The organism is Cerasicoccus sp. TK19100 (assembly GCF_027257155.1).
In the GTDB taxonomy this organism is placed as follows: Bacteria; Verrucomicrobiota; Verrucomicrobiia; order Opitutales; family Cerasicoccaceae; genus Cerasicoccus; species Cerasicoccus fimbriatus.
The window spans coordinates 1-115,343 of record NZ_JAPWDU010000006.1 but is presented as its reverse complement, the minus strand read 5'-3'; the positions used below and the strand labels follow the sequence as shown (position 1 = coordinate 115,343).

Annotated in this window: 111 protein-coding genes and 2 tRNA genes (1 of these 113 running past the window's edge); 42 read left to right on the top strand and 71 right to left on the bottom strand. The window is 57.7% G+C overall.

What is annotated here, in order from left to right:
- The 27 genes from rpsM to rpsL form a co-directional block, all read right to left on the bottom strand.
- Positions 1–163: the 5' portion of a 30S ribosomal protein S13 gene (rpsM, locus tag O3S85_RS15460; RefSeq protein ID WP_269541564.1), read on the bottom strand. The gene continues 209 nt to the left of window position 1, outside the view; 163 of the gene's 372 nt are visible here — the first part of the coding sequence; the start codon lies at positions 161–163; the stop codon falls past the left edge of the window.
- 73 nt (positions 164–236) lie between these two features.
- Entirely contained in the window at positions 237–1,022 is a 786-nt protein-coding gene (gene map, locus O3S85_RS15455; protein ID WP_269541562.1) for a type I methionyl aminopeptidase, read from the bottom strand.
- A 34-nt stretch (positions 1,023–1,056) separates the two neighbouring features.
- Positions 1,057–2,565 carry a preprotein translocase subunit SecY gene (gene secY, locus O3S85_RS15450; RefSeq protein WP_269541560.1) on the bottom strand — a complete coding sequence of 503 codons (1,509 nt, stop codon included), beginning with the start codon at positions 2,563–2,565 and terminating at the stop codon, positions 1,057–1,059.
- A 165-nt stretch (positions 2,566–2,730) separates the two neighbouring features.
- Positions 2,731–3,207 (bottom strand): 50S ribosomal protein L15, encoded by a 477-nt coding sequence (gene rplO, locus O3S85_RS15445; protein WP_269541559.1) that lies wholly within the window; start codon positions 3,205–3,207, stop codon positions 2,731–2,733.
- 51 nt (positions 3,208–3,258) lie between these two features.
- Positions 3,259–3,891, bottom strand: a complete 633-nt coding sequence (gene rpsE / locus O3S85_RS15440; protein ID WP_269541557.1) for a 30S ribosomal protein S5 — start codon at positions 3,889–3,891, stop codon at positions 3,259–3,261.
- Positions 3,892–3,906: 15 nt separating this feature from the next.
- Positions 3,907–4,272: a 50S ribosomal protein L18 gene (gene rplR / locus O3S85_RS15435; protein WP_269541555.1), complete on the bottom strand. Its 366-nt coding sequence runs from the start codon at positions 4,270–4,272 to the stop codon at positions 3,907–3,909.
- A gap of 63 nt (positions 4,273–4,335) precedes the next feature.
- Positions 4,336–4,875 carry a 50S ribosomal protein L6 gene (rplF, locus tag O3S85_RS15430; protein WP_269541554.1) on the bottom strand — a complete coding sequence of 180 codons (540 nt, stop codon included), beginning with the start codon at positions 4,873–4,875 and terminating at the stop codon, positions 4,336–4,338.
- A 22-nt stretch (positions 4,876–4,897) separates the two neighbouring features.
- Positions 4,898–5,296, bottom strand: coding sequence for a 30S ribosomal protein S8 (gene rpsH, locus O3S85_RS15425; protein ID WP_269541552.1), 399 nt, complete (start codon positions 5,294–5,296; stop codon positions 4,898–4,900).
- Positions 5,297–5,414: 118 nt separating this feature from the next.
- The gene (gene rpsN / locus O3S85_RS15420; protein ID WP_269541551.1) at positions 5,415–5,720 is read right to left on the bottom strand and encodes a 30S ribosomal protein S14; all 306 of its coding nucleotides are present in this window, start codon (positions 5,718–5,720) and stop codon (positions 5,415–5,417) included.
- 25 nt (positions 5,721–5,745) lie between these two features.
- Complete coding sequence (gene rplE / locus O3S85_RS15415; RefSeq protein WP_269541549.1) at positions 5,746–6,330, bottom strand: 50S ribosomal protein L5; 585 nt, start codon at positions 6,328–6,330, stop codon at positions 5,746–5,748.
- A 62-nt stretch (positions 6,331–6,392) separates the two neighbouring features.
- Positions 6,393–6,638, bottom strand: a complete 246-nt coding sequence (rplX, locus tag O3S85_RS15410; RefSeq protein ID WP_269541547.1) for a 50S ribosomal protein L24 — start codon at positions 6,636–6,638, stop codon at positions 6,393–6,395.
- 97 nt (positions 6,639–6,735) lie between these two features.
- On the bottom strand, positions 6,736–7,101 hold the full coding sequence (gene rplN, locus O3S85_RS15405; protein WP_269541545.1) for a 50S ribosomal protein L14: 366 nt from the start codon (positions 7,099–7,101) through the stop codon (positions 6,736–6,738).
- A 44-nt stretch (positions 7,102–7,145) separates the two neighbouring features.
- On the bottom strand, positions 7,146–7,436 hold the full coding sequence (rpsQ, locus tag O3S85_RS15400; RefSeq protein ID WP_269541544.1) for a 30S ribosomal protein S17: 291 nt from the start codon (positions 7,434–7,436) through the stop codon (positions 7,146–7,148).
- A 101-nt stretch (positions 7,437–7,537) separates the two neighbouring features.
- A complete protein-coding gene (rpmC, locus tag O3S85_RS15395) occupies positions 7,538–7,735 on the bottom strand; it encodes a 50S ribosomal protein L29 (protein ID WP_269541542.1) in 198 nt (65 codons plus the stop codon).
- Positions 7,736–7,771: 36 nt separating this feature from the next.
- A complete protein-coding gene (gene rplP, locus O3S85_RS15390; protein ID WP_269541540.1) occupies positions 7,772–8,200 on the bottom strand; it encodes a 50S ribosomal protein L16 in 429 nt (142 codons plus the stop codon).
- Positions 8,201–8,287: 87 nt separating this feature from the next.
- A complete protein-coding gene (rpsC, locus tag O3S85_RS15385; RefSeq protein WP_269541538.1) occupies positions 8,288–8,923 on the bottom strand; it encodes a 30S ribosomal protein S3 in 636 nt (211 codons plus the stop codon).
- Between the two features lie 21 nt (positions 8,924–8,944).
- A complete protein-coding gene (gene rplV / locus O3S85_RS15380; RefSeq protein WP_269541537.1) occupies positions 8,945–9,298 on the bottom strand; it encodes a 50S ribosomal protein L22 in 354 nt (117 codons plus the stop codon).
- Between the two features lie 13 nt (positions 9,299–9,311).
- On the bottom strand, positions 9,312–9,869 hold the full coding sequence (locus O3S85_RS15375; RefSeq protein ID WP_269541535.1) for a hypothetical protein: 558 nt from the start codon (positions 9,867–9,869) through the stop codon (positions 9,312–9,314).
- 30 nt (positions 9,870–9,899) lie between these two features.
- Positions 9,900–10,169, bottom strand: a complete 270-nt coding sequence (rpsS, locus tag O3S85_RS15370; protein WP_269541533.1) for a 30S ribosomal protein S19 — start codon at positions 10,167–10,169, stop codon at positions 9,900–9,902.
- Between the two features lie 48 nt (positions 10,170–10,217).
- Positions 10,218–11,075 carry a 50S ribosomal protein L2 gene (gene rplB, locus O3S85_RS15365; RefSeq protein ID WP_269541531.1) on the bottom strand — a complete coding sequence of 286 codons (858 nt, stop codon included), beginning with the start codon at positions 11,073–11,075 and terminating at the stop codon, positions 10,218–10,220.
- An 87-nt stretch (positions 11,076–11,162) separates the two neighbouring features.
- Positions 11,163–11,453, bottom strand: a complete 291-nt coding sequence (gene rplW / locus O3S85_RS15360; RefSeq protein ID WP_269541530.1) for a 50S ribosomal protein L23 — start codon at positions 11,451–11,453, stop codon at positions 11,163–11,165.
- A gap of 29 nt (positions 11,454–11,482) precedes the next feature.
- Positions 11,483–12,112, bottom strand: coding sequence for a 50S ribosomal protein L4 (gene rplD, locus O3S85_RS15355; protein ID WP_269541529.1), 630 nt, complete (start codon positions 12,110–12,112; stop codon positions 11,483–11,485).
- Between the two features lie 28 nt (positions 12,113–12,140).
- Positions 12,141–12,782, bottom strand: a complete 642-nt coding sequence (gene rplC / locus O3S85_RS15350; protein WP_269541528.1) for a 50S ribosomal protein L3 — start codon at positions 12,780–12,782, stop codon at positions 12,141–12,143.
- A gap of 197 nt (positions 12,783–12,979) precedes the next feature.
- On the bottom strand, positions 12,980–13,288 hold the full coding sequence (rpsJ, locus tag O3S85_RS15345) for a 30S ribosomal protein S10 (protein WP_269541527.1): 309 nt from the start codon (positions 13,286–13,288) through the stop codon (positions 12,980–12,982).
- Positions 13,289–13,327: 39 nt separating this feature from the next.
- The gene (gene fusA, locus O3S85_RS15340) at positions 13,328–15,493 is read right to left on the bottom strand and encodes an elongation factor G (RefSeq protein ID WP_269541525.1); all 2,166 of its coding nucleotides are present in this window, start codon (positions 15,491–15,493) and stop codon (positions 13,328–13,330) included.
- A gap of 53 nt (positions 15,494–15,546) precedes the next feature.
- Positions 15,547–16,020, bottom strand: coding sequence for a 30S ribosomal protein S7 (rpsG, locus tag O3S85_RS15335; protein ID WP_269541524.1), 474 nt, complete (start codon positions 16,018–16,020; stop codon positions 15,547–15,549).
- 12 nt (positions 16,021–16,032) lie between these two features.
- Positions 16,033–16,416 (bottom strand): 30S ribosomal protein S12, encoded by a 384-nt coding sequence (gene rpsL / locus O3S85_RS15330; protein WP_269541523.1) that lies wholly within the window; start codon positions 16,414–16,416, stop codon positions 16,033–16,035.
- 373 nt (positions 16,417–16,789) lie between these two features.
- On the opposite strand from rpsL, the gene O3S85_RS15325 reads away from it, so the two are divergent.
- Entirely contained in the window at positions 16,790–17,026 is a 237-nt protein-coding gene (locus O3S85_RS15325; protein WP_269541522.1) for a hypothetical protein, read from the top strand.
- Between the two features lie 3 nt (positions 17,027–17,029).
- Here O3S85_RS15325 and O3S85_RS15320 read toward each other — a convergent pair whose 3' ends face one another.
- Positions 17,030–17,530, bottom strand: coding sequence for a DUF3859 domain-containing protein (locus O3S85_RS15320; RefSeq protein ID WP_269541521.1), 501 nt, complete (start codon positions 17,528–17,530; stop codon positions 17,030–17,032).
- A 515-nt stretch (positions 17,531–18,045) separates the two neighbouring features.
- Between O3S85_RS15320 and rho the strand changes: the two genes are divergently transcribed.
- Complete coding sequence (rho, locus tag O3S85_RS15315; protein ID WP_269541520.1) at positions 18,046–19,203, top strand: transcription termination factor Rho; 1,158 nt, start codon at positions 18,046–18,048, stop codon at positions 19,201–19,203.
- A gap of 26 nt (positions 19,204–19,229) precedes the next feature.
- Here rho and O3S85_RS15310 read toward each other — a convergent pair whose 3' ends face one another.
- The gene (locus O3S85_RS15310; RefSeq protein ID WP_269541519.1) at positions 19,230–19,529 is read right to left on the bottom strand and encodes an STAS domain-containing protein; all 300 of its coding nucleotides are present in this window, start codon (positions 19,527–19,529) and stop codon (positions 19,230–19,232) included.
- A gap of 18 nt (positions 19,530–19,547) precedes the next feature.
- Positions 19,548–20,030, bottom strand: coding sequence for a hypothetical protein (locus O3S85_RS15305; RefSeq protein ID WP_269541517.1), 483 nt, complete (start codon positions 20,028–20,030; stop codon positions 19,548–19,550).
- A gap of 149 nt (positions 20,031–20,179) precedes the next feature.
- Between O3S85_RS15305 and O3S85_RS15300 the strand changes: the two genes are divergently transcribed.
- Complete coding sequence (locus tag O3S85_RS15300; protein ID WP_269541516.1) at positions 20,180–21,628, top strand: hypothetical protein; 1,449 nt, start codon at positions 20,180–20,182, stop codon at positions 21,626–21,628.
- Between the two features lie 353 nt (positions 21,629–21,981).
- A complete protein-coding gene (locus tag O3S85_RS15295) occupies positions 21,982–22,581 on the top strand; it encodes a hypothetical protein (protein ID WP_269541514.1) in 600 nt (199 codons plus the stop codon).
- A 125-nt stretch (positions 22,582–22,706) separates the two neighbouring features.
- Here the strand turns inward: O3S85_RS15295 and O3S85_RS15290 are convergent, their stop codons facing one another.
- Positions 22,707–25,859 (bottom strand): SUMF1/EgtB/PvdO family nonheme iron enzyme, encoded by a 3,153-nt coding sequence (locus O3S85_RS15290; RefSeq protein WP_269541513.1) that lies wholly within the window; start codon positions 25,857–25,859, stop codon positions 22,707–22,709.
- Between the two features lie 26 nt (positions 25,860–25,885).
- Positions 25,886–26,197, bottom strand: coding sequence for an FmdB family zinc ribbon protein (locus O3S85_RS15285; RefSeq protein WP_269541511.1), 312 nt, complete (start codon positions 26,195–26,197; stop codon positions 25,886–25,888).
- Between the two features lie 154 nt (positions 26,198–26,351).
- Between O3S85_RS15285 and O3S85_RS15280 the strand changes: the two genes are divergently transcribed.
- Both O3S85_RS15280 and O3S85_RS15275 read left to right on the top strand, forming a co-directional pair.
- Entirely contained in the window at positions 26,352–29,399 is a 3,048-nt protein-coding gene (locus tag O3S85_RS15280; RefSeq protein WP_269541510.1) for an ATP-binding protein, read from the top strand.
- A gap of 265 nt (positions 29,400–29,664) precedes the next feature.
- On the top strand, positions 29,665–30,654 hold the full coding sequence (locus tag O3S85_RS15275; RefSeq protein ID WP_269541509.1) for an adenosine deaminase family protein: 990 nt from the start codon (positions 29,665–29,667) through the stop codon (positions 30,652–30,654).
- A gap of 43 nt (positions 30,655–30,697) precedes the next feature.
- Here O3S85_RS15275 and O3S85_RS15270 read toward each other — a convergent pair whose 3' ends face one another.
- Positions 30,698–31,735 (bottom strand): LacI family DNA-binding transcriptional regulator, encoded by a 1,038-nt coding sequence (locus tag O3S85_RS15270; RefSeq protein ID WP_269541508.1) that lies wholly within the window; start codon positions 31,733–31,735, stop codon positions 30,698–30,700.
- A gap of 138 nt (positions 31,736–31,873) precedes the next feature.
- On the opposite strand from O3S85_RS15270, the gene O3S85_RS15265 reads away from it, so the two are divergent.
- From O3S85_RS15265 to O3S85_RS15245, 5 genes are all read left to right on the top strand, one after another.
- A complete protein-coding gene (locus O3S85_RS15265) occupies positions 31,874–33,211 on the top strand; it encodes a sulfatase family protein (RefSeq protein WP_269541506.1) in 1,338 nt (445 codons plus the stop codon).
- A gap of 67 nt (positions 33,212–33,278) precedes the next feature.
- A complete protein-coding gene (locus tag O3S85_RS15260; RefSeq protein ID WP_269541505.1) occupies positions 33,279–35,288 on the top strand; it encodes a glycosyl hydrolase family 28-related protein in 2,010 nt (669 codons plus the stop codon).
- Positions 35,289–35,329: 41 nt separating this feature from the next.
- Positions 35,330–35,566: a FitA-like ribbon-helix-helix domain-containing protein gene (locus tag O3S85_RS15255; RefSeq protein WP_269541504.1), complete on the top strand. Its 237-nt coding sequence runs from the start codon at positions 35,330–35,332 to the stop codon at positions 35,564–35,566.
- A gap of 159 nt (positions 35,567–35,725) precedes the next feature.
- Positions 35,726–36,619, top strand: a complete 894-nt coding sequence (gene lgt, locus O3S85_RS15250) for a prolipoprotein diacylglyceryl transferase (protein ID WP_269541502.1) — start codon at positions 35,726–35,728, stop codon at positions 36,617–36,619.
- Positions 36,620–36,693: 74 nt separating this feature from the next.
- Entirely contained in the window at positions 36,694–37,734 is a 1,041-nt protein-coding gene (locus tag O3S85_RS15245; protein ID WP_269541500.1) for a bifunctional transcriptional activator/DNA repair enzyme AdaA, read from the top strand.
- 27 nt (positions 37,735–37,761) lie between these two features.
- On the opposite strand, the gene O3S85_RS15240 is transcribed toward O3S85_RS15245, so the two are convergent.
- Positions 37,762–38,487 carry a uracil-DNA glycosylase family protein gene (locus tag O3S85_RS15240; RefSeq protein WP_343218958.1) on the bottom strand — a complete coding sequence of 242 codons (726 nt, stop codon included), beginning with the start codon at positions 38,485–38,487 and terminating at the stop codon, positions 37,762–37,764.
- A gap of 30 nt (positions 38,488–38,517) precedes the next feature.
- On the opposite strand from O3S85_RS15240, the gene O3S85_RS15235 reads away from it, so the two are divergent.
- On the top strand, positions 38,518–39,711 hold the full coding sequence (locus O3S85_RS15235) for an N-acetylmuramoyl-L-alanine amidase (RefSeq protein ID WP_269541496.1): 1,194 nt from the start codon (positions 38,518–38,520) through the stop codon (positions 39,709–39,711).
- A gap of 46 nt (positions 39,712–39,757) precedes the next feature.
- Positions 39,758–40,978 (top strand): GAF domain-containing sensor histidine kinase, encoded by a 1,221-nt coding sequence (locus O3S85_RS15230; RefSeq protein ID WP_269541494.1) that lies wholly within the window; start codon positions 39,758–39,760, stop codon positions 40,976–40,978.
- Between the two features lie 58 nt (positions 40,979–41,036).
- On the opposite strand, the gene O3S85_RS15225 is transcribed toward O3S85_RS15230, so the two are convergent.
- The gene (locus tag O3S85_RS15225; protein ID WP_269541492.1) at positions 41,037–41,912 is read right to left on the bottom strand and encodes an SRPBCC domain-containing protein; all 876 of its coding nucleotides are present in this window, start codon (positions 41,910–41,912) and stop codon (positions 41,037–41,039) included.
- Positions 41,912–42,286 (bottom strand): ArsR/SmtB family transcription factor, encoded by a 375-nt coding sequence (locus tag O3S85_RS15220; RefSeq protein ID WP_269541490.1) that lies wholly within the window; start codon positions 42,284–42,286, stop codon positions 41,912–41,914. The genes O3S85_RS15225 and O3S85_RS15220 overlap by 1 nt, the downstream gene beginning before the upstream one ends.
- A gap of 131 nt (positions 42,287–42,417) precedes the next feature.
- Here O3S85_RS15220 and O3S85_RS15215 point away from each other — a divergent pair, with 131 nt between their 5' ends.
- The gene (locus O3S85_RS15215) at positions 42,418–43,380 is read left to right on the top strand and encodes an ABC transporter permease (protein WP_269541488.1); all 963 of its coding nucleotides are present in this window, start codon (positions 42,418–42,420) and stop codon (positions 43,378–43,380) included.
- 333 nt (positions 43,381–43,713) lie between these two features.
- Here the strand turns inward: O3S85_RS15215 and O3S85_RS15210 are convergent, their stop codons facing one another.
- Positions 43,714–44,403, bottom strand: coding sequence for a JAB domain-containing protein (locus tag O3S85_RS15210; RefSeq protein ID WP_269541486.1), 690 nt, complete (start codon positions 44,401–44,403; stop codon positions 43,714–43,716).
- 107 nt (positions 44,404–44,510) lie between these two features.
- Here O3S85_RS15210 and O3S85_RS15205 point away from each other — a divergent pair, with 107 nt between their 5' ends.
- Positions 44,511–45,293, top strand: coding sequence for a carbohydrate porin (locus tag O3S85_RS15205; RefSeq protein ID WP_269541484.1), 783 nt, complete (start codon positions 44,511–44,513; stop codon positions 45,291–45,293).
- A gap of 15 nt (positions 45,294–45,308) precedes the next feature.
- On the top strand, positions 45,309–45,554 hold the full coding sequence (locus tag O3S85_RS15200) for a phytanoyl-CoA dioxygenase family protein (protein WP_269542094.1): 246 nt from the start codon (positions 45,309–45,311) through the stop codon (positions 45,552–45,554).
- A gap of 24 nt (positions 45,555–45,578) precedes the next feature.
- Here O3S85_RS15200 and O3S85_RS15195 read toward each other — a convergent pair whose 3' ends face one another.
- The gene (locus O3S85_RS15195) at positions 45,579–46,052 is read right to left on the bottom strand and encodes a type II secretion system protein (RefSeq protein ID WP_269541483.1); all 474 of its coding nucleotides are present in this window, start codon (positions 46,050–46,052) and stop codon (positions 45,579–45,581) included.
- A gap of 125 nt (positions 46,053–46,177) precedes the next feature.
- Positions 46,178–46,708 carry a type II secretion system protein gene (locus O3S85_RS15190; protein ID WP_269541481.1) on the bottom strand — a complete coding sequence of 177 codons (531 nt, stop codon included), beginning with the start codon at positions 46,706–46,708 and terminating at the stop codon, positions 46,178–46,180.
- Between the two features lie 371 nt (positions 46,709–47,079).
- Here O3S85_RS15190 and O3S85_RS15185 point away from each other — a divergent pair, with 371 nt between their 5' ends.
- Complete coding sequence (locus O3S85_RS15185) at positions 47,080–48,339, top strand: diaminopimelate decarboxylase (protein WP_269541480.1); 1,260 nt, start codon at positions 47,080–47,082, stop codon at positions 48,337–48,339.
- A complete protein-coding gene (locus O3S85_RS15180) occupies positions 48,339–49,184 on the top strand; it encodes an inositol monophosphatase family protein (protein ID WP_269541478.1) in 846 nt (281 codons plus the stop codon). Before O3S85_RS15185 ends, O3S85_RS15180 begins: the two co-directional genes overlap by 1 nt.
- A gap of 124 nt (positions 49,185–49,308) precedes the next feature.
- Here the strand turns inward: O3S85_RS15180 and O3S85_RS15175 are convergent, their stop codons facing one another.
- From O3S85_RS15175 to O3S85_RS15165, 3 genes are all read right to left on the bottom strand, one after another.
- On the bottom strand, positions 49,309–49,926 hold the full coding sequence (locus O3S85_RS15175) for a hypothetical protein (protein WP_269541476.1): 618 nt from the start codon (positions 49,924–49,926) through the stop codon (positions 49,309–49,311).
- 61 nt (positions 49,927–49,987) lie between these two features.
- Positions 49,988–51,343 (bottom strand): MBL fold metallo-hydrolase, encoded by a 1,356-nt coding sequence (locus O3S85_RS15170; protein ID WP_269541474.1) that lies wholly within the window; start codon positions 51,341–51,343, stop codon positions 49,988–49,990.
- A 59-nt stretch (positions 51,344–51,402) separates the two neighbouring features.
- Positions 51,403–51,807: an ApaG domain-containing protein gene (locus tag O3S85_RS15165; protein ID WP_269541472.1), complete on the bottom strand. Its 405-nt coding sequence runs from the start codon at positions 51,805–51,807 to the stop codon at positions 51,403–51,405.
- Positions 51,808–51,908: 101 nt separating this feature from the next.
- Here O3S85_RS15165 and O3S85_RS15160 point away from each other — a divergent pair, with 101 nt between their 5' ends.
- Positions 51,909–52,559 carry a MarC family protein gene (locus tag O3S85_RS15160; protein ID WP_269541471.1) on the top strand — a complete coding sequence of 217 codons (651 nt, stop codon included), beginning with the start codon at positions 51,909–51,911 and terminating at the stop codon, positions 52,557–52,559.
- Positions 52,560–52,565: 6 nt separating this feature from the next.
- On the opposite strand, the gene O3S85_RS15155 is transcribed toward O3S85_RS15160, so the two are convergent.
- Complete coding sequence (locus O3S85_RS15155; RefSeq protein ID WP_269541470.1) at positions 52,566–53,318, bottom strand: hypothetical protein; 753 nt, start codon at positions 53,316–53,318, stop codon at positions 52,566–52,568.
- Positions 53,319–53,420: 102 nt separating this feature from the next.
- Entirely contained in the window at positions 53,421–54,254 is an 834-nt protein-coding gene (locus O3S85_RS15150; protein WP_269541469.1) for a phytanoyl-CoA dioxygenase family protein, read from the bottom strand.
- Positions 54,255–54,358: 104 nt separating this feature from the next.
- Between O3S85_RS15150 and O3S85_RS15145 the strand changes: the two genes are divergently transcribed.
- Complete coding sequence (locus tag O3S85_RS15145) at positions 54,359–55,243, top strand: AraC family transcriptional regulator (protein ID WP_269541468.1); 885 nt, start codon at positions 54,359–54,361, stop codon at positions 55,241–55,243.
- A gap of 35 nt (positions 55,244–55,278) precedes the next feature.
- On the opposite strand, the gene ftsH is transcribed toward O3S85_RS15145, so the two are convergent.
- From ftsH to O3S85_RS15130, 3 genes are all read right to left on the bottom strand, one after another.
- Positions 55,279–57,408, bottom strand: coding sequence for an ATP-dependent zinc metalloprotease FtsH (gene ftsH / locus O3S85_RS15140; protein ID WP_269541467.1), 2,130 nt, complete (start codon positions 57,406–57,408; stop codon positions 55,279–55,281).
- A gap of 29 nt (positions 57,409–57,437) precedes the next feature.
- Entirely contained in the window at positions 57,438–58,859 is a 1,422-nt protein-coding gene (gene tilS / locus O3S85_RS15135; RefSeq protein ID WP_269541466.1) for a tRNA lysidine(34) synthetase TilS, read from the bottom strand.
- A 92-nt stretch (positions 58,860–58,951) separates the two neighbouring features.
- Positions 58,952–59,602 (bottom strand): GOLPH3/VPS74 family protein, encoded by a 651-nt coding sequence (locus O3S85_RS15130; RefSeq protein WP_269541465.1) that lies wholly within the window; start codon positions 59,600–59,602, stop codon positions 58,952–58,954.
- 278 nt (positions 59,603–59,880) lie between these two features.
- Between O3S85_RS15130 and O3S85_RS15125 the strand changes: the two genes are divergently transcribed.
- Together O3S85_RS15125 and O3S85_RS15120 are read left to right on the top strand one after the other, a co-directional pair.
- Positions 59,881–60,438 carry an RNA recognition motif domain-containing protein gene (locus O3S85_RS15125; RefSeq protein WP_269541464.1) on the top strand — a complete coding sequence of 186 codons (558 nt, stop codon included), beginning with the start codon at positions 59,881–59,883 and terminating at the stop codon, positions 60,436–60,438.
- Positions 60,439–60,741: 303 nt separating this feature from the next.
- Positions 60,742–61,746 carry a LacI family DNA-binding transcriptional regulator gene (locus O3S85_RS15120; RefSeq protein WP_269541463.1) on the top strand — a complete coding sequence of 335 codons (1,005 nt, stop codon included), beginning with the start codon at positions 60,742–60,744 and terminating at the stop codon, positions 61,744–61,746.
- 66 nt (positions 61,747–61,812) lie between these two features.
- On the opposite strand, the gene O3S85_RS15115 is transcribed toward O3S85_RS15120, so the two are convergent.
- Complete coding sequence (locus O3S85_RS15115) at positions 61,813–62,436, bottom strand: hypothetical protein (protein ID WP_269541461.1); 624 nt, start codon at positions 62,434–62,436, stop codon at positions 61,813–61,815.
- Positions 62,437–62,643: 207 nt separating this feature from the next.
- Here O3S85_RS15115 and O3S85_RS15110 point away from each other — a divergent pair, with 207 nt between their 5' ends.
- The 6 genes from O3S85_RS15110 to O3S85_RS15085 all read left to right on the top strand — a co-directional run bounded on the left by O3S85_RS15110 (position 62,644) and on the right by O3S85_RS15085 (position 67,965).
- Entirely contained in the window at positions 62,644–63,858 is a 1,215-nt protein-coding gene (locus O3S85_RS15110) for an aspartate kinase (RefSeq protein WP_269541460.1), read from the top strand.
- A gap of 151 nt (positions 63,859–64,009) precedes the next feature.
- A complete protein-coding gene (locus O3S85_RS15105; protein ID WP_269541458.1) occupies positions 64,010–64,552 on the top strand; it encodes an antibiotic biosynthesis monooxygenase in 543 nt (180 codons plus the stop codon).
- 567 nt (positions 64,553–65,119) lie between these two features.
- Positions 65,120–65,551, top strand: coding sequence for a PulJ/GspJ family protein (locus O3S85_RS15100; RefSeq protein WP_269541456.1), 432 nt, complete (start codon positions 65,120–65,122; stop codon positions 65,549–65,551).
- Positions 65,526–66,071, top strand: coding sequence for a PulJ/GspJ family protein (locus O3S85_RS15095; protein WP_269541454.1), 546 nt, complete (start codon positions 65,526–65,528; stop codon positions 66,069–66,071). The genes O3S85_RS15100 and O3S85_RS15095 overlap by 26 nt, the downstream gene beginning before the upstream one ends.
- Before the next feature lie 2 nt (positions 66,072–66,073).
- Positions 66,074–67,417: a DUF7305 domain-containing protein gene (locus tag O3S85_RS15090; protein WP_269541452.1), complete on the top strand. Its 1,344-nt coding sequence runs from the start codon at positions 66,074–66,076 to the stop codon at positions 67,415–67,417.
- A gap of 14 nt (positions 67,418–67,431) precedes the next feature.
- The gene (locus tag O3S85_RS15085) at positions 67,432–67,965 is read left to right on the top strand and encodes a hypothetical protein (RefSeq protein WP_269541451.1); all 534 of its coding nucleotides are present in this window, start codon (positions 67,432–67,434) and stop codon (positions 67,963–67,965) included.
- Here O3S85_RS15085 and O3S85_RS15080 read toward each other — a convergent pair.
- A complete protein-coding gene (locus O3S85_RS15080; protein WP_269541449.1) occupies positions 67,906–68,823 on the bottom strand; it encodes a hypothetical protein in 918 nt (305 codons plus the stop codon). The two genes, O3S85_RS15085 and O3S85_RS15080, sit on opposite strands and share 60 nt — an antisense overlap.
- Before the next feature lie 414 nt (positions 68,824–69,237).
- On the opposite strand from O3S85_RS15080, the gene O3S85_RS15075 reads away from it, so the two are divergent.
- The 7 genes from O3S85_RS15075 to O3S85_RS15045 all read left to right on the top strand — a co-directional run bounded on the left by O3S85_RS15075 (position 69,238) and on the right by O3S85_RS15045 (position 80,126).
- Complete coding sequence (locus tag O3S85_RS15075) at positions 69,238–71,799, top strand: circularly permuted type 2 ATP-grasp protein (protein ID WP_269541448.1); 2,562 nt, start codon at positions 69,238–69,240, stop codon at positions 71,797–71,799.
- Between the two features lie 123 nt (positions 71,800–71,922).
- A complete protein-coding gene (locus tag O3S85_RS15070) occupies positions 71,923–72,798 on the top strand; it encodes a transglutaminase family protein (protein WP_269541447.1) in 876 nt (291 codons plus the stop codon).
- Positions 72,795–73,691, top strand: coding sequence for a transglutaminase family protein (locus O3S85_RS15065; RefSeq protein WP_269541446.1), 897 nt, complete (start codon positions 72,795–72,797; stop codon positions 73,689–73,691). Before O3S85_RS15070 ends, O3S85_RS15065 begins: the two co-directional genes overlap by 4 nt.
- Positions 73,692–73,816: 125 nt before the next feature.
- On the top strand, positions 73,817–74,374 hold the full coding sequence (locus tag O3S85_RS15060; protein WP_269541444.1) for an REP-associated tyrosine transposase: 558 nt from the start codon (positions 73,817–73,819) through the stop codon (positions 74,372–74,374).
- A gap of 131 nt (positions 74,375–74,505) precedes the next feature.
- Positions 74,506–76,596 carry a transglutaminase family protein gene (locus tag O3S85_RS15055; protein WP_269541442.1) on the top strand — a complete coding sequence of 697 codons (2,091 nt, stop codon included), beginning with the start codon at positions 74,506–74,508 and terminating at the stop codon, positions 76,594–76,596.
- 128 nt (positions 76,597–76,724) lie between these two features.
- Positions 76,725–78,716: a PEP-CTERM sorting domain-containing protein gene (locus O3S85_RS15050; protein WP_269541441.1), complete on the top strand. Its 1,992-nt coding sequence runs from the start codon at positions 76,725–76,727 to the stop codon at positions 78,714–78,716.
- 441 nt (positions 78,717–79,157) lie between these two features.
- On the top strand, positions 79,158–80,126 hold the full coding sequence (locus O3S85_RS15045) for a hypothetical protein (protein WP_269541439.1): 969 nt from the start codon (positions 79,158–79,160) through the stop codon (positions 80,124–80,126).
- Positions 80,127–80,269: 143 nt separating this feature from the next.
- Here the strand turns inward: O3S85_RS15045 and O3S85_RS15040 are convergent, their stop codons facing one another.
- Complete coding sequence (locus O3S85_RS15040) at positions 80,270–81,262, bottom strand: VPGUxxT family thioredoxin-like (seleno)protein, type 2 (RefSeq protein WP_269541438.1); 993 nt, start codon at positions 81,260–81,262, stop codon at positions 80,270–80,272.
- A 320-nt stretch (positions 81,263–81,582) separates the two neighbouring features.
- On the opposite strand from O3S85_RS15040, the gene leuA reads away from it, so the two are divergent.
- Together leuA and O3S85_RS15030 are read left to right on the top strand one after the other, a co-directional pair.
- Complete coding sequence (leuA, locus tag O3S85_RS15035) at positions 81,583–83,340, top strand: 2-isopropylmalate synthase (RefSeq protein ID WP_269541436.1); 1,758 nt, start codon at positions 81,583–81,585, stop codon at positions 83,338–83,340.
- A gap of 428 nt (positions 83,341–83,768) precedes the next feature.
- Entirely contained in the window at positions 83,769–86,345 is a 2,577-nt protein-coding gene (locus O3S85_RS15030; protein WP_269541435.1) for a right-handed parallel beta-helix repeat-containing protein, read from the top strand.
- Between the two features lie 111 nt (positions 86,346–86,456).
- On the opposite strand, the gene O3S85_RS15025 is transcribed toward O3S85_RS15030, so the two are convergent.
- Positions 86,457–89,516 carry a sulfatase-like hydrolase/transferase gene (locus tag O3S85_RS15025; RefSeq protein WP_269541434.1) on the bottom strand — a complete coding sequence of 1,020 codons (3,060 nt, stop codon included), beginning with the start codon at positions 89,514–89,516 and terminating at the stop codon, positions 86,457–86,459.
- An 8-nt stretch (positions 89,517–89,524) separates the two neighbouring features.
- Complete coding sequence (locus O3S85_RS15020; protein WP_269541432.1) at positions 89,525–90,373, bottom strand: LamG-like jellyroll fold domain-containing protein; 849 nt, start codon at positions 90,371–90,373, stop codon at positions 89,525–89,527.
- A gap of 117 nt (positions 90,374–90,490) precedes the next feature.
- Here O3S85_RS15020 and O3S85_RS15015 point away from each other — a divergent pair, with 117 nt between their 5' ends.
- From O3S85_RS15015 to O3S85_RS15005, 3 genes are all read left to right on the top strand, one after another.
- Entirely contained in the window at positions 90,491–91,666 is a 1,176-nt protein-coding gene (locus tag O3S85_RS15015; protein ID WP_269541430.1) for a helix-turn-helix domain-containing protein, read from the top strand.
- 197 nt (positions 91,667–91,863) lie between these two features.
- The gene (locus O3S85_RS15010) at positions 91,864–92,607 is read left to right on the top strand and encodes a DNRLRE domain-containing protein (protein ID WP_269541429.1); all 744 of its coding nucleotides are present in this window, start codon (positions 91,864–91,866) and stop codon (positions 92,605–92,607) included.
- Between the two features lie 160 nt (positions 92,608–92,767).
- Entirely contained in the window at positions 92,768–93,178 is a 411-nt protein-coding gene (locus O3S85_RS15005; protein ID WP_269541428.1) for a hypothetical protein, read from the top strand.
- Between the two features lie 5 nt (positions 93,179–93,183).
- Here O3S85_RS15005 and hspQ read toward each other — a convergent pair whose 3' ends face one another.
- The 19 genes from hspQ to O3S85_RS14910 form a co-directional block, all read right to left on the bottom strand.
- Positions 93,184–93,543 (bottom strand): heat shock protein HspQ, encoded by a 360-nt coding sequence (gene hspQ, locus O3S85_RS15000; protein ID WP_269541427.1) that lies wholly within the window; start codon positions 93,541–93,543, stop codon positions 93,184–93,186.
- 117 nt (positions 93,544–93,660) lie between these two features.
- A complete protein-coding gene (locus tag O3S85_RS14995) occupies positions 93,661–94,221 on the bottom strand; it encodes a hypothetical protein (RefSeq protein ID WP_269541426.1) in 561 nt (186 codons plus the stop codon).
- Positions 94,222–94,454: 233 nt separating this feature from the next.
- Positions 94,455–98,618, bottom strand: a complete 4,164-nt coding sequence (gene rpoC, locus O3S85_RS14990; protein ID WP_269541424.1) for a DNA-directed RNA polymerase subunit beta' — start codon at positions 98,616–98,618, stop codon at positions 94,455–94,457.
- A 120-nt stretch (positions 98,619–98,738) separates the two neighbouring features.
- Positions 98,739–102,563, bottom strand: a complete 3,825-nt coding sequence (gene rpoB / locus O3S85_RS14985) for a DNA-directed RNA polymerase subunit beta (RefSeq protein ID WP_269541422.1) — start codon at positions 102,561–102,563, stop codon at positions 98,739–98,741.
- A gap of 222 nt (positions 102,564–102,785) precedes the next feature.
- Complete coding sequence (gene rplL / locus O3S85_RS14980; RefSeq protein WP_269541420.1) at positions 102,786–103,169, bottom strand: 50S ribosomal protein L7/L12; 384 nt, start codon at positions 103,167–103,169, stop codon at positions 102,786–102,788.
- 113 nt (positions 103,170–103,282) lie between these two features.
- Positions 103,283–103,804, bottom strand: a complete 522-nt coding sequence (gene rplJ / locus O3S85_RS14975) for a 50S ribosomal protein L10 (RefSeq protein WP_269541418.1) — start codon at positions 103,802–103,804, stop codon at positions 103,283–103,285.
- Positions 103,805–103,817: 13 nt separating this feature from the next.
- Positions 103,818–104,513, bottom strand: coding sequence for a 50S ribosomal protein L1 (gene rplA / locus O3S85_RS14970; protein WP_269541416.1), 696 nt, complete (start codon positions 104,511–104,513; stop codon positions 103,818–103,820).
- Positions 104,514–104,530: 17 nt separating this feature from the next.
- The gene (rplK, locus tag O3S85_RS14965) at positions 104,531–104,962 is read right to left on the bottom strand and encodes a 50S ribosomal protein L11 (protein ID WP_269541414.1); all 432 of its coding nucleotides are present in this window, start codon (positions 104,960–104,962) and stop codon (positions 104,531–104,533) included.
- A gap of 55 nt (positions 104,963–105,017) precedes the next feature.
- Positions 105,018–105,596, bottom strand: a complete 579-nt coding sequence (gene nusG / locus O3S85_RS14960) for a transcription termination/antitermination protein NusG (protein ID WP_269541412.1) — start codon at positions 105,594–105,596, stop codon at positions 105,018–105,020.
- A gap of 44 nt (positions 105,597–105,640) precedes the next feature.
- Entirely contained in the window at positions 105,641–105,844 is a 204-nt protein-coding gene (secE, locus tag O3S85_RS14955; protein ID WP_269541411.1) for a preprotein translocase subunit SecE, read from the bottom strand.
- A 116-nt stretch (positions 105,845–105,960) separates the two neighbouring features.
- Positions 105,961–106,036 (bottom strand) — tRNA-Trp (locus O3S85_RS14950).
- An 85-nt stretch (positions 106,037–106,121) separates the two neighbouring features.
- The gene (tuf, locus tag O3S85_RS14945) at positions 106,122–107,312 is read right to left on the bottom strand and encodes an elongation factor Tu (RefSeq protein ID WP_269541410.1); all 1,191 of its coding nucleotides are present in this window, start codon (positions 107,310–107,312) and stop codon (positions 106,122–106,124) included.
- A 43-nt stretch (positions 107,313–107,355) separates the two neighbouring features.
- Positions 107,356–107,431: transfer RNA gene (locus O3S85_RS14940), tRNA-Thr, on the bottom strand.
- A 131-nt stretch (positions 107,432–107,562) separates the two neighbouring features.
- Positions 107,563–108,324, bottom strand: coding sequence for a hypothetical protein (locus tag O3S85_RS14935; protein WP_269541409.1), 762 nt, complete (start codon positions 108,322–108,324; stop codon positions 107,563–107,565).
- Positions 108,324–108,821 (bottom strand): ExbD/TolR family protein, encoded by a 498-nt coding sequence (locus O3S85_RS14930; RefSeq protein WP_269541407.1) that lies wholly within the window; start codon positions 108,819–108,821, stop codon positions 108,324–108,326. The genes O3S85_RS14935 and O3S85_RS14930 overlap by 1 nt, the downstream gene beginning before the upstream one ends.
- 27 nt (positions 108,822–108,848) lie before the next feature.
- The gene (locus O3S85_RS14925; protein WP_269541406.1) at positions 108,849–109,577 is read right to left on the bottom strand and encodes a MotA/TolQ/ExbB proton channel family protein; all 729 of its coding nucleotides are present in this window, start codon (positions 109,575–109,577) and stop codon (positions 108,849–108,851) included.
- 3 nt (positions 109,578–109,580) lie between these two features.
- Positions 109,581–110,117, bottom strand: coding sequence for a hypothetical protein (locus O3S85_RS14920; RefSeq protein ID WP_269541405.1), 537 nt, complete (start codon positions 110,115–110,117; stop codon positions 109,581–109,583).
- Positions 110,118–110,150: 33 nt separating this feature from the next.
- On the bottom strand, positions 110,151–112,811 hold the full coding sequence (locus O3S85_RS14915) for a tetratricopeptide repeat protein (RefSeq protein WP_269541404.1): 2,661 nt from the start codon (positions 112,809–112,811) through the stop codon (positions 110,151–110,153).
- A gap of 230 nt (positions 112,812–113,041) precedes the next feature.
- Positions 113,042–113,200, bottom strand: coding sequence for a hypothetical protein (locus tag O3S85_RS14910; protein ID WP_269541403.1), 159 nt, complete (start codon positions 113,198–113,200; stop codon positions 113,042–113,044).
- A 24-nt stretch (positions 113,201–113,224) separates the two neighbouring features.
- Between O3S85_RS14910 and mgtE the strand changes: the two genes are divergently transcribed.
- Entirely contained in the window at positions 113,225–114,607 is a 1,383-nt protein-coding gene (gene mgtE / locus O3S85_RS14905) for a magnesium transporter (protein WP_269541402.1), read from the top strand.
- A gap of 21 nt (positions 114,608–114,628) precedes the next feature.
- Positions 114,629–115,246 carry a DJ-1/PfpI family protein gene (locus O3S85_RS14900; protein WP_269541401.1) on the top strand — a complete coding sequence of 206 codons (618 nt, stop codon included), beginning with the start codon at positions 114,629–114,631 and terminating at the stop codon, positions 115,244–115,246.
- The last annotated feature ends 97 nt before the right edge of the window (positions 115,247–115,343 follow it).

Genomic DNA, 115,343 nt, shown 5'->3' with positions numbered 1-115,343 from the left:
TGTTCAGCTCTTCTTCGCTGAGCTCGTGGGCGCGACGGTTCGGATCGATACCGGTCTGCTCGCAGAGCTTCTTGGCGCGGGTCGCTCCTACGCCATAGATGTATTGCAGCGAGTATTCGATCTTCTTACCGCTGGGGATGTCGACTCCAAGTAAACGTGGCATTTCGTGTTAAAAGTGTTAGGTGTGTAAACAGGGAAAAGCGGAGAAAATAGCAAATTCAGCCGCTTTGGAAAGCTTATTTTTTCGGAATTGTTAAAATTTCTGGTTCGTCCTCCGTAACCAGAACGGTGTGTTCAAAATGGGCCGCCGGTTTGCCGTCTTTGGTGCGGGCGGTCCATTGGTCCTCATCTTCCACCAGATCGAAGCTACCGGCGACCACCATGGGCTCAATCGCGAGCGTCATGCCCGGATAAAGTTTGGCGCCGGACTTCTTGCGTCCGAAGTTGGGGATCTGAGGGTCCTCGTGCATCGTGCGGCCTACACCGTGCCCGACAAAGTTGCGGACCACGTTGTAGCCAAAGCCTTCCACGAAGGTCTGGACCGCGTGGGAAATGTCCCCCACCCGATTGCCAGCCCGCGCCTGGGCGATGCCGAGCTTGAGCGCTTCTTGCGTGCGCTCGACGAGCAACTTCATTTCGTCGCTGGCATTTCCCACGAGAACCGTGCGCGCGTTGTCGCCCACGAAACCGTTGTGAAACACGCAAACATCGACGGTGATGTTGTCGCCTTCGTTGAGCACGCGGCTCAGTTTGCCGATGCCATGCACCACCTCGTCGTTGACCGACAGGCAGGTATGACCCGGATAAATCTTTTCGCCGACGCGGTAATTATAGCAGGCGCTTTCGGCACCCATCTCCGCAATCAGCTTCTTGCCTTCCTGATCGAGATCGTAAGTCGTCACGCCGGGCTTGACCAGCTTGCACAGCTCGTCGAGCACCGTTGCCGCAATGATGCACGACTCACGCACGGCCTCGACTTCTTCGTCGGGTCGGATGGATCGATAGCTGCGTTTGCGGAGCATGATACGGTTACGAAATTAGCGACCGGGAATGGTCTTACTTTACAATGTCAAATTCGAGCAGCACCCACGATACGATGCCGACAACCAATAGGACGCCACATGCGGTCCAGAGCCAGCCGACGTTCATCGTCTTGACTTCGGATACGTCCACCAATTGACGCGTGCGGGACTTGGAGCGGTTGCGCGCCTTGCCCTTCTTCAGGAAGCCGTCGTAGTGGCGGTTGAGCAGGTGCGTTTCAATCTGGCGCATCGTGTCGAGCGTCACACCAACGGCGATCAGCGTGCCGGTGCCACCAAAGAATTGGGTAACCTTCCACGGAATTTTCAGCCATTCACCGATGATAAGTGGCAGGATCGCAATGACCGTCAGGAAGATGGCACCCGCCAAGGTGAGGCGCGTCATCACAAAGTCGAGGAACTTCGCGGTGGGGTCACCCGGGCGAACGCCAGGGATGTAGCCGCCATTGCGCTTCAGCTCGTCCGCAATCTGGATCGGCTTGAACATGATGGAGACCCAGAAATACGAGAAGCCCATGATCAGCATCGAGTAGAACACATAGTAGAACCAGTGATCCGGGCTGAGCCAGGCACCAATGTCGCGGAAGAAGTCCTGCCCCGTTGCCCCGGCAAGTGCGCCGAGCAGGTAGGTCGGGAACATCAGAATCGCACTGGCGAAGATGACCGGCATCACACCGGCGTAGTTCACCTTGAGCGGCAGGAATGAACTCTGGCCGCCCATCACGCGTCGCCCGACCATCCGCTTGGCGTATTGGACGGGGATTTTTCGCGTCGCCTGCGTCACCGCAACGATGCCCGCGATCACCGCGACCAGGAAGATCATCATGGCCGCAAACTGCGCCAGGGAAATCTTCACCGCAGCACCCGCGCCAGCCGTCAGGCCGTCATAGGCGAACATGACTGCCGATGGCAAGTCGGCCAAAATGCCGATCGTGATCAAAAGAGAAATACCGTTACCAATACCGCGCTGCGTGATCTGCTCACCAATCCACATGAGCAGGACGGTGCCCGCGGTCAGGAAGATGGTGGACGTAATCAAAAACCAGGTCGGGTCGATCAACACAATGCTGCCGTATTGCTCCACTGAGAACCCTTGGAAGAACTCGCCCGGATTGCGGAGCAAGGTCAGGTTCAGCAGGATCGACTGCACGAGCGCAATGGCGATCGTCAAGTAACGGGTGTACTGCGTGATCTTCTGCCGGCCGGTCTCGCCCTCCTGCTGCAAGCGCGCGAGCGTCGGCACGACGGCTCCCATCAGCTGCAGGATAATCGATGCGCTGATGTAGGGCATGATGCCCAGCGCAAAGACCGCACCGTTCAACAGCGCGCCCCCGGTAAACATGTTGTACAGGCCAAATAGTCCGGCGTCGGCAGCTTCCTCGAAGAACCGCTGGAGCGGTCGCGGGTCGATGCCGGGCAACGGAATATTCGCCCCAACACGGGCAATGAAGATCATCCCTAACGTAAAGAGGATCTTACTCCTCAGTTCGGGAATTTTAAAGCAGTTGACGAAAGCGTTGGACATTGATGACAGCGAGTCGGGTCGGGTTTTTTAAAAGAGAGAAGGCAGAAGGCAGATGGCAGACGTGTCGAGATATAAATCTTCGATAACTTGGGGGAATTGAAAATCAGCTTCGCCCCTTCTGCCCTCTTCCTACTGCCTTCTCCCTTGATAAAATGCTTCCTGGAACTATTCGGCTGATTCCTTGGATTCCGCTTCGGCTGCGCCGGTAACGATGACCTTGCCGCCGGCGGCTTCGATCTTGCTCTGGGCCGAACCGGAGAACTTGTCTGCGGTAACGGTCAGTGCGCGGGAGATCTCGCCGTCGCCGAGGATTTTGATCAGCTTGGACTTGGCACGGATAAGACCGGCTTGGATCAGCGCCTTGCGATCTACGGTGTCGCCTTCCACGCGCTCGAGGTCGCTGAGGTTGACGATTGCGTAGTCGGTGCGGAAGTTGTGGTTGTTGAAACCACGGTGCGGCATGCGGCGATACAGCGGGATGTGACCGGACTCAAAGCCGATACGGATGCTGCCGCCCGCGCGGGCCTTCTGACCCTTTTGACCGTGGGTCGAAGTCTTACCACGACCGGAGCCTTCACCGATACCGACGCGTTTGCGACGGCTGCGGGCACCCGGGACATTCTTAAGATTATGAAGTTTCATGACGTTGCTTGCTGGAGGTGTGACCTGCCAAATGAGCAGTTGTTCAAAGTGTTAAACGAGAGGCGATGCAGGAGCGATTTCCGTCTCCTTGGCCTTGATGCGAGAGATTTCTTCGGCCGAACGCAGCTTACGCAGCGCGGCGAGGGTCGCGTTGACCATGGCAAAGGGCGTATTGGAGCCCAGGTTCTTGGAGAGGACGTTGTGGACGCCAACTGCTTCGAGGACCGCGCGAACGCCGCCACCAGCAATAACGCCAGTACCGTCGGTGGCCGGGCGAAGCAGCACTTCGCCGCCGTCCTTGATGCCACGGCATTCGTGCGGGATGGTGGTGCCCTTCAGGCGCATCTCTTCCATGTTGGCGCGGGCGCGCTCGGTGCCCTTGCGAATGGCTTCCGGCACTTCCTTGGCCTTACCATAGCCGAGGCCCACCTTGCCCTTGCCGTCACCAACGACGACGAGTGCGGCAAAGCTGAAACGACGACCACCCTTTACGACCTTGGCGCAACGGTTGATGTGGACGACCTTCTCGATCAGTTCCGGACCTTCTTGCTCTTGCTGTTGACCGCGGTTGCGATCGTTACGGTCACGGCGCTTACCGCCGCGTTCGCCACCCTGGCGATTGCCGCCGCCATGGCGATTGCCGCCGCCTTGGCGACCTTGCTGAGTGTTTGGCATGTTGCTCATGATTCCGGAATAAATTTAGAAGTTAAGGCCGGCTTCGCGAGCGGCGTCAGCGAAAGCCTTCAGGCAGCCATGGTAGCGGCGGCCTGCGCGGTCGAAGACAACCTTCTCGACGCCGGCACCCTTGGCCTTTTCGCCGATTAGCTTACCGAGTGTGGTAGCGCCTTCGACGTTGGGCTTGAGTTTCTGGTCGCGAACATCCTTGGCCAAAGTGGAAGCCGAAACAATGGTCTTTTGCTCATAGTCGTCGATGCACTGGGCATGGATGTGCTGGTTGGTGAAGGTAACCGTCAGGCGGGGGCGCTCAGCCGTTCCCACCACGCGCTTGCGAATGCGCCAGCGGCGTTTTTGGCGGTTTAAACGAAGTTTTTCTGCAAGTTTCATGACTTATCCAGTCTTACAAATTTTCAGTGATTAATTAATGACTCCAATCGAACGGGACGTTCGTTAGCCGGTCTTCTTGCCTTCCTTGCGGCGGACGTAGCGACCAACGATCTTCACACCCTTGCCCTTGTAAGGCTCAACCGGGTAGTAGCCGTAGATGTCGGCAGCGACTTGGCCAACGGCCTGCTTGTCTGCGCCTTCTACGTCGATCTTGGTGCCACTCTTGTCAACCGTGACGGTGACGCCGGCTGGGATCGGGTACTTGATCTCGTGAGAGTAACCAAGTGCGAGGTCCAGGATATTACCCTGGAGGTTGGCCTTGAAGCCAACGCCTTCGATCTCGAGCTGCTTTTTGTAAGGCTCGGTGACACCGATGATCATGCCATTAATGATCGAGCGCGCGGTGCCCCACATGGCCTTGGCCTGGCGGGAGCTGTTGCTCGGCTCGATAACGACTTGATTATCATCAACGGTGACTTTGACGTCGCTGTCGAAAGTCTTGGTCAGTTTGCCCTTAGGGCCATCGACGTTAACGGTTTGGCCGCTAACGGAAACTTTGACCTTGTCGGCGATCGGAACGGGAAGTTTACCAATTCTGCTCATCTTTATGATCTCCTTATTTGGCTTACCAGACCTTGCAGATCACCTCGCCGCCAACTTTCTGGCGACGGGCGTCACGGTCCTTCAGGATGCCCTTGGAAGTGGTGAGGATGGAGATGCCAAGACCGCCGAGTACCTTCGGAATGTCTTCGTATCCGGAATAGAGGCGACGACCGGGCTTCGAGAAACGCTCGATGCCGACAATCGCGGGTTGGCCATCGACATACTTCAGGGAGATGTCGATGAATTTGTGTCCGGGTCCTTCCTCGCGGATGCCGAAATCCTGAACGTAACCTTCATCCTTGAGGATGCTGGCTACGCCGGCCTTCAGCTTCGAGAAGCGCGTGGAGCAAGAGTCCTGACCAGCGATGCTGGCGTTGCGCAATAGTGTGAGGAAGTCACCTATAGTATCGTGGGATGCCATGACTTGTAGGTATTAGTTATTGGTTAAAGTGAACAAATTAAAAATTAAAGTGAGGGACGTGCTTAAAGTGAGAGTTAAAGGATACCTTTAATTTGCTCACTTTAATTTGCTTACTCTCTTACCAAGACGACTTGGTTACACCAGGAATGTGGCCATTGAGCGCCAATTCGCGGAAAGTGATGCGGGACAGCCCGTACTTACGGATGTGGGCGCGGGGGCGACCAGTGACCGAGCAACGGTTGCGCAAGCGGGTCGGAGCTGAATTGCGGGGAAGCAGCGTGAGTTTACGCTGCGCTTGGAAGAACTCCTCGTCGGTGCTTTCCGGATTGTTGATGATCGCCTTAAGCTCTGCACGCTTGGCGGCGAATTTTTCCACCATGCGTTCACGCTTCTTGTTGCGGGCTACTGCGCTTTTCTTGGCCATAACTTAGGTAAGTATATTTAAAAATTTATGCGGCTGCGGTTTCTTCGGGCTTCGGCGTGGTCGGCTTGCGGAAAGGCATGCCCATGAGCTGAAGCAGATCGCGGCCTTCGTCGTCAGAATCGGCGGTGGTAACGATCGTGATGTCCATACCAATGGCTTCGCGGCCACCGGTGTCGGCGGAGATTTCCGGGAAAATGGTGCTGTCGGTCACGCCGAGGGTGTAGTTACCCTGGCCATCGAGCTTGCGGGAGATACCGCGGAAGTCACGAATGTTCGGCAGAGCGACTGCGATCAGGCGGAACAGGAAGTCATACATGCGCGCGCCGCGCAGGGTGACCTTCACGCCGATCGGCATGCCTTCACGGAGCTTAAAGTTCGACACGCTCTTGGAGGCCTTGGTCAGGACTGCGTGTTGACCGGCGACGGAAGTAATTTCCTTCTGCACTTCAGCGGCCCAGTTCTTATCTTTGGTCGCGTTGAAACCGGAGTTGATGACGATCTTGGTGATCTTGGGCACCATGTGCGCATTGGCGTAGCCACGAGTCTTTTTCAGCTCGGGGATGACGACTTCGCTGTAGTGCTTTTTCAGGTATGGTTGTTCTTGGCTCATTGGATTTTTTTGGCCTGGGGATTTCCGACCCCTCAGGTCTTGGCTAAGATAGAATTAAATAATTAAGCGCTCTTCTTGTCGAAGCGCTCGGCGAGCATTACGTTCGAATAGTGAACGGTGCCTTCGCGCTCGATGATGGCACCCTCAGGGTTTTCCTGGGTCGCCTTTTGGTGCTTCTTGATCATGTTGACGCCTTCGACGATCACGCGCTCGTTCTCACGGAGGACCTGCAGCACCTTGCCGCGCTGGCCCTTGTGAGCGCCGGCGATTACGACGACTTCGTCACCTGCCTTGATTTTAAATTTCATGACTTTTTAAAGTGTTCTTGGTGTTTTGGTTCTTGGTGCTTGGTTTCATTCAGATGGTTCAACTAAGAACCAAGAACTAAGCACGAAAGCACATTCGTTACAGCACCTCGGGTGCGAGCGAGATGATCTTCATGAACTTCTTGGAACGAAGCTCACGAGCCACCGGCCCGAAGATGCGCGTGCCGCGCGGGTTGCTGTTGTTGTCGAGGACAACACAGGCGTTCTTGTCGAAACGAAGGTAGCTGCCATCGGCGCGGCGGATCGGCGCTTTGGTGCGCACGACGACTGCCTTGACCACGGTGCCCTTTTTAACGGAGGCCTCGGGGCTGCTTTCTTTAACGGTGCAAACAATAACGTCGCCTACGGAGGCGGTCACTTTTGCTTGGCCGAGACGACGAATCATGAGCACTTCCTTAGCGCCCGTGTTGTCGGCTACTTCTAATCTGCTTTCCGGCTGAATCATTGGAACGGGTTCCCTTTAATGGTTAAAGCGGCTTCCGCTCGGCGTTAGCCGACGATCGGGGCCTTTTCTAAAATCTTAACGACACGCCAGCGCTTCAGCTTGCTGAGCGGGCGAGTTTCCATAATTTCCACTTTGTCACCGACGGCGCATTCGTTGCTTTCGTCGTGAGCGTGGACTACCGTCTTGCGCTTAATCTCCTTTTTATAGAGATGGTGCGGAATCTTGTAGAAGAAAGTTACCTTGATGGACTTGTCGCCAGTGCGGCTGGTGACCACGCCCACGAGGTCCTTGCGTTGGCTGCTGCGAGCCTGTGCCTGAGTATCGGATTCGGACATTGTCTTTGTAAGTGTTCTGGTTCTTGGTTCTTCGTTCTTGGTTCGGCTCGGTTGGCTATAACCAAGAACCAAGCACTAAGAACTAAAGCACATGTTTGAATTTACGCGGTCGCGGCGGCTTTTTGCTTCAGCACGGTTTCCATGCGGGCGATGTCGCGGCGGATGATGCGCAGCTGGGCCGGGTTTTCCACTTGGCCAACTTGCTTGCGCACACGGAGATTGACGAGCTCGTCGCGGGATTCGCGGAGCTTCTTGTTGAGTTCCTCGGGGGAAAGTTCACGGATATCTTTTGCTTTCATGGCAAGCGTGTATTGTCGGCGCTTTTTATGCGGAGTTTAGAAAGTTTCGAGTTCTTCGCGGCTGACAAAGCGGCACGCGAAAGGCAGCTTGCCGTCAGCGCGGCGCATCGCTTCACGTGCAGCCTGGGAGCCAGATCCGGACACTTCGAAAATCATCGTGCCGGGCTTAATGATGGCGCACCAGTATTCAACCGGTCCCTTACCCTTACCCTGACGGGTTTCCTGGGGCTTCTTGGTAACCGGCTTGTGCGGGAAGACGCGAATCCAGACCTTACCGCGACGCTTGAGGTAGCGGTTGATCGCCACACGTGCGGCTTCGAGCTGGGCTGCAGTCAAACGACCGCGGCCGAGGGCCTGGAGACCATATTCGCCGAAGGCAAGCGTGTCGCCGCCCTTGGCGCGACCGCGGATACGGCCCTTGTGCACCTTGCGGTACTTGGTTCTTGCTGGAAGGAGTTTAGCCATTGGTCTAAGGAATTAAAAATTATAAATTCAAAATGATAAAAAATTCGGAATCCGTTTTTGAATTTTGAATTCTGAATTTTGCCTTAATTAGAGGCCTTCTTCGGGGCTGGGGTTACAGATCCAGCACTTAATGCCGATGATGCCGTAAACCGTGCGTGCTTCGGCAAAGCCGTAGTCGATGTTTTCACGCAGGGTGTGTAGAGGCACGCGGCCTTGACGCTGTTGCTCGGTGCGGGCGATTTCCGCGCCACCGAGACGACCGGAGCACTGGATGCGGATACCGTCAGCGCCCATTTGCATGGTCGTTTGCACGGCCTTCTTCATGGCGCGACGGAAGGAAATGCGGCGCTCAAGCTGCAAAGCAACGTTTTCGGCGACGAGTTGGGCCACGAGGTCGGGCTTCTTCACTTCGGCGATGTCGAGCAGTACGTCGCGGTCAACCAGCTTGGAAAGGTCAGCCTTGAGCTTGTCCAGCTCGGCACCCTTGCGGCCGATCACAATACCCGGGCGGGCGGTGTAGATCTTAACGCGGACACGCTGGCCGGCGCGCTCGATGTAAATCTTCGGCACGGAGGCGAAGCGCAGGCGCTCGTTGAGGAACGTGCGAATCTTGTTGTCCTCGTAAATGAATTCGGGGAACTGCTTCTTGTCGGCGAACCAACGGCTGTCCCAGTTACGACGGACGGCGAGGCGGAAGCCAATAGGATTTACTTTCTGACCCATAATGGAATTGCGATAAAGGTTTTAGCTGGCGGCCGCTTCCTTCACTTCGTCAGTGAGGATGATGCGGATGTGCGAGGTGCGTTTACGGATAGGATGAGCGGAACCGCGGGCAACCGGCTGGAAGCGGCGGAATGCGGGGCCTTCTTCAATGATCGCGCTCTTGATGACGAGATCGTCGGACGAAAGGTTGTGGTTGTTTTCCGCGTTGGCGATGGCGCTGGCCAGTGTCTTGCTGAGCAGGCGTGCGGACTTGCGCGGGATGAACTTAAGAAGGTCCATTGCCTCGTTGGCGGGAAGGCCCTGGATTTCGCGGGCGACTTCACGAACCTTCTTGGGCGACATGCGCGCGTATTTGGTTAATGCCAAAACTTCCATGATGACTATGCTGTTAAGAAAATTGAACGGTCTTGATTCGGGCCAGGTCGCCAAAAACAATTGCGCGGCCCGGTTGAAGATTGGTAATGAGGCCGGCGGAGCGATCTGCTTCCACTGCCACTAGAATGATGGTGCCGATGACGGCGTCGCCGCGAATGACTTCGCAAAGCATGCCGACCCGGAAACCTTGGTCGAGGCCGTCGTCGAGGATGACGATGTCTGCGGCCTTATTTTCGGTGACCCCGAACACGACCGCCTGGCCGGAGGGGTAAATGCTGCTGGAGGCAAACTCCGGACCGGGAACTTCTTCGCGGCCCTTGGAGCGTAGTGCGGCGGCTTCGGCTGGTGTGAGGTCGTTATAAACAACGACTTCTTCCTTCACCGCGGCGACTGATTGCACGGTGATCGGCGCTGCCGGCTTTTCTTCTTCCACTTCGATCTCAGCCCATTTGCCCTCGAAGTCCGGCGCGATCATGCGCAGGTCAAAAGGAGCCTCATCCACATTGGCATGCGCCAACCCGCCGATCATGAGACCGGTGATGAGGAGCGCTTGCTGGAAAATGCGGATCATAGGTTGAAAAGTGGAAGGATGAATAGCGGGTTACTTCTTGCCGACGCCTTGGTGACCCTTGAAGGTGCGCGTAGGAGCGAACTCACCGAGCTTGTGGCCAACCATGTTTTCCGTGACGTAGACGGGCATGAAGCCCTTGCCATTGTGAACGGACATGTTGAGGCCAACGAATTCAGGAGTGATCGTCGAACGGCGCGACCAGGTCTTGATGGGCTTGTTGCTGCCGGCTGCTTGCGCGGCCTCAATCTTGTCCATCAGCTTCGGGTCAACGAAGAAGCCTTTTTTGATCGAACGTGCCATAATTTAAATGCGGATTGCGGATTGCGGAATGCGGATTGGGTAAGTGAGTTAGCGCTTCTTGACCTTGCGGCCGTTGCGACGGACAACGATGAGTGCATTGGAAGTCTTGGACTTCTTGCGGGTCGGGAAGCCCTTGGCGAGCTGACCCCATGGCGAGCATGGGTGCTGGCGACCACCACCGGACTTGGAACGGCCTTCACCACCACCATTTGGGTGGTCGACCGGGTTCATCGCCATACCGCGGACCTTCGGGCGCTTGCCCTTCCAGCGATTGCGGCCGGCCTTACCGATAACTTCGTCACCGTGCTCTTCATTGCCAACGCGGCCAATGGTGGCGCGGCAGTTGGAGTTGACCTTGCGGATTTCACCAGAAGGCATCTTCAGCGTGGCGTATTCCTTGTCGATGGAGATCAACTGGGCATACTGGCCAGCGCTGCGAGCGATCTTGGCACCCTGCCCTGGCAGCATCTCAATCGCGTGAATGAGGGTTGCGGGCGGGATGTCCTTAAGGCGTGTGCAGAGACCGGGGGTGAATTCTTCCACCTTCTCGTTGGTGCTGATGATCTTGGCACCGACCTTGATACCGCGGTAAGCCAGGATGTAGCGCTTCTCGCCGTCGGCGTATTGAACCAGGGCGATGTTGCAGGTGCGGTTCGGATCGTATTCGATCGTCAGCACTTCGGCTTCCTGCTCCAGCTTGTTGCGCTTGAAGTCGATCAGGCGGTAAAGGCGCTTGTGGCCACCACCACGGTGACGGGAAGTGATGCGGCCATAGCAGTTGCGGCCCTTCTTATCGTGGCGGGACTGCGTGAGGCTCTTCTCCGGGTTGTTCGGCGCGACGTCCTGCTTGTTCTGGACGCGGAAGCGCTGAGACGGAGTGACTGGTTTGGTTTTAACTAAAGCCATTGGTGTATGGAATTAAAAATTATAAATTATAAATGCAAAAAACTTATATTCGTGTTTTTGAATTTTGAATTCTGCATTTTGAATTTCTTAGACCAGTTCGATGCTTTCGCCCTCTGCGAGAGTAACGATAGCCTTCTTCATCGCTGCGGTGCTGCCGGAACGGCCGCGGACCATGCGATTACGCTTGGACTTGCTGCGCTGGTTGATGATGTTTACGCGCACGACCTTCACGTCGAAAAGCTTTTCAACGGCGGAGGCAACTTGGCGGCGGTTGGCGGTGGTGGAAACCTCGAACGTGTACTTGTTGGTGTTAGCGGTCAGATCGGCCGCCTTTTCCGTCACGCGGTATTCCTTGATGATGTTGCTGGGTGAAAACATGATTTCGCCTTATCTATATAAGATTGCGGTTACTTGGCTTCGCCGGTGCGGGCGAGAACGGATTCGATGCCCTTCTCGCTGATGACGACGTTGTCGAAACGAACGAGGTCATAGGCATTGAGGGAGGCGGAGTCGGTAATGTAAACGCGGGCGATGTTGCGCGCGGAAAGTGCGGTGTTGTCGTCGAACTGCTGATCAACGATGAGGATCTTGCCCTCAGGCTTGATCTGGCTGATGATCTTGTCGAAGTCCTTGGTCTTGGGCGCGGACATTTCGAACTTTTCGATCACGGAGATTTCACCGTCGTTAGCCTTGTCGAAGAGCGCACGGCGGATGGCCAGCTGCTTTACCTTCTTGTTGGCGTGCTTGGTCCAGTCGCGGAGCTTTGGCCCGTGGGCCACACCACCACCGACGTAGATCGGAGCTTGGCGGTCACCGTGACGAGCGTTACCGGTGCCCTTTTGGCGGTAAACCTTCTTACCGGAGCCGGAAACTTCAGCGCGGGTCTTGGCCTTGGCGTTGCCCTGGCGCAGGTTGGACTGGTAAGCGACGACGACATCTTTCAGGGCTTGCAGGCCCTTGTCGCCTTCGAAAGTCGGGATGGCAAACTCCTTTTCCGTGCTGGAGGCGCCGTCGGCAGTAAATACTTTGAGCTTCATGATAATGATTCCTCTCAGACGTTAAATATTAAGCAGAACGCTTCTTTTTGACAGCGGTGCGGATGTAAACGGTGCCGCCATTCGGGCCATGAACGCTGCCCTTAACCAGGATCAGGTTCTTGTCTTCGATGACTTTGACAACGCGGAGATTCTGGGTAGTGCGACGCACGTGGCCATCGTGACCCGGCATCTTCTTGCCCTTCCAGACTTCACCCGGCCACTGACAGTGACCGTATGAACCACCACGACGGTGGAACATCGAACCGTGCGAGGCAGGACCACCGCCGAAGCCCCAGCGCTTAACAACGCCCTGGAAGCCCTTACCTTTGGTGGTGCCAATGACGTCGACCTTCTGGCCGGCCTCAAACTTGGATACGGTCAGCACGTCGCCCACGTTGTATTCGCCATCGTGGTCGCCGGTGCGGAATTCGCGCAGCTCCTTAACCGGCGCAACCTTCGCCTTGGCGAAGTGGCCCTGGAGTTGCTTGGAGACGCGGTGCTCCTTTTGTGCGCCGAAGCCGATCTGCACAGCTTCGTAGCCGTCCTGATCGGACGACTTTACTTGAACGACTGGGCATGGGCCAGCTTCTACAACGGTCACGGGCACTAGCTCGCTACCGTCGAAAATCTGGGTCATCCCAATTTTCTTACCAATTAGGGTAAAGCTCATAATTACAGAGGCAGGTGGAAAGTTGGCTGATTGCCGCCTCTCCGTTTTCGAGAGACCTGCGTGAAGGTTTAGACTGTCAGTGAATTAAATTTGAAAGAAATTGTGCAAAATTTTAAAAATGCAAGCCGCGAAGTATCGCGATTTTTTCGCATTTGAAAAGAATTCTTTTCAAAAATTTTGAATTTCTTAAATCGGACTTAAACGGTGATGTTAATGTCCACGCCAGCGGGCAGGTTGAGCTTCTTCAGCTCGTCCACGGTCTGGGCGGTGGGCTCGATAATGTCAATGAGGCGCTTGTGCGTGCGCAGCTCGAATTGATCCATCGACTTCTTGTCGACGTGCGGCGAACGGTTGACCGTTACCTTCTCAATGCGCGTGGGCATGGGAACGGGACCGCTGACGCGGGCGCCGGAGCGCTTCGCGGTGTCCACAATGTCAGCTGCAGACTGATCGATGATGCGATAGTCGTAACCGCGGAGTTTGATGCGAATTTTAGGACCTGCCATGATAGTGAAAGGTTAGAGGATTTCTTTTGGTAAAGGGATTTAGGTGCGGGCGGGCATGTAGCCAGCGCCTTCGGTGATCGTTTTCAAGACTGAGTTGGGAACCTGCTCAAAGCAGAGTGGCTGCATGCTGTAGTCGGCGCGACCCTTGGAGAGGGAACGCACGTCGGTAGCGTAGCCGAACATCGTTTCCAGTGGAACCTTGGCGCTGATAACGGCCAGATTCGTTTTGGATTCAATGCCCTGGATTTGACCGCGGCGGCGATTGATGTCGCCCACGATGTCACCCTGGTATTCGTCGGGCACATTCACTTCCACTTCCATGATGGGCTCCATCAGGATAGGTCCTGCTTTGTCCATCGCGTCGCGGAAGGCAAAAATGCCCGCCATTTTAAAAGCCATTTCGGACGAGTCGACTTCGTGGAACGAACCGTCCACAATCGTCGCCTTCCAGTCCACCACCGGATAACCGGCAATCGTGCCAGTATTCGCGGCTTCTTTGATACCATCACTGAAGGGCTTGATAAACTCTTTCGGGATAGTGCCGCCCACGATCGCATTGATGACCTCAACGCCCTTGCCCGCTTCGTTGGGCTCAAGCTTGATGATGCCATGACCATACTGCCCCTTACCACCGGACTGGCGGACAAATTTGCCTTCGCCGTCGGCTGCCTGGGTGATCGTTTCGCGGTAGGAAATTTGCGGTTTGCCGGCTTCGGCCTCGACCTTGAACTCGCGGAATAAACGGTCGCGAATAATTTCGAGGTGAAGCTCACCCATGCCCATGATGATCGTCTGGCCCGTCTCTTCGTTGGTGGTCACCTTGAAGGTTGGGTCCTCATCAGCGAGGCGCTGCAGACCGGTGGACAGCTTATCCTGGTCCGCCTTGGTGTTCGGCTCGATCGACATCGAGATCACTGGATCCGGGAACGATGGCGGCTCCAGCGTGAGGGCCTCATCCTTCGAGCAAAGTGTGTCGCCAGTCTTGACGTCCTTCACACCGACCAGGGCGCAGATATCGCCGGAGTAAGCCACGTCAATGTCTTCGCGGGCGTCCGCCTTCATAATCATGAGGCGGGAAATGCGCTCGGAACGGCGAGTGCGCGGATTGTAAAGCTGGTCGCCCTTGCGGAGGGTGCCGCGATACATGCGGAAGAAAACCAATTTGCCGCCGGTGAACTTGTCGTTCATCAACTTGAAGGCGAGTCCGGCAACCTTGCCAGCGTCGTCAGCCTTCACGGCTTCGATTTCGCGCTCACCGTCTTCGTCGTGCGCCGGCATGGGCTTTACGTCGACCGGGCTCGGCAGATAATCGACTACGGCGTCCATGAGCATTTGTACGCCCTTGTTCTTAAACGCAGAACCGGGGATGACAGCCATGAAGTCGAGGCTCATCGTCGCCTTGCGGATACCGCGGCGGAGCATGTTGGCCTCAATGGTTTCGCCTTCGAGGTATTTCTCGGCGAGCTCGTCGTCGAAGTCGCACAGCGCTTCGATCAGCTTTTCGCGGTGAGCTTCAGCTTGCTCAAGCTCTTCACCGGGAATTTCTTCCCAGTTAAAAGTAATGCCAGTTTCGTCGGACGGATCGTAAACGGCCGCTTTCATACGGACGAGATCGATCAAGCCGCGCAGTTGGTCCTCTGCGCCGATGGGCAGGCAGATCGGATGCGCGTTGCCGCCCAGTTTTTCGCGAATGGAGTCAACCGCCGCAAAAAAGTCGGCCCCCGTCCGGTCCATCTTATTAATGAACGCGATTCGGGGGACGTGGTATTTGTCCATCTGACGCCAAACGGTCTCGGACTGTGGCTGCACGCCTGCGACTGCGCAGAAGACGCCAACGGCACCATCGAGGACGCGGAGGGATCGCTCAACTTCGGCGGTAAAATCGACGTGCCCGGGGGTGTCGATGATATTGATCTGCTGCTCAATGCCGGAGAAGTCGCCGTCCTTGGTCGTCCAATGACAGGATATAGCGGCGGAGGTGATCGTGATGCCACGCTCGCGCTCCTGCTCCATCCAGTCAGTTACGGCTGTGCCGTCATGAACTTCGCCTGCTTTGTGGACCACACCCGAGTAGAGCAAAATGCGCTCGGTGGTGGTCGTTTTCCCTGCATCAATGTGCGCCGCAATGCCAATGTTCCGGGTATACTCAAGCGGGTACTTCCGATCGGAAGCATTCACTGGAGACAACTGGAGCGTGGAAGGCATGGGTGGGAAAGGTCAAAGAACAGGAAATTGAAAGTGAAAGCCGCGAAGGCGGATCACCAACGAAGGTGGGCAAAGGCACGGTTGGCCTGGGCCATCTTGTGGGTCTCTTCCTTCTTCTTCACCACGCCGCCGGTGTTATTGTAGGCGTCAATGATTTCGGATGCGAGGGCTTCGCCCATCGGCACACCCTTGCGTTTCTTGGCGGCATCAACCATCCAACGGAAAGCAAGGGACTGCTGGCGCTCGTAAGTGATCTCGACCGGCACTTGGTATGTAGCACCACCAACACGGCGGGACTTCACCTCAAGCTTCGGGCGGACATTTTCCAATGCGCCGAGGAGGAGATCGATCGGGTCGCCCTTTTCGAGCTTTTCCGAGACACGCTCAAATGCGCTATAAACGATGCGCTCAGCGACGGACTTCTTACCGCGCTGCATGACGAGGTTAATCAAGCCAGCAACCAGCTGGCTTTGATAACGGGGATCGGCGGGGACATCCCGCTTTACGGCTCTACGACGACGTGACATGGTATCTAAAGTTTACTTTTTGGCTTCCTTGGGGCGCTTCACACCATACTTGGAGCGGCTGCGACGACGCTTTTCAACGCCTTGGCAGTCAAGCGCGCCACGGACGATGTGGTAACGAACACCCGGAAGGTCCTTAACACGACCGCCGCGCACGAGCACAACACTGTGCTCCTGGAGGCTGTGGCCTTCGTCAGGGATGTAGGCGATGACTTCGTAACCATTGGTGAGGCGAACCTTGGCCACCTTACGGATAGCGGAGTTCGGTTTCTTCGGGGTGCGAGTCATGACCTGCACGCAGACACCACGACGAAACGGATTGCTGGCCATAGCCGGCGATTTCGACTTGGCTTTCTGCAGAACGCGAGGGTTCCGGACGAGCTGATTGATTGTAGGCATTGAAATAGATGGGTTTTCCAGGAAAAGAAAAGACCCGCCGATGCCAAAACACACATGTGCCTGAACCAGCGGGGTTTCAGGGAAAGGGGGCGAGACTACGCTTCGCATGCTGCAATGCAAGCGCTTTTTTTCGAAAAATGATAGATTTTTCAGGGGTTCTCCTTCGCCACCCGAAATGTGCAGTGAATCCTATATACCCACGCGCGACTGGCAAGCGTGAATCCGTTTTTTACCCCTGAAAATAAGAATACCAGCCCCAGTAATGAATTTTGCAAATTTAACGAATAAACCGTCCATCAGCAGCGTTTAAACGATATATAACATTAGTTAATCAAACATTCTGCCGATAGAAAATATAGAAAGAGAGTTCCCCATGCCACCCCGCCCCGACAGTCAAACCAGCGCCCCCGGAGATGCCGCTTTTGACATCAGCCGATCCAGCTTTTTCCAGTTTTTGGAGCAGGAACGCGCGGAGATCCGACGCCACCAGGAGAGCGAGTCCACGCGTATCGGACAGGAAATCGATATCCACGCCGCGCTGCACTCCTGGTTTCACCGCAAGCGCTGGGAATGGCAGGACCGCCTGAAGTCCGCCAGCTTCGAAGACTAGAGCCTACTCCTCGCAGCTAATCACCGTAAAGGCCTGATCGTAGAGCAGCTTTTCCCCGTGATACAGGCGGAAACGCCACTCACCGAGGCCGCGCTCGTATTCTTCGTCAAAGAAGTAATAGAAATCGAACCAACCAAAGCCATCCTGGGTGTAAATGGGCTGGACGCGGTCCATGCTGCTGCTGACCTCGCCCGAGGGGAGCGTCATCGGCGGGTAATCCACCAGTAGCCGCAGTTCCTCGACGCCATCGGGCACGTTGAGAATGCCCACCTCAATGCCCAGCCCATGCTCTTTGCAGTTGGGCACGGTCCAAGTGTCGGCCTCCAGGACAATCCAGTCAGAGTCCATCGCCAGACCATTGGGCGAGTCCGGCGCAACGTAGGTCTCCCCCTCACCGGTCCGCATCACGTGACCATAAAACAGCGGCACGACCTCAAACGGCTTTTCGTGCAAAAGCGCCGCAAGTAACAGGATTCCCAAACCGGCTAGGCTATAAATTCGCATAATTAAAAAATGTGCTCCGCGCAATAACGTGCTCCGGTCGCTTCAGCGGCCGGAATGCCAATATGGCAACAAGTCCGGCGTGATCAATCCAGCTAAAACTTAGGAGATCGCATTGATAAAACAGGAAGATCGGGTAGTAGCACCGCAATTTTTTTAACAGAAGGCAGCAAAGTTAGCAAAGAAGTATGTATCTGTTGGCTTTGCTCCCTTTGCTGCCTTCTGTTAGAATTAAAACCCTTTGCCAATGCTTCTCGTTCTTCCCGATCTTCCAGTTTAAACTCCCCTTTCCGTCTCTAGGGCCAAAATCCACCCCAAAAAATTAAAGCTTGCCCCCGCCACGCGCCTACGCCATGAAATTGCTTACGATAGCGAAAGCGGTGCCCCAGTGTGACACGACGGCCTAGTTTGCCCGATCAACCTTCGCCCGTTACCGACTCCGCGACCCACTTATTGGGTCCTTCTGCTAGAAACCTCCCTTCCCGGGCTACGCCTATCGTATTGCCTAGTCTCAACCAATGAGCGAAACTGAAGCGAACACCACTGAAGCCAACGGCCGCGCGGAAAACACCGTGACGGTAGAGGGCGTCTTCGAACCGGCTAACAACAAGACCGGACAACTCCTCGACCCCAGTAAGAACGGGCGCACGCGCAAGACGGATCCCTTCGTCCCGCGCGAGATGATCCGCCGCTTCAAGCTCAAGCGCGGCAACTGGATCACCGCCAGCGCCCATCACGACGACCGCTTCCCCAACCCCAAGGTCAAATTTATCGAAAAGGTGGACGGCCTCACCGTCGATAAGCGCAAGGACTGCTACCCCTTCCAGCAGCTGACCACCATTGCGCCCGACAACCAGATCAAGCTCGAGTGCAAGGACGGCCGCCTCACCACCCGCGTGCTCGACCTATTTTGCCCCGTGGGCAAGGGCCAGCGCGGACTGATCGTCGCCCCGCCCCGCACCGGTAAGACCACCCTTTTAAAAGACATCGCCGAAGGCGCGCACGAAAACCACCCCGAGATGCTCGTGATGGTGCTCCTCGTCGACGAGCGCCCCGAGGAAGTCACCGACTTTAAGCGCGATCTACCCTGGGCCGAGATTTACGCGTCGTCCAACGACGAAAATATCGAAAACCACATTCGCGTGGCCGAGATCGCCATCGAGCGCGCCAAGCGCCAGGTGGAAGTCGGCAAGGACGTCATCCTGCTGCTCGATAGCATTACCCGCCTCTCCCGCGCACACAACTCCGCCAAGGGCGGCGGCGGCCGTACGATGACTGGCGGTCTCGACATCCGCGCGCTCGAAAAGCCACGCCAGCTCTTTTCCTCTGCCCGCAACACCGAAGAAGGCGGCAGCCTGACAATCATTGCCTCCGCGCTGATCGAAACCGGCTCCCGCATGGACGACCTGATTTTCCAGGAATTCAAGGGCACGGGCAACATGGAGATGGTCCTCGACCGCAAGGCCGCCGAGCTTCGCTTCTGGCCCGCGATCAACATCAATGCCTCCGGCACCCGCAAAGAAGAGCTCCTGCTAGACAAGGAAGTCCTGGACAAGGTCGGCTTCTTCCGCCGCGCACTTTCGCCAATGAAGCCCCTCGACGCCACCGAGACTCTCGTCGAGCGCATGGGCACTACCAAGAACAACGCCGAGTTCCTGCGCTTGCTCGACATGTAGCGGGCCAGCCCGCTCGGCCGCTGGCCCTAGAGATCGGCCATGTTGAACATCTTCTGCAGGCGCAGAAGCTTCAACACACTGTGCACGTAGGGCGTCGCATTCGTCAGGGCAATGCGCTCCTGGTTGTATTTCGACACGGCTAACAAAACGCCCACACCGGCACTGTCAATCAGGGTAACCTGATGCAAATCCACGGCAACCTTGCCACCGGGCTTATTGATCGACTCCTCCAGCGCCTGGCGAACGGCCACGGCATTACTAGCATCAATCACCGGTGCCTCGATCGTAAGCACTAACGTATCATCTTTTTGTTGGGCGTTAACCATAGGGAAGTAAAATCAACTTTAGGCGAGGCCCATGTCCTCGCGTTTCTGCTCCAGCTCTGCGTTACGTTCCTCGAAGGCCATGGTCTGCGCGATCAGGGCCTCCTCAGACTGGTGAATGAAGTCAGAGCGTTCATCCAGGAGCTTGCGCAAGTCCTCAAAGCTGTCGAGCTCGCGCAGCATGTCAATCATTGCATCGAGCGTATGTTGGAGCAGCTCGACCTTTGCCTCCAGGTTGTCGATGCGGCCATTGGCTTCCGCCAGTGCTCTGGCCTCGAAGCCCCCTTCGCGCGGGGCACTCTTGGCCTGCACCTCCATCCAGCTGGCGTCCTCAGAATCCTCGTGCATGACGTGCATCACGTGAATACGCGAGCGCGGCAGCTCTTCACAGATACGCTTCACCTCATGGCTCGGCACCGGATTATCCATGATTTTGCCGTCAATCGCGAGCCACCATTCATCGACCGTTTGGTGTTCCTGAATAAAATCTAGGAGTAGCTGCATATCCATGACCAATAGAAGTAAAAGCTCTATCGCGTGCTGGCAATCAAAGAAGTCGCGACAATATTCCAAATTTACGGACTTCGTCAAATGCTTGATCTTCGCAAATATGATTGCAGAACCGGCATCAACCATGTGATATATAACGCGAAATGTTGAAGCAACTCCCCCTGTTCGTCACCCTCGCCACGCTGCTTGTGAGCGTCGCCAACGCCGCCGTTACCGATACGATTACCTCGAACGGCATCACGTGGAAACTACGCGCACCCGCCGAGTCGGGCACCTTCGTGACGGGGGATCCGTGGGTTGTCGGCCCCGTGGAGGTCATCAGCATCACCAACGATAAAAACTCTCCTGACTTCACTCCTCGCCGCGGTCAAAACGGCTCCATGGTCAACCCGCTCGCTGGCGGTGCCGACCGCAACAAGCAGGGCTACGACGACGCCCTGGGCAACTACGATGAGTCCCTCAACGCTGGCCTGCCCAACGGCATGCCTGTCGCGGCAGACAACCCGCTGCTCCTGCCCGTCAACTCGACGCTGATCTCGATGACCAGTTGGCTCTACAACGATAAAAACGACGCCGAGCCCGGCACCCCGCGCTTTAACGGCGGCACCAAGGCACCCCGCCCCGTCACGCGCAGCGCCGGACTGCTGACCGTTTTGCCCGCTGCCCCGCCCGCCAACGCCTTTCGCCCCGCCTATGCCGGAGCAGACAAGGCCATTCAATTCACGCTGGCCGACGTCAACTGGAGCGCGCTTAAAAACCTGCCCGCTCCGTCGAACACCCCCAACGTGCCGCAGCTCATCGACAGCATCAAGCGCCCCTGGGTCGACCATGCCTTCGAATACCTTGGCGCGATGGTCCACCCCTCCGAGCACATGCCCAACTACGGGCGCGACATGGGCAATCTCATTGTCGACGCCAGCCTTGCCGTTAACACCAGCATCCCCGAGGCACAAAAGCGCGAGCTGGCCATGTATCTCATCCAGTATGGCATCGATTGCACCGGAATCGCTGACAACGGCGGCGGCTGGCGCGCGAACGGCGGGCACGCCCTCGGCCGCAAGTGGCCCATTCTTTTCAGCGGCATCATGCTCGACAACCAGCACATGAAAAACGTTGGTCAGTGGGACCGCACCTTCGGGCTGGGCGTCGAATTCCAGGAGGACCAAAATTACTTTTATGTCTCTCAGGCCGAGGTCGAGCTGACCAACAGCTCCCGTTGGGCCCCCGACCACCGCAACGTCAAAGCCGGCCAGGCCGCCCCCTACACCGAGGCCGACATTGGCCTGCCCGAGTGGGGCATTCGCCACGCCTACAAACCGCAATCCGACAACAAAAGCATGGGTGCCGTCTACCGCGACATCAATGGCGGCGTCGCCCCTGGCTTCGCCCTGGCGGCGCTGATCATGGACGGCCGCGAGCTGTGGAACCACGAGGCCTTCTTCGACTACTGTGACCGCTACTTCAACCACCCCGAGCGCCCCACCCGCGGCACCAATTCCCTCAGCCCCTACGTCGAAACCATGTGGAACGAATACCGCGCCGACCAAGGCCCCGTCTGGACCGCCGACCAAATGGCCCAGCACCGGATGTAGCCATGACCATTGCGGATTTCGGATTGCGGAGTGCGGATTTTTTTAAAGACGCACTTGCGTTGGGTTGGCCATGACGCGGTGTAGCCAACACACAGCTCGGTAATTCGATTACTAAGGCGTGGTTTCAGAAATGTGACGATGAACAAGTTTTTACGCCTTGGTGCTCGTCACATTTGCCAGGTTCCGTTTAAAAGTACTTTACTGCCTGCTGGTCAACCAATACTCCTAGGATTCATAGAACGCCTGACTATTGCTGAGCTGACCATCCACAAACTCCCCAATACCAAGCGCGCTACAATCCAAACTGTTGAGTGACGATTTCGTCGCTTAAAAATACTGTTCTGCAAAAGAAAATGACCACCACCAGAGTCAACTGCATTGCTTGCGACACGATGATTCTCCCTGCAACCGCAGAAAGGTTCGGCGGATTGTGTGCCCAGTGCGCTAAGCTCCCGTCAGACCAGCTGGACGTTAAGCGCCAAATTAAAGAAGGAATTAATCCTCTAGATCACGCGATAGAATTGACTAAACGATTGATTCAGAGGCTAATCACAGAATATCCGAACCAGCACATTGTAGCTATAGCCGACCCTATATTTGAGGCCGCTCGTTTTTATACCTGCGATGTGATACCTCGGGCATTTGACTACGACGAGATGAAAGAACTCAATCCCGATATCTCTGACGAAATCGAACTCTATACTTCTGAGATAGAAGGCGAATACTCCCTGCTCAAGCCAATAGCTCAAGAGTTGAAGAGTATTAGCCCAGAACTAAATTTAAGAGGAAAGGTTGCAGTAGCTGCGTCCTGGGGCATGGGGAGAGAAGAAATAGGATGGATGATTCGTTACCTTAACACGCGGGACCGATTTGAAGAATATTTGGAGAGATGGAAAATGGATGAATCCGACATCGACCAACTCAACCAAGCATACAACCAAGAACTAAACTAAGCAGAACCAGTCGCTTCTGGTCAACGTCGCTAACGCGCCGCGCCAGAGCTCTACGTTCGCTTCCAGCCGAAAAAACGAAGGCCAGTAAAGTAGCTGCGCTGCAAACGCGACTAACTCCCCCGCCCCTACTCCGCGATCGCGGGGGCGAGGACGACGCGGAAGCCGGTGCTGGCGTTGCGGAAGTTTTCGCTGAGGCCCTCGCTGCGGGAAGCGGCGCGGGAACGGATGGCGAAGTCTTCCCAGCCACCGCCGCGAACAGGGTGGCGGCTGCCGTCCTGCAGGCGGACCCAGTCCGTGACCTCGTCGCCCGGCAGGCGGGCGTTGTAGTCGTCGAAGCACCACTCGCGGACGTTGCCATGGACGTCGTATAGTCCCCAGGCATTGGGCTGATATTGGCCAACTTCTTTGGCACCGTAGTCGTCCTCGGCGTCGACATCGCTGGACTCGAAATCGCGCGGATAGGTCCCTTGGAAATGTGCATTCTCTGCCGTGGCGGTATTACCCCAGTGGAACGGAGCCGTGGACCCGGCGCGCGCGGCATATTCCCACTCGGCCTCGGTCGGCAGGCGGTATTCATAACCAGCAGGCAAGCGGCCTGCCTCCTGCTCGCGCTCGTTGAGCTTGCGGCAATAGGCCATGGCTTCATTCCAGCTCACGTACTCTACCGGCCGGGTTTTACCCTGCAAACGCGAGGGGTTGAAACCGATGACATCCGTATACTGCTGCTGGGTGACTTCGTGAGCGCCGATCCAGTAACCGCGCGTAAGGCGGACCTGCGTGACGGGGCCTTCCTCGGGCAAGCGAGACGGCTCGGTGGGCGGGCTGCCCATGGAGAACGACCCGGGCGCGATCCAAACCAGCGACATGTCGATGAACGGCACTTCGTAGTTTTGCCCACTTTCCGGGCTGGGGATCAACACCATCTCCGGTGCCCAGCTCATCTTTTCATTGGGCTTGGGCGTGAAGCTCTTGCTCTGGGCAAAGTAGTCTTTGCTGCCAATCGAAAGGGTGTGTTTTACGCCTGGCTTGAGCGGAGCCTGCATCTCGGGAAGCTTTACCTTTTTGCCATCCAGCGTGATGACCCAATCTTCGTTGGCCGGCTTGGGGGCCAAGGTCAAAATCGCGGGCAGCGGCTCCATGTCATACGGCACTTTTACGCGGACATTGTTGCCTAACGAGAAGGTCTTACTGACGTCATAATAATCCGGGTGCGAAACGGTCATCTCCACCTCGCCCTCACGGACTCCCTGGATGCGGAACTGGCCGTTGGCAATGCTGCTGGCGTCGGCGGAAAAAGTCTGCTCGCCCAGTTGGCTGTTTCTACTGACGCCCGTTATCTTAACGCTTTTCAACTGCTCAGGTGTCGGCTCCTTGCCGCCAAAGAGGATCACGGGCGCGATCTCACCGGAGAGCGGCGTGAGCGTCCCGAAATCGAGAATATCCTTGGTCTGCGGCAACACGGTGACGGCGAGCGTTTTGTCGCGGTAGCCATCCAGCTTGACCGTGAGCAGGAACTCCTCGTTGACGGGCAGATCCTGCAGGGTGACGTTCGTTTTGCCAAGCTGGCGGTCGCCGTAGAAAACATCCGCGCCGGACGGATCGGACTTCACGCGGAGCACACCGAGGATGGCCTCGATCGGCACCTGCACCGTGTTGGCCTCTCTCGAGGAGAGCGTGTAGGGGCCAGACTTGGTCGGCGAATAGCCGGCCTTATCCGCGATCATCGTGTAGTCACCGGCGACGATCACCTGGTTGGCCACCAACTGACCGCTGGCGTCCGTTTCTCCCAATGGAAATTCTTTACCGCTAGCGTCCACGGCGGTCAGCGTCACGCTGGGCTCACTGACGAACACGGCATCCACCAGGGCAGGCCTGAGCTTGATGGTTTTCTGGAGCGGTTCTTTATCGATCTGAATCAGCTCCGAGTGGGAATCAAATCCCGGTGCCGTAAAGGCAAAGCGATACGAGCCCGGCAAGATATTCAGATCCAGCTTTCCATCGCGAACGATGAAGTTGTGTGTCGTGCCAGAGATTTTCACCCCGACGTTATCGGGCTCCAGCGCAAAGCTCAGCCGCGGCTCCTGGCCGTCGGGCGTCTTAATCGCCACCACCCCATCGGGAAAGGAATCATCCAGCATGACATTGATCGCCGAAAAGATCAACGAGCCAAAAATCAGCAGCACCACCCCCACCACAGCCAGTCGGAATGCGCTGGCAGTCTTGGTGCCCTTTTCCTGGAGCTTCTTCGGCACGGGAATAAAATCCAAGTGCCGGAAAACCGTCTTCGTGTCGGTGGTGCCGATCGACGCCTTCTGCGACTTGTTGCGCAGCGGCCGGATGTTCTCGAAATTCTCAAAGTCGTCCTTGGCCTTGTTAACACTCTGGTAGCGCTTCTCCGGTTCGCGGTCCAGGCAGTTGGCGATAAAGATGTCCCACTTCTCACTAAGCCCGTGCACCACCTCGCTCGGTGGCACGTAATCCGCGGTCGGCTTGCGGCCAGTGAGCAGCCAGTAGGCGGTGATGCCAAGGGCGTAAACATCGGAGCGGGCGTCAGCGGGTTTACCCTGGCGGACCTCGGGCGAAAGGATGTCCACCGTGTTGATGCGAATCGCGCGACCGCCGAGGGCGATCGGCGGAATCCCGGCAGAGACAACTGCCTCAAAGCGCTCTTGCCCGATCAGGCTGAGCAGGCCGAAACCGGCCACCTTGATGGAGCCATTTTTGGCACGAAGGATGTTGGTCGGGTTGAGATTGTAGTGCTGGATTTTCTTGTCAGCCAGGTAGGCCAGGCCCTCAAGCGTCTGGCTAAGGATCGAGGTAACGTCGTCCGCCGGCAGGCCCATAGGCAAGTCCGACACGAGTTCGCGGGGCTCGTCCTGATTGCTTTTTCGCTCTTTGATCTGCTTGTTGACGTAGTTTTGCAGGTAGTCGGCGAGGTTTTCCCCGTCGAACTCCTTTCCCATAAAGGTAAAGCGGTCCTTGACCACCACAGCCTCTTCAAAGGAAAAAACATTCGGGTGCTCGAGCTTGCAGAGCTTGGGCCCCATCTGCGCAAAGCGCTCATGAAACTCTTGGTCCGACTTGATAATCGGCGGCATGACGAACACCGTCTTCTCGTCCTTGGAACGCGGTTTGCGGACGCGATACAGGCTGCCCAGCAAGTCGTAGGACACGCAACGGAGCACCTGGTAATCCCCGAATTTTTCACCGGGCGTCAGGACTTCGTAGGCGCGACCGGGGGGGGCCGTCATCTTGGGGGCGGTCGATTCATCACTCATGATAGCAGCTTAAGGAAACAGGTCAGTTAGAGTTGGCTGGGGTTGATGGTGTCCGGTGCTCGCTTATCCGCGCCAGCCGTGCGATGATAAGTGCCAGTCAATTTGTCGCGCTCGTATTTGGTAAAGCCGGCGCGCTCCACGTTTTTATTCTCCAGCTTGCTCTTGGTGGCACCGGGAGTGTATTTGGTGGCGAGATTGGGTGGTTGAAAAACACGGCGGACGGGCTCGCCCGAGCGGGGGTGCTGCTTCAGTGGAGCGTCGGACATGGACTGCTCGACTTCAAACATCTCGCCTTCGCTGCCATCCGCGTTAATCACCTGGTAAACGTAAATCGGCATGGGTCATCTATTTCGCTAATTTGGCCGCTTGGCGCAAGCAGGAATAGCGCCGGAATACCTTGGAAACAGATAACATTTATTCCCGATTAACCAAGGATGGAAAAAAGTAAGCTGCTTGGCTTGTAATTTTCCCCCAGAAATCGAAACTCAGATCATGGATACAGCCGTATCAGCGGTAAAAGACCTCGCCACGCAAACCGAGGACCCCCCGAGTCGAAAAGTTAGCTGGTGGATGCAGATATTGCGTCACATTGCGGCCGTATTGGGCTATCTTTTGTTCATGGAGATTGGCGCGTGGATGCCGATCGGGCATTCCATCAACGAAAGCAGCGTCTTTCTGCTATGGCCAGCGACGGGGTTCGCTCTGGCGATCACGGTGCGCGGCGGCTATTCTTACCTGGGCGCGTTTGTCGCCACCGCCATTGCCTGGCATGGCCTTAACCTGCCCTTTGGCTGGTTGTTCGCCGTCGAGCGCGGCGTAGCCATCGCTATTTCCGTCGGATTTACCTCGTACATGCTGCGGCGCTTCCTCAAGGACTACGCGATGGAGGCGATCCGGGATGTCTTTGTGTTTCTCGCGCTGGGGCCGATCATGTGCGGCCTGCTATTGGCGGCGCTGACCTCCGTGATTCTCTGTGCGCACGTCGACGAGATTCCGTGGTTTGAGTTCAACCGCCTGCTCACACCGTGGTGGCTTGCCGAAGCCGTGGGCATCCTCGTGCTGGCGCCCTTTGCCCTCGTTTGGACCGGCCGGACGAAGATCAACTGGCGCAACCGGCAGATATTTGAAGTCTTCATTTGGCTGATTGTCTTGCTCGGCCTGGCCTTTGCCGTCTTCGACAGCTGGGCACCGACGGACACGCTGAAATACCCGCTGGAGCTCGCGATGTTTCCCGTGGTCTTCTGGGGTGGCATTCGCTTCGGCCAACGCGGCGCGACGGCCGGTGTCGTCATCATCGCGATCATGGCGATCTGGGAAATCCTCCAGGTTCTGGGGCCGACGCAGAAGTATATTTCCACACCGCCCGAGTTTATCTGGGTCTTCGTGGGCATTCTCAGCGCAACGACTTTCTTCCTGGCTGCGATCATCACCGAAGTCCTCCGCAGTGAGGAAAAAGCGGCGTCCAACGAACAGCACCTACAGGCCTTTATTGACGCCCTGCCCGACGCGGCGTTCATCGTCTCGGCCAACGGCAAGTTCCTCGAAGTCTTCGCCGCCCAGCGCAGTGGGGCCTATCAGGATATTAAATCCTGGCAGGGCAAGCACATTGCCGACTTCTGGGAAGCTGATCTTGCCGCCGCCTTCCATGACGCCATCAGCAAAGTGCTCCGCACCGGCGAGGCCGAAAGCATCGAATACCCCCTGCGCCACGACAACGAGGAATTCTGGTTTGAAGGTCGCCTCGCGCCCATGCGCGAAAATACCGAGATGGAAACGCTGGATGGCATCATCTGGGTAGCCTATGAAATAACCGCCCGCAAGCGCGCCCAGGAAGACCTGGAACTGCGCGACCGCGTGCTGCAAGGCGTCGCGGAGGCGACCAACGCCTTACTCGCCAGCAAGGATCTCAACGAAGGAGTCGGCAGCGCGCTGGACTGCATTGGCCGCTATGCGCAGGTAGACTCCATTCGTCTGGTAGCCAGTGATCCCGAGCGCGAGCAACGCCGCTCCACCGACGCCACGCCCTGGCGCTGGACCAATGCCCCCTTCGCCAAGCTCACCCGCAACAATGACCCGTCACTGAACTGGAATGAGCTCCCGGATGAGTGGACCACCCGATTGGCCAATGGCGAGGTCGTGCAGCACTCCGCCGCAACTCCCGGCAAGATGTCCGAGCTCATGAACGAGCGGAAAATAAAATCCGTGCTGCTCGCACCGGTCTTTGTCGACGGTGAGTTCTGGGGCGCGTTTGAACTTTGCGACGACAACCCACGGGCTTGGAACGACTCCGAAATCGCCTCCCTCAGCGTGGCCGCCGGCAGCCTCGGCAGCTTTATCCAAAGCCGACGCGGCGAGGAGCAACTCCGCAAGGCCAAGGAAGATGCCGACCGTGCGAACATGGCCAAGGGCGAATTCCTCGCCATGATGAGCCACGAGATCCGCACGCCGATGAACGCCGTCCTCGGCTACACCGACTTGCTCGCGCAGACCCAGGTGGACGACCAGCAGCGCGAGTGGCTGGCCATCGTCAACCGAAGCGGCAAAGCACTGCTGGAGTTAATTAACAACATCCTCGACTACTCCAAGATCGAATCCCGCGGCGTCGAGCTGGAGTATCAGGAGTTCTCGCTCGAACAAACCGTCATGGAGGCGCTGGAGCTCATCCTCGTGAAGGCCAACCAGAAGGGCGTGAAGATCAATTACGAATTCAAGGGCGAGTCAGAGGACCTATTTCTGGGGGACTCGCACCGTCTGCGCCAGATTTTGCTCAACCTCGTCAACAATGCCGTGAAGTTCACCGAAAAAGGTTCCGTGGACGTGATTGTCGCAGTTAAAGATACCGAGCAGTTGGGTCGCTGCCGCGTCGATGTGGCGGTCAAAGATACCGGCGTCGGGATCCCCAAAGACAAGGTGCAAAATCTTTTCCAGCCCTTCTCGCAGGCCGACTCTTCCACGACGCGCAGGTTTGGCGGCACCGGCCTGGGCCTCGTGATCAGCAAGCGCCTCGTCGAAAAAATGGGCGGCGACATCGTCGTCGAAAGCGAAGACGGCAAGGGCTCGACCTTCTCCTTCCACGTCTTCCTCAACCGCGGTGCCGCATCCCCCAAGCCCACCCTATTGCCCAATCAGAAAAACACGCCGCTGGCCGTGCTGGCGCCGCTCACCATTCTCGTCGTGGAAGACGAACCGGTGAACCAACAGCTCACGCGCGACATTCTCAACGGCATGGGCTACACGTTTAAAATCGCCGCCGACGAAGACGAGGCCGTTAAGTTAATTGCCGAGCACAAGTTCAACTGCGTGCTGATGGATATCCAGCTCCCCGGTAAGAGCGGCCTGGACATCACCCGCGACATCCGCGACGGCAAGCACGGCGAACAAATTGCGGGCGCGCACATTATCGCCGTTACCGCGAACGCCCTCCCCGGCGATCGCAAAAAGTGCCTCGACGCCGGTGCCAATGACTACCTTTCCAAGCCACTCGCCCTGGAAGAACTGACCGACTCCCTCATCCTCGCCTCGCAAAAGCGCACGGTGTAGCGGAGGAATGCTTTCAACCGTATCCGAGGTAGCGGCCGGTGTCACCACCGGCCAGAATCTAGGCCGCTTGATGTAATTATCAGCGAACAATAATTCGTGGGTATAGTTTAGCGCGGACCAATTCGATCTAATCGTGGCATGCTCTGGCTGGTGAGGACACCGGCCGCCACCTTCGAAAGATCTATCAACATAATAAGCGAAGTTTTTCCTTCGGTCCGCGCAAAGCATCGCCTATGTTCGCGTCGAATTTTAAACGACTGCACCTATGCCACGAAAGACCGATCCAGAACTGCGCGAGTTTCTACGCAAACTACCAAAAACTGAAACCCACCTCCACCTCGAAGGCGGCTTACCACTGGAGCTGCTCCGTGAAATACGCCCCGACGAGCCGACCCCGGAATCCTGGACCGACGGTTTTAAATACCGCGACTTCACGCACTTCGAGCAGGAGCTGCTCGACTGGGGCTTCGCTTGGCACACCTCACCTGAGCAATATTACCGCTCCGCGAAAATGCAGTTCGAGCGGCACCTGGAGCTCGGCGTTAAATACGTGGAGTGCAGCTTTGCCAGCGGTGTGTCGGAGTTTGGTGGACTGGACGCCAAGGAGATTCACCTGGCAGTTTTAGAGGCCGTGCCGAAGGATCTGGAAGTGCGCCTTTTCATGGGTATTCACCACAGTGGCTGCGGCCCCAAAATGCGTCCGGTGATCGAAGACGCGCTCACTTGGGACGGCCTCGCCGGCATCGATTTGCATGGCCCGGAGGACTTACCCATCGAGCCGTGGACAGCCGAAATATACGCCGCTGCTCGCGTCGCGGATAAATTCACCAAGGCGCATGCCGGAGAATTTCTCGGCCCGGATTTCGTTCGCCGCATGCTGGTGGAGATCGGTGCCGAGCGTATCCAGCACGGCATTCGCTCGGTTGAAGACCCAATGCTGCTGGACCAAATCAAAGCCAATGGCATCGCGCTCGACATCTGCCCGATCAGCAACGCCAAGCTCTCGCCAGGCGTCACGCTGGAGAACCATCCGATTCGCGAACTCTTCGACGCCGGCGTCAAAGTAACCGTGAGCACCGACGACCCGATCAGCTTCGGCAACAATCTGCTCGACGATTACGAGGCACTCCACCACTACCGTAATTTCACCCGCGAAGAGCTCGTCCAGCTAGTGCGCAACGGCCTCGAAGTCGCACTCGTCGACGAAGCCAAACGCCAAACCTGGCTCGATGAGCTGGATGCGTTAACGGCTTAAACACCAGCCGGCATTCGAACCATACTTCGGCGAGGTCTGGTAATCAACGCGTCGATTCGCGCTCAATCAGCTTGGGCGTGATATCGATGCTTTCGGGCTTTTTGCCATCGATGTAGCCGACGAGGTTTTTAATTAGCTCGTGTCCGATGGTCGCCATCTCCGGCGACACCGAACTGAGCGGAATCGTGGAAGCCGTGCACATCGGCGAATCGTCCACCCCGATAACGCGCACTTGCTCGGGCACCTTGATGCCCTGCTCGCGCAAGTAGTTGATCGCGCCAATGGCCTGCTGATCCGACTGGGCAATAATGCCGTCGAACTTCAGGCCGCTGGTCACCATTTTCTCGGCCATGGCCCGGCCAGCCATAAAGCTGAAAATGTGCATTTGCGGAAACTTTTCCGTGGAAACGAGCAGGCCTTGATCGACACTGAGCTTCGCCTCCGCCATAGCTTCACGATAGCCAACCTCGCGCTGATCCTCCGGATCATCGGTGCATAGAAACGCCGGGCGTTGGCAGCCTTTTTGAATCAGGTGTTGCGTCGCGAGTTTGCCCTGCAACTTGTCGCTGTAGGTGATGTTCGCCACGCCGGGCACCGAATGCCGGCGAAAGCTGGTTACCACCGGCAGGCCGTCTTTGTTCAAATTTTCGATCAGCGAATACGTTTCGCGATGGGGAACACCGGCGACGATCAGGCCATCCACCGAACGGTAAATCTCCTGATTGCAGAAGTCGAAAAAGCCCTGATCGTCTTCAAAAAATTGCAACCAGAGGCGCAGGCCGTGGTTGTTCAGCTCCTTCGTCACGCCCATGAGCAGGCGGTCGAGCAACTCACTGCCGGGCACGCCGATCGGGTGGATCAGCAGGCCAATGGCACCAAAGCGCCCACGCTTGAGCGCGGAGGAAAGTGGATTGGGGCGGAAGTCGAGTTCCTTGGCTCGCTTGAGGATTTTTTCCTGTAGCTCGGGGCGGACTTTCGTCGTGCCGAGGTTCCCGCTGATTACCTTGGATACAAGTGAATTAGACACGCCAAGCTCAGCGGCGATGTCCTTGATTTTTACGGTCTTACGCGATCTTTGCATCGGTCGTATGTTCGCTGGAGTAGGTGGGAGGTTGTTTTGGGGGTAAGTCTGCGTTATTTTCGGAAAACCCGATTTATACAACAAAAATCAACAAATTGATTGTCAGCCTTTCCATTGCCAAAATAGCATAATCTAACGATGTATCCCCCCATCCCCGCGCCCCCGAATCTGCTGGTGATCATGACGGACCAGCAAAGTGCCGACGCGCTCGGCTGTGCCAGCGGCGGCTACTTCCACACGCCGAATCTGGATCGCCTGGCCGCACGGGGCATTCGCTTTAACAAGGCCTACACCAGCCAGCCGATTTGCGTGCCCGCCCGATGCAGCATGCTGACGGGGCTCATGCCACACGAGACCGGCGTGATGTATAACATCTCGCAAGGCCAGATGAACGGCGAGCCGCTGAGCCGACTCATCGACGAGGCCGGTTACGACACCGCCTACATCGGCAAGTGGCACATCGAACACGACTCGGCAGACCTCGACTGGCACGGCTTTCGCACCACTGCCCACATGCGCGGCAACCACTTGGATGCCGACATCGAGCAGCCCATCCGCGACTTCCTGCTCAAGGAGCGCGAACAGCCCTTTTTCCTCTTCGCATCGTTTGTAAACCCGCATGACATCTGCGAGGTGGCTCGCATGATCAGTGGGCAGGAGGAGTCTTATAAAAACGGCGATTTGCCGCCCTTCCCGCCTCCGCACGAGTGCCCACCCCTGCCGGCCAACTTCGCGATACCCGCCCACGAGCCCGATGCAATCCGCGAGCACCAACTGGGCCTGAAGGCCGCCCGTGACGGAGCCCCAGGATACATCGGCGCGACCTTCGACGAGGGCCAATGGCGCCAATACCGCTGGGCCTACCAGCAACTCGTGTCGCTGGTCGACGCCCGCATTGGCCGCTTGCTGGATGCGCTGGATGATTCCGGCCAGGCCGACAACACAGCGATCATTTTCTTCAGTGATCACGGCGACGGCAACGCCGCCCACCGCTGGCATCAGAAGAATATCTTCTACGAAGAGACGGCGCGTGTGCCGTTTATCGTCGTCCCGCCGGGTGGCTGCGAAGCGGCGGAAAACGACACCGCGCTGGTCAACGCCTGCCTGGATCTGTTCCCGACTCTACTGGACTATGCGGGCCTGCCCGCTCCCGCCGATCTTCTCGGCCGGAGTGTTCGCCCGATGGTCGAGGGCACTGCGCGCACTGCGCACGAATACGTGGTTTCGCAGACGAATCTGCATCTGGCCTACGGTCAGCCAGGGCCAACCAATGGCCGCATGCTGTGCACGGCCGACTACAAATACGTCCACTTCGATTCCGGTGATATCCGCGAACAACTGTTCCACTTGGCCAGCGATCCGGGCGAAACACAAAGCCTCTGCCTGGACCCCGCGCACCGGCAGGCCCTGGAGCATCACCGCGAGCTACTGCGGTCGTGGATTACCGATACCGCCGATCCGTATTCTTTCACCTAGAATCAAGCGATTAATTAACTTGCCCGGAATACCGAACGCGCTAGAATCATCCCATTGATTTTCAAGCATGATTTCTGATTTCCTCCCCATTTCCTGGCGCTGGGATGTGACCCAAGCCCCCTTTAACGCGGACCCCACCGGCGAGCGCGATTGCACCCAAGCCCTCATTGCTGCCATGAACGCCGCCACCGCCCTGACCATGGGTGCCTTTGGCCGCGCGCTGGACGAGATTTCCGCCTTGCCCTTCAACGACGGCTACCACCCCGACGGCTTCGAAAACCGCAAGGAGAACGGCAAAGTCGTGGGGATTTTTCCTGCCCACCTGCCCTACGTGCCGACCATTTATCTGCCGGAAGGCATTTACCAAATCAGCGACCGCATTCTCTACGACCACGCGAATCTAACCAACTCCAGCAAGTCCGAGCTCAATGCACAGATCCGCCTCCGTGGCGATGGCCCGGGCAAGACTGTCATCCGCCTCGCTGATCACGCCAAGGCATTTCAGGGTGAGGTGCCGCGGGCAGTGGTCTCGCTGATGCGCGGCCATCGCACCAATGTCGCGATGTCGAACTACGTCGAGGATTTGACGATCGACGTCGGCGCGGGCAACCCGGCCGCCGTCGGCCTGGATTTTTATGCCAACAACACCGGCTGCGTGCGCAATGTGGCGATCACCTGCCCCGATGGCGCGGCCTCACGTGGCCTGATGCTCGGTCACTGCAATTACTCGGGCATTCTACTCAAGCACATTACGATCAACGGCTTCCAAACCGGCCTGCACATCGATTCCAGCACCGCCACGATGTATATGGCCGGTGAAGATATTTCGGTGACCCATTGCCAGTTGGGCGTTTTCACCGGTCGCCCGTCGGCGAGCTTGCGGAACATCCGCGTGGAAAATTGCTCCGCCGGTGTGCTCACCGACGGAGCCGGAGGCTTACTGGTTTTGATCGACTCGCTGCTGCAAGGCCGCGGCGGCAAGAGCATCGAACTGCGCGACGGCTATATTTACGCGGCAAACGTGCAAGTGCGCGGCTTCGAGGGAGACCGCGATATCGACCAAATCGTGCTACCCGGCGAAGCGATCGCCGACGACATCATGCCGCGCCTGAACGTTGAAGAAACGCCAGAGGCCCCGGAGACGATCCACCGCTGCCTCGTCAATGACTTTGGCGCGCTGGGCGACGGCCAAACCGACGACGCGCCAGCCATCCAACAGGCGCTCAACTCCGGCGCGGATGTCGTCGAGTTTGCACCTGGCAAATACCTGCTCGACAGCCCGGTAGTCATCCCGGCAGGGGTCAACCGCGTGGCATTTCATTTTGTGGACCTCGTTGCTGGCCCGAATCTGCGTCAATTAAAAGACCAGGGCGCATTCATCGTTCGCGGCGATTCCGACACGCCACTGCTGTTCGAGGACCTCTTTGCCTGGGAGCAGTGGAGCGGCGAACACTACACAATCGACCACGCCAGCAAGCGCACACTCGTCATCAGCGACGTGCATACGCAGACCCTGCCGCTCTATCGCAACGGCGTGAGTGGCGGCAAAGTATTCCTCGACAACATCGCTTGCACGGCGGGGGTCATCCCCGGCACGAAGGGGCATGACCGCGTTTGCATGGCCTTCCGGGGCCAGCAGGTCTGGGCTCGGCAAATAAACCCCGAGCGCGGCGAACCCATGGTGCTCAACGACGGCGGCGACCTGTGGGTGCTCGGCTATAAAACCGAAGACGACGCCACGGCGTTTCACACGATCAATGGCGGTCGCACCGAAGTGCTTGGCGGCGTGCTCAACTGCGGCGGGGCCAGGCACCCGTCGTTCCTCACCGAGGACGCCCAACTGCGCGTGACCACGACCAGCAACGGCTGGCAGGCGCACAACACCATCCACACGGCGATCATGGAATCGTGCAACGGCGAGCAGACCACCGTTGCCGCCAGCCAGTTCCCCAACCGGGGACTGGAGCCCGAGCGGGGCCCGCAGTTTGTGATCCCGCTCTACGGCTCACCCGTGACCAAACCCTCCCCGTCAAACAAGGCACCTAGCGCGACATTTTCGGCGGAGAATTTGCACTAACGGACTTGCATTTTGCTAATGGCAGCGATAAATTTTTGCTTATGCCAACCCCGACCGGCATTGATATCCCACCTGAGTTGTTGCGCCGCCTGAAGTTCCGCGCCAAGCGCGATCACCGTAGTCTGGAAAACGAAATCCTGCATTGCCTGAGTGTTGGCTTAAAGCAGGAAGACCGACCGGTGCGATTCCGCGACCAGGCGCGTCGGCTCCGCCAGACCACCCGTGGCGTGCTTCGCGCTGAGGAGCTTCACTCGCTCATCGAGGAGGGCCGCAGCTAGCGTGCCTCTCACGTCGCCCCGGCCCTTTCTCGACTGAGGATGCAGGCCCGGACGGCGACTGTGTCGTAGAACACCATGCGAATCTCGCCGCATCCTCGCGGGAGAATCGCACAGCCTTGGATTGACTGACGCGCTTCGGGCTGACTCCATGAGCGCGTGATGACACTCGCGCAACTGCCGCCGGCTCCCGACACCGGCTACCATGTCCACGACTTCGATCCGTTCCTGCTTCGTTTTCCGGAGAGCTGGCCGATTGACGGGTTGCGCTGGTATGGCCTGGCCTATGTGGCGGCCTTCGCCCTGGCCTTTGGTTTGCTGCGGCTTTACTACAAGCGCGGCCGCTCGCCCTACAACCCCGAGCAACAAGCCGACCTGCTCTTTGCCGTCATCCTGGGCACGCTGCTTGGCGGCCGCCTGGGCTATTTCCTGCTCTACCGCTTTGACGATATAATACAGGACCCGCTGCTATTTCTCCGCGTGTGGGAGGGCGGCATGGCGAGCCACGGCGGCATGGTCGGCATCGTGCTCGGCATGGCATGGTTTGCCCGAAAATCGAAGACCTCGTTCTGGCAGGTGGCCGACATCATTTGCACGCTCGGCCCGCCCGGAGTGTTCTTTGGCCGACTGGCAAATTTCATCAACGGCGAGCTCTACGGCCGCCCGACCGACGTCCCCTGGGCCTATCATTTCCTCGACTATCGCGTCGACCCACTGACCGGCTATGGCGAGTGGTTCTGGACGCCGCCCGTCCACCCCTCCCAGCTTTATCAAGCCGGTATGGAGGGGCTGCTGCTCACCATTTATCTGCAAGCACGCTTCTGGCTCAGCACTCCCGGGCGACGCCCCCTGGGGCAACTGGCGGGCGAGTTTCTAATCGGCTACGCCATCTTGCGCATCCTGGGCGAAGTCTTCCGCGAACCCGACGCATCGCTGATTTTCGGTTTGTCCCGTGGCAGTTTTTACTCGCTGTTTATGATCATTGCCGGGGTGGCGATCATTACTTTGCGACGCAAAGCAAAGCAGACAAATACTTTGCCGGACAAAGTAAACTAACGCCCAACCGCAAAATCGTAATTCGGTGCCTGTTTTTCGGCGGCAAGTTTTTCAGCGCGTGCTAACATAAGTAAATGACCACCCAACAGGCAGACGAATTCTACACCGCGCTCGTTGAGAAAAATCCGGACTACGAAGGCGTGTTCTTTGCCGGCATCAAGAGCACGGGGATTTTCTGCGCGCCCACCTGCCCCGCCCGTAAACCCAAACGCGAGAACTGCGAGTTTTTCGACACGCCACAGGACGCGCTGCTCGCCGGTTACCGCCCTTGCAAACGCTGCCACCCCATGGCGTTTCCGCAGCAGGAGTCGCCGCTGATTCGTCAACTCATTGACGCCGTGGAGGCCGATCCCGAAAAGCGCTGGAGTGACGCTGACTTCCGCGCACTGGGCATTGATTCGTCCACGGTGAGGCGGCAGTTTAAAAAGCGCTTTGGCATGACCTTTGTCGCCTACGCGCGCTCCCGCCGCATGGGTTTGGCGCTGCAAAACATCCGCAGCGGTAAGCCCGTCATCGACGCACAGCTCAATGCCGGATACGAGTCGGGCAGCGGCTTTCGCGACGCCTTTTCCCGCATCATGGGCGAAGCGCCCAAAGGCGCAACGCGCCACCACCTGAAGGCCGAATGGCTCGACACGCCACTGGGCCCGATGATCGCCATGGCCGATGACCAGGCCCTCTGGCTGCTGGAATTTACCGACCGGCGCGGGCTGGAGCGCGAAGTCGAACGCCTGCGCGAAAAGCGCAAGGTGGCGATCACTCCCGGCCGCACCGCAATTACTGCGCAAATCGAGCAAGAGCTACGCGACTATTTCGCAGGGAAGCTGCAGACGTTCCAAACGCCACTGAAACTTTGCGGCACAGAGTTTCAGCAGACGGTCTGGCGCTCACTAATGACGATCCCCTACGCCACGACCTGGGCCTATGCCGACCTCGCCCAAAACATCGGCAAGCCCACGGGCTTTCGCGCTGTCGCCACGGCCAATGGCTGCAATCAGTTGGCCATCATCATCCCCTGCCACCGCGTGATCAACGCCAGCGGTGAACTCGGTGGCTACGCCGGTGGACTCGTCCGCAAACAGTGGCTGCTGAAGCACGAGCAGAAGCATGCTTGACGAGATTTTAAAACAGGAAAAAACGCCCTACCAAACGCCGAGCTTTTCCATCTGCTTGGTTGCAGCTTCGGACCAGCCACGGTTCGCCGCCGGGCTCGCTGGGCTCGGGTGCAAGATACGGCCAACCTGATGCGGTTGCTCCCAGTTGAGGTCTTTCAATTTTTGCTCTCCAAAGCCACCCACGCCGATCAGCCACTCTGGCTGCAGCGCATCGAGAATCGCGCGCAAGTGATCATCGCAAGCCGCATACATGTCCTTCACGTCGGCAGCCTTGAGCTTGTCCGGGGTTAAGTTACGGCACTTGCCATCGGCTCCATCCAGAAACAGCAGCGGGCAGTAGTTGATCACATAGTGGTCGGCGAAAAAGTTTTCCGGCGCACCAAAACGCTCCTGCATCAGGCCCCAGAGACGACGGCCGCTCACCTCGCTCTTCGGGCACTCAAAGCCGTCCACCGGGCGCTTCGGGTGCTCCGTCCGCGGTTTGCCAACGACTTCGTTAATGCCCATCCAGTCGCGCACGGCGGCGATCTCCCCAAAAGGCACGCCGGTTTGCGCCATGCCAAACGGGCCCGGGTTCATGCCCAGCAGGACTACTTTCTTCTTCGAGCTACCAAAACGGCGGATGTATTGGCGGTGCGATTCCCAGGCATAAGCCAAGGGATTATACACGTGTGTGACGGGCTCACTGAAGCTGAGCGAATCGACCGCGGCAGAAAGTTGAGCGGCAGCATTTTCCAGTTGTTCGGCGATGATCATGCGGGCAATGTGTTCGGGATGCGGTGGATGGCGATTTTGATTTTATGCTCGGCGGTCAGCCTGATGGCGGAAAAGCTGACCTCGATGGGTGATGCCCCAGAGTGGTCGCGGCTCGATGAATATCAAGCCCAAGTCACAGCCAGCGATTTTCGCTGGTTGCTGGAGAGCCAGTTTGCGCCCAATGAGGCAGCCAAGGACTGGATCGTCATCGAAAAGGAACGCGTACTCGTCAAGCGCAGCGCAGAAGACGCCGCGCGGCTGGCCATCGCATTTCGGAAATTTGAAGACACCCCGGCCCGCCCTCCCCGCTACTGGCGGACGCGATCCGAGTGGCTCGACGAACGCCCAAGCGACGAAAGCGCACTCCCCCTTGCTGGGCTGAAGATCGCACTCGATCCTGGTCATATCGGTGGGGAGTTTGCCGCGATGGAGCACCGCAGCTGGCGCGCTGGCGAGGGCCCACTATTCCGCGAAGGTGACTTTGTCTTAGAAGTGGCACGGGTCTTAAAGCCACGCCTCGAAGCGCTCGGTGCGGCGGTTACCTTAACCCGCAGCAGCGACCAACCCGTCACCTCGGACACGCCGGAAACACTCCGCCCCCTGGCCGCGCAACTTGTGGCTGAGCGCGAACTGACGCCCGGTCTAGAGATCGATCTCAAGGACCGCGAACGAAAGATCGACGCCCTCGCCCGCCTGCTCTTTTACCGAGTGAGTGAGATCAAGGCGCGCGCGAAAATCGTCAATGAAGACATCCAGCCCGACATCATGCTGTGCCTGCATGTCGACGGGACCACCGCCCCTAAGGGCAAGGAACTGGCTGACGCCGGCTACGCGCATTATTTAATTAACGGTGCCTACAGCGCGGACGAGCTCAGCTACGACGACCAACGCCTCGGCATGCTCGAAAAAATGCTCAGCGGCAGCTGGCGTGAAGAGCGCGGCCTGGCCAGCGCGATGTCTCTTGCCTTTGCCGAAGTCGACCCGCAACCGCCCTACACATACTCCGGCAGTAACGCCGTGCGCGTCAACGAAGACCCCTATGTCTGGGCTCGTAACCTGATGGCCAACCGTCTTTTCCGCTGCCCCACGGTTTTCCTGGAGCCAAGTGTGGCGAACACGGTGGACTTTTATACGCAGTTTTCCAATGGACCAGACCTACTGGTAGAGCGCTACGCCACAGCCGTCGAGTTGGCCCTGATGCGTTATTATACGGCACCATAGCGTTGGCTCAGCTTGACCTTACTGGCAAACCTACTAACTTGCGAAAATGTCATCCGGACAATCTTTAGACGATCCCGAGAGAGTTGCCGACCTCGAAGAGACCGGCCTCTTGAAACTGAAGAACGAAGAATCGTTCCAGAAATTTACCCGCATTGCTGCAGCGCTGGTCGATGTGCCGGTATCGCTCGTCAGCCTCGTTTCCACCGACCACCAGCACTTCGTTGCATGTGAGGGCCTCACGGGCGATGTTGCTGAAAAAGCGCGCACGCCGCTCTCGCACTCATTCTGCCAATATGTCGTGTGCGAGGGCCGTTCGCTGATCGTGGAGGATGCCCGCAAGGACCCGCGACTGTGTGACAACGGTGCCATCGAAGACCTCAACGTGATCGCCTATTTGGGCGTTCCGATTCGCTCAGGCCGCTTCAATGTGCTGGGCTCATTTTGCGTTATCGACACCAAGCCGCGCAAATGGTCCGATGAGGAAATCAACGAAATCGCCGACCTCGCACACGTCGTCGGGCACGAAATCGACCTGCGCCGTAAGACCCGTGAACTCGAGCAAACCAACCAGCAACTGAAGGAAGCTGAAGCCCGCAATGACGAGCTAATCCAGATGATGCTGCACGACCTGCGCAACCCGCTCTTTGGCATAACCGGCGGCCTCTCAATGCTCGCGGACTCGAGCGCACTGACCGACACCGACCGCGAAGCCATCAGCATTTGCGAGGACAGCTGTCGCCAAATGAATTACCTGCTCGGCGAGATTCTCGAAACGAACAAAATGCGGCTCACGCACCTCAATGTGGAAAAAAAGTCGCTGAACGCCGTTGAGTTCCTGACTCCGATCATCGAACGCGAGGAGATGACCGCCAAGGCCAGTTCAATCACCTTCACCGCGGATGTCTCAGACAAGCTAAATACTATCCAGGCCGACGAGGGCATCCTTCGCCGCACCATGCAAAACATCCTCGTCAACGCGTTTAAATACACGCCAAAGGGTGGCAAGGTTTCTCTGAGCGCCTACAGTGAGAATGGCCACGTGGTCTTCGCCGTTAGCGACACCGGGCCCGGCATCAGCGAGAAGGAGCGAAAGTCGATTTTTGAAAAATATTCGGTGGGTGATTCCGGCAAAAAATCGAAGAACGAAATCATCGGCCTGGGCCTGACTTTCTGTAAGGCAGCCGTGGAGCAACATGGCGGCCAGATCAGCGTCGAAAGCGAACTCGGCAAAGGCAGCACGTTTTACATCAGCTTACCGCAGCAGTAAAAAGGCGGAGCATAGCGCCCCGCCTTTTCGTTGAACTTTGCGATGCAGAGTAATTGGCTTAGTCGAGGATGTAGGCGGGCTTTTCCTGCATGCAGTCGATCGGCATGGAAATGTGTTCGTGGATGACTTTCCACTGACCGTCGATCTTTTGGTAAACCACGCTGGTGCGGAACCAAGACTTCATCATGTCCGTCTCCTGCCCCTCGGGGATCTGCATACCGGTGCAGCGCGATAAGCAGGTGAGCAAGGCCGACTCGCCCATGACTTTTATCTTCACGTCCTTGCGGTGCACGGTGATCGTGTCGCCGAAAAACGGGAAGCAATGCTCCCAGAGTTCCTTGATGCCCTGCGCGCTGTCGACCTGGCTGCCGATGTCGAACAACGAGGCGTCGGCAACGTAGTCCTTGATAATTTCGGCCCCGTCCTTCTTGGCCACCGCGGCATCCCACTGCTCGATCGCGGCGAAAATTTCCGCCTCGGCACTGTCCACGAAATCGCCCACGCGTTCGAGGCTCGCAGTCCAGCCCTTCTGGTGCTCGTTGCAAACGTCGGCATTGGGGAAGCCGGTATGGGTCAGCTTAACCTGCGTGCCCTCGGCAACGCTCGACATTTCAATTAAAATTTCGGTCACGGGCAGCTGCTCCATTTCCGCATCGCCCACCCAGCGCCAGCTAAGCTTCAGGCGGTTCGGCGCAGCCAGCTCGGTGATCTTGCCATCCATGGTCATCTCTTTGCCGTGGGTGAACAGCGTCACGGAATAAACGCCGCCGACTTGCAGATCGACCGTGGCGCGCAGGCCCTTGGAATCGGGGCAGCCGAACCAGCGGTAAACCTGGTTTTGGTCGGTCCATGCCGCCCAGACGCGATCGATGGACGCCTTAAACGTGCGTTGAAGTTGGAGGGTGTTATCAGTGGCTTCGAGTATGGTGGTCATTATTTGTGTTGGTTGGATGTGGATTCTTTGTTGAATGATTCATTGCCCGGATCGGTCTCTTCCAAGTAGCGATCCAAAGCGTCGAAATTGCTTTCCCAGAAAATGCGGTAACGCTCGATCCACTCGTTGGCCTCGGCCAGTGGCTCGGCGTCGAGTGATATCCAATGCGTGCGACCGGCCTTTTCGCGACTAAGCAAACCCGCCCGCTCCAAAACGCGGAGGTGCTTGCTCACAGCGGGGGCTGACATCGAAAAACGCGACGCCAAGTCCGACACCGCTTGTTGCCCGGCGCGCAACACAGTCAAAATTTCGCGCCGGGTCGGATCGGCCAGCGCCGAGAAAATCAGGTTGAGGTCGATAGAACTATTAACCATGTGGTTAAATATCTATAGGGACACACCTTCGCGCAAGAAAATAATTAACCAATCGGTTAATTTTAATTCGCCCGCCCTTTCCGCGTCATCACTTCCAAAAAATCCGCTTGGATGCCGGCTCGGCGTTTGCCATGTTGTCCCTGCGCATGACCAAGCTACTTCTCAGACGCCTACTCGAGACAATCCCGGTGCTTTTTATCCTGGCGACGATGGCGTTCTTTATGATGCGCGCTGCGCCCGGCACCCCGTTTGACAAGGAGAAGGAAGTGGCCCCCCACATTCGCGAAGCCTGGGAAAAACAATACGGCCTCGACCAGCCCATGCTCGTGCAATACGGGCAGTTCCTGGGTGTGTCGCCGCGCCCCAACGGCGAATACCGCGGCCTGCTGCATGGCGACCTTGGCGTTTCCACGACCTACACCGGCTGGGATGTCGACGAGCTCATGGCGCAGAAAATTCCCATCTCGCTGGAGCTCGGCTTTTACTCGCTGGTCATTGCGATGCTGATCGGCGTCAGCGCTGGTGTGCTCGCAGCCTGGCGACCACACACACTGACCGACCACCTGCCCATGAGCCTCGCGATGCTCGGCATTTGCCTGCCCACGTTTGTCATCGGACCGCTGCTCATTCTCTATTTCGCGCTCGATCTGCAGTGGTTTAACGTGTCCGGGTGGACCTTCGCCAGTGACCGGGTGCTGCCCTCGCTGACACTGGGCTTGTTTTACGCGGCCTACCTCGCACGGCTAACGCGCGGCAGCATGCTGGAGGTGCGCAACATGGACTATATGCGCACTGCGCTGGCCAAGGGCGTCAGCGGTTGGCGCGTCTATGGCGTGCATGGTTTGCGCAACGGCATCCTGCCCGTAATTTCCTTTCTCGGGCCGGCCGCGGCAGGCCTGATCAGCGGCTCCTTCGTCGTGGAAACGATTTTCCGCATTCCGGGCCTGGGCCGGTTCTTTGTCGAGGCAGCGATCAACCGCGACGCGATGCTCGTGATCGGCTGCGCGCTTTTTTACGCGACGCTACTCGTCGTGCTCAACATGCTCGCTGAAATCGTCCAGGCCGCGATGAATCCCAAGCTGCGCTTCGCCTAAGGCAGCAGGGGTTTAGCCGCGGATGAACGCGGATTAAACGCGGATGGCTTCTTAATATTTAGGTAGCGCAGGCGCGCCTGCCCCGCTAAGCGATGAGCTCGCGCCGCACAGCATCAGAGTGGCGTAGGTCGGTCACTTTAGTGGCCGACATGTATTTAAGGCCGAAAGGCAATGCATCGCCAACATGCGGATGGCTAAAGCCAACCGCGCACGCCTTCAGCATGCTAGGCAGCGCGAGGAGTAAGCTATCGCTACAGCTTTCACGGCAATCGATATAACCGTAAAATCCCATTTGCCCAATGGGCAAATCAACCGGTGCAGCGGGACGCTGCCCTAGAGCAGTTCGCGGTCGAGGAAGGACGTCGCGCCGTCGGAGGTCGCGATGATGTGATCGAGTAAATTGATGCCCACGGCGTCGCAGGCGGCTTTGATGGCGGTCGTCAGGCGAAGGTCTTGCTGGGAGGGCTCCAGCTCGCCGGTGGGGTGGTTGTGCGCGATGACGACATACACCGCGTGGCGCTGCAGCGCGGCGCGGGCCACCTTTTGCGGGTAAACCGTGGCGCGGTTGGCGAGGCCTTCTTCCAGGCGCTCCACGCCGTTTTTCATCAGTTGGTAGCTGTGGTTTAAATAAGCCACCTCAAAAACCTCGTGCTTCAGCTCGCCCAGACGTGCACGGAAAAGATCAATCAGCGCGTCCACGCTGTCGAGCATCGGCAATTGCTCAGCCTGTTGGCGCAGGTAGAGCACCATGGTTTCCTTAATAATGCGCAGCGCAACGGGCGTTACCTGCCCCATGCCATCGAGCTGCTGCAGCTCGTCCATCGGCGCATCCAGGATTCCCTTCAGCGAGCCAAAATGCGCTAAGAGCTTTTTGGCCAGCGGCTTTACGTCGCGCCGCGGGATGCAGAGCGTGAGTAGCAGCTCCACCGCCTCATGGTCGGCAAAGTTGTCCAAACCGCCCCGCATAAATCGCTCGCGCAGGCGGGCGCGGTGGCCGTGGTGGTGCGCCGGTTCTTCGCTCATCGCGGCGGACTTTTGCCGAGCCTGCGCCGCTGGACAAGCGCCAATATCGGTAATTGCAAAATTAGCCAAATCTGCTAGATTATTTCATTATGCGTTCTTTAGCGATCATGGCTCTAGCCCTACTCGGTAGCGCCGCTCAAGCGGTGGAAGTCGGTGACACCCGCGCCGCCGTCATCGAGGAACTGGGGTTTCCCATTGGCCAGCTCGACCTGGGGGACCGCCAGCGCCTGATGTTTGACGCCGGCGACATCACCCTCGTGGACGGAGTCGTGACCGTGGTTAATTTAAAATCAACCGCCCAGCTAAAGCGTGATGCCGAGGCCAAGGAAAACATGGCCGCCTACTGGGCTGAGCGCCGGGCGGAGGACCTTGCCGAGCGCCTCGACCATGGCCGCATGTGGCTGGATTACCTGGAGCTAGAGTCCACGCCGATCACCGAAAACGACGTCAAGGCGATCATGGGACACTGGAACCAACTGCGCAAGGACCACCCGGAGGCGGATATCGTGGCAGAATATGACGCCACCCTCGCCCTCGCCGAAGCCCGCGCCGCCGAGATCAAGCAGCGCCGCGAAGAGCAGCGCTTGGCCGCACTGGAGCGCCGGGTCGCCGCCGCCGAGCAACGCGCTGCGGCCGCCGAAGAGCAGGCATCCAATTTTCAGCGTTATACTTACACCTACCCGGCGTATTATTATCCGCAGCCACGCACGGTGGTGGTCATCGGCAATGGCGGCGCGTACTGCCCGCCACAAGCCCAGCCGAAGCAACCAGGCCTGTCGGCCAGCTACAGTTCGGGCAATTTCAGCGTCAACTACAGCAGCGTCGGTTCACGCTACTGCAATCCCTACCCGAGCAACCCGATCGTTATCACCCGCAATAACCCGCAGTGATCAACGCCGCCGCAACTGGGCCGCGAAAAGCCCTGGCATCAGGACAAAGCCTACTTCGACTTTCCGCTCAACGATCGCGTCGTTGGCGTGTGGATCGCACTCGGTGAAGCCACCGTAGCCAACGGCTGCATGCACCGCAACCACAAGGGCATCAGCAAGGGCCGGTCATCCACTTCAAGCGGCGCGATTGGCAAATCTGCGACACCGATAGAAGACCGCCTCAAGCACTTTGGCAGCGAGGGCAAAGACGTCAGTTGCTAAGGCCCCGCTAGAAAAAGCCACCCCCTAGGGCTCGAGGATGTAAACATAGTTCGCGCCGTCCATTTGGAATTTGCCGGTGCTCAGGTTACCATCGTCGAGCATCTCGTCCACCTCGGTCGCCTGCTCTTCATCCATATGAGAGCCCGTAATCGCGATACCGGCCTGGTAGGTGCCGTTATTATAATTCCAATCGTAGCGACCGCCGACCACGGTTCGGATCGTAAACTCACTTGGGTCGAGGTAGCCCTGCATTTCTGTCGGGACCACGCCAGCGGCATAGTCGGGCGGCCAAGCCCCATGCTCGGCCGAGTAGTTATCGAAGGCACCAGCGAACACCCGCAAGTCATTGGCGAGGCGGGTATTTTGCGCAGTAATGCGCGCCTTTTGGAACGCCGGCATGCCCATGATCGCCAGCAGACCAATAATCACAATAACGGTCATTATCTCCACCAGAGTAAAGGCGGCACGGCGCTCAGATGCAGCTGTCGAGTTTTTCATGGCTTGCAGTAGTGTCGAAAATAATAGAGCCGTCTGGCCCAGCTCACAAGCTGTTTATCAACCGGGTAAATAAAACACGGGCGACCATCAAGCCGCCCGCGTGAAGTCTTCGATGTAGTCGTCCGCTATTCTTCTAGAATAAGCACGTAGGAATCCCCGGTGCTGCGGAAACGACCGCTGCCCAGATCGCCATTGTCCAGGATCTCGTCGATCCCGATCGCTTGCAGATCCTCCAGATTGGAGCTGCGGATACTGACGCCAGCGTATGGGTGCGCGTCCGGGCCCTCCCAGTCATAGTTACCGCCGTAAACGGTGCGTTCGGTGAACTTGCCATCGGTAATGTAGCCTTCCATCCCGGGGGGCAAAACGCCCTCGTTGACGTCAGCTGGCCAAGCGCCAAATTCGAGGCTATAGCTCTCGAAAGCGCCGCTGAACTGGCGCAGGTCATTGGCCAATCGCGTATTTTGGGTGAGCATGCGGGCGCGTTGAAAGGCCGGCATGGCGATAGTAGCCAGCAGACCGACAATAACGATCACAATCATGATCTCGACCAGCGTGAAGCCCCGCTTTGGTGCAGGGCACACATGATCGGTTAGCGCATGGGGTAAGCTAGCCTCGGCGCTGCGCTGAGCACCGGCTTGATTTTTGATACACATGTGAGGAACAGTTTGATGATAGTTATGATATCCATAATAAGCCGGTTAGGGCTAAATAAGGCTGGTATAATATAGGGCTCACAACTTAGTCGCGCTAAGAATACACCACAAGCGACAACCGAAACAGCCCCCGATCCGGTTACGTAAGTGACACCAAGCCTCTCAGTAATTCCTTTAAAACCAGCTATTTATACACTTCGAAAAAACTGGTAAAAATTATTACAGCTCACCCACACCCCGTCGATAACCTGGCAAAAAATGCCCCAAAAGCCCAAACCGCCACCCCCCAACGCATCCACAGCAAATCCGCAAAGACCAAAACAAGCTGGAAAAGCCCGCGAAAATAGTTCTTGTTGGTTAGCTTTTTCGTCATGGAAACCTTGCGCAACCTTACCGCCCAACAAGCACGCGATGCCCGCGCCGCTCACGGATCCCCCTTGTACGTTTACTCCGCCGAAGCGCTGGAGACACAGGCGCAGCGCGCGCTCGCCTTTCCCAATGCCTTTGGGTTGACGGTTCGCTACGCCATGAAGGCCGCGCCCAACGCCGCCATTCTCAAGCTATTCACTACGCTGGGCCTCCACATCGACGCTTCGTCCGGCTGGGAAGTCCGCCGCGCGATCAAGGCTGGTGTGCCCGCTGGCAACATTTCCCTGAGCACCCAGCAAATGCCCGACGACTTTGCCGAGCTACATGAGGCTGGCATCAAGTTTAACGCCTGCTCGCTGGCTCAGCTCGAGCGCTTCGGCGAACTCTTCCCCGGGCAAAGCTGCGGCGTGCGCTTCAACCCGGGCCTCGGCTCCGGCGGCACCGGCAAGACCAACGTCGGCGGCCCGCACTCCAGCTTCGGCATCTGGCACGAATGGGCTGACCAAGTGGAGGCCATCGCGGCCAAGCACCGCCTGACTATCGAGCGCATTCATACGCACATCGGCTCGGGCAGCGACCCCGCCGTCTGGGAGCGCGTCAGCCACCTGAGCCTCGACCTCGTGCGCCGTTTTGGCGATGTAAAGACGCTCAATCTCGGCGGCGGCTACAAGGTCGGCCGCATGGCGCATGAGAAGTCGACCGACCTGCAAGTGGTCGGCCAACCCGTTAAGGAAGCCTTTGCCAAGCTGGCCGCTGAGACCGGACGCGAGATCAAGCTGGAGATCGAACCGGGCACCTTCCTGCTCGCCAATGCCTGCTCGCTGATTTGCTCGGTGCAGGACGTTGTCTCGACCGGCGGGCCCGATGGCCGCGAATTTCTCAAGCTCGATGGCGGGATGACGGAGATTCTCCGCCCATCGCTCTATGCCGCGCAGCACCCGATCGTCGTCGTGCCCGAGCAAGACACGGGCGAAACCGCCGAATACCTCGTCGTTGGCCACTGCTGTGAATCCGGCGACGTGTTGACCGTCGGCGCGGACGACCCGGAGTCACTGCAACCGCGCGAGTTGGCCAAGGCCGCCGTGGGTGATTTGATCGTAATCGAAGGAGCCGGTGCCTATTGCTCCTCCATGAGTGCGAAGAACTACAACAGCTTCCCCGAGGCCGCCGAGGCCCTGCTGGAAAAGGATGGAAGCCTGCGCCTGATTCGCCGTCGCCAGACTTTGGAACAGATCCTGCAAAACGAAGTCTGCGATAGTTGATGGGCAAACTTTCCACCAAATTACGGCGCGATCCGCAGACCAGCGTTCGTCACCGCATCAATGCGGGCCGCGTCGCCGTCCAGCAACAGGTGGATTTCTTTCGCCGTCAGTTCGGCGTGGTCGCCAGCGATTGGAAGGCCGACGAGACCCGCGTGACCTTCGCCGACTTTGCGATCTCGGAAAAACTCTTCGCCGAGCTACGGGGAACCTTTCCCCAGGACGATTTCTGCAGTGAGGAATCGAGCCCGGAAGATGAGCTGCTCGCGCTGGAGGCTGAGTTCTGCTGGGTGCTTGATCCCATCGACGGGACCAACAATTACTTTTTCGGCGTGCCGATGTGCGCGATTTCACTGGCGCTGCTGCGTCGCGGCGAACCAATTTACGGCTTCGTTTACGACCTCGCCCGTGGCAAACTCGTGGAAGGCGGGCCAGAGTTTGGCGTCATCGATGGTTCCACCAAAGCAAGTGCGAAAACGAGCCCGCTGGACAAACACAGTATCCTCGCCCTGCACTTTCCCATGAAGCCAGCGGAAACCACTGCCCTGCGCGAGTGGCTGGAAAATTACCGGGTGCGCTCGTTTGGCAGCAGCACCCTGGCGCTGACCTATACCGCGCTGGGTAAGCTCGATGGCTGCCTGGATACACGCGTCAAAGTCTGGGACATTGCCGCGGCTTATGCACTGATCAAGGGTGCGGGCGGCGATTTTCATTGGTTCGATGAGCCGGCGTTTCCGATGACGGATTTCAAAGTCGATCAGCCGAAGCTGCGCTTCGCGGCGGGCTCCACCGCCTTTGTCGAGGCAGCGGCAAAGCTGGATATTGGTAGGAAAAAGGAAAAAGATTAAAGGAAAAAGGTCATAATTCGCCATGAGCTGTGCTCTACGCGATTGATCTCACGCTGCTTGCGATGGATGAAAAATTGGCCAACGACAAGAGGCACCTTTTTCCTTTAATCTTTTTCCTTTTTCCTCACTTAAACGTGAGGGTCTGGCTGATGAGTTCAAAGCCGGGCATCGCACTGGGCAAATCATCAGACATGTAAAACTCAGTGATCAGAATCCCCCTATTCGTGCCGGGAACGACCGCAGCGAACACACGACAGCCACCCGGCAGGATGTTCATGATCTTGCCCTTCAAGTGCTTACCAACGCCCGAGTATGGGCCCCAGGTGTCGAAGTCTCCGTAGGAATAGGTATTAACCGCTGGGCCATCAAGCGCCTGCAGGACATCTTCCATCGTCTTTTCAACGTCCATACCCGGCGAGGCCTGGAAAATTTCGATGTTAATGTGGCTGGAGCCATCAGTCTCGATCGTGAAAAGGCGGTCGGGATCGTAATCGGGCTGATGCGTGGCAATAACCCAATTTTTCGGGTATTTTAAAGAGAAAGTCGGACGGTCGATGGACGCCATGTCCGAGGGAGACCAGGAGCCGGCTTCTTCGATGGCATCCTGACGATCATCTTCCGGATCGTCGAAGAAGAACGCCAGTGGCAGATTGACCGCGTAAGCCGAAACGACCGCAAACGACGCCACGACCATCGCCATCATGGACTTACGCATTATTCGACTGCCAATTTTGATACCCATACCCAGTATGGATCAAAATATAGAGACTAACCCTTGGTTCAAACTTTTATTCCAATTAAATTCACACCGGCACTGCCTCATTGGGCATGAGGTCATGAATTTGTAATTTTGGGTTAAAATCCATCAACTCGTCAAAAAACCAGGCGCGCGCCTCGGGGTCTCCATGCGTCAGCGCCACGGCCCGCGGGTCCAGCGCATGCGCGAACTGCAACAACTCGTCGCGATCGGCGTGCCCACTCAAGTCGAATTGCTCAATGTGCGCGCGAACCGGTGCCGCGTGGTCGATCACCGAAAACAAAAAGCTGTCTCCCTGGGCGGTGGCTAGCAGCTCGCCACCGGGCGTTTCCGGATCGCAATAGCCAACGAAGCAGATCGTATTGGCGTGGTCATCCAGCATGGCGGCAGCCGCGTGGTAGGACGGCGTATGCTCCACCAGCATCCCGCTGGAGAGCACATAAATCCCCTTCTGTCCCGGGCTGTTGCCGGGCTTAAAGGGCGGTGGCGGCTGAACCTTGAGTGCCTTGAGCACCGAGCGGCGGAAATGCACCCCACCGACCTTGCGCGAAATCGCGTCAAAATAGTCAACGATGTCCATGCCCAAGCCAGCGCAGAAGATCGGGCATTCGGGCAGCTCGCCGCGCTGCCGCGCATCGTGCAGCAGCTGCAACACCTCTTGCATGCGCCCAAGAGCAAATACCGGGATCAACACACACCCCGCGCGGTCCAGCGTGTGGGCAATGGTAGCCACCAGCCTCTCGACCTCGCTCTGGCGCGTGCGCTCGGGAACACGCCCCTGGGCACCACGGGTCGTTTCCATGACGAGCGTATCCGTCGGCTCAACCGGGAAATCCGCGCCGTCCAGTGTAGCCTGCGCGCCAAACATCACATCCCCCGTAAAGAAGATCCGGCGATGCTTATAGACCATGCTCACGCCAGCCGCTCCGGCAATGTGGCCGGCGCGGTGCAGGGTGAAGGTCAGCTCCTCGCCACCACGCTCGATGCTGCGCGGTTGGCCAAATGTCAGGCCCATCAGGGCGTGATCCACAGCGTCGACTTCAGCAAAAGTATAGAGCGGCAGGTCTACGTTGCCCAGCTCGTCGCGCTGGCGCTTCATCACGTTGACCGAGTTGCGCAGCATCCGCTGGGCCAGCATTTGAGAGGCGCGGCTGCACACATAGAGCGCCTCGGGGTGCTCGCGGCAGACAATCGGCAGCGAACCGAGGTGATCCAGGTGGCAATGCGTCAGGATAACCAGGTCCAGCGGGCCATCACCAAGCAGCTCGAAATTGGGCGTCGATTCGCGGCCAACGCTTTTGGGGTCCAGCCCGGCGTCGATCAACACACGAAACGGCCCGATCTCCACGAGCAGGGAGTTCGCCCCGATGCGCCGATGCCGGCCTAAATCAGTTAATTGCATGTGGGCCGATTGTGGCCCGTTTGCCGTCGGAGTCGATGGCGGATTCTGTGATGTTGTGCTCAATTTAATCCCAGAGGAATGTTCATCTCAAAGCGCGGAATTCGCGTAAAAATCGGCCCGCCCATTTCGTCGAGCCCGTGGAAGGCACCCTCGGCGGCGGCGCTCTGATCGCTCACATGGTAGCTGTTGTAGGAGAAGCTTTCGCCCGGCGCAAGGTGCGGCGTTTGCTGGACGATTTTATCGCCCTCCACAACCAGCTTGGTGCCATCGGCGTGATCAATCACCCACTTTCGCCCCAACAGGGTAACAGCGCGATCCGACAGATTTTCAATCGTAATGAAGTAAATAAATGCGTGCTCACGGCCGTCGCTAGGCTCTTCGATCGTCTGGTAAACCACGCGGTCGATCACCACGCGCAGGCCAGGTAATTCAACGGCTTGGCTATCCCCATGGGCGTCTGTCATGAGATTACTGTAGCATGCCTCCGGTCAGTTGCAATGCAGCATGCTTACGGTTTTTCGGCTTACCCTTGATGCCGGGCGAGGCAGTGTGTTTATATGTAAACGTGGCCGCCATAGAATATTTCCTTTTCGCCTTCGTATCGCTCTTCGTGATTATCTCGCCGATCTCGACAGTGCCGCTGTTTCTGGGGATGACCCCGGACAACACGGCCGAGGAACGCATTGCCATGGCCAAACTGGCCTGCACGCTGGCGGGCGGCGTGCTGCTGTTTTTCGCCGTCATGGGGCAATTACTTTTTAATGCGCTGGGCATCACCTCGGCCGCATTCCAAACAGCGGGCGGTCTGCTAATTTTACTTATCTCAATCGAAATGGTTCTGGGAAAAGATCCCGCGCCCGTTGCCGTGATCACCCCCGAAGACAAGGCTGCCGGGATGCGCAAGGACGACATTGCGATCACCCCACTGGCGATACCGATGATCTCCGGCCCGGGCTCGATCTCCACCGCGGTGCTGTTGCAGAGCAAGGCAGCTGGCTGGATGCAATACGCAATGCTTGGGCTGGCAATTGTCAGCGTGGCCGGGGCCAGCTACGCGATATTCCGCTTTGCCGCGATTGGCGGCAAGTGGCTCAGCCCGCTGATTCTGCGCATCACAAAACGGCTGATGGGCCTACTGCTCGCGGCGGTCTCCGTGCAATTTATCTTCAACGGCATCCGCAACTCGGGGCTGCTGGGAAATATCGTCGCCCCCTAAAAGCCATCACTTTTTCATCGCGCTCAGCGTCTTTGTCTTGTCCTCGATCGTCGTCACGACGACTTGACCGTTCATCCCGAGAGACATCTCCATGTGCTGCTCCTGCTTGACCAATCCGACGCCCGGTGCCCACCAGATTTGCTCGGTAATCTTGCCATTGCTGATATCCATTTTCTGACCAGCCGCTTCGATAGCGCCCGTGATGCTGCCAACCGTTTTTACCAGCAGCACGTCTTCGAGCTCACCCAGCGCTGTGTCTAGCGTGACGTATTCATAGTCCGACACCGAGACCTCCATGCTCATGCCCTGCATCGACACATTGGTAGTGTATAACTCACCAGCAGCAACCTTGTCGAAATCGATCATCAACGCCGCCGGAGTGATCTTGTTTGCCTCCGTGAGCTCCGCGCCATCTTGCAACTGCGCATGCATGAGCACCTTACCGCCGTCTACGGTAAAGACCGTATTAAGCGTGTCGTGGGATTCACCGCCGGACAGCTGACTTTTTTGCGAAATATTTTGCTGAAGCATGCGCGCTCCCTCAATGCCAAGTTCCGGGTAGGCATTAGGCTGGTAGGACTCCGTCGTCGTGCCGGTAAGGGAGTCCTGCTGTTCGCCCTGCGGCGTCACATAGGTGCGCGTTTTGGTGACGTCATATTCCCAGACAACACCCTCGTCCGTCGGGAAGTATTTCTCCAGCTGCCCGTGGGACAGCGTTACCGCAAAGAACCAAGCAAACAAGACAACGTGGGATTTCATAACACGCACGCTAAACCCTCACGACCGCATGAAGCAAGAATCGATATCGGGCGGGCGTGTCGCGACGGCGATTACCTGGCGTTGCCACGTTCGGATTGCGGCTCAGTCTTTCAGCTCGTGCTTCATGCGCTCAAACTCACGACGCAGGAAATCCGGATCGGGCTTGCGCTCGCCCACCGGCCGACCATGTCGCAGGGCGCACTCATCGCGGTTCAGCGGTTCTTTGCCGTATTGGATCAGGTAAACGCGGCGCATGTCATTGCTCTTATTCGCACCGCTGCAGTGGAATGTGCGACTGGTGAAAAACACAATTGAGCCAGCCTTACAGGTCATGCAAAGCCCGGTTTTATCTCCATGATAACCCACCCGCTCATGACCGCCATTGGGCGTTTTTACGATCTCGTGCGGGATGATTTCACGCGACTCCGGATACTCGGAGAACGGCAGTAAAAATACTGGCCCGTTGTCCTCATGCACATCGTCCAAAGCAATCCAGCAAGTCACATACGGGTCGTGCTCGCGGCCGACGTAACCGCTGTCCTGATGCCAGGCGAAGGTGCTGTCCGATGCCGCCATTTTCACCACGTATTGCTCATGGGCAATGTAGACATCCGGGCCCAAAATCTTTCGCAAACTATCCAGCATCACCTCAGAAAAAATGAAATCGTAGAGCTCCGGATAGATCAGCGAGGGATGCCCGGTAAAGTAGCGCGCCCCTTTCCGGTGGAGGCTCATTTCGGTAACGCCGCGCCGATCCATCTCCGCGTCATACTGGTCGATCATATGCATGCACCGGCTGCGCAACAGCTCCAGTTGCGACTCGCTCAAGGCGTTTTCCAGCACGCAATAGCCCTCGTCGTAGTATTGCGTAACTTGATCATAAGTGAGGCGATTAAGCTTGGTCTGGCTTGGCTCGGAAACGGGTGAGGTATTCATAAAGCAAATAGATTGTTGAATTTAACTGGTTTCAGGCCCGCATCATACCCGATTAGCACCAATAATGCTTTTCATTCGATCGGATATATATTGCATTTTTTGATATGCCGCAAATCAGCCATTCCAGAAAGCTCAGGGAACGCCTGCACCTGGACCGCTCTTTGAAAGGCAAAAGCTGGCTCTACCAGGCCGAGCGTCCATTTGCGCCGAAACCATCCCACATCCATGTCGAGTTGGAGCTAAACCTCTGCATTGCCGGCCAAGGCGAGTACCTGAGCGAGGGACGACTGATCCCCTTGAAACCTGGCGGGTTGATTTGGCTGTTCCCCGAGCAAGACCACGCCATGCACCGGGCAACTCCAGACTTCCAAATGTGGATTGCCATCTTTCGCCCCAGCCTTTTACGGCAAACCTGCCGACAGCCCGAGAACCGGCCATTGCTCAGCGCACATCGCCCGGCAACGCATCAGACCGTCGCCCACCTGCTGCCCACCGAAACACAGGCATTGGTCAACCTATTCTCGGAAATCGAAACTCTAGCCGACGCCGGTCAATTCGATCGCAGTAACGCCGCCCTGCCCTTGCTCTTACTCGATGCCTGGCAACACACGCAAAGCGCAAGCGCCCAACAGCCAGCCGAGGATGCTCTGCACCCCGCCGTCTTCCGCGCTGCCATGCAGATCAATGACGACCCGACCATCGAGTCGCTGACTTCGCTATCCGCCCATGCCGGACTCTCCTACGAGCATCTGAGCCGAATCTTTTCACAGCAACTGGGCCAGACCATGAGCGCCTACCGCAATGAGCAACGCCTTCGCCGCTTCGCGACCCTCATTGAGGGCGAGCGTTTTAATCTGACCGAAGCCGCACTGGAGGCCGGCTTTGGCAGCTACACCCAATGCTTTCGCGTGCTGCGGGATCAATGGGGACTGTCGCCATCCCAGCTCAAAGCAAGCCCGCGCAATCGACACAAAAAAGCCGCTGACTAAAATCAGCGGCTTTGTATTGCAAAGTTTAGAGCACCTTAGGCGGGCATGCCGGCTGGTGCGGCTCCAGGGAGACCTTCGTCGCCGTCGTCTTCCTTCGGCTTGGACTTCTTGGCGGGCTTCTCTGGCTCCTCTTCCTTTTCGGGCGGAGGCGTGGTGTTGTTGATCACCGGAGAGCGCAGTTCGCCAAACTCGAGGATTTCGTGGACGTGCTTACCGTCGATCGTCTCGTATTCAAGCAAGGCTTCGGCTATACCTTCGAGCGCCTTCCGGTGCTCTTCGATAATCTGCTCCGCACGCTTGTATTGCGAGGTGAGAATCTTCTGCATCTCGGAGTCGATTCGGCGGGCGGTTTCCTCGGAGTAGTCCTGATTGCGCGTGATCTCCTTGGCCAGGAAGATATGTTCCTGGTTTTCACCCAAAGCGATTGGTCCAAGATCACTCATGCCAAGATCGCACACCATGGTGCGGGCGGCGCGGGTGGCCTGCTTGATATCACTGGAGGCACCGCTGGAGAAATCACCCGTTTCGAGCTCTTCGCCGATGCGGCCAGCCATGCAGCAGCAGATGAAATTAAGGATGTCGTTCTTGGTCTCGCCGAGCACTTCCTTGGTCGGCGTGAGCATGGCCATGCCGAGGGCTCGGCCACGCGGCAGAATCGTCACCTTGTGCAACTCGTGGTTCTTGCTTTTGAGCACGGCTTGAACGAGCGCGTGGCCCGCTTCGTGGAAGGCAGTGGAGCGCTTATCCTCCTCGTCCATGAGCTTGCGACGCTCACGACCGTAGGCAATTTTGTCGCGCGCCTCCTCGATGTCGGCGGCTTCGACTTCAGATTTGTCGTAACGCGCAGCAACCAGGGCTGCTTCGTTGAGCAGATTGGCCAAATCCGCGCCAGAGAAGCCTGCTGTGCTGCGGGCAACCCGGGTCAAATCAATGGCGCGCGCCATCTTGATCTTTTTGGCGTGCACGCGGAGAATTTCTTCGCGGCCCTTGAGGTCCGGCAGGTCGATCAACACTTGGCGGTCAAAACGACCGGGGCGCAGCAGCGCCTTGTCGAGCACGTCCGGGCGGTTCGTCGCCGCGATGATGATGATGCCTTCATGGCCGTCAAAACCGTCCATCTCAACCAGCAGCGAATTGAGCGTTTGCTCGCGCTCGTCATTACCGCCGCCCAAGCCGGCACCACGCTGGCGACCGACGGCGTCGATTTCGTCGATAAAGACAATGCACGGCGCGTTCTTGCGGCCTTGCTCGAACATATCGCGAACACGTGCGGCACCCACGCCGACAAACATTTCCACGAAGTCCGAACCGGAAATGGAGAAGAACGGCACGTCTGCCTCACCGGCCACAGCCTTGGCGAGCAGGGTTTTACCCGTGCCAGGAGGGCCCACCATGAGCACGCCCTTGGGCACTTTACCGCCGATCTTCTGGAATTTCTTCGGGTCCTTCAAGAAGTCCACCACTTCGGAGACTTCTTCTTTGGCCTCGTCGCAACCGGCCACGTCCTTAAAGAGGAAGCGATCCTTGTCGCGGGTGAGCAGCTTCGCGCGGCTCTTGCCGAAGGACATCGCGCCCTTGCCAGCCATCTTGAGCTGGCGAACAAAGAGGAAATAAATCAGGCCAATGATGATCAGGAACGGCAACAGATTGACCAGAATCTCCATCATCACGGTGCTGGCCGGCTTGGCGACGACCTTGTACGGCGCGTCCGGGCTCGTTAGCAAATCATAACGCGAGTCAGTCAACTTACCCGAACAGGTAAACTGGATAAGGTCGTCATCCTTCGCGGTCGTGGGGATATTGTTATTCTTATTAGAACCTTCATCCTTGGCCAAATCCGTCGATCCCTTGGTGTCCGCAGCTTCATCAGCAGTGGTGTCCACCTTGGCATTCGGGTTTTTCAGCGTGCCCCACATGGAGTACCACTGACGGCCGCCGCTGGGGTCCTCCTTCAGGTAAAGCTCATTCAGCTCGCCGTTTTCGGCCTTGCGAATCAGTTCGGATACGGTCAGTTGCTCTGCACCGGTCGGCTGACCGGGCGACAGGCGCCACAGAAGGACGATCGCAGTGATTACTGCCAGCCAAATGAAGATCATTTTCGGATGAAATGACCCTGGCGGCGGATTTTTTTGCGCGTCGTCGCGTTTTTCGTCGTTCTCGCTCATTTACAGGTAAAAAGAGTATCAATAATCACCTAGATTCCCCGGTAAGTCAACATTAGAGCCGTTTTGCACGCCGATACGATGCGGGCGCTCTCACTTGGGGGCAATCCGGGGACCCAAAGAATGGCTCCGTGGCTATCACAGACCACGGGCAGGCGCTTTCGTTCCCTTTCGGGAATTTTCCGGTCGGTGAAGCAATCCTGGAGCTTGCGCATGCCCGGGCTACCGAGTGGGCGATAACGGTCGCCCGGCTGCCACAGGCGCACGGTCAACGGCTCATCATCGAGGGAAGCCAGATTCAAATAAACGCGCTCGTATTCGGAAAATTGGCCACTGCGGATTTGCGCATTGAGGCTGTCATCCAGGCTGGCCCGGTGGCACATCAGCAGGCCGGCATCAGGCAAGGCCAAACCGGAGCCCGGCGTCAGCGAATGCGCTCGCCAGCTCGGTGCCCGCTCATCCAAGCGCAAACGGATGACGCCATGGTCGTCGGCCACGAGAAACTTTCCCTTGCCCACGCTGAAGCGAAGCGGCGACTCCTCAATCCAGCTCAGCAGCAGGTCATCCACGGCTCCAGCGGATAAATTCTCCAGCAGTCCCATCCGCGCGAGCCAGCGGACCAGCGCCCGGCGCCAGAGCGCCCTGGGTTTGCCGCGCAGGCCGTTGGGCGCGAGGTGTTCCTTGTGCTCTTTGGCCGGATAGACTGCCTCCAGCCACGAGTCGAGGGCATCGGCGTCTTCTTCTAAAAGTTGGCGTGCGCGGATCGCGCCTTGCAGGGCGTCGCCATGGCTCGCCTCCTGAAGCGCGGGCCAGACCTGGTGGCGAATCCGATTGCGGAAGTAGTCACCGGTTTGGTTGCTGGCGTCTTCACGCCACGGAATCTCTAATTGGCGCAAGCCGTCGACAATCGCCTCGCGCGACCACTCCAGCATCGGGCGCAGGTGGACGGGGCTATTGCGCGCAGGCTGGCTCACCGGACGCGGGGCCGCGAAACCCTCAGCACCCGAACCGCGAGTCAGCCGCATGAGCTGGGTCTCGGCAACATCGTTGGCGTGGTGGCCCAGGCAAACGACCGCGCAATCCGCCTCCGAGAAAAACTTCAGCCGCGCCGCGCGCAGTTCTCCCTCGCCCACTTTGGTGCCAGGGGAAAAATCAGCCCGGCCCAGCCGGAACTCCAAACCCAGGCCATTGGCGACCACGCGCACGAATTCGGCATCCGCATCCGCATTCGCGCCGCGCAATCCGTGGTTAAAATGCAACACACGCAGCCGGCCCCGACGCTGCGGATAGCGCGCCCACAACAGCAGCAGCAGCGCAAGCGAATCCGCCCCCCCCGAACAAGCAACGCCCCAACTCACCTTAAACTGCTCGATCACATGGATCGCGGCGGGGTGCAGGGGCTCCTCCTTCCAGAGGTCGGCGAGGCGCAGTGCTTGTTGGAACCAATCAGTCACGATGTAAGACTATGCGCAGGGAGCCAAAAATTGCGACACCAGCCGAAGCAGCGACGCCGTTTGGCGAATGTTTTACAGGGGATGGGAGGAAATTAGTCAGCCGCGAGGTCGAGCAACTCCTTATCGCGGGCGGCGCGGACCGCGTCCACGATGGCGATGCCCACGAGGTCCATTGCGGCGAGTTGCTGGAAGCGGGCTTCGAAATCGTCGCGCTCTTCTTCGGTAAAAATCTTGCGCTGGAGGCGGCAGGCCTCGACGAGTGCCAACAAAGCGGCCTCTTCCGGGCTGGGAATCTCTTCCGGGTTCAGCACCAGGCTGCGGATCTGGTTCACCACATCGGCGCGGGGGCGGTCGTCCGCCTGCGGATAAACGGGGGCCTTGAGCTTGCGCACGAAAAACACCTTGTCCTTCTTGTCGAGGACTTCTTCCTCCACAAGGCGCTCCAAGGTCTTGGAAACGAGCAACTTACCCTGCAACGCCAGACGACCGATTGCCTTGCGCAGCGGCACTTCCTTGTCCCCCTCGCGCACCACTTGCAGAGCGGAGTTGAGCAACGGTCGCTGTGGGTAGGACTCCTGCAGCACGATGACATTCTCCGCATCGGAGTCGATGATGTTGCGGAAAGTCATTTCCATCAGGAAAGCGCCGGCAAGGCCGATCTCCAGCGACTTGCGCGGAAGGGCGTGAAATTTTCCGGTTTTCGGGTCCAGGGCGAGTATTAGTAGCTGCTCGGCAAATGTCATGGTCGGCAGTGAAACGATTTTGCCCGGCGGCGGAAAGCTCTTTTTTAGTATCAGTTGGTGAGTTTCGAGTTACGAGTTGCGCATTGAAGAGGTAGCTCTGCTCTCGCTTTCCAACGCGCAACTCGAAACTCAGCACGCGTAACTGAGAAGTCGTAACTACTCCGTAATATAGTTCTTTCTTGCAAGTGGCATTTAAATGTCCCATACACACAGGCGTTTTTACTGGGAAAGGTGCGTGGCAAAAAACCGGGCACCGTTACTCGGCAAAAGACTCAAGGGTGAGAATCACCCATCGTGAGCTTGGTTCGGGGCGCCGGAATCCAGTTCGTTATCCTCCGGCGCTGAACAAGAAAAGAATCAAGACAGTGGACATCTACGTTGGGAATATTCCCTACGATCTCACCGATGACGAGCTAATGGGCATTTTTGGTGCCCATGGCGAAGTTACTTCGGCAAAAGTCATCATCGACCGCGAAACCGGCCGTTCCAAAGGCTTCGCCTTCGTCTCCATGGAGAGCGAAGAAGAAGCAAACGCAGCTGTTGAAGCACTCAACGGCGCAGAAATTGGCGGTCGTCCCGCTAAGGTAAACATTGCACGCCCACGTGAAGAACGACCCCCGCGTCGTGACTTCGGCGGCGGTGGCGGCGGCGGCTTCAAGCGAGGCGGCGGAGGCGGTGGCTTCCGTGGCGGTCGCGACGGCGGCGGCGGCGGCGGTGGTTACCGTGGCAGTCGTGACGGCGGCGGTGGCGGTGGCTACCGTGGCGGCGACGATGGCGGTTTTCGCAAGCGTGAACGCGGCGGCTCCAGCGGCGGTCGTGATCGTCGCTCCTTCTAAGACAGCTTACGAGCTTTCCAGAATTCCAGCTCAAGACAGCTGTTTTACGAGGCTGACGGCCCGGCAAGGGTCGTCGCCAACCAACATCCTTTCCGAATAGATTTTAAAACGCCGGTCTTCATGGCCGGCGTTTTTTGCGTACCCATTTCACGCCAAATCAAATAACTCCAAGCTTGCCAGATCAATTGATACAGCGATTAATATTTCGAGTAAGCCAATTGGTAACAGCACCCCTCCCCTCCTGAATGCTGTTCGGATTGCCTCATCCACAAACCTCAAATTGAACCCATTCAATAACCCCCTATGGCCAGCCTGAAAGATATTGCTGACGAAGTCGGCGTTTCCGTATCCCTCGTTTCCAAAGTCATCAACGACAAGCTGGGCACCACCGGTGCCCGCAAGGAACTGATCGAAGCCATTAAGGCCAAAGCCGAAGAGCTCGGCTATAAGCGGAATTTTAACTCGATCGCCCTCCTGGCCAAGCGCCAGGGTGCCATCAGCGTCTTTCTGCATCGCATCGGCTCCAAGGGGGCCACGATCACCGAAGACACCCTGGAAGGGATGGCGGAGTCTGCGCACAAACACAACCTGCGCATGATGCTCAACTTCGTCACCGAATATGACGACTACATTCAGCGCCTGCAAGACCTGCACACCGGCATGGTCGACGGCGTTGTGCTCAGCGGCGTTTACCACATTGAGGCGGTCCCCGAGTTGCTTAAGCTACAAAAGGAAGGCCTGAAGCTCGTCAGCACTTTCAGCAACCCGATCCATGAAAAGATCCCCAACGTCGGCCTGATCGAAGAGAACACGACCTACCTCAGCACCAAGCACTTGATCGAGCAGGGCTGCGAAAGCATCGCCACCTTCGACACCATGCCGCAGCGCACCAATGGCTACCGCCGCGCCTTGGAGGAAGCCGGCCGCCCCGTCAACGAACGCCTCATTTTTGGCATGCCCCACGGCCAGGAGGGCTTTTACGGCTCCACCGCCCGTGGCGCGCTCATCGGTGCGCTCGAATCGGGGGTCGAAATTGACGGCATTTGTGCGCAGTCCGACACCCAGGCCGTTTACGCGATCAATGAGCTGCTCAGCCGCGGTGTCAGCATCCCGGGCGATGTCAAAATCACCGGTATCGACAATTCCCCCTTCTGCGAAACTTGCAGCGTGCCACTGACCAGTATCGACCAGAAATTCGCTCAGCGTGGCCGCCTCGCCGTGGATATGCTCGAAAAGCTCATGGAAGGCGAACCGGTCGAATCCCTCAAGCTGGCCCCCGAACTCGTCGTGCGGAAATCAAGCATCTAGAGCACTTTCCATCGAGCTTGGCCAATCAGGCCGCAGTGATTTTTAGCGTCCTAGCAAGGCGCAAGGCTACTGCCTAATCAGAGAAACAAACACTGGCGGGTTGCCCACGCGCTTGACCAGTGAGACAATGCAGAGGGCAACGATAATACCGCCCACGATCAGCACCCCTATCGGCCCAAGCACCTCCAACAGCCAAACGAACACCTTTTTGATGAGACCACGACGCCCGGAAGTGTCCGCATCAGCGCCACTGGCTAGATCCTGAGCGCCACGGAAAAATCCGTACGTAACCGCCGCAAAAAACACCGTGAAGATTAGTGGCTTAATCGCAGCCGTCACGGCATTCAGCTCCTGCCGCTTTTCAGTAAATCCCGACAAATTCTGCTTCAATTGGCTGTAGACCGCCACCAATTCATCGTCAGATACGAAGCTGAAGCTGGCCGATTTACTTTCTTTGCCAACTTTGTAAGAGATATCCAGCTCATCCGGCTTTTTCTCGTTATATTGGATGCGCTTGATCGTCCCAAAGGGAATGACTTTGGCACCTTTTGGCAAATTGGCGGCGTCCCGCTGAAGCGCCCCTGCCGCCGAAGTCAGCTCGGCGTCCCTTGGATTGGCGGTTACGATGTAGTCGGGACCAAGCGCCAAAAGTGTTTCAAAGATGCCCTTGGGGTTAGTGAAAATTTGCATAGGATATTTCTCGTTTGCATCGAGATTTTACGCAAACCAACAACTAGCAAGCAAATAACACTACGAACTATGACACTATAAAGGGTATTCGTATCCTTCCCTGATCACACTGCCGCGCTCATCTTTTTCGCAATCAACACGGCCGCCTCTTTAGTATTGAAACAACCGGCTGGATTCGTGTTTTCTTATCGGCTTCTAAAAAATCCCATGGCGTTAATTGTGCAAAAATACGGCGGCACCTCCGTGAAGGACGTGGACCGCATCCAGAATGTGGCGCGCCGCATCAAGAGCTTCGTCGACCAGGGCCACCAGGTCGTCGTGGTTGTCAGCGCCCGCGGTGGCGTGACCAACGAGCTCGTGGATCGCGCCAAACAGATTAACCCCCAGCCCGCTGAGCGCGAGATGGACATGCTGCTGGCTTGCGGCGAACAGGAAACCATCGCACTGACCGCCATGGCGCTCCACGCCCTCGGCCAGCCCGCCGTATCCCGCCTCGGCCACCAGGCCGGCTTTGTCACCGATGGTGAACACACCCGCGCCCGCATTATCGACATCACCGGCGGCGATATCCATGAGCGCCTCGCCATGGGCGAAGTCGTCATCGTGGCCGGCTTCCAGGGTCGCAACGACCAGGGCGAGATCACCACGCTGGGCCGTGGAGGCAGCGACCTCTCCGCCGTGGCGCTGGCCGCGGGGCTCAAGGCCGACCTTTGCCAGATTTTCACCGACGTGGATGGCGTCTACACCGCCGACCCCCGCGTCGTCCCCAACGCCCGTAAGATTAACGAAATCAGCTATGAAGAAATGCTGGAGCTCGCCTCGATGGGCTCCAAGGTCATGCAGGCGCGCTCCGTGGAGTTTGCGCAGAAGCATGGCGTCATCTTCGAAGTGCGCAGCAGTTTTAATGACCAACCCGGAACCATCGTGAAAGCAGAAGTCCCCTCCATGGAAGACGTCGTCGTCAGCGGCGTCGCGCTGGATAAGAACCAGGCCAAGATCACCGTTAGCGACCTGCCGGATAAGCCCGGCACGGCAGCCCGCGTTTTCAAAGCGCTCGGCGAAGCTAACGTCATCGTCGACATGATCGTGCAGAACGTTGGTCGCGGCGGCGCGGCGAATCTGACCTTCACCGTGCCCAAGGACGATGTCCACCGTGCCACTACAGCCGTGGAAAAGGTCCTCGCTGAAATCGGCGGCGGCACCGTCAACTACACCGGCGACATCGCCAAGCTGTCCGTGGTGGGCGTGGGCATGCGCAGCCATGCTGGCGTTGCCGCAACGTTGTTCGACATCCTCGCCAAGCACAACGTGAACATCCAGATGATCTCCACGTCGGAAATCCGCATCTCCGTCGCCATCGATCTGGAAGACGCCGCTAAGGCCACCCAAGCCGCCCACGACGGCTTCGGACTCGGCGCGTAAAACGCGCCGAAGATTAAAGTGAGCAAATTAAAGATTAAAGATTTGCGGAACGCATCTGTATGACCGGAGCAAAAGTGGTGAAGCCAGCTTTACTCCACTTGCCAGACGCTCTGTTCTTTAATTTTTAATTTGCCCACTTTAATCTCCCAACATGCCCGAACCCGTCACTGTCTTTGTCTCCCGAACCGCCAAACCCGGCCGGGAAGCCGAGCTCGAACAGTGGCTACGCGATGTACGGGAGGCATCGTCGCAATTTCCCGGGTTTGTGACGAGCCGCAGTATCGAATCCGAGGACGGGAATCACCCTGGCGAATTTGAAGTCGTTTTCACCTTCGACTCTGCGGAGAATTTTTCACGCTGGTGTAACTCCCCCGAAAAGAAGGCGCTCTACAACCGCGTTAGTGAGTTGGTCACGGAACAGAAAATCCGCAAAATCAGCGGGATGGAGCCATGGCTAGATCTCTCTCCCCCAGACATGGCCCCACCGCCCAAATGGAAGATGTTTCTTCTAGCGTTCTTGGGCGTTTATCCGACGCTCAACGTGGTCTTCTTCTTCATGATGCCGCTCGTGCGCGATTTGCCTATGTGGCTGCGCCTGCTGTGCACCGTCCCGGTAATCTCCGCACTGATGACCTTCCTCGTCATGCCCGCGCTCGCCAAGGCCTTTCACGGCTGGCTGTACCCGTCTCGCTAAGGTCAACTGCGATTCATTTTGTCTCCTGATTGGGGCAAATTTACTGAAAGTTGAATGTCCGTTCGCCCTAGGCCCCGCCCTGAACTATCCGCGACAGAGGCCTTGATCGGTTTATCACAATCAGTTTTCGGTCACCACAGATTCACTACTCGCCGATCAGTATCTCATAAAAAAATCGCTATTACTAACTACACACAATCAGCATATCGGCTACAAATACGCTAAACATGAAGTTCTAACTCCACATACGTAAAATTAGCCTAAGGCCCTTTAATATTTAACCTAGGGCGTACTGCCCAAACAATAAAGCAATAGCCCCAGAGGTGGGTTCAGTAGATATACTTACCACCTAAATCAAAATACTACTATACGCCGAAACCCGTTCCATCAAAGGGTTTCGCACATCTACACAACTTAAAAATCAGGGCCATTATACCCCAATACAGCATCCCTAATTGCCAAATTCAGTGATATCCACTAGTCGACGGTAGGACTACATGACGAAAAAGTAATAACGAGCCAATAATTGCGCTTCGTAATAAGGCTTTTATTCGTAAAATAATAGTCATGAAATGGTCAACCGGCAGTAAATTAAACGCCTTCACTCTGGTCGAGCTGATGGTGGGCATGACCTTGGCCGGTATTATTTTTGCGGGAGCCTTCAGCGGAATGAAGACTGGCTTCGATATCGTGGAGGAAGCCCGGGATCAGGCCCGCGTCACCCAGCTGCTCCAATCCGAGATCGAGCGCATGCGCACACTTAACTGGACCGACATTTCAGCGCTTCCAGCCAAGGAATCCATCACGCTTGATGGTGCCCTGGCAAGCTCCTACCGCGACCGCTACAGCTTCATTCGCACAATCCAAGCCAACGGAACAGACCGCGTGATCGTGACCATTACTGCCAGTTGGCAAAACAGCGGCCGCTCGCGCGACAAATCGATGTTAACCGGATTTTCAAAGGACGGACTCTATGACTACTACTACCGTACGCTCTAAGAATCGTCGCCGGGGCTTCAGCCTCATGGAAGTTCTGGTGGTGACTGCCGTCATGGGATTTTTTGTGAGCATCGCCACCAGCTCGCTGGTCGCCCTGTCACGCAGTTCGACATCCCTGGTTAACTATCAGGACATGAATGAGCAAAGCCGCATCATGCTCGAATTGTTCGCCCGTGACCTCCGCTCCGCAGTCACCGTCGATAGCGTTAGCGACACGGCGCTGACCATACAAACCATCACCTCCGACGGTTCGAAAAAAACGATCAGCTACACATACAGCAGCAGCGCTGGTGTTATTTACCGGCAAGAGGGCTCGGGCGTTCGCGATATCATTTTGGACGACGTCGCCGCCTTCGACATGAATTTCTTCACCTTCCGGGGCCAGGACACCGTCAACCCGATCGAGACCAAGCGTGTGCAGATTGAGGCCATGATGGAGCGCACAGTCCTCAGCAGCAAGAACACCAACCACATCATTTCCGCCCAATTCGTTCTGCGCAATCACCGCGTCAGCAGCTAACCATGAAACCACGCCAGTATCATCGCCAATACGCCACCGCGGGCCGTCGCGCCGAAAAGGGATCGGTGGTTATTTCCGTGCTGTTGCTCGCGTTGGTCATCGTTAGCACCGTCACTTTATACCTGCGCAACGCGGTGCAGGAAATGAAATTCTCCGAGCGCACATTCGCTCTACAGCAGTCGATCAATCTCGCCGAGATGGGTGCCGAGGAAGCGATCTGGGCCATCAATAACGACGATTGGACCGGCTGGACAGAGCTTGCCATCGACCGCTATTACCGCGCCTACACGCCGACGAACAGCTCCACGGATAAAATCTACGTTTACGCCGACACCCAGCAAAGCTCCAATATCTGGATCGCCACCGGAAGCGAAGTGGGCGTCACCGGCGGGAGCGTGGAGAAGCAGCTCTACATTCGCCTCGGCTACCGGAGCATGTTTGCCAACGGCCTTACCGCCAAAAACCAACTGCGCTTCAACGGCAACCAGGTCAACGTCGACTCCTATTTCAGCACCAACGGCGCGTATGACCCCACGAACAACCGCAACGATGGCGGCTCGGTCGCTAGCACCAGTGTCGAGGTCGATTCCGTAATCATTCAGAACGCCGACGTCTTGGGCTACGTATCCACTGGCGGCGCTCAGCCCAAAGTCGGCACACAGGGCTCCATCACCGGTTTCAATACACCGAAGGGCCAAAAGATCGATCCCAGCCGCGTCGCCCGTGACTTCTATGCGGAGTTCCCTGACGTCACCACCCCCAGCACTGCGGGGGCGACGACAACCATTACCTCCTGGACCCTTGGCAGCAGTGGAACGGAAACCGTTTACCATTTCCATGATTTCTACGTTCCCAATGGCTTCGCTTTCACCGTCGACGGTGACGTCACCATGGTGCTGGATGACGACTTAAAAGTCCGCGGCAGCATCTATGTCCCAGACGGTTCCAAACTCACCATCTACGTCGATGACGAGATGGACATTGGTGGCAACGGCATCGTCAACATCAACGGCAAGCCGGAGAATCTTCAGATCTACGGCACCAACCAGTCCAACAATAATTTGCAGAGTCTGGACCTCCACGGCAACGGCGCGCTTGCAGCCATTATTTACGCGCCCAACGCCAGCTTGAGCCTGAAGGGTGGCGGTAGCTCTGGCGTTTTTTACGGTGCCGCCGTGGCCCACAATATCACCATTAACGGCAACTACGATTTTCACTACGACGAGTCCCTCAAGGACTTTGCACCGGAAAACACCTACCAAATGCTCGAGTGGCGTGAGTTAACCGCCGCCGCCGACCGCTACCCGCTCACTACGCCGGGATCACTCACCACCTACACGCCTTAAGAAAGGAACCTGCGATGACGCGCATTCTTACACCCGTAAAAAATCTTCAGGACCGCAAGCAACTCGTGTCCATGGGGCTCACTTTATTAATCGCCATCACCGCAGGCGTAGCGACTGCCATGGTTGGCAAAATGAGCCACGCGCATCAGGACCGGGAAGACTGGGTGCAGAGCGCCTACCGCGGTTATCACAATGTGAAGTCATTCTGCTCGGACCGCCAGATTTTTGGCGTTCAAGAGGAGACGCCTCCCATCGTTCGCTTTTACCTGAATGAGCAAGGTGCCTTCGATAACACCTATGCAGACTGGCGCGTCAGCCACGACGGCCAGCGCATTATCTATCGCCTCGAAGTCCAATTCCAAGACTTCGACGAGGAAATGCTGACCCGCGTCGCCGAGCTCGACGCAATGATCGATGATGGCGACCTGCTCGCCGGGCGGTTCCAGCTCTCGATGAGCGGCTTCTCGTGCTCGATTCCCGGCCCCGTCTCAACGACCGAACAACTCGCGGGCCACTTCCACTCGGACTCTGCCGTAAATCCGATCTGAGCTGACATCATACACCAGCTTGGAACCATCCGACCATGTGGCGAAGTAGCCGTCGTTGATAACGATAAAATGCTCCTGACGCCAGCGGTCCACATCGCCCAAGCCAGAGGCAAAGGAAAATCCGCCGCGCTCGTGTGATTTTAAATCGAAGACCGCCGGATTGACCACGTTCATGGTCTCATCCTGCGCAATGACCATCCAGGGAATCGTGTCATGCGCGCGCTTAAAGGCAGATCGCGTCAACCCGCTTTCAAAGTACAACCAACCGGCATGCTCAATAAATTTGGGTGCCTCATAAGAGAACGGGAACTGTAGCCCATCCGGTAAACGCGCATCGATCTCCAGCACCGTGGGTTTCATCTGCGCGGCTGCGAGGATTACCGCCAGCAGAAAAACCCACGCACCGAAAGCCAGCCCCAGGGCCATGATGCGGCGTTTTTTACGCGGCGGCTCTTGCGCTGGCTCCTCCGTTTGCTTAACCGGCTCGGCCGGTTTCGGCTTGGGCTTGGCTGCGGCTTCCTTACGCTTGGGCAAAAGGTGCGCGGGCTCTTGATCGAGCACCAGCTCTTCAAAATGTCGCTCCTCGGGCTCAATCGGTAATGCTGGCCGCTGTTTTGAGTCCACCCCAAAACCAGACAACGACAGCGGCTCACCCGGTGCCCAGCGGTCATAAAACACTACCAGGTCTTGCTCTACGTCATTCACTTGCACCGGCCGCACCGTGCAGTTTTCCCGGATATCGCCGGGCAACTTATTCATGACGCGCGTCACCCAGTTGACGTTGCGACTCGCCGCAATGGCCTCGTTATCATAATCGCGCTGCTTCTTGCGCAGAATGACGTAAATCTCATTTTCCACAAAGCAACAATCTAGACTACCATCCCCACCAGAGCAAATTTTTCAGCGCGCGAAAACACCTGAGCCCCAGTCAGATATATACCTGACCCGGAGCTAGAGCACTTTCACTTTAAATAGTCTGTTCAGGCCGTTGTGATTTTGTGTGTTCATCAAGGCGCGAGGAGCAAAGCGGGCTCAATCGGCTCCGCCTTCCGCTGCATTCATTTGAGCTCCCACCTGAGCGGACTACTTAAAGTGAAAGTGCTCTAAAGATATTCAGCCATGCCTCAGTAGGCATGAAGGGACCCTTCCGCATTTCGCACCGTGATCTTTTGCCAAAAATCAAAAAAGATAAAGCTGCTAAAAACTGATTCAATTTTTCTCCGGAATCCGCCTTGTGCTTAGCCGTGAGAATGTCGATTATTTCATGTGCTCATGCTCCAACGCGTCGATCAGGCCAATCACTTTCGCGAATACGACCCGTCCGAACGGGACGAAGCCTTTGGCGCGGACGGAGTTAGCGACCAATACAAGGCCATCGTTGAAGCCCTCAACAACTGCAGCGCCCATGAGCTGAAGTCCCGCCAGCAGCGCCTCGACCGCGCCGCCGCCGAGCTGGGCATCCAATTCGCGCTGCCCGGCGAGCGCATCCGCGATGGTATCGATTGGAAGCTCGATCTTTTTCCGCGCGTCATCTCCCCTGAGGATTGGGATTTGATCTCCCGCGGCGTCATCCAGCGCGCCGAGGCCTTCAACGCCTACATCAGCGACATTTACCACGAGCAGAAAATCCTGAGTGAGCGCGTCATCCCGTTCGAGCTCCCCCTGCGTGATCCAGCCTTTCATCGCTCGTTTTCCGGAATCGAATCCCACGACAACCGCTACTGCCTCACGGGGGCCTTCGATCTCGTGCGCATGCCCGATGGCGAGTGGCAGGTGCTGGAAAACCAACTCGCGACCCCGATTGGCGTCTCCTACATTTTGCAGAACCGCCGCCTGCTGGCACAGGCGTTTCCCGAACTGTTCGCCACGATGAACGTTGCTCCGGTGGCCTCCTTTTCCACCTATCTAGCTGAGGCCCTCCGCGCGCAGACCGACGTTTCCAACCCCAACATCGTGCTGCTGACCCGCGGCGAAACCAGCCAAACGCTGTTCGAGGAAGGCTTCCTGGCCCGGCACATGGGCATCTCCGTCGTTCGCCCGGCCGACTTGCTCGTCCGCGACAGTTATGTTTACCTGAAAACCATACGTGGCCTGGAGCGCATCGACGTCATTTACCGCCGCATCGAGAGCGCCACCGTCGACCCCGTCGCGACGCCCTCCAGCGGTGCCTTCGAAGGTGTGCCGGGCTTGGTCAATGTCCTGCGCAAGGGTAACGTGTCCATTGTCAATGCGCTCGGTGCCGGCGTCGCGGACAACCGCGCAATCCTACGCTACAGTGACCGCATTATCGGCTACTACAGTGGCCGTCGCGCCATCCTGCCCACCGCGCCAACCTACCACCTGAGCGACCACGACCAACGTTCATTCGTGGCCGAGAACATGGACTCCATGCTTCTTAAGCCGGTGCAGGACCATGCCTCACTGCGTAAACGCCTTGGCTGGAAGGGCCAGCTCGACACCCCGGCGGACATTGCCCGCCTGGCCAAGCACCATCCAGAGTATTGCATCGCCCAGCCAATCATTTCGCCATCGCAGCTGCCCCGATTCAGCGGGGGTGAATTCAGCCCGCACACGGTATTCATGCGCGCGTTTTTCATCCTGGGCGACGAACCCGTCGTGCTGCCCGGCGGCCTGACCCGGCAGACTTCGCGGCACCACCGCTCGGGCCGGTTATCAATCAACGCCGAGGGCATGAAGGACACTTGGGCACCCGCCGAGGCCGTGATCGACCGCGATGCGCCGACCACGCCCACCATCACCGGCGAACGCATTTCCATCGGCAGCCGCACGGCGGAGTCCCTCTACTGGGCGGGGCGCTACCTGAGCCGCGCCGAAAACACCGCCCGCCAATTTAATACCTTGGAAAACCTGCGTTGGGACCAGTTGGGGCTCATGGACCAGCAGGCCTACTGGCCGCTGCTGCAAGCGGTCGCCGCCGCCACCGGTCAGCAGAAATACGCCAAACGCAAACGCCCGCCGCGCGACACCTTAAAATTCTCCACGCAGCTCGTGCTCGACCCGAACGAAAGCGCATCAGTCAGCGCATGCGTGCTCTCGGCCCAGTTCAACCTCGGGGCAGTCCGCGGTGCGATCAGCCCGGAGTGCTGGCAGACACTGCGCGAGCTGGTCATCTATTTAAACAATCAATCACGCGCCCGTATTTCGCGTTCGCAACTGCGCGAAGTCAGCGACCGCGTCGTCAGCGAGGCCGCCCGTTTCCAGGGCCTGGCCGAACGCACGATGCTCCACGACGACGCCTGGCAATTTTACCGCATTGGCGGCTTCCTGGAGCGCGCACTGGGTGTGCTGTATTTGCTGGAAGTCGCCCTGCCCCGCGCCGCCGAGCTCTACCGCATCGATGATGAGGAAAGCACCGACCTAACCGCCCTGCTGCGCCTGAACGCCTCCCTTGATGCTTATCGCCGCGAATATCGTTCGCGTGCATACTTGGACCGTGTGGCGCGACTGCTGTTACTCAGCCCGAACAACCCGAGCTCGGTCAACTTCTGCCTGCGCAATGTCCGTTATGCACTCGGCACGCTCAGCATTTCGGGTGAGCGCGATGTCGGCGAAGGCGTTGTCGCCAATTTCGATGCGCTTATCGACTATCTGGAAGCGCTCCCGATCACGCAGATGTTCCCCTCCCCCGTTCCCGGCCTCGACGCTGGTGGCACGGAAGAAGCTGAAGAGCACCCACGCGTTCATCCGGAATATATTAAGAAACAACTCACCGCGCTAACCAAGGAAGTCGAGCAGATCCACGAGAACCTCGAAGACGTCTTTTTCAGCCACCAATTCGTCTACGCCCGCTCGCCCACTTTATTTGAATCGTAGATTCAAAAAGGTTCGGAAGATTCATAAAGTTAGTAGGTTCGAAAGGCTAAATAGATCGATCACCACCTCTTTACAAACCTCACGAACCTACGAACCTTACAAACCTTTCGAACTTTCTCCACCATGCACTTCAAAGTCAGTCACACCACCACGTATCGCTATGCGGCACCAGCCTCGGAGTCGTTTGCGGAGCTGCGGGTGTGGCCGCGCGACAGCGAGGCGCAGAAGATCATCAGCCGCGAGCTCGTTATCGAACCGGAAGTGCGCGCCGATCATTACCTCGATTATTTTGGCAATCATGTGGAGTTCTTTTCGATTCCGTTTCGCCATAGCGAGGTCAGCGTAAAGTCGGTTGCCGAGGTGGAAACATTTCCCTGCCAGCCACGACCCGCCGTGCTGGAAACACCCATTGGCGAGGCACGGCAAATCTACAACAGCACGCTGTTCCGCCTCTTCGAATACCTTCAGCCTTCCGAACTCGTACCACTGGCTCCGGCCCGCAAAAAACTACGCAAAGTCTTCTTCCGCGATTCAATGGAAATCGGCAAGGCGCTACTCGACCTCAACACCTGGATCTTCAAAACCTTTGAATACAAACCCGGCGCGACGGACATTTCCACGCCGCTGGAAGATGTCATTAAAAACCGCAAAGGCGTCTGCCAGGACTTCGCGCACTTGATGCTCTCCATCCTGCGCAGCCACGGTTTGCCAGCGCGCTACGTGAGCGGCTACATCGAGGCCTACGATCCGGAAAAGACCGACCCAAAGCTGATCGGCGCCGCCGCCAGCCACGCCTGGATCGAAGTATTTTTGCCCGGCGGTTTCTGGTGGGGCCTCGATCCCACGAACAACCAAGCCGCTGGCGAACGGCACGTAAAAGTCGCCGTCGGCCGCGACTACAACGATGTCGCCCCTATGCGTGGCACTTATAAAGGAGCACTCGACCAGCAGTTGCAGGTCATGGTATCCTTAACTCGAACCGCCCAAGTCGAAGCGTGAGAATTTCCATCGATCATCGAACCAGTTACCAATACTCGAAGCCTGTCAGCTTCAGCGAGCACCACCTGTTTCTTCGCCCCCGCGACAGCCATAAAATCCGCGTCGAATCCTTTGATTTGACGACGTCAATTGAGTCGAAACAACGCTGGGTGCGTGACTGCAATAACAACATCGTCCTCGTCGCAAACTTTGGCTTACAGGAGACGCCACAGATCGATTTCCACTGCAGAATGCTGATCGATGTCGAACAGGATAACCCGTTCGACTTCATTCTTGAGCCCTATGCAACGACCTATCCGTTTCGTTACCTTCCGCACGAGGCGCACGCGCTGTCGCCTTACCTCGACCCGGCGATCATCCCGCACAGCCACAAGGTGCTAGACTGGCTTTACCTGGCGATTCCCGACGTAAACCACCACCACGACATCGTGCAATTTCTCTCCGGGATCAACCAAGCCATTCACCGCGATATCGCCTACTCGCGCCGTGACGAAGAAGGCGTGCAATCCCCCAACGAAACCCTGGAGCTACGCCTCGGCTCTTGCCGCGATATGGCCGTGCTCTTCATCGCCGCCTGCCGCCACCTTGGCTTGGCCTCGCGCTTCGTGAGCGGCTACCTTTTCGACCCGCCGGCCAACACCGCCAACGGCGAGGAACACCTTTTTAATCGCGCCGTTGGCTCAATGCACGCCTGGGCGGAAGTCTTCCTGCCCGGTGCCGGCTGGAAAGGCTTCGATCCAACCAACGGCATTTTGACCAACGAATATTTCATCCCTTCCGCCGTCGCCCACGAGCCCAAGTGCGTAAACCCGATTCAGGGAAAATTCTTCGTCAAAGGCGGCGAGCCCGTCACTTCGCAAATGGCAATCGCACTGAGTCTGGAAGAGGTGTGAAGCTCTGACTGGCTGCAATTAAACAACTATTTCCTCCGTTAACTCAAATTGTTGCAAAGAGCAAAGCTACGATATGGAGTGCGCCAGCCCTCTGGCGCTTTAGCATTTTCCGCAAAACAAGAATCATGCCCTCCAAACCGGAGATAAACTGGCCCCACGCTCCCGTTCATAGGCTAACAGAACGAGGTGCGTATTTCGTAACAGCGGCAACTTATCGCAAGCAGCACTTTTTCGCAGACTCAAAGAGACTTGATGTGCTTCAGCGAGGCTTGTTAAAACTGACACATGATTACGGTTGGCACCTTGAAGCATGGGCGGTATTTTCGAATCATTATCATTTCGTCGCTCAGTCACCGTTGGATCCAGCCACCCTTTCAGCCATGTTGAGAACGCTGCATGCAAAGACAGCATCATGGGTGAACCAGCTTGATAGAGAAAGCGGTCGCAAAGTCTGGCACAATTTTCGCGAAACCCGCCTGACTTATCAGAAATCATATTTGGCGCGATTAAACTACGTTCATCAGAATGCGGTAAAACATGGGCTTGTCCGTGTCGCCAACCAGTATGCCTGGTGCTCAGCCCCCTGGTTTGAATCAACAGCCGACAAGGAGATGATACGCACGATTTACGAAATCGCGACCGACCAAGTAACTGTCGATGATAACTTCGAAGTAACAAGATGATGCTTGTTGGCACGATTCATTCTACTGAAGATGCTAAAGCGCCAGAGGGCTGGCGCACTCCATAGCCATTCCACCGCAAGATTCTAAAACTTCTCGTTCCTTCATCATAAAACCCACAACCACCACCGCCATTGAGCCACACACCTACCGACTGCGCCGCACAAATTGAAACACTCCTCGACAAGCGAGGTATAACGCTGACCATGGGCGGCGAGCCCACCTTTGTCCCCAACATGCCCACCGGCGCGGAGTGGAATAACGACGCCATGGGCCCGGAAAAACTCGGCTTTGCCCGAAAGCTCACCGGCAAGCTTCTGCACTCACATTTCAAAGGCGGTCTCGTGATGCAGGTCTTCGGCAAGCTCTATCCTGGAGAACCACTGCCTCGCTGGAACCTGTTAACTTTGCAACGCAAAGCGAATGGTGATCTCTGGACGGAGCCCAAGCGATTTTTACTCGGTGACAAAGCCGGGCGCAACCAGCCCGCTCAGGCCTCCCGCGTCATGCGCGCCATGATCGAGCAATTGGCGATCGATAACGCCCCCATACCCGCCGCTGAGCAAGGTGCGAAAAAGAAGACCATCGGATGGGTGTTGCCACTGGATTACGAAAACTCTGCATGGCAAAGTAAACCCTGGCCCTTTGACCGCGCACACCCCGTCCCCCTCATTCCCGGAGACAGCCCGATCGGCCTGCGTCTGCCGCTGAGTGACCTGCCCGACGACGCCATTAAGCGCGCGCTCACGATCGAGGTCCGCAACGGCGCGCTGGAAATCTTCCTGCCACCGCTGGACTGGCATGGTTTTCAGCAGATGATCTCCACGCTCGAAGCACTGAGCGTCAAGCTCGACCTGCGCGACCTCGTCATCTGCGGCTATGCACCCTTTAACACGAACGGCGAAACCACCGGCCTCGGCCTCGCGGCGGACCCCGGCGTACTGGAGGTTAACCTCCCGCCGGCATCGACCTGGCAGGAATACAACGCCACCTTTTGCGCGATCTCCGAGGCAGCGCACCGCGTTGGATTATACCTCACCAAGCGAAGCCTCAATGGCACGATCCGCGGCACCGGCGGCGGCTCACATCTGGCCTTCGGCGGCCCCACACCAGAGGAGAATGTCTTCTTCAACGAGCCCACTTTGCTTACCTCCATTCTGCGCTACTGGCAGCATCACCCGGCGCTGTCGTATCTGTTCACCGGCCAGTATGTCGGAGCTGGTTGCCAGGCACCCCGCATCGACGAAGGTGCCGAGCACCTGCTCTACGAGCTCGAGTCTGCCTGCGAAGGCTTGGAAAAACTTTCCTACCTGCCCTCGCCCGAAATGCTCGACCAGTTCTTCCGCAACCTGCTGACCGATGCCGCTGGCAACACTCACCGCGCGGAAATCTGCCTGGATAAATTTTGGAATTTCTCATCGCCCACGGGTAAGCTTGGCATCGTCGAGCTACGCGCGTTCGAGACGCTGCCCACCGCCGAAATGATGGCCAACGTATCGCTCTTCATTCGCGCCATCATCGCTATGCTCATCAAGCGGCCGTTTCGCAAGAAGCTACGCCGCTTCGGCCCGAAGTTGCACGACCGCTATTTCCTGCCATCTATGCTGCTGGAGGATCTGGAAAAAATTTGCGTCGATATACAAAAGGCCGGTATCGACTACGATCCGGAATGGCTGCGCCCGGTGATCGATTTCCGGTGTCCCGTCGTTGGTAAACTGAGCATCCCCGGCGGCGAGTTAACCGTCCGCCAAGCCTTCGAAGCCTGGCCGCTCATGGCCGAGGAAAGTCAGGGCGCGTCAACGGTTCGCGTGGTGGATAACTCCACGGATCGGCTCGAGTTTACCCTCAGCGACCCCAAGCTCGCGGCAATGGGCCAACTAATGATCAACGGCGTTGCCCTCCCGTGGCAGCACGTTGGCGGGCAGCCAGTCATCGGTCTGCGCTACAAGTGCGCTAGCGCTTATCCGGCACTGCACCCGCATGTGTTGATCCAATCTCCGCTCACCATTCAGTGGCAAACGGGCAAGGAAACCACCGCCGCGCTCTACCATTATTGGAACCCCGAAGGCCCGCTATACGACGGCTTACCCACTACTGACAGCGAGGCAAACCACCGCCGTCAAGCCCGCTGGGTTCCCCTCAGCCAGCCCGCCGTCATTAAGCATCCGGCAATCGCACAAACTGCCCCGGAGTCTACCTGGACAATCGATCTGCGGCGTCAATAACGAGATTTATAATAGGTTCCTCCGCTATAGATATTGCTAATAATTAATCTTACCCATTGACCCTAGCACGTTTGGCGAACAGAATGATTAACGTTTGATTAACACTAACCCCTAACCATTACCCTAACGTGAAAAAACGCACTCTAAGCACTATTGCGCCCATTACGCTGACTTTGGCGACAACGCTTTCGGCCGTCGACACCACCTGGGAAGGCGTGAACAGCAGTGAGAGCAACAGCTCAGCCGATGTTGAGCTCGGCTCCAACTGGGATACGGGCAACGTCCCCGGAACTGGCGACACCGCGATCTTCAACTATCAGGGGGACCCGACCTTACAGGGTAGCATATCCATCGATTCGAGCGACACCCTGTTCGATCCATCGGGTTTGATATTCCGATCAAATGAAGATCCTACTGGCTACACTCAAACCAGTCCCCTCATCATCGATAAAAGCCTGAACCTCACCAACGGCTTGCAAATAGTCGCATCTGGCTCTGCTCTTTCAGGCAGTCGTGATGCAAATCGCCTGCAAATTGGCACCAATTCGTTCGGGACCACTTGGAACATCGATTCACTCGACATCAACGAAGGCATGAGTTGGTCCTTCTTCGAATTGGGAATTGGCGACAGCTCACCCAATAATTCCACGGTATTGAATATTACGGGCGATCAGACTTTTGCCGCCAATACCAACAACAAAACGGGTAACATCAATATTAACGGCAATGTTACCACTGAGAATGAAACCAACACCCTCGCGCCTCAAATGCGCTTCACGGGCGTTGGCGCGACCATCACCTTGAACAACGCCGGACAGCGCGACACAGGGGTCATTGGCCTCGGTGGCGTTCACTTAGATGTTCGCAGCGATCAGACTTGGATCGCGGATGCCACCTCCTTCATCAATATGTCCGGCTCTGTCGGTGCATCAGGCTTTGCAGGTAAGTATGTGGTTGAATCTATCGACGGCGGACGACTCGATAACTTGGGCGCGCTGAACATTCGCATCAACGGCAACCAAAGCACCGGCGCTAGCGCCACGACCGCCATGCGCATGCATGGTGGCACCTATGGCAGCCTTTGGATGAATAGCAGTGGCACCTCCGGTCGCGACCAACGCATCAACGCAACGGATGACCTCAGCTTTGCCGCAGCAGTGGTTGATTTTGATGGCGCTGGCGATCCATACGCCTCCGACTATGGCTTAAGATTCCGCAATGATGCGGGCAATTCCGACAGTCAAATTCTAGATATGGCCGGCTTTAACCTGGACGTTGCCAACGGCGTTCACTTCGTCGATGACGCTGGCTCATCTAGCGTAAGTTACGGCCCGAAACCCCTTCTTCTGTTAGTCGAAGGCAGCACGGTGAATATTGGCGGAGACGTGCTCATGGAAGCGCCGAATGGTCGTGGCCCCGAAGCCCCTGCCGGCGGTAGCGGCAATTTTGCCAATGACAAGATGAGCATTGATGGCGGCGCAACTGGCGCAGACGTCAACCTCGGCGGTAGCTGGGATGTGCGCGTAGTCGGTTCCACCCGCGATAACCTCAAGAACTCCACCCTCACCATGACGGGCGACAGTGCAACCTTCGAAATTGCCGATGCCAGCTCGGTTACCAACATGAGCTCCAGCTCGTGGGGTGTTGACACCTTTAACGTCGGAACGACCGGCGACCTCGCCAACGTATCCTTCGTCAACAACTACCTCAATGACAACACCGCCACCGGTGATGCCAATCTCGACAAGATCGGTGAGCAGTTTGTCGCGAACACAGTTAACATCGGCGAAAACAGCACGCTGAGCACCAACGGCGAAATCGTGCAAATCCTCACCGCGCTGAATATCGATGCAACTGGCACGCTCGACTTGAACACCGGCGCAGTCCTCAGCATGGGCAGCATCGTGGATTCGTTCTTCGGCGACGGTGACATGACGGCGCTTTGGAACGTCTTTGCCGACCGCGTGCTCGACTCCAGCAACACTGGCTACGAATTCATGGCCGTCCTCGACGGTGGGCAAACCAAGTGGCAAGTCTCCGCCGTTCCGGAGCCCTCCACCTACGCGCTGCTCTTTGCTGGCGTCATGGGAGCCGTGGTTTACTTCCGCCGCCGTAAGTAATCCCAGCACCACAATACTTTTTCAAAGCCCGGGCATCGTCCCGGGCTTTTTTGTGTCTCAAACAGCGAAGCCTTCAACTTACTTTGCAATGCAGAGTTACTTTTTATTGCAAAGTTTGGAGTGCGCCAGCCCTCTGGCGCTTTGAGCATTTTGCGCCAACGGCTACACCGCAATGAATCCAGCCTAACGCAGCCTGTGTTGGATTACCCAGGGCAACTACTCAGGCATACGAAAAATCCGATAACGCCAGTCCTCTGGCGCACTCCATATCCTGCCACCAATGCTCAGTTACCGCCAATTCCTCGGCGCGGTAATCCTCTAGAGGTGCACGGTGTAGCCTTCAACCTATCGAGGACATGATAACAAGTCCAAGCAATCCGTTGCCCTCAAAAATGCTTAATTCTGATTGCGCAGGCAATGGGCTGGTCATTTAATCGCGCCATGAGGTTCTTTCCCCCGCTCCTTATTTTTGCCGTCGCGCTGCTAAGCGGCTGCGGCGAAAAGTCTGCCCCACCCGCCCCCGCCAAGGCACCCGAACCGGCAAAGTCCCAGGCCGCCACCATCGGCAAGCTGGAGCTCGTCGACCTGCCCGATCGCGTCGAACCGGTGATTGAGATCATCTGCGTCGGCTTTGTGCCCAACCGCGTCTATGAAATGGTAACGCGCCAGCAGCAAGGACTCGACGCCTACCTGCACCCCGAAACCAACGAGACTGCCGATGCAAACGCCGTCGTATCCGCCGAGGACAACGAGAAAATCACCGCGCAGATCAAGCAGCTACAGAAGCAATATCCGGCGCGTGTAACCACCGAGTTTTACGGCGACAACGGCGAACCCAAAAACTTTACCAGCCGCGAATCGCTCTACCAACGCTACATCCCGCTCTTCAGCGCGGTCAAGGTCAGCGACCTCGTCAATAGCCTCAACGCAATCTCCGCCCAAATGCGCGAGGACCACGAAACCCTCAAAAAGCTGGCCGAGAAACCCGGCGAGGAAGGCATCCAGGCGCGGGCCGACATTCGCTGGCTCGCTGCGCTCAACGAGTATTTCATGAACTACCAGAGCGTGATCGACGTTTACGATACAGCCCGTCGCAACCAGGTGATGCTCAGTGCCCAAGCCGCGCAAGCGCAGGCCCAGATGGCCAGCCCCGAGAAAACCTGGGAACGCCTGCAAGCCGAGCTCTCGCCCGACATCGAGATCGAGCTCTATAAGACTGCACTCGAAACCGCCTACACCGAGGACGACGGCTCCTTCCAAGTCCCCGGTCACGGCAAGCTGATCGTCCGCGCGATGATGGATGGCTACTCGCTCTTTTTCATCGAAGACGGCCCTGGTGCCGACCACATCAAGTTCACCGGGCGGCAGGAGATCATCGTCGACCCGGTCAGCGCCGAAGCAGCTCAGTAGGCGATATCCACCAGCAAAATAGTTGGAATGTAGGGCTCGCGCTCGCGCGATGCCGCAACCTGCTGGCCAAGAGGCAATGGCTGCATCGCGCAAACGCGAGCCCTACATCGAGACGCCAATTAATAAGAACCGAGGATATTTCATCACTGCGCCGCAATGGCGTGCGGCAGTGATTGCGGGTCCGGCTCGCCACGCAGCTTGGCCAGTTGAGTCGGGCTCAGCCAGCGGATAATATCCTGCGGATTGCCCGTGGCCAAAGCGGCGTTGATCTTTGTCTGCTGACCGGCATTGAGCTCGATCTCAGTGAAGTGCAGACGCCTCAGCTGACGCTTCTGGTCAGATTCACGGGAGCGCCGGTAATCGGCCTCCACGAACACCGTCGCCTTGCGCTGCAGCATGGCGGGCAGTGTCTCCAGCGAGGCTTGATCCGGCGCATAGATGCGCTGATCGCAGCCCAGGCGCGAGGCCTTTTCCGACAGCTCCAGAAAGCTCACGACTTCCGGATCGAAGCGCAGCTTGACGACCTCGTGGCCATCCAGCCAACCCGCCTCAGTGTGCGTCACTCCGTCGATCGCGCCCAGCTTGGACTCGCCATCCCAAAAGCAAAACATGGCAAAGGTCGCGGTCTGCAAGCCCGGCTGCCCCTGCCAGGCAACAGTCCGCAAATAGTCTGGCACGGGGTGCCCATACTGTTCCAGCGCCTCGATCATGCGGGCAGCCACTGCGGCGTCGGTCCATACGTTGTCCTCACGCGGCAGGATGTCTTTGCCCTCGCTGTCGACAAAGCGGATGACCTGATAATTCCAGGCCGGCTCGTTGTATTTTTCGAGCACCTCGCGGTCGGCACCGCCCTGGTTATTAAAGATCGCCACCGGCACAAACGCCTCCTCAATCGCATCGACGATCAGCGGATTACTCAGCGTATTTTGCCCAAAAGCCTGGCAGCCAGCGCAGCCCGGGACCTCCTGAAAGAGCAGAAAGACGGGCTTGTCCTGCTTCTGGGCCTGCGCCAGGCCGGAGCCGTAGTCCCGCTCCCAACGCACGTTCCCGAGTTCACGGTATTGCCCCGGCTGCAGCGTGATCGCCAGCAACGGAGGCGCGGCCAGCAAGGCCAACAGTTTCACGATATTTTTCATGCAGTATGTGTCGCACGCGGCCGGCATTCCTTACACCGCGATTGCAACGCGCCAACCGACGCTTGACAACCGCACCGTCAAGGGCGTATTACCAACACCATCATGTTGCGCGCCTTCACCAACCTAGCGGCCGCCAAGCTTCTCCCCTGAGGGGGACTAGCAATTTTTTCATGGCCCGATGAGGCCACGGGGAGCGTTCCCCGTTTCAGCAAAAAACATTTTCCGGCGACTCGCCGTTTTTCCTTTCATTGCCTGCCTGGATTGTGCGCGGATTAGCGCTTGGCAGGCCCGTGAACAACCTTACTTGTATAACCTTTGTCATGAAAACCGCATCATTGCGTAAATACCGACCCTTCCACGAGAAGTTCGAAACCCGCTTGCCCAACCGCACGTGGCCAGACAACCATATCGAGCGCGCGCCCATCTGGGCCAGCGTTGACTTGCGTGACGGCAACCAGGCCCTCGCCATCCCGATGAGCGTCGAGGAAAAGCTGGAGTATTTCCAAATGCTCTGCCGCATCGGCTTTAAGCAAATCGAGATCGGCTTCCCCTCGGCGTCGGATACTGAGTTCCGCTTCTTCCGCCGACTGGTTGATGAGAATTTAATCCCGGCCGACGTCACCGTGCAGTGCCTGGTCCAGGCGCGCGAGCACCTGATCCGCCGTACCTTCGAGGCGTTGGAAGGCGTGCCCCGCGCCATCGTGCACCTCTACAACAGCACCTCACCTTTGCAACGCAAAGTAACCTTCAGCAACGCGAGCCAGGAGAAGATCAAGGCCATCGCCGTTGAGGGCGCGCAGTTGGTCCGCCAGTTGGCCAACGAGGTCACGGATAACGAAATCCTCTTCCAATACTCGCCGGAAAGTTTCTCCGACACCGAGCTGGATTACGCGTACGACATCTGCAAGGCCGTCACCGAAATCTGGGGGCCGACGCAGGAGTCGCCCATCATCCTGAACTTGCCCGCCACCGTCGAATGGGCCACGCCCAACGTCCACGCCGACATGATCGAGTGGTTCTGCAATCAACTGAAGGCCGACGGCTTGCGCGACAAGGTCCACGTGTCCCTGCACACCCACAACGACCGCGGCACCGGCACCGCCGCCACCGAGCTGGCCATGTTGGCTGGCGCGGACCGCGTCGAGGGCACCCTCTTCGGCAACGGCGAGCGCACGGGTAACCTGGACATCGTCACCGTCGCCTTAAACTTGAACAGCCACGGCATCGAGACCGGCCTGGACTTTTCCAACCTGGACGAGATCCGCATGGTCTACGAGCGCCTGACCCGCATGGACGTGCATGAGCGCCATCCCTACGCGGGCGAGCTGGTCTTCACCGCCTTCTCCGGCAGCCACCAGGACGCCATCAAGAAGGGCATGGACATCATTAAAAAGACCGAGAAGGACACCGGCAAATCCAAGGACGAAATCGAGTGGGCCGTGCCCTACCTGACCATCGACCCGCAGGACATCGGCCGCAACTATGAGGCTATCATCCGCATCAACAGCCAATCCGGCAAAGGCGGCGTGGCCTACATTTTGGACCGCGAACATGGCTTGGAATTACCCAAGTCGATGCACCCGGAGGTCGGTACCCTCGTTGGCAAGCAAGCCGACGAGCAGGGCCGCGAGCTGAACATCGACGAAATCCGCGACGCCTTTTTCAAGGAGTTCGTTAACCGCGAAGGCCCGCTGAAGTTGCGTGACCACGACGAGACCCACGTCGAAGCCGCCAACGACGACGGCGAACTCGTCCACCAGCGCGCCAAGCGTGGCAATGAATACGGGTGGACTTTCTCGCTGAACTTCGAAGGCAAAAAGATCGTCACCGAAGGCTTCGGCAACGGCCCGATCAACGCCCTGGCCCACGCCTTGGAAAAGGAAGGCTTGAAAGACTTCAAGGTAACGGACTACCGCAGCCACGCCTTAACGGATGGCTCCGCCTCCGACGCCGCCGCCTACGTGCAAATCGTCAGCGAGCAGGACGGCCAATCCGTCTGGGGCTGCGGCCTGGACCCCAGCATCGAGCAAGCCGGCCTCAAGGCCCTCGTCAGCGCGTATAATCGCTTAAGGGCGTAAAGCTGCGTTTCAATTAAATTCGAATTACAGCAAACGGTCAGACTGGAAGGTCTGGCCGTTTTTGTTGGTGTCGTGGCTCATATCAGGCCGCCAGAGGCTCGACAATCGTGCACGACTACGGTCGCCGATAGATTCGACTGACATCGCCGCCCGCACCGAGAGACCCCAGGCTGCCCCCCTTCGATGCTGCTCAGCAAACACAGTCGCAAGGCGCGCCAAACAAGACCGGATAAGTGCTAGGAATCGATGTTTAGAGGCACTGCAAAAGCACGGCGATGCTTAATAGGTTCACTCGGCAAGCACTTGGGGCATTTCGTCCTGTGGCTTAAGCTCGGGGGCATCTTTGTTTCCTACCCGCAGTTTTAACCCTAAATAATCCCTGGTCTCCCGGCGCGTATTTTTAGCGCAATGGGCGATCGCTTGTTCCCATGAAAAATAGACTCCTCACCGTGGCGTTGTCCCTGGCGGCGCTTACGCAATTGAACGCGGCTGACTACTACATGACGCCAACCGGTGCCAGCAGCCAAGACGGCTCAGACTGGGCCAACGCCCTCCCCAAGACCGAACTCGCCACCACCCTCAACACCACGATGGGCCCCGGTGACACTCTGTATCTCGGCTCCGGGGACTACGGCTCCTCCTCGTTCAGCCTGGCCAGTAACGGCTCTGCCGGCTCGCCCAAATCCATCATCGGCGTCGATACCGGCTCCGGCCTGCCCTACTTTAGCGGTGACCCCACTTGGACACGCACGAACCCGGACAACGGCAAATGGCAGATCATCACGGTTAAGGGCGACTACTGGGTCGTCGAAAATCTGGAGCTCAGCCACGTGCGCTACGGTATTAAAAACACCAACTCCGACACGGCCAACCACGTCACCTTCCGCAACATCAAGATCCACAACGTGCGCCATGGTGTTTACCTGAGCTACGTGGACAACGCGACCTTCGAGAACCTCACTGTGCAGGAATACACCAAGCACGCTTATCGCCTCGACCGTGGTTGCGACAACGTCACCTTCATTGATTGCCTGGCCGATATGACCGCTGGTGACACCAGTTGGTGGGACCATGCTGAGAGTTTCCCCTTCGGCTTCGTCGTGTATAACGGTGGCACGGCCAACTCCAACGTCGTCTTCGACGGCTGCGTGGCTATGGACAACCGCCGGAACAACCAGGGCATCAGCTATTGGAACGGCGACGGTTTCGTGGTCGAGGGCAACACCAGCGGCACCACGGAGTTTATTGGCTGCATCTCGCTGAACAACGAAGACGCCGGCTACGACATCAAGGCCGCCGCCACTTTTGTCGACTGCGTATCCGTGGCCAACTACCGCGGCTACCGCCTCTGGCACACCACTAAGACTTTGGAGAACTGCGTGGCCACGTTCCCCTATCGCCGCTCCACCGGCACCCCGGCGGGCGACGAAACCGGCTCGGGCGTGTGGACTCAAAACGGCAGCTCGACTTTGTCCAACTTCACCTTCCACGGTAACGCTGGCACCGCCGCCCACGAAGACGGCAGCGGCAGCCTGAGCTTTACCGACAGCATCCTGTCCTTCAGCGGCGCTTCCGGCAGCTTCACCTCCGGCTCGGTCACGCTCGGCGCGGGCACCGTCACCTACCGCCCCGGCAGCGGAACCGACCCCGACTTTGTCAACGCCAGCGACACCTGGAACGGCATTGGCAACGCAATGAACAGCCAGACCTACACCGACACCAAGGGCTACTACTCCGGCGCGGCCACCCCCCCGGCCACTGCTGGCGTGATCAGCGTCAATCTGTCCGACAGCGTCAACACGATCCTGTCCGCAACGGATGTGGTCGGCGTCCTCCCCGTTGCCAACTGGAACAACACCACCGTCAACAATGAGTCGCTGACCAACCTGACCGACGACACCGGTGCTGCCACCACGGCGGATGTCGACTTCACCAACACGGCGTTTTACTACAGTAATTCCACGCCCGCGCAGTCGGCCCCGCTCGACGACGATGCCAAGATGATGACCGGCACCCGCGCTATCAGCAATGGCAGCTCGACCGCCGCGGCCTTCTACGAAATCCCTTACGAGAAGTACGACGTCTATGTTTACTGGGGTGGCCACAGCTCGGGCCAACCGGTTCCGGCAGAGATGTCCATCGCGCTGCAGGCCCACGATGGCAGCAGCTGGGTAACCCAGGAAACCCGCTACATGCTCGACACCGACCGCCAGTGGGACGGCTCCTACAATGAGTCCACCGCCACCACCAGCGGCGTCGCCACCGATGGCAACGAATACGTGGTCTTCCGCAACGTCACGCTGGACAGCATTAAAATCCGCGGCACCTGCGACCGCCGCACCGGCTTTAACGCGATCCAAATCGTAGAGAACACCGAGGAAGTTCTCGTCGTGGGCGACACCATTGGCATGAACCTCGCCAACGCCGGCGCCGAGCTCGCCTCGACCGATGTGGCTGGCTACATCCCGATGCCCAACTGGAACAACACAACCGCGAACAACGAAACCCTGACCGATGTGGTCGACGACAGTGGCACTGCAACCAGCGTGGACATCTCGTTTAGCAACACGCCCTACTACTACACCAACGCCACGCCGACCTACAGCGCCCCCTACGAGGCGGACTCGCTGCTGATGCGTGGCACCCGGGCGATGAGCAACGCCTCCTCCACGGCCGCCACCGTGACCGACATCCCCTACGCCACCTACGACGTCTATGTTTACTGGGGTGGACGCAAAACGGGCGAAACCGTCCCCGCCGAAATGAAGGTCGAGTTCCAAACCGATGTTGGCGGAACCTGGACTACTCAGGAAACCCGCTACATGCTCGACACCGATCACGAGTGGGACGGCACCTATGAAGAATCGACGGCCACCACCACTGGCACCGCAGTCGACGGCGAAGAGTTTGTCGTCTTCCGCGACCAAACGGCCAGCTCCTTCAAGCTGCGTGGCACCTGCGGCCGCCGCACCGGTATCAACGCCTTCCAAATCGTCGAAAAGTAAACACCACTTGCGGCGCTTGGCTTAATGCCAAGAGCATTCTTTACCAGCCCTGGCGGAGTGATCTGCCAGGGCTGTTTTTTGCGCAAAGCATAGCCGGGCTATGCAATTCGCTTACTCGGATCTCAATTGGATAAAGCGAGCGTTGGGCGCGTCTTCCAATGCAACCGGATCGGTGATCACGACGGACTCCATGCCGTTGCCAAGATTCGTGATGGAAAGCGCGGCCGGAGACCACTGCTGGAGGTCATCGGAAACTGCGCCGCTCAGGGGCAGATCAGAGCGATTTTCCGGACGCGTGAACTGAATCTGCAAATGGCGTTTGTCTGCGCTGACGATCCATTGCGTCAACCAGTTCGGGCCATCAGAAACATCGGGTAAGCCTCCGGTGAGGTATTCAAATTGATTGGTCACTTGGTCGTTTTCAGGATCGTCATCCAGGCCGTTTTCACCAGGCGCAAACGGGAAGCCATTGATCCATGAGGAGAAGTCGGGCCGCGCAATTACCTCAAGCCGGCCGTGGCTATTTAGCTCGGTCGTGTCCCAAGCCAGGTGGTCGGGAAGCGCGGGTAGCGACACCCGGAATTCGGCATCGAGCGTGTCGGCCAGCAAGAGCTGAAAAACCTGGTCAAGCGCAGGGGTGAACGCATCCAATTCAATCGCGAGTATGCAGTCCGCCGCGCGCAGTTGCCCGCTCACGCTGAGCTGCGGATAATCGACGCCAGCAACGCCGTGCCCATCAATGACCATGCGCAGCGCGCCACCGGGTAAGATAAAACAGTCCCCCTCGACAGCGAGCACCTTGTCAGCACTCGGCGGCTCGTCGGCAGTGGCAAAGTTGGCCGTAGTGGTGCAGGCGTTGAAATGTGTGTTGCCGCTGTTCACGGCATTCCAGGCAACCAGCCGGATTTCCACGGGCTCAGTGGTCGCGGTGGCGAGCCAGCTGGCGGTCAAGGCATGTGTGGCGGTGTCGCCACTGTTGAGGCTCAGTGTGGCCAAGGCCGAGCTATGCCCATCCAGTGATGTCGTGATCGCGTAGTCGGTGGCGGCGTTCGCGCCATTGCGCCAAAGTTGAAAAGTCACGGAGCGCAGGGCCATCTCGATGCCGGGCATACTTTGCAATGCAAAGCTTAGGTAATCACCTTGTGCCATGGCCTGGCTGAGCGACGATGTTTCGAAGCCGTTCAGGTTAAATTCATCTCCGGCATTCGTTGCCGCGTTGGCCTCAGCGACACCGGCACCGTAGCTTAAGCCAGCCGCCAACTGGACGTATTCGCTTTGCGCGGATGCGGCTTGAATGGCCTGGTTTTGCACACCGGTGAAATCGAAAGTCAGCGCGGTGATTTCTCCCGTGTCGACTGCGGGTGGTGGGGTGCTGGTCGAGCCATCACTTACCTCGATGACGCCTTCGTTGTAAACCGTGCCGGTGATGTTGCCCACGCCACGCAGCTCACCGCCGGGGCGAATGTCCACCCAACGATTCGTGACAAGGTCCGCGCGATCCAGTAGGACGCGGCCACGGGCACCGATACGCAGCTCATTACGTGCATCGAGCATCGCGCTAGGTGCCAGTTGCAACGTCTGCGTATGCGTCACACCATCGACTTCCAAACCGAGCACAGCTACGCCACTTTGCAGCAGCGCACTCGCGTCTGTGGCGTCATTGTTAACGAGCGAAGCCGACCAGTTTTCGGCAGGCACGCCAATGGGATTCCAGTTCGCGGCGGTATGAAAATAATCGCCATCTATGCCGACCCATTGGCGATACTCCACCGTGTAGGCATTGCCTTGTTCCACTTGCTCGGCGAGCGCAATGGCAGTCAACTCATCGATCAACGAAACGTTGTCGATGGGGGTTGTTTCACCGGGATCGACGCTGAGGTCGTAAAGCCAGCGCGTGCCATCAGCGAATTTAATCAGCTTGTCATCGCCGCGGCGGATGGCCCAACGCGGGTCCTTGGAATCGCTATCGGGCCCATCGCCTTCGTGGTGTTCGAAGATGGCATAGGGCTTGGGCTTTTGCTCGCCGGAACCGGTTAGCAGCGGCACGAGCGATATGCCATCATGGCCCGGAGGCATCGTCGTTTCGGCCAGCTCAGCGAGCGTCGGCGCGATGTCCGTTAAGTCCACAAGACGCGGCGACACACCCGGCTCAATGACGCCTGGCCAACAGGCGATCAGCGGCACGCGGACGCCGCCATCCCAGAGGTCTCGCTTGCCCCCGCGGTAGATGCCATTGCCATCGAAGAAGTTGATCGGCGTGTTGTCTTCCGGCGTCGGACCGTTGTCGGACGAAAAGATGATGAGCGTGTTTTCAGCAATGCCGTCGTCGGTGGCCGGATTGCCATCAGGGTCTTTTAGCGCGTCGATCAGCTCTCCAATCGAGGCGTCCATCCGGGTGACCATGGCGGCAAATTTCTTTGCTTTGTCCGTCCAGCCATCCGCTCCGGGCACGTCGGCATACGCATCAAAATAGCCGGGCAAACTGGCGATGTCATCCAAATCGAAATGTGGAATCGTAAAGGGCACATAAAGCAGAAATGGCTCTTCATCCCCCGCATGGTTGCGAATGAAGTTCACCGCTTCAGCCGAAATATCATCGTGCGAATAGACGCCAGAGTACGGCTCTGGCGCGATGCCATATGCCGCGAGTTCATCCGTGCGCCAGAGTTGCGGCGGGGTGTAGTCGTGCGCGGCCCTGTGGCTCAGGTAGCCGTAAAACTCATCCACGCCCTTGGCGGAGGGCACGCTCTCGGGGGCCGATAAGTGGTCATCGCGGTCCGCCCCGAATCCCCATTTGCCGAAGGCTCCCGTGGTATAGCCCGCCGCTTGCAGGCGCTGGGTGAAAAACACATCCTCGGCGCGAAAGCCCGCAAGGTCGCCATTGCGATCGACGAATGTATGGCCGTTGTGAAAGCCGGAAAGCAGCGCCGCGCGGGTGGGACCGCAAACCGATGCCGGGCAATACGCGCTCTCAAACCGCAGGCTTTGCTCAGCCAAAGCATCGAGGCGGGGCGTCAAGGTTTTCGTCTGCCCCTGGAAGCCGACATCGGCCCAGCCGAGGTCATCAGCCAGGATGACCACGATGTTTGGACGCGCGTCCGCTGCCTGCAACAGGGGACAGGAAAGTAAAAGCGCCAGCCCAAGGGACCAGCGCCAGATAACATTGCTCATGGGAGGAATTACTTGCGGCGGCGCAATACGAAGACCGCCAAGCCGATGGCACCTACGAGCGCATAAGTCTGCGGCTCTGGAACGGTGGTGTAAATATTGTCCAAAGCGACTTCACTTAATGCTTCGTCGTAAACCCGCACGCCGTCGATCTGGCCCTTGAAGGCATCTGCGCCACCGCCCACGGTGTTCTGAGTCGCGCCAATGGCCATGTTGGCGATGTTGCCAGGGGTCGCCGACGTTCCGGTATTGATAAAGCGCGTGGGCGTGCCGGAAGAATCGTGAGCGAGGAATTCGCCATCGAGGTATAGATCGACATCGCCCACGGTGTCACCGGCGTTGATCACGACGGCGAGCATGTGCCAGTTGCCATCGTCCAGATTCGTTTGGCTTAGCGCAATAAAGCCAGCGCTGACCTCGAAACGTAAACCACCCGCATTCTCATCGATCAACAATCTCAGGCTGTCGCCGCTGCCACTGCCGCCATCGGGTGAGTAGCTGAGGATGCCATAGCGGTCGCCGTTGTTCCAGGCCCCTACGGTGTCGCTCTTCACCCAGGCAACCAGTGTTTTGCTACCGCTGCCGGTAATGCCCATCGAGGTGCCGCTGACATTGGTGTTGATAAACGAGCCATTCGCGCCCGTGCTGTGGTAGGAAAAATTAGAGCCGGTTACGCCACCAGCGACGATGGAGCTACCCGTAGGGAAAGTTTCGCTGGTCGTGAAGGGGGAGATCGACATGTCGGTGCTTGTTGCAGCGAGGCCGTCTTCGAAGTCCCAGTAAGCGGTCAGGGTCGCGTGGGAGACAGTAGCGGCCAGGCTGAAAGTGCTGGCTAAGGCAGCGTAGGCAAAGGAGTTCATAACAGATATCTTGTGGGTTGAGGGTATTTCGGGGTTAGGGTGCCACAATACTAGCAAATTACGTGGCGCAAAATATTGACGCTCTGGGACATTTTTTTGAAGATTTGTGCCAAGCGCATGGCAAAGCATTCTTATCAGGTCGCTCTGGGATTCGATCCGCAGGGTAAGAGCTACCTTACGCAGGTGGCGTCAGGCATTTTTCAGGAAAGTCGTGTGCAGCCTGATCTGGACTACGTGGTCATGTACCCGTGGTTTCACCTCCCGCGTGGATTGACTCGTGAGCAGATGCTAGCGCAGACGGATGGCTCAATCACCGGTGTGCGGCAAGAATCGATCGACCTCATTCGCCAGAATAAGATGCCCACCATCACCGTGGGTCCGGAGGCTCTGGTCCTGGAAGATTTTCCGTGGATTGGGCCTGATTATGTTGGCATTGCCCGGCTGGCTTGTGAGTTTTTTGCCGCTCGCGGCTATCGCCGGATTGAGTATTTCCACTGCGGCGATTACTTTACGCCCCACAGCTTGGTTCTCCGCGATGCCTCGATGGAAGCGGCATCAAGCCTGCGGATGGAATGCCACGTCTTTCAATTGGACGTCTGGCAGCCCGGCGGCAAAGGTGTCCGCCTCGACGAGCAACTGACGGCCCTAGCGGAATATTTAAAAAGCGTGCCGCTGCCCTGCGCGGTGTTTGCCCCCGATGACCACCACTCCTGGCGGGTGTGCCAGGCGTGTAAAATAGCCGGACTGGAAATCCCCCGGGACGTCAGCATCCTCGGCGTGCGAAGTGACGACTACATTTGCGAATTTTCGAAACCCGCGCTGTCCCACATCCACATCGATTACCAGGAAATCGGGCGGCTGGCGGCCCGCCAGATCGCAGAGTTTGTTCGCGGAAAGGCCCCACCCTTGCGAATGCTAACGCGAGGCTTCCAAATCCATGAGCGGGCTTCGAGCTCCATGACTGCGCACCGGAATCCCGTGGTGGAAGCGGCGGTTCACTACATGCAGGCCAACCTCCACGAGTCGGTTTCGGTGGACATGATTGCCGCATCGGCCCGGGTATCCCGGCGCACCTTGATCCGCCGTTTCAATGAGATTCTGGACAAGCCGCCTACGGAGGTCTTGCGTGAGTTGCGCCTGGACCACGCAAAGAAGTTATTGAGCAACAGTGATCTACCCTTCAGTGAAGTGGCGTTACGCTGCGGCCTGAGCGACCAACCTCAGCTCAACCGCATGATCCGTGAAGCAACCGGGAAAACACCGGCGCAGTTTCGCCGGGAGTATTCATTCTAGAAGTATCTCGCATTCAGACGTAAGGATGCCGATCAAGCGCGGTCGCGCGGTTGTCTAAGTTAAGCGCGCCAAGCGCCCTGTTGAATAGATTAAACCAAGGAAATGTTCAATCTTCGGCCTTTCATGCTATGTTATTTAATAAACCTCATAACAAGCGGCAATGTCCCTTGTAATCTTCACTCAAAGACCCACATAGCATGACTACCCTCATAAACTTCCGCAGCTTGGCATTCGCCTCGGCACTTCTCACTGGTTCGGCGGCTCTTTCTCAAGCCGTGATCATTACCACAATCGACGACGGCTACGTCCGCGACGGTCAACCCGACACGGTGCAGGGCGGCGGCATCAGCGAAGACCTTCGTGTGCGCTCCGACAATGCCACCAACAATGACAATGTTCGCAAGGCCTACCTGAAGTTTGACCTCACCGGCCTCAATGCCGACCTGAACGCTGAAGCAACCTTCACCGCCACGATCAGCTTCCGCGCGGCCAACCAAAACGGTAACCGAACCTTCTATTTCTACGGCCTGAACTCCGGTTTCACGCCCACTGGCAGCGAACTCGGCACCGACTGGGATCAAACCGCTCTCACCTGGAACAACGCGCCGGGCAACGACCGCACGACCAACGTTGACACCGGTTTCGATGCCAGCACCACCACGCTTATCGAGGCCTTCGATAACCAATACAATTCCAATGTCGGCAAAGTTTACACCGTGACCATTGCCAGCCTGGGCGACTTCGTTCAAGCCGACAACACCGTGACGCTGATGATCTCTTGGAGCGATACCACTGAGTATGGTTTCGGCTCACGCGAGAATCCAACCACCGCCTACCAACCGACGCTCGAGTTCGCTACGGTTCCCGAGCCATCGGACTTCGCACTGATCGCGGCCGCCATGGGTGGTGCCGTCATCCTGTTGCGCCGCCGCCGCGCCTAATTGGCTGAACCATTCAAACTTTTCCAGACGGCTGATCCATAACGCGGGTCAGTCGTTTTTTTGTGTCGATGCTGCTCCTGAGGAAATAGCGGCAAAGAGGTCTTATATGAGCAACGATCCGGCATTGATTTAGGCTGCCCGCAAGGTCATGCTTTGACCCATGTCCGACAATAGCCGGCATCGGCACGACGATACCACTCCCCTCGCCTTATGCCTGACGGTTTTGGCGATCGGCGTGCTCTGGCTCGGCGTCACCGTCGGCTGTCTGGCGTTAACCGTGCTGAAAGAAACGCCCGCCTTCTGGACTAACGACGGCGGCTATCCCATTGCACTACGCGAGGCCGTGCTGGCGTATTATTACCCGGTATTGAGCGCAGTCCTTACCCTGCAATTGGGGGCAACTCTCGGGTGCGTCTTTGCATTATTTTACGCCCGAAGTGGCGCGGCCTTGATCGGCTTGTTTGCGCTCGCACCGGCGTGGCTGATTTCATTTATCGCCGTGGGCGTGCTGATCGCCAACAACCTCTGGAACGTGCTCAACGACCAGCCCTTACACTGGCATCCAGAGTAGCGTGGCTATTGCTCTTCTGTGCTCCAAGGCTTGTCGTTGCGCTGATACTTGCCAGCGTCGAAGCCCTTGAAATACAAGTTCACCCACGGGTGCATGACGCAGGAGTCGTCATCATCGGGTGCCAGGCTGCTTTGCGCGGCATAGGTAGTCTGGTCGGATTCATCGACCAACACGTAATACCAGGGCTGCTCGCGGTCGGGTTGAGTCTGGTTCTTTTGATACCATACCTCCGAGGCCTGGCAGGAGTCGTCGCGATGCACGACCACACCACGATAGCCGTAGCGACGGTGTTTCACCAAATCGCCCGCCTCAAATAACGGCTCGGACCCGCCGCCTTCCTCAAATGCCTCCCGCGGCGCAATCATTGGAAATTCAAAATGATAAATTTAAAATGCAAAAAGCCAATCAACTGGAACTTACCGGAAGGGAATCGAGATGACTTTTTTGAATTTTGCATTTTAAATTTTGAATTTTGAATTCCCCTAGCCGCCAACAGCCTTCCAGAGGGCCTTGATGCGATTGCCCCAGTTGGCTTTTTCCGTTTCGCTGGGAGCCGGTGCCTTGAGCGATGCCTCGTCCCACCACTGAGGTGCCTCGGTCTTGAGGCCGGTCACACTGCGGAAGGTAAAGAGGAGCACCGGCACGACTTCGCGCGGATCGATCGCAAAGCTCTTGCTGAAAATCAGGTCCATTTGGTGGACGTAGTTCTCGCTGTGGCGCATGCTGGCCGGCACCGAAGTGATGGACTGCAACGCGGGCAGCTGCATCTTAAACGACGAGACCTTGAGCTTGTCGATGGTTGTCTCGGCGAGCTTCTCTAGCTCTTCGGTCGGCGTATCGACGATGAAGGTCAGGCAAAGGTAGTTAACCCGAGCGCTTTGGGAGCCGGCCTGCGGGCGAGCTACCTTGCAAAGCCCCTCCAGGGTCCGTTTACCTCCGGGCGCAGGCTGGTAGAAATTAAAGAAAGCCAAAAACTCTTCCTGAGAGAAGAAGTCCTGCAGTTCATCTTGTGCGTCCGAGTTGGGTAAGGGTAAATCGCTCACGGTGATATCAGTTTAAGGATGGTATTTATCACCTAACCTAAAGCCCGCGCCGCCATTGACTAGCAAAAAAAGTTTTAGTTGGGAGTCTCGAGTTACGAGTTGGGAGTTTTTAAAGAACTGAAATCAGACCGGCGGGAACTCGAAACTCACAACTCCCAACTAAACCACAAAAAAAACGGCGCTCCCGAAAAACGGAAGCGCCGTGTAAATTTTTGCGGATCGTATCGACCGACTTAGCCGACTTGCGGCGTGAAGGTGGATTCGCTGCCTTCGTCGTCGCTGAGCGAGTAGTCGCGCTCGACCATCGGGTTGTTCTCCACCGGTGCGCCAAGGGCGTTGACGGTCAGGCGGCGATACTTCGGCAGGCCGGTGCCGGCAGGGATGAGGTGACCCATGATCACGTTTTCCTTGAAGCCGGTCAGGCGGTCCTTCTTGCCGAGGGTCGAAGCGTCGGTCAGCACGCGGGTGGTTTCCTGGAAGGAAGCCGCGGAGATGAACGACTCGGTCTCGAGCGATGCCTTGGTGATACCCAACAGGATCGGCTCACCTTCGGCCGGCTTACCACCAGCTTCTGCGATGCGCTCGTTCTCGTTGAGGAAGTCACTCTTGTCGATCTGCTCACCCCAGAAGTAGTCGCTGTCACCTGGATCGGTGATGCGCACCTTGCGGAGCATACGGGCGATGATGAGCTCGATGTGCTTGTCGTTAATCGGCACACCCTGCATACGATAGACCTTTTGAATTTCGGACAGGAGGTATTCCTGAACGGTATTCGGCCCAAGGATGTCGAGGATTTCGTGCGGATCGGCAGAACCTTCGGTCAGGTGCTGGCCCTTGTGAACCACGTCGCCGGCATGCACGATGATGTGCTTGCCGTGCGGGATCAGGTGCTCTTCCTGCTCGCCGGTTTCCTCGTTGGTCACGATGAGCTTCTTCTTCGAGCGGACTGCGCCGCCGAACGAAACCACACCGTCGATCTTCGCCATTTCGGTGGCGTCCTTCGGGCGACGGGCTTCGAAGAGCTCAGCAACACGCGGCAGACCACCGGTAATGTCCTGCGTCTTGGACGCCGAACGCGGAGTCTTGGCCAGCAGGGCACCCGGGGCGATGGTGTCGCCATCGGAGACAGAAACCTGTGCGCCCACCGGAATTGCGTAGGTCGCAAGGACCTTGCCGGCGTCGTCACGGATTTCGACCTGCGGGTTGAGGTCTTCCTTGTGCTCGATAACCACGGTGGCGATACGGCCGGTGGAGGAGTCGAGTTCGCGCTTAATGGTAACGCCCGGGATCATGTCCTTAAAGGCGATGTTACCCGGCTTTTCCGACAGAATCGGAATGTTATGCGGGTCCCACATGGCCAGGACGCTACCCTTCTGGATCTGGCCGCCATCAGCGACGGTCAGCACCGAACCGGTAACGATCTGGTAGTCTTCCATGACGCGGTCGTCTTCGTCCAGAATCTGGACCGAACCGGTCTTGTTAAGCACGATGTTCGCGCCGTCAACAGTCTGCACCATGCGCAGGCCGGTGTAGCGAACGAAACCGTCGTTGCGGACCTTGATCTCCGGATTCTTCATGGAACCGGTCGCGATACCACCGATGTGGAAGGTACGCATGGTCAGCTGCGTGCCAGGCTCACCAATGGACTGCGCCGCGATGATACCGACTGCGGAACCGGGCTTGACCATGTCGCCCGTTGCCGGGTCGAGGCCGTAAGAGAGCGCCGGGATGCCGTTTTTGCGCATGTGAGTGAGCGGCGACATGACCTTGATGCGTTCGATGCCCACATCGACGATCTTCTTCGCCGCGGCTTCGGAAACGATCTCGCCGTTCTTGACGATGATTTCGTCCGGCTCGAGCGGGTTGCGAACGTCTTCACTCGGGCAGCGGCCTACGATACGGTCTTCCAGCGGCACGATCTCGTCGTCACCTTCGTAGATGGCGTGCTTCCAGATACCGTCGCGGTTGCCGTCGTCATCTTCCGTGATAACGCAGTCCATGGCGACGTCGCACAGCTTACGGGTAAGGTAACCTGCGTCCGCGGTCTTAAGCGCGGTGTCGGCGAGGCCCTTACGAGCGCCGTGGGTCGAAAGGAAGTATTCCAGAACGGACAGACCTTCGCGGAAGGAGGACAGAATCGGGCGTTCGATAATGTCACCGGACGGCTTGGCCATCAGGCCACGGGTTCCGCACAGCTGGCGAACCTGCTGCTTGTTACCACGAGCACCGGAGTCCATCATCAGGTAAACCGGGTTAATTTCCGGGCGGCCCTGGTTCTCGTTCAGGTCGCGGAACACGGAGTTCGCGATCTGGTCGGTGGCACCGGTCCAAATATCGATGATCTTGTTGTAGCGCTCTCCCGTGGTAATGATACCCTTCGAGTACTGGCCTTCAACTTCTTCGATCTTCTTACGAGCTTCGGCGATGATGTCCTTCTTGTCATTCGGGATGATCATGTCGGCAATACCGACGGAGATGCCGGCGCGGGTTGCCATCTTAAAGCCGATGGTCTTGAGCGCGTCGAGCACGGGCACGACGTCGCGCTTACCCGCGGTCTTGTAAGAGTTCATGATCAGGTCACCCAGCTTCTTCTTGGTGACGGCGAAGTTCACGAAACCGATCTTCTCCGGCCAGATTTCCGCAAAGAGAATGCGGCCAACCGTGGTGCGGATGATCTTCTTTTCGTGGTTACCGTAAATGGTGCCGGGCTTGCCGTAGTCCGGGTTCACGAAGTCAACCCAGGTGTGCAGATTGAAGTCTGCGCGGGTGGACTCGGCCAGGATCACTTCGTCGCGGGTGGCGATCAGCGGCACGCGCTGGCCCTTGGCGGGCTTGGTCTTCGGGTCGGCCGTGGTGTAGTAAGAGCCAAGAACGACGTCCTGCGACGGCGTCAAAATCGGCTTACCAGAGGACGGCGAGAAGATGTTGTGCGTGGCCAGCATGAGGAGCTTGGCTTCCATGACGGCTTCCACCGACAGCGGCACGTGAACGGCCATTTGGTCACCGTCGAAGTCCGCGTTGTAAGCGGTGCAGACGAGCGGGTGCAGGCGGATCGCGTTACCTTCAATCAGCTTCGGCTCGAAGGCCTGGATCGAAAGACGGTGCAGGGTCGGCGCGCGGTTAAGCATCACCGGGTGTCCCTTGGTCACTTCTTCCAGAATGTCCCAGACTTCCGGCGACTTCTTTTCGATCATCTTGCGCGCACCACGAACGGTGTGGACAAAGCCCAGCTCCTTCAGACGGCGGATGATGAACGGTTCGAAGAGCACGAGGGCCATCTTCTTGGGAAGACCGCACTCGTTGAGCTTCAGTTCCGGACCGATGACGATAACGGAACGACCGGAGTAGTCCACGCGCTTACCGAGCAAGTTCTGACGGAAGCGGCCCTGCTTGCCCTTGAGCATGTCGCTGAGGGACTTGAGGGGGCGGTTGCCAGCACCGGTGACGGCGCGGCCGTGACGACCGTTGTCGAAGAGCGCGTCAACAGCTTCCTGCAACATGCGCTTTTCGTTGTGGATAATTACGTCCGGAGTCTTCAGTTGCAACAGGTTCTTCAGACGGTTGTTGCGGTTGATGACGCGGCGGTAAAGGTCGTTCAAGTCGGAGGTCGCAAAGCGGCCACCTTCAAGCGGAACGAGCGGGCGAAGGTCCGGCGGAATGACGGGCAGAACGTCGAGCACCATCCACTCGGGGCGGGTGCCGCTGTCGATGAAGCCCTGGATCACCTTGAGGCGCTTTGCCAGCTTCTTCTTGATCTGCTTCGAGCGGGTGCTGTGCATTTGCTCGTGCAGGGTGCCGATCTCGATTTCCAGCTCGAGCTGGGCCAGGCTGTCGCGGAGTGCTTCCGCGCCCATCTTGGCCACAAATGCGTCTTCGCCGTATTCGTCCTGAGCCTGGATGTATTCCTGCTCGGTCAGGAGCTGCTTGGGCTCCATCGGAGTCTTGCCCGGATCGACCACCATGTAGTTCTCATAGTAGATGACCCGTTCGAGGCTGCGAGCGGTCATGTCGAGGAGCAGACCGAGGCGGCTGGGCATCGACTTGAGGAACCAGATGTGGCTCACCGGAACGGCGAGCTCAATGTGGCCCATGCGCTCACGACGGACGCGGGCAACGGTCACTTCGACGCCGCAGCGGTCGCAGATGACGCCCTTGTACTTGATGCGCTTGTATTTGCCACAGGCGCACTCGTAGTCGCGGACCGGCCCAAAAATACGCTGGCAGAACAGGCCGCCCGGCTCGGGCTTAAACGTGCGGTAATTGATGGTTTCAGGGTTTTTTACTTCCCCACGTGACCAAGAGCGGATCGTGTCCGCGCTGGCTACGGTAATGCTGACCGAGTCAAACGACTGGTCTTGGTCGAATCCAAGTGCTTCGCGTGCTTCTTGCGTACTCATTGTTTTCCTTCGGAAGAATTATAAATTCAAAATTAAAAATTAAAAAAAGCTACTTTGATGAAACCGTCAGACAAGGTCTCGGTGGTTTTATCATTTTGCATTTATCATTTTGAATTTCCCCTAGCCTGCTTGTGTTTTAAATTCCAGAGAGTCGTCGCTGCCCAGGCGGACATCGAGACAGAGGCTCTGCATTTCCTTAACGAGCACGTTAAACGACTGAGGCGTTCCGGCGTGCAGCGTGTTGTCGCCCTTGACGAGCTGCTCGTAAATCTTGGTGCGGCCGGCGACGTCGTCGGACTTGACCGTGAGAAGCTCCTGCAGCGTGTAAGCTGCGCCGTAAGCTTCGAGCGCCCAAACTTCCATTTCCCCGAAACGCTGACCACCGTATTGGGCCTTACCACCGAGCGGCTGCTGGGTAATGAGACTGTAGGGGCCAACCGCGCGGGCGTGGATCTTGTCCGCGACGAGGTGGTTAAGCTTAAGCATGTGCGTGTAGCCGACCACGACCTCTTGGTCGAAGGCGTCACCGGTGCGACCGTCGAAGAGCTTGCTCTTACCGGACTCCGGCAGGCCTGCCTTCACGAGGAACTCGCGAACGGTCTTCGGCTCGTCGGTTTCCGGGTTGAAGCCCGGGCGAACGGCTTCGCCGATACCGTCAAAGACTGGCGTGGCAACCTTCAGGCCAAGGACCTTACAAGCCCAGCCAAGGTGACACTCAAGAATCTGACCAACGTTCATTCGGCTAGGAACGCCCAGCGGATTGAGGATAATCTGGATCGGCTCGCCATTGGGCAGGAACGGCATGTCTTCCTCGGGAACAACCTTGGCGATAACGCCCTTGTTACCGTGGCGACCCGCCATCTTGTCACCGACCTGAATCTTGCGCTTCACGGCGATGTAGACCTTGACGTTCTTGATCGCGCCGGACTCGTCGAGGGCACCGGACTCGATACCTTCGATCTTGCGGCCCTTCTCGTCCTCCATTTCGTCGAACTTGCGCTGGTAGTTCTCGACGATCTCCATGATCTTGATGCGAACCGGGCTCGGGTCGATCGAGATGCTCTTGGAAACCTGAGCGAGCTTGCGCAGAAGGGTCTTCGTGATCTTGCGGTTGGCCGGGATGATAACTTCGCCGGTGTCGCCGTTGGTCACGTCGAGCGGAATCTTTTCACCGAGCAGGATGTTCGACAGCGCTTCAGTGAGGTCTTCACGGAGCTTGTCGGTCTGCGAGCGGTATTCCTCGGTGATCTTCTTGGTCTGGCGGCGGCGGTCGGAAGGCGAAAGCTTTTCGCGTTCGCGGTCGGCGCGGCTGGAGACCTTGACGTCCATCACGATGCCATTGCAGCCCGAAGGAACGATCAGCGAAGTGTCCTTAACGTCGGCAGCCTTTTCACCAAAGATCGCGCGGAGGAGCTTTTCTTCCGGAGCGAGTTCGGTTTCGGACTTCGGCGTGATCTTACCGACGAGGATGTCCCCCGGCTTGACCTCGGCACCGACGCGGATAACACCGTCGCGGTTGAGGTTCTTCAGGGCTTCATCACCGACGTTCGGGATGTCACGGGTAATTTCTTCCGGGCCGAGCTTGGTGTCACGGGCGGTCACTTCGAACTCTTCAATGTGGATCGAGGTAAAGACGTCGTCCTTGATGAGCTTTTCGGAGATGATGATCGCGTCTTCGAAGTTGTAACCGTTCCATGGCATGTAAGCCACGAGCACGTTGCGGCCAACGGCGATTTCGCCGTCTTCCGTCGAGGCACCGTCTGCGATGACGTCGCCCAGCTTGACCGGCTGGCCCTTGGCCACAATCGGCTTTTGGGTGAAGCAGGTGGCGGCGTTGGAGCGGAGGAACTTGCGCAGCTCATAGACGTAGATGCCCTTCTTGGCGTCGGTCTTGAGGGAACGGGAGTTCGGCAGCTCGCCGTCTTCGGTGACGATGATACGGTTGGCGTCAACGGAGGCTACGATGCCGTCAGCCAGGGCGACAGCCACGGTGCCGGAGTCAATCGCCACGCGCTTTTCCACACCGGTGCCGACGAATGCGGCTTCCGTGCGCAGCAGCGGCACACCTTGACGTTGCATGTTGGACCCCATGAGCGCGCGGTTCGCGTCGTCATGCTCCAGGAACGGAATCATGCCCGCAGCGACCGAAACCAGCTGCTTCGGCGACACGTCCATGTAGTCCACTTCCATCGGGTCGGCTTCGTAAACTTCGTCCAGCTTGCGGACGGTCACGCGGCCCTTGAACTCGCCGGTGTCTTCGTCGACGATCGAGTTGGCCTGCGCAATAACGCTGCCCTCTTCTTCGTCGGCGGTGACGTAAACGACTTCGTCGGAAACCTTGCCTTCCTTCACCACGCGGTAAGGCGTCTCGATGAAGCCAAACTCGTTGATGCGGGCGTAGGTGGAGAGCGAGTTGATCAGACCGATGTTCGGACCTTCCGGCGTCTCAATCGGGCAGATGCGGCCGTAGTGCGAATTGTGAACGTCGCGGACTTCGAAGCCGGCGCGCTCACGATTCAAACCACCGGGCCCGAGTGCGGACAGACGGCGCTTATGGGTCAGCTCGGCCAGCGGGTTGATCTGGTCCATGAACTGGCTCAGCTGGCTACGCGCGAAGAAGTCGCGGATCACCGTGCTGAGGGCCTTCGGGTTGATCAGCTTTTGCGGCGTGATCGTGTCAACGCTCTGATCGTAAAGGGTCATGCGCTCCTTGACGAGGCGCTCCGTGCGGGCCAGACCGATGCGGCACTGGTTGGCGAGCAGCTCGCCCACGGTGCGGACGCGGCGGGAGCCAAGGTGGTCGATGTCGTCGATAGTGCCCTCGCCCTGCTTCAGTTTGCAGAGGTAGCGGGTGGCTTCAACGATGTCTTCGACGGTGACGGTGCGGACTTCCAGATCGGTCTGCAGGTGCAGCTTCTGGTTGATCTTGTAGCGACCAACGCGGCCGAGGTCGTAGCGCTTCGGGTCCTGGAAGAGACGCTTGAGCAGTGCCTTGGCATTGGCCACTGTGGGCGGCTCACCGGGGCGGAGGCGCTTGTAAATGTCACGCAGCGCTTCTTCGTCGTTGCGGGTCGGGTCCTTCTTGAGGGAGCGGATGATCGCGCCGTCGTCGACGGTGGTGTCGATGACCTTCACCGACTCGAGGCCGGCAGTTTCGAAGGAGCGGATAATCGTTTTGGTCAGCGGCTCGAAGGAACGCGCCAGAACCACACCGCGCTCGGCGTCGACGATGTCTTCGACCAGAACGAGGTTGGAAACGTTCTCCATGCCCATGGCCTTGGAGATCTTCAGATCCGTCATCTCGTAGAAGAGATTCAGGATGTCAAAGTCGGTGCTGTAGCCGAGGGCGCGCAGGAGCGTCGTGATGAGGAACTTGCGGCGGCGGCGACGGCGGTCGAGGTAAACGTAGAGCAGGTCGTTTTGGTCGAACTGCGTTTCGATCCAGGTGCCGCGGTCCGGGATGATACGGAAGGCGTGCAGCGTCTTGCCGCTGGTGTGCGTGCTGTCCTCAAAGCAAATGCCCGGCGAGCGGTGCAGCTGGGAAACGACGACGCGCTCGGCACCGTTGATGATGAACGAACCGCGCTCGGTGCACATGGGCAGCTCACCCATGTAGATCTCCTCGTCCTTGACCATGCCTTCGTTTTCACGGAGGCGCAGCTTCACGTAGAGGGAGACTGAGTAAGTAACGCCCTCGCGGATGCACTCCATCTCGGACATTTTCGAGAGGGTCGCATTGTAGGAAACGTATTCGAGGGTGGATTCCTCGTCGTAGCTTTCAATGGGGAAGACTTCGCGGAACACTGCTTCCAAACCGATCGGCTTGCGCTGCGACGGGGCAACGTCCAGCTGGAGAAACTCCCGGTAGGAGTTGATCTGGTTCTCGATAAGATTGGGTGGAGCGATGACCTCCTTCAGCTTCCCGAAATTGATACGTTCTGCCATGGTGCTTCTGATGGGACTGGTGTTGTTCGGTTAACCTTGATGGTTGCGGTTGAAACGACCGCCGACAGAGCGCTGGAGTGCTTTTCCAACGCTCTGTCGGCGAGCGTCACTAACGTGAGCTAGAAAACGCCGACAGCGGACCCGCCTTTTGGCGAGCCCGCTTGCCTGCGGAAATAAAGGATGCGTGAAACAAATTTCTGCTTCCTGAAAAACGTAATTGAGTTACTTGACTTCGACTTCGGCGCCAGCGTCCTTGAGCTTCTTTTCGAGCTCAGCAGCTTCTTCCTTGGATACGCCTTCCTTAACGGCCTTCGGCGCGCCTTCAACCATTTCCTTGGCTTCCTTGAGGCCAAGACCGGTGATTTCGCGAACAGCCTTAATGGCGGCGATCTTGTTGGAGCCAGCGGCCTTCAGAATGACGTCGAACTCGTCCTTTTCCTCTGCGGCTTCAGCTGGAGCAGCAGCGCCACCGCCAGCGGCGACAGCAACCGGAGCAGCGGCGCTTACGCCCCACTTCTCTTCGAGGTCCTTAACGAGACCGGCAACTTCGAGAACGGACTGATTGCTCAGCCATTCGATAACTTGATCTTTGGTGATGTCTGACATGATGTTTCCTTGAATGACAGGTCGCCGAACGGCGGTTTAAGAGACGTATCCCCCTGAGCGGTTCTTTGGATGTTTGTTTTGGTTTCTTACCGGGAGGTAAAAAGTGATATTGGTTACGCCGCGCCGCCGTCTTTGTCGACCTTGGCTTGGAGCACGTTGAGCAGGCCTTGCGGGCCAGCGATAAGGACGCGAACAGTCTGCGAAGCAGGCGTGTTGAGCAGGCTGAGGAACTTCGCGCGAAGCTCGTCGAGGCTCGGGAGCTTCGAGAGTTCTTCGACTTGGTCCTTGGTCAGGCTTTGCTCACCGAGGAGGCCCTTCTTGACTTCGACCTTTTCCTTGTCCTTGAAGAACTTCATCAGGACCTTGGCCACTTCGGACGGATTCGGGCCACCTACGACAATCGCGGTCGGGCCTTCGAGGACGTCGTCCACAGCCGGCATTTCACGCTCTTTGATCGCGGTGTTCAGAATGCTGTTCTTGACCACGTGGAACTCGGCGTTTTGCGCAGCGAGCTGGCCACGGAGCTCAGCGGTTTCCGCCACGGTGAGGCGGTTGAAGTCGGTCAGGAAGACGTATTCGCTCTTGGCGAGGTAGTCGGAAACTTCCTTAACTAGGTATTGCTTTTCTGGTCTCATGTTCGGCGCCTCCTTAGTTATTTTGAGCTGCCTTGACGTCGATTTTGACGCCCGGGCTCATGGTTGAGCTGATGGTGAGGCTCTTCAAGAACACACCGCCCTTGAAGGTTTCGGGCTTCGACTTGCTGAGGCTGTCAATGACGGTCTTGGCGTTCTCCAGGATCTTGTCGTTGGAGAAAGAGCGCTTGCCGACGACAACGGCCACATTGGCAGTCTTGTCCATCTTGTATTCGACGCGACCAGCCTTAACTTCCTGCACGATGGAAGCGACGTCGTCGCCCACGGTGCCGGTTTTCGGGTTGGGCATCATGCCACGGGGACCAAGAACGCGCGCAACCTTGCGCACTTCCTTCATCGCGCCCGGAGTGGCGACAGCGACGTCAAAGTCGAGCCAGCCGCCCTGGACCTTTTCAATCAGGTCATCGAGGCCAGCGTATTCTGCGCCGGCAGCCTTGGCTTCATCGGGGTTTTCGGTGAAGACGACTACGACAACTTGCTTACCACTACCGTGCGGCAGAGCGACCGTGCCACGAACCATTTGAGTGGTTTGGCGGGGGTCGACGCCGAGGTGGGCGTAAACTTCAATGGTTTCGTCGAACTTGGCAGTTGGGAACTTGCTGAGCGTCTCAACAGCTTCGTCGAGGGTGTAGGCCTTGGTGAGATCGACGCCTTCGCGCGCCGCGGCCATGCGTTTGGATAATTTTGACATGGGTGTTATCTCCTGGGTTAGCCTTCAATGACTTCAATGCCCATCGAACGGGCGGTGCCTTCAATCATGCGGGCAGCCTGCTCCGGATCGGATGCATTGAGGTCGTTTTTCTTGGTTTCGACGATTTCGAGAATCTGCTTCTTGGTCACCTTGCCGACCTTGTCCTTGTTCGGCACACCGGAGCCCTTGGCGATTCCCGCTGCTTTCTTCAAGAGAACCGCGGCAGGCGGGCTCTTGAGGATGAAGGTGAAGGAGCGATCGGCGTAAACCGTGATCACCACCGGCAGGATAAGGCCGGCCTGGTCCTTCGTCTTCGCATTGTATTCCTTACAGAAGCCCATGATGTTAACACCATGCGCACCGAGAGCCGGACCGACGGGCGGTGCGGGATTGGCGGCGCCGGCGGGCAGCTGCAGACGAATCTGTCCTACTACTTTTTTCTTAGCCATTGTATATTATGCGGTATTAGCGAATGCCTTTTGCGATAGCCAGGGTGGCCGCCGCTTAGGACTCTTCCGCTCGTTCGACTTGCCAGTATTCCAGCTCGACCGGCGTAAAGCGGCCAAAGATGGATACAGAAACTTTGAGTTTGCCACGCTCCGGATCGACCTCGTCGATACGGCCCGTGAGATTGAGAAAGGGTCCGTCGGTGATTTTGACTTCTTCGCCGACTTCGTATTCGACCTTGGGTTTTTCGTGGCCTTCGGCCTGCTTGACCTGGTCGAGAATGCGGTTGATCTCCTCCTGCTTGAGCGGAGTGGGATTGTCGCCGCCGATGAAACCGATGATGCCTTGCACCCCGCGAACGAAGTACCAGGGCTTTTGCAGCACCTTGCCGTGATCATCATACACGCGCATGTGGATGAAGACGTAGCCCGGGTAGAGCTTGCGCTGCTTGGTGTATTTTTTGCCGGACTTGACCTCGGTAACGGTCTCGGTCGGCATCAACACTTCCTTGATGTGCTCGCCCATCTCTTCAATTTCGATGAACTTATCAAGGTAGCGCTTAACCTTCGCTTCCTGGTTGGAAAGCGTTTGGACGGCATACCACTGAAGTTCGCTCAACTGAATTGGGTTAGGCATGAAACAAGGACCGGTTGGAAAAAATTAAGGGGAAGCGGCGGCAACTAGCCGGCCAGCTTGGTGAACAGCGCAACAAAATTATAAAGCGCAAAGTCCGCCAGTGCGATGAATGCGCCAATGATAACAATACCTACGCACACCACCGCAGTCAACTCACGCAGTTCCTTGCCGTTAGGCCATTGGGACTTCTTGAGTTCGACCAGCGTTTCGCTGTAGAAAAGACGAATCTTGGCAAATGGGTTAGCCATGGTGGTATTTAGCAGTTCGAAGGTATGGAGGTTTGAAGGTTCGAAAGTTGGTCCGATCGTCAGGAATTTATGACTTTCGAACCAACAACATTCGAACTTTCGAACTTATTGAAAAGTGGCAGGGCGAGAGGGAGTCGAACCCCCAACTTGCGGTTTTGGAGACCGCTGCTCTACCAATTGAACTATCGCCCTACGAAAAAAATTGAAATTGTTGTTAAAACAACCAAGCCGGAAGCCCGTTTTCGAGCTTCCGGCGAAGGTTGGAAATTTGAGAAACTTACTCGATGATCTTGGTCACACGACCCGCGCCAATGGTGCGGCCGCCTTCGCGGATCGCGAAGCGCTTGCCTTCTTCCATAGCAACGGACTTGCCGAGCTCAAGGTCAATGGTAAGGTTGTCACCGGGCATGACCATCTCAACGCCTTCTGGCAGATTAACCACACCAGTCACGTCGGCGGTGCCGAAGAAGAACTGCGGGCGGTAACCCTTGAAGAACGGAGTGTGGCGGCCACCTTCGTCCTTGGTCAGAACGTAGATTTCAGCCTTTGCCTTGGTGTGCGGCTTGATGGAACCGGGCTTGGCAATTACTTGACCGCGCTCGATCTTTTCCTTGTCGATACCGCGAAGGAGGAGACCGACGTTGTCACCAGCTTGACCCTGGTCGAGCAGCTTGCGGAACATTTCCACACCGGTAACGGTGGTCTTTTGAGTGTCGGTCAGACCAACGATCTCAACTTCTTCACCAACCTTGATGATGCCGCGCTCGATACGACCGGTAGCAACGGTGCCACGACCGGTGATGGAGAACACGTCTTCGACAGACATCAGGAACGGCTTGTCGATGTCACGCTCCGGCTCAGCGATGTCAGCGTCGATGGCGTCCATGAGGTTGCCGATTGCTTCGACACCTTCCGGCTTGCCGTCGAGGGCTGCGGTGGCGGAACCACGAACGATGGTGATATTGTCACCGTCATACTGGTACTTGGAAAGGAGGTCACGGACTTCCATTTCGACGAGCTCAAGAAGCTCTTCGTCGTCGAGGAGGTCAACCTTGTTCAACCACACAACGATGTTCGGCACGTTCACCTGACGAGCAAGCAGGATGTGCTCGCGAGTCTGCGGCATAGGGCCGTCTGCTGCGGAAACCACGAGGATCGCGCCGTCCATTTGTGCGGCACCCGTGATCATGTTCTTAACGAAGTCAGCGTGACCAGGGCAGTCAACGTGCGCGTAGTGGCGATTCGCGGTTTCGTACTCAACGTGCGCGACAGCGATGGTAACCGTCTTGGTTTCGTCGCGGACCGTACCGCCCTTAGCAATATCTGCATAGGACTTGAACTGCGCCAGCCCCTTGTCGGATTGCACCTTAAGGATAGCGGTAGTCGTCGTGGTTTTACCGTGGTCAATGTGACCGATGGTGCCCACGTTCACGTGAGGTTTCGTGCGTTCGAAGGTTTCTTTAGCCATGTTTGATGTTCGTGTGTGTGTGTGGAAGGAAGCTAGACTGGAATGGAGCTCCGGAGCGGATTTGAACCGCCGACCTCGTCCTTACCAAGGACGCGCTCTACCTACTGAGCTACCAGAGCATTAAAAACCGTTCCCTCCCAATCGGGGAAAAAACGGAAAGCTGGCGAGATTGCTAAGCAGACTCCTCTCCGTCAATTAAAATTTAAATTATTTTTTCGACCTGATTTTGGCCAGGTCGGGAAAAACGAATTTAAGGGCCGATAACAACACGATAATAGCCCGGTGCCAAGCCCCATTGTGGAATTTCTTCAATTAAATATTCCGCCGCCGCCGCGTCTACGCCTTCGAGCCCGCTGCTTCGCTCCATCAGTGGCTGACCCACGACCCCAGCAGGCCCAACCATGAGCCGCCACTCGAGCACGCCGCTCAAATTATTCACGGCCTCATCGACGACGCCTTTCGTAAGCTTCTTTTGTAGAGCGATTTGCGGCTCCCCTTCCCGATAGACCTCCACCCTGCCCGCACGCTCCGTCAGGATCGGCTGGTTGTCGGCGATTTGCCCAAAGGCACCAAAATTGCCCGCCGTATCGCGCTCCAACATCTCGGCCGGGTCCGCCACTGGAGCCTCAATATCGTTGGCGACATCCGGAAAACGGTCCTCGCTGATCAACAACCGCGCCGGCAATGGCGTAAACGGCTCCGTCCGCTCAACGAGTTGATCCCAGTCCAAATAAACCGAGGCATTGCGCGTGGTTGGCAGAAAGAGCGGCTCAAAATCCAGCAGCTCGGACTGCTCCTGCATCAGCTGGTCCAGCTGTTCGTTGGCCCCGGTAAAGTAGATTTCCGGCGGCAGAGGCTCGGCGGCTTCGTCGGGCGGCAGATTGATGCTGAAGGCGAAAAAGCCCGCAAAATGCGCCACCACCCCCAATGCCAGCGCCCACAGCGCGATGGGATTACGCCAGATATTTGGCTCAGCGCGGGTCGAGCGAGCGGCTGTTGGCGCGGCGTCCATCAGAACTGCGAACCGCTGGCCGAACGCGTCGATTGCAGTTCCTTGGTGGCCTTAGCCGGGCGCTCAGCGATTTGCACGCGAGTGTAGCCCGCCTGCCGCGCCCGGTCAGAAATCCGCAGGAATGCCTGCAAGCTGATGCGGCCATCGGCCTTGATTAACAAAATGGCGTTATTTGAGCGGCGCACCTCGACCAAATCCTCTTCCAAGCCGAGGGACCAGTCCTCCGCCGTCATGAATTGGCCATCGTAGATCACGCGGTCGTCCTGTAGCAGCGTCAACACGTCCACCGTCGGGACACCGGCCAGTTGGGCAAAACGCGATTCGGGCAGTTGCAAGTCCTCCAGCGCAACCGTGCTACCCGGCGCAAATACAAACCGCGATCCCAACAGCGAGATCATCACCACTATCAAGAGGATGTCGAACAGCGCCGCCACATCCGCGCCCGTAGGCGGGGTGCGCAGGCGGCTTTGCAAATCCAATGGCTGAACGAGGGACATTACTTCGTAGTGTGGAAGCGTGGAGGTTTAGGTGGTTTTCTCGGCGGGTGTTTTCTGTTCGTCGTCTTCCTGCGAAGGGATGAACGGGTCCTCGATGCCGGTCTCGCTGGTAGCCTCCTGCCCGGCCATTTCGTCGGGCAAGTCGAGCATCAGGAACTGCATGATCTCGTTGGCCACCCACTCCATGTCGTGCACCAGTGCGCGCACGCGGCCGTAGAGAAAGTGGTGCGCCAGGTAGGCCATCACGGCGATGGCGAGGCCCGTGGCGGTCGTGATCAGCGCTTCGGCTATCTCACCGGAAAAAATCGAGGCGTTCGCATACGGCCCCTCAGACTGCATGACGGAGAAAGCCTGCATCAGCGCGACGACGGTGCCCAGCAGGCCGAGTATCGGCGAGGCCTTGGCAATCGCGGCAATCGTGCCAATACGGCGCTCCAACGCGGGGATTTCAATAATCGCCGCCTCCTGCACCGCCGAGCGGATCTTCGCCTCGGGGCGGTCGAAGTTCATCAGCGCGGCTTTGACGATGGCTGCCGTCGGCCCGGGCGTTTCCTCACAAACGGTCAGCGCCTCCAGCACGCGCTGCTTGCGGACCAGGTTTTTGATGCCGTCAACAAACGTGCTGGCCGCGATCTGCCCACGGTGCAAATACAGCGCGCGCTCCACGAAGAACACAAAACCCAACAGGCTAAGAGCCAGCAACGGCCACATAATCGGGCCGCCTTTTTCAATCAGCGATAAGTCAAAATACTGCATTGGTCAGGACTCTTCTTTCGGATACTCCGGCGTGATCTGCAAAACTAATGCGCAATACGCGCCCTCCGGCGTGGAATTTTCCGCACCAATGGACTCAGCAGGGCCCATGGGGTCATAAGGCGCAAATGACAACAGAACCCGGTTTTTCTCGTCTAGCTTCGGTTGACCTGCCCAGTGCATCATCTCTTCATCCGCCTTGAAACGGACTTTCATCCGCGAGGCGGTATGCTGGGCACGCAAGGTAATGGGCGTTTCCCCGTCTACGGGTTGCCCCACCATCACGACAACACGGTCCGGATTGCGCGTCGACTGCTTTAGCCTGAAACTATTGCCATCCAGGATGCGGTCGATTTTCCCGTCTCTATATAGAACGAGGTCGTAGCTGATCTGCTCCGGCGTCTGCGGATACTTGATTTCAAAACTATGATACCGCACCCCGCGCTCCGCCGCCAAATCCTCAGCGGTCAATGGGGTCGGCGTGAGCTGCTGCGCACCAAGCCCAGTAACCGTAAGCAGGATTGAGAATAGGAGAAATTTCATCAGTGCGATCGGAAAGGTTAATTGTAGCCAATCTCAATTTTGTGCCGGGGCGGCGGCGGCGAGTTGGCGAAGTTTTTCACGGCGGGCGGCGGCCAGATTTTGGCCCGGCAGGGCGTATTTGCCAATGAGCGAATAGACCTCGCGGGCGTCCTCAACATTCCCCGCGCGCTCTTGGATGTCCCCCAGTTCGATCAAGCAACGGGCCATCCAATACTTGCCGTTCGCGCCGAGTTGGTTGGCCGCGGACGGGTCGCGCAGGTAACGCGAAACCACCAGCCAAAGCGTCTCGGCCGCGCGTTGCGGGTTGTTGAGCTGTAACTGAATGCGGCTGAGCATGTAGCCAGCCTCTACGCGGACATCAATCGGCACCGATTCTTTGTCCAACCGCTCCAGCCCGGTCTGAGCCTCGTCCAGTAGTGCCGGGTCGTTCCCCGAGCGCGCCAGCAGAGTGTTGGCGCGGTAAAGCTGGGCCAGATAAATTTCCGGGTGGTTCGCGTAATCGCGGAGCACGGTTTCGTAGACCAAGCGTGCATCGCCAAAGTCGCCCAGTTGGCGCGCGATATTGCCCTGCAAAAGGCGTGCACGGAAGACGAGCGGGTGCGACGGGTAGCGCGTGATCAAGTCATTGAGAATGGCAATGGCCTCACGGCGGGTCGACTCCAACCCCTGCCGGTCGGCGAGGATTGCTGCCTCGTAAAGCGCGGCTGGAGCGTGCGGGCTGTCCCGGTAGCGGTCGGCCAACTCGCGCAGACGACGCTGGGCCTCGGCGTCGCTGAATTTACCCGCAAAATAACGCGCCTCTTCTAATATAGAAAGAATCGCCGGATCACTGCCGGGATAATTTTCACGGAGCTTGGCCAGCGATTCGAGGCCCTCATCCGGCTGGCCTGAGCGAATCAAGGCCTGCCCTTCCAACAAACGCAAATGGCTGGCGATTTCCGGCCCAATGACCGGCCACCCCTCCTCCTGGGCCACGGCGCGCTCCACCTCCTGGGCCAAGGCCTGGGCCTGCTGCGCCGCCTGGGCGGAGGCACCGGTATCGTAAGCCAGGCGAGCCTGTAGCCATTGGATGCGCCAACGGAGGTCCTGGTCGGTCGGCACGGGCAAGCGTCGCACCAAGTCGGCCAAGCGATCGCGCGCCTTGGCGGCTTGGCCGTCCTTGCGCAAGCCATCGAGGTAGATCCATTCCGCGCGCCAGCGGACATCCAGCGGATAGTCCGTCTGGTTGTCCAGGAGCGCCTGAGCGTTCTCCCAGCGCTCGGCCAACGTATTGGCCAGGACCGCCTGATAAAAGAGCATGTTGTCGAAAAGGGAGTCGCGGTCTTCGCTGAGCACACCCGAATACATGTCTGCCGCCGCAGCGTAGTCGCCCTTCAAGAAAAGCACGTCACCAATCTGCTCACCGATGCGAACGCGCGTTGGGCCGGGCTCCATCCGGTCGCGAATCTGTCCCAGGGACTCCGCCGCCCCGCGGTAACGGCCATCCTGCCAGGCGATGTAGGCGCGCAGCCACAAGGCATCGTCCAGCAGGGGCGAGCCCGGGTAATTTTCGATCAATTGGCGGACGTCGGCCTCCGCGCCAACGGCGTCACCACTTTCCAGATTCAGCCGCGCACGCATCATCAGCAGCTCGTCCAATAGGGGGTTACCCGACTGCGCGATCAGCTCGTCCAGCGTCCGGCGGAAGGCGTCACGCGTCTCACCCGGCTGGGACGCCGATGCGGCCAGCAAATACAGCGCCAGGCGCTGGGTATCCGCCTCGCCCTTGCCCCCGAGAATTTCACGAAAAGCCAGTTGCCCACGGGCGGAATCACGGCCGGAAATCAGGCCGATCAGCAGCAGCATTTGCCCCGCCTCAGCTTTTTCCCGATCGGTCAACATGCTCATCTGGTCGCGCAGCACGGCAATCGCCTCGTCTTTGCGATTCAGCCGGTCGAGCACCACCGCCATCTGGCGGGCAAAGTCAAATCCAGCCCGGGCACCACGGGTCTCCTCCACCTTGCGCTGGAGCACCTTGAGCGTTTCCAAATCGTCTTGCTCGGCCATCACGGCCCCCTTCAGGATCACGGCCTCGATCTGGGCAGTCTGCGCCGGAGAAACCGACCGCACCAGCGCCTCTTCAAGCGATGCCGTGCTGCCCGGCTGGTCGTCCCGCGCCCGCAGTTCCATGCCGCGCAGCAGGTAATACCAGGGCTGATCCGCCAAGCTCAGGCTCGACGGCTGGAGCCGCTGCAGCAGATTTGCCGTTTCGGCCAGACGCCCGTCATGATAGGCGAGGATCGCACGGCGCAGCACCACGGCCGGTGCCACCGGCCCCTCTTCGGGCGGTAGAATATCCTTGGCCTCACTGAAGCGCCGTTGGGCAATCAGCGCGGAGGCGATTTTAACCTGCAGCAGCGCCTTGGCCTCCGCATTTAAGTCGGGGTTACCATCCAGCACACTGCGGTAAAAGCCCTCGGCGAGGCCCGGCAGACCAAGCTGGAGCGCGTCGTCGCCCGCCAGCATTTTGATGCGCCACTCCGGCCAGTCGGAAATCATCTTCACCGGCGCGGCGTCCATGAGTGATGCCACAGGCTGGGCCGCGTTCGCATTTTCCGGCTGTTCCTGCGCCCGCATAGCCGACGTCGCCAACAAAAGCAACGCCGTCGCCACCCCGCCTAGGCGGTGGGTAAATCTGCGTATCAATCCAGCCATTCAATAATACTCATAAACAATGAAGGAACACCCCGCCATAAGGCAAACGCATTCCGACGTCCCCCAAAGTTCCTCATTTACCCCATTTAAGACGCCAAAAATCGCGAAAGTATTCAAATTTATATCTGGCGGATGGCGGATACAGATGGCGGATGGCAGATGGCGGATCGCGAACTTCCACGTTCGCCTACTATCTGTCTAAAATAATTTCAGCAGTATTGGCCCACGAATCACGGGATCATTTTTAAATCATAGATAGTAAGCGAACGTGGAAGTTCGCGATCCGCCAAGCATCCGCAATTCACAATTCCATCATCCGCCATTTTCGCAGTGCGCAAATCTTCCGGTCCAGCAGGATGCTGGCTTGAAGTTGAGGAATCGGGCGTCATGGTGTTAAGTCCGACGCTGACGCTATGAGCCAAACCGACATGCCTTTCCCAGAAAGCCCGGTATCTCCAGACGAGTATTCGCTGGACGACTTACTGCAGTTTGCCGAGGCCAATTCGCTCAACGCGCTCGATAAAGAGAAGCTCGCGCGCACCTCGCCCTACACGGTTGGCCGTTTGCTCACGCGGCTACCGGTAGACGACCGTCGCGTTGTGCTCCGGCTGCTCAACATCGAAGGTGTCGCGGAGGTTCTCTCCGAAATGGACAGCGAGGACGCCGCGGAGGTCATCGAGGCCATGCGGCAGACCCGCGCGGTGCAGGTCCTGGAGGCACTCGACCCCGACGACTCGGCGGACATCGTCGCCGACATGGAGGAGGCCAATCAGGACCGCCTCCTCAAGGGCATCGACCCCGAGACGGCGGAAACCGTTCGCACGCTGATCAGCTACCCGGAGGACTCCGCGGGCGGCATCATGACGACCGACGTCGCCACCGTCTTCAAAGAGTGGACCGTGCGCCAGGCCGTCGACCACCTACACACACTCCACGAGGAGCTGGAGCACATTTACTACGTTTACGTCGTCGACGCGGAGAACCACCTGGAAGGCATCGTCTCCATGCGCGACCTGGTGATGGCCAAGACCAAGGACATCATTGGCGACATTATGCAGACCGAGGTCCGCGGCGTGCTCAACGTGCTGACCGACCAGGAAGAGGTCACGCTGATCATGGCGCAGCACAACTTCCACGCGCTGCCCGTCGTCGATGAGGACAACCACTTGCTGGGCATCGTAACAGACGACGACATCATCGACATTATCCAGCAGGAGGCGACGGAAGACTTCCAGAAGGCAATGGGTGCCGGTGGCGACGAAGCCCTCTCCGACCCCATTCTGGAAAGCGTCAAACGCCGCAGCCCCTGGCTGTTCGTTAATTTGCTTTCGGCGTTTTTCGCGGGCGGCGTCATCTCGATGTTTGCGGAGCAGATCAGCCACTTAACGATCCTCGCCGTCTGCATGCCGATCGTCGCTAGCCTGGGTGGCAACGCAGGCGGACAGTCCCTGGCCATCGTCATCCGCACCCTCGCCTTGGGTGAATTTGAAGACAACGACACGCGCAAAGTCCTGCTCCGCGAAGCCGCCAAATCCTGCCTGAGTGGCATCCTGATCGGCCTGACTGCGGCGCTCGCCGTAGGTCTGATCGCCGGTGAGTGGGCGGTGTCCGGCGTGATCCTGTTGGCCATGGTTATCTCGATGAGCTATGCGGGCCTGGCCGGCGCGTTGATCCCGATCACGCTGCGCAAGTTCAACCTCGACCCCGCACAAAGCAGCCAAATGTTTTTAACGGCCTCCACGGACATTGTCGGCTTCGCGGTCTTCCTTGGCCTCGGCAGCTGGATACTCCTTTAACTCTGCAATACAAAGTAAACGATGACGGAAAAACTGAGAGTCGGCATGGTCATCTTCGAGGGCTTCGAAATCCTCGATGTCTTTGGCCCGTTGGAATTTTTTGGACGCTACCCGGAGCAGTTCGAAATCATCATGCTCGCGGAAAGTATGGGTGCCATCGCCAGCGCACAAGGGCCGTCAGCCATGGCCGATGAAGCGCTCACCAGCGCCGCCCCGGTGGACATATTAATCGTGCCCGGCGGCAAAGGCACACGACGCGAAGTGGACAACGCCGACCTCCTCGCCGAGCTTTGCCGACTGGCTGGTAATGCGCAGTTTGTGTGCTCCGTTTGCACTGGTGCCGGACTGCTCGCCAAGGCTGGCCTGCTCGATGGCAAACGCGCCACGACCAACAAACTCTCCTACGCCTGGGCCACCGCCCAGGGCCCAGAAACGGAGTGGATCGCCGAAGCCCGCTGGGTCGAGGACGGCAACACCTTCACCAGCGCCGGCGTCACCGCGGGCATGGACATGGCCATTGCTTTGATTGCCAAAATCATGGGCATCGACGCCGCGCGTGAGGCCGCCCGCTACGCTGAATACATTTGGAACGAAGATCCCCGCAACGACCCGTTCGCGAAGCTGGCCGGGCTACTGTAACCAGAAATATCTGTCAGCCACCTAGTGTATTGTCAGCGAAGTTTAGCACATAGGTGTGCGACCTTTGCGATAATATCCTCGGCAGTTGCGGTCCAAT

Coding starts and splice junctions, on each gene's coding strand:
- rpsQ (WP_269541544.1), bottom strand. CDS start 7,436: ATGTCCGAATCCGATACTCAGGCACAGGCTCGCAGCAGCCAACGCAAG.
- O3S85_RS15210 (WP_269541486.1), bottom strand. CDS start 44,403: ATGAGCGAAGAACCGGCGCACCACCACGGCCACCGCGCCCGCCTGCGC.
- O3S85_RS15070 (WP_269541447.1), top strand. CDS start 71,923: ATGCACTTCAAAGTCAGTCACACCACCACGTATCGCTATGCGGCACCA.
- O3S85_RS15270 (WP_269541508.1), bottom strand. CDS start 31,735: ATGCAAAGATCGCGTAAGACCGTAAAAATCAAGGACATCGCCGCTGAG.
- O3S85_RS14920 (WP_269541405.1), bottom strand. CDS start 110,117: ATGAAATTTCTCCTATTCTCAATCCTGCTTACGGTTACTGGGCTTGGT.
- secY (WP_269541560.1), bottom strand. CDS start 2,565: ATGTCCAACGCTTTCGTCAACTGCTTTAAAATTCCCGAACTGAGGAGT.
- fusA (WP_269541525.1), bottom strand. CDS start 15,493: ATGCCTTCCACGCTCCAGTTGTCTCCAGTGAATGCTTCCGATCGGAAG.
- O3S85_RS14900 (WP_269541401.1), top strand. CDS start 114,629: ATGACGGAAAAACTGAGAGTCGGCATGGTCATCTTCGAGGGCTTCGAA.
- nusG (WP_269541412.1), bottom strand. CDS start 105,596: ATGCCTAACCCAATTCAGTTGAGCGAACTTCAGTGGTATGCCGTCCAA.
- rpsL (WP_269541523.1), bottom strand. CDS start 16,416: ATGCCTACAATCAATCAGCTCGTCCGGAACCCTCGCGTTCTGCAGAAA.
- O3S85_RS15015 (WP_269541430.1), top strand. CDS start 90,491: ATGGCAAAGCATTCTTATCAGGTCGCTCTGGGATTCGATCCGCAGGGT.
- O3S85_RS15145 (WP_269541468.1), top strand. CDS start 54,359: ATGCCGCAAATCAGCCATTCCAGAAAGCTCAGGGAACGCCTGCACCTG.
- rplE (WP_269541549.1), bottom strand. CDS start 6,330: ATGAGCCAAGAACAACCATACCTGAAAAAGCACTACAGCGAAGTCGTC.
- rplD (WP_269541529.1), bottom strand. CDS start 12,112: ATGAAGCTCAAAGTATTTACTGCCGACGGCGCCTCCAGCACGGAAAAG.
- rplN (WP_269541545.1), bottom strand. CDS start 7,101: ATGATTCAGCCGGAAAGCAGATTAGAAGTAGCCGACAACACGGGCGCT.
- rpsH (WP_269541552.1), bottom strand. CDS start 5,296: ATGGCATCCCACGATACTATAGGTGACTTCCTCACACTATTGCGCAAC.
- rpmC (WP_269541542.1), bottom strand. CDS start 7,735: ATGAAAGCAAAAGATATCCGTGAACTTTCCCCCGAGGAACTCAACAAG.
- O3S85_RS15100 (WP_269541456.1), top strand. CDS start 65,120: ATGAAATGGTCAACCGGCAGTAAATTAAACGCCTTCACTCTGGTCGAG.
- O3S85_RS15285 (WP_269541511.1), bottom strand. CDS start 26,197: ATGCCGATTTACGTTTACCAGGTGATTAACGCGGATGGCAGCGAAGGC.
- rpsC (WP_269541538.1), bottom strand. CDS start 8,923: ATGGGTCAGAAAGTAAATCCTATTGGCTTCCGCCTCGCCGTCCGTCGT.
- O3S85_RS14930 (WP_269541407.1), bottom strand. CDS start 108,821: ATGTCCCTCGTTCAGCCATTGGATTTGCAAAGCCGCCTGCGCACCCCG.
- O3S85_RS15170 (WP_269541474.1), bottom strand. CDS start 51,343: ATGCAATTAACTGATTTAGGCCGGCATCGGCGCATCGGGGCGAACTCC.
- rplC (WP_269541528.1), bottom strand. CDS start 12,782: ATGAGCTTTACCCTAATTGGTAAGAAAATTGGGATGACCCAGATTTTC.
- rpsG (WP_269541524.1), bottom strand. CDS start 16,020: ATGTCACGTCGTCGTAGAGCCGTAAAGCGGGATGTCCCCGCCGATCCC.
- O3S85_RS15040 (WP_269541438.1), bottom strand. CDS start 81,262: ATGAAAAATATCGTGAAACTGTTGGCCTTGCTGGCCGCGCCTCCGTTG.
- rpsS (WP_269541533.1), bottom strand. CDS start 10,169: ATGGCACGTTCGATCAAAAAAGGCTTCTTCGTTGACCCGAAGCTGATG.
- O3S85_RS15045 (WP_269541439.1), top strand. CDS start 79,158: ATGAGGTTCTTTCCCCCGCTCCTTATTTTTGCCGTCGCGCTGCTAAGC.
- O3S85_RS15195 (WP_269541483.1), bottom strand. CDS start 46,052: ATGAAAAACTCGACAGCTGCATCTGAGCGCCGTGCCGCCTTTACTCTG.
- O3S85_RS15165 (WP_269541472.1), bottom strand. CDS start 51,807: ATGACAGACGCCCATGGGGATAGCCAAGCCGTTGAATTACCTGGCCTG.
- O3S85_RS15320 (WP_269541521.1), bottom strand. CDS start 17,530: ATGCGAATTTATAGCCTAGCCGGTTTGGGAATCCTGTTACTTGCGGCG.
- O3S85_RS15290 (WP_269541513.1), bottom strand. CDS start 25,859: ATGAGTGATGAATCGACCGCCCCCAAGATGACGGCCCCCCCCGGTCGC.
- rplX (WP_269541547.1), bottom strand. CDS start 6,638: ATGAAATTTAAAATCAAGGCAGGTGACGAAGTCGTCGTAATCGCCGGC.
- O3S85_RS15220 (WP_269541490.1), bottom strand. CDS start 42,286: ATGGTTAATAGTTCTATCGACCTCAACCTGATTTTCTCGGCGCTGGCC.
- O3S85_RS15185 (WP_269541480.1), top strand. CDS start 47,080: ATGGAAACCTTGCGCAACCTTACCGCCCAACAAGCACGCGATGCCCGC.
- O3S85_RS15265 (WP_269541506.1), top strand. CDS start 31,874: ATGTATCCCCCCATCCCCGCGCCCCCGAATCTGCTGGTGATCATGACG.
- O3S85_RS15245 (WP_269541500.1), top strand. CDS start 36,694: ATGACCACCCAACAGGCAGACGAATTCTACACCGCGCTCGTTGAGAAA.
- O3S85_RS15305 (WP_269541517.1), bottom strand. CDS start 20,030: ATGCAGCTACTCCTAGATTTTATTCAGGAACACCAAACGGTCGATGAA.
- O3S85_RS15090 (WP_269541452.1), top strand. CDS start 66,074: ATGAAACCACGCCAGTATCATCGCCAATACGCCACCGCGGGCCGTCGC.
- secE (WP_269541411.1), bottom strand. CDS start 105,844: ATGGCTAACCCATTTGCCAAGATTCGTCTTTTCTACAGCGAAACGCTG.
- rplB (WP_269541531.1), bottom strand. CDS start 11,075: ATGGCTTTAGTTAAAACCAAACCAGTCACTCCGTCTCAGCGCTTCCGC.
- O3S85_RS15095 (WP_269541454.1), top strand. CDS start 65,526: ATGACTACTACTACCGTACGCTCTAAGAATCGTCGCCGGGGCTTCAGC.
- rplP (WP_269541540.1), bottom strand. CDS start 8,200: ATGGCTAAACTCCTTCCAGCAAGAACCAAGTACCGCAAGGTGCACAAG.
- O3S85_RS14935 (WP_269541409.1), bottom strand. CDS start 108,324: ATGGACGCCGCGCCAACAGCCGCTCGCTCGACCCGCGCTGAGCCAAAT.
- rpoC (WP_269541424.1), bottom strand. CDS start 98,618: ATGAGTACGCAAGAAGCACGCGAAGCACTTGGATTCGACCAAGACCAG.
- O3S85_RS15010 (WP_269541429.1), top strand. CDS start 91,864: ATGACTACCCTCATAAACTTCCGCAGCTTGGCATTCGCCTCGGCACTT.
- map (WP_269541562.1), bottom strand. CDS start 1,022: ATGCTCCGCAAACGCAGCTATCGATCCATCCGACCCGACGAAGAAGTC.
- O3S85_RS15205 (WP_269541484.1), top strand. CDS start 44,511: ATGGCTCTAGCCCTACTCGGTAGCGCCGCTCAAGCGGTGGAAGTCGGT.
- O3S85_RS15030 (WP_269541435.1), top strand. CDS start 83,769: ATGAAAAATAGACTCCTCACCGTGGCGTTGTCCCTGGCGGCGCTTACG.
- O3S85_RS15295 (WP_269541514.1), top strand. CDS start 21,982: ATGACCACCACCAGAGTCAACTGCATTGCTTGCGACACGATGATTCTC.
- rpoB (WP_269541422.1), bottom strand. CDS start 102,563: ATGGCAGAACGTATCAATTTCGGGAAGCTGAAGGAGGTCATCGCTCCA.
- rplF (WP_269541554.1), bottom strand. CDS start 4,875: ATGAGCAGAATTGGTAAACTTCCCGTTCCGATCGCCGACAAGGTCAAA.
- rplR (WP_269541555.1), bottom strand. CDS start 4,272: ATGAAACTTGCAGAAAAACTTCGTTTAAACCGCCAAAAACGCCGCTGG.
- O3S85_RS15130 (WP_269541465.1), bottom strand. CDS start 59,602: ATGACATTTGCCGAGCAGCTACTAATACTCGCCCTGGACCCGAAAACC.
- O3S85_RS15020 (WP_269541432.1), bottom strand. CDS start 90,373: ATGAACTCCTTTGCCTACGCTGCCTTAGCCAGCACTTTCAGCCTGGCC.
- O3S85_RS14910 (WP_269541403.1), bottom strand. CDS start 113,200: ATGACGCCCGATTCCTCAACTTCAAGCCAGCATCCTGCTGGACCGGAA.
- leuA (WP_269541436.1), top strand. CDS start 81,583: ATGAAAACCGCATCATTGCGTAAATACCGACCCTTCCACGAGAAGTTC.
- O3S85_RS14925 (WP_269541406.1), bottom strand. CDS start 109,577: ATGCAGTATTTTGACTTATCGCTGATTGAAAAAGGCGGCCCGATTATG.
- ftsH (WP_269541467.1), bottom strand. CDS start 57,408: ATGAGCGAGAACGACGAAAAACGCGACGACGCGCAAAAAAATCCGCCG.
- O3S85_RS15075 (WP_269541448.1), top strand. CDS start 69,238: ATGCTCCAACGCGTCGATCAGGCCAATCACTTTCGCGAATACGACCCG.
- O3S85_RS15325 (WP_269541522.1), top strand. CDS start 16,790: ATGCCACCCCGCCCCGACAGTCAAACCAGCGCCCCCGGAGATGCCGCT.
- mgtE (WP_269541402.1), top strand. CDS start 113,225: ATGAGCCAAACCGACATGCCTTTCCCAGAAAGCCCGGTATCTCCAGAC.
- rpsE (WP_269541557.1), bottom strand. CDS start 3,891: ATGAGCAACATGCCAAACACTCAGCAAGGTCGCCAAGGCGGCGGCAAT.
- O3S85_RS15235 (WP_269541496.1), top strand. CDS start 38,518: ATGGCGATTTTGATTTTATGCTCGGCGGTCAGCCTGATGGCGGAAAAG.
- O3S85_RS15085 (WP_269541451.1), top strand. CDS start 67,432: ATGACGCGCATTCTTACACCCGTAAAAAATCTTCAGGACCGCAAGCAA.
- O3S85_RS15260 (WP_269541505.1), top strand. CDS start 33,279: ATGATTTCTGATTTCCTCCCCATTTCCTGGCGCTGGGATGTGACCCAA.
- O3S85_RS15280 (WP_269541510.1), top strand. CDS start 26,352: ATGGATACAGCCGTATCAGCGGTAAAAGACCTCGCCACGCAAACCGAG.
- O3S85_RS15175 (WP_269541476.1), bottom strand. CDS start 49,926: ATGGGTATCAAAATTGGCAGTCGAATAATGCGTAAGTCCATGATGGCG.
- O3S85_RS15060 (WP_269541444.1), top strand. CDS start 73,817: ATGCCCTCCAAACCGGAGATAAACTGGCCCCACGCTCCCGTTCATAGG.
- O3S85_RS15115 (WP_269541461.1), bottom strand. CDS start 62,436: ATGCAAATTTTCACTAACCCCAAGGGCATCTTTGAAACACTTTTGGCG.
- O3S85_RS14915 (WP_269541404.1), bottom strand. CDS start 112,811: ATGGCTGGATTGATACGCAGATTTACCCACCGCCTAGGCGGGGTGGCG.
- rplV (WP_269541537.1), bottom strand. CDS start 9,298: ATGGAAGTTTTGGCATTAACCAAATACGCGCGCATGTCGCCCAAGAAG.
- O3S85_RS15375 (WP_269541535.1), bottom strand. CDS start 9,869: ATGATCCGCATTTTCCAGCAAGCGCTCCTCATCACCGGTCTCATGATC.
- rho (WP_269541520.1), top strand. CDS start 18,046: ATGAGCGAAACTGAAGCGAACACCACTGAAGCCAACGGCCGCGCGGAA.
- lgt (WP_269541502.1), top strand. CDS start 35,726: ATGACACTCGCGCAACTGCCGCCGGCTCCCGACACCGGCTACCATGTC.
- O3S85_RS15300 (WP_269541516.1), top strand. CDS start 20,180: ATGTTGAAGCAACTCCCCCTGTTCGTCACCCTCGCCACGCTGCTTGTG.
- rplA (WP_269541416.1), bottom strand. CDS start 104,513: ATGTCAAAATTATCCAAACGCATGGCCGCGGCGCGCGAAGGCGTCGAT.
- tuf (WP_269541410.1), bottom strand. CDS start 107,312: ATGGCTAAAGAAACCTTCGAACGCACGAAACCTCACGTGAACGTGGGC.
- O3S85_RS15275 (WP_269541509.1), top strand. CDS start 29,665: ATGCCACGAAAGACCGATCCAGAACTGCGCGAGTTTCTACGCAAACTA.
- O3S85_RS15215 (WP_269541488.1), top strand. CDS start 42,418: ATGTTGTCCCTGCGCATGACCAAGCTACTTCTCAGACGCCTACTCGAG.
- O3S85_RS15190 (WP_269541481.1), bottom strand. CDS start 46,708: ATGTGTATCAAAAATCAAGCCGGTGCTCAGCGCAGCGCCGAGGCTAGC.
- O3S85_RS15105 (WP_269541458.1), top strand. CDS start 64,010: ATGCCCGAACCCGTCACTGTCTTTGTCTCCCGAACCGCCAAACCCGGC.
- rplL (WP_269541420.1), bottom strand. CDS start 103,169: ATGTCAGACATCACCAAAGATCAAGTTATCGAATGGCTGAGCAATCAG.
- O3S85_RS15120 (WP_269541463.1), top strand. CDS start 60,742: ATGGCCAGCCTGAAAGATATTGCTGACGAAGTCGGCGTTTCCGTATCC.
- O3S85_RS15110 (WP_269541460.1), top strand. CDS start 62,644: ATGGCGTTAATTGTGCAAAAATACGGCGGCACCTCCGTGAAGGACGTG.
- rpsJ (WP_269541527.1), bottom strand. CDS start 13,288: ATGGCAGGTCCTAAAATTCGCATCAAACTCCGCGGTTACGACTATCGC.
- O3S85_RS15255 (WP_269541504.1), top strand. CDS start 35,330: ATGCCAACCCCGACCGGCATTGATATCCCACCTGAGTTGTTGCGCCGC.
- O3S85_RS15005 (WP_269541428.1), top strand. CDS start 92,768: ATGTCCGACAATAGCCGGCATCGGCACGACGATACCACTCCCCTCGCC.
- rplW (WP_269541530.1), bottom strand. CDS start 11,453: ATGTTTTCACCCAGCAACATCATCAAGGAATACCGCGTGACGGAAAAG.
- rplK (WP_269541414.1), bottom strand. CDS start 104,962: ATGGCTAAGAAAAAAGTAGTAGGACAGATTCGTCTGCAGCTGCCCGCC.
- O3S85_RS15155 (WP_269541470.1), bottom strand. CDS start 53,318: ATGAAATCCCACGTTGTCTTGTTTGCTTGGTTCTTTGCGGTAACGCTG.
- hspQ (WP_269541427.1), bottom strand. CDS start 93,543: ATGATTGCGCCGCGGGAGGCATTTGAGGAAGGCGGCGGGTCCGAGCCG.
- O3S85_RS15225 (WP_269541492.1), bottom strand. CDS start 41,912: ATGACCACCATACTCGAAGCCACTGATAACACCCTCCAACTTCAACGC.
- rplJ (WP_269541418.1), bottom strand. CDS start 103,804: ATGAGACCAGAAAAGCAATACCTAGTTAAGGAAGTTTCCGACTACCTC.
- O3S85_RS15310 (WP_269541519.1), bottom strand. CDS start 19,529: ATGGTTAACGCCCAACAAAAAGATGATACGTTAGTGCTTACGATCGAG.
- rpsN (WP_269541551.1), bottom strand. CDS start 5,720: ATGGCCAAGAAAAGCGCAGTAGCCCGCAACAAGAAGCGTGAACGCATG.
- rplO (WP_269541559.1), bottom strand. CDS start 3,207: ATGAAACTTCATAATCTTAAGAATGTCCCGGGTGCCCGCAGCCGTCGC.
- O3S85_RS15150 (WP_269541469.1), bottom strand. CDS start 54,254: ATGAATACCTCACCCGTTTCCGAGCCAAGCCAGACCAAGCTTAATCGC.
- O3S85_RS15230 (WP_269541494.1), top strand. CDS start 39,758: ATGTCATCCGGACAATCTTTAGACGATCCCGAGAGAGTTGCCGACCTC.
- O3S85_RS15180 (WP_269541478.1), top strand. CDS start 48,339: ATGGGCAAACTTTCCACCAAATTACGGCGCGATCCGCAGACCAGCGTT.
- O3S85_RS15025 (WP_269541434.1), bottom strand. CDS start 89,516: ATGAGCAATGTTATCTGGCGCTGGTCCCTTGGGCTGGCGCTTTTACTT.